The sequence below is a fragment of the Psychroflexus aurantiacus genome (assembly GCF_010820555.1).
GTDB classification, from domain to species: Bacteria; Bacteroidota; Bacteroidia; order Flavobacteriales; family Flavobacteriaceae; genus Psychroflexus; species Psychroflexus aurantiacus.
Genome location: NZ_JAAIKD010000001.1, coordinates 115,344 through 225,700 on the forward strand (window position 1 = coordinate 115,344; position 110,357 = coordinate 225,700).

Annotated in this window: 80 protein-coding genes and 1 tRNA gene (1 of these 81 only partly in view); 30 read left to right on the plus strand and 51 right to left on the minus strand. The window is 41.1% G+C overall.

Going from position 1 to position 110,357, the window contains the following annotated elements:
- Positions 1-423: the 5' portion of an HNH endonuclease gene (locus G3567_RS00570; protein WP_164003230.1), read on the minus strand. The gene continues 126 nt to the left of window position 1, outside the view; the window shows 423 of its 549 coding nt (coding positions 1-423); the start codon lies at positions 421-423; its stop codon lies beyond the left edge, outside the window.
- Between the two features lie 229 nt (positions 424-652).
- Positions 653-1,648, minus strand: coding sequence for a tRNA dihydrouridine synthase DusB (dusB, locus tag G3567_RS00575; protein ID WP_164003231.1), 996 nt, complete (start codon positions 1,646-1,648; stop codon positions 653-655).
- A 148-nt stretch (positions 1,649-1,796) separates the two neighbouring features.
- Here dusB and lepA point away from each other — a divergent pair, with 148 nt between their 5' ends.
- On the plus strand, positions 1,797-3,593 hold the full coding sequence (lepA, locus tag G3567_RS00580; RefSeq protein ID WP_164003232.1) for a translation elongation factor 4: 1,797 nt from the start codon (positions 1,797-1,799) through the stop codon (positions 3,591-3,593).
- A 239-nt stretch (positions 3,594-3,832) separates the two neighbouring features.
- On the opposite strand, the gene G3567_RS00585 is transcribed toward lepA, so the two are convergent.
- The gene (locus tag G3567_RS00585; protein WP_164003233.1) at positions 3,833-4,921 is read right to left on the minus strand and encodes an ABC transporter permease; all 1,089 of its coding nucleotides are present in this window, start codon (positions 4,919-4,921) and stop codon (positions 3,833-3,835) included.
- A 21-nt stretch (positions 4,922-4,942) separates the two neighbouring features.
- Positions 4,943-7,093 carry a carboxy terminal-processing peptidase gene (locus tag G3567_RS00590; protein ID WP_235923443.1) on the minus strand — a complete coding sequence of 717 codons (2,151 nt, stop codon included), beginning with the start codon at positions 7,091-7,093 and terminating at the stop codon, positions 4,943-4,945.
- Positions 7,094-7,250: 157 nt separating this feature from the next.
- Here G3567_RS00590 and surE point away from each other — a divergent pair, with 157 nt between their 5' ends.
- The 8 genes from surE (at position 7,251) to G3567_RS00630 (ending at position 17,861) form a co-directional block, all read left to right on the plus strand.
- Positions 7,251-8,039, plus strand: coding sequence for a 5'/3'-nucleotidase SurE (gene surE, locus G3567_RS00595; RefSeq protein ID WP_164003235.1), 789 nt, complete (start codon positions 7,251-7,253; stop codon positions 8,037-8,039).
- Entirely contained in the window at positions 8,032-8,313 is a 282-nt protein-coding gene (locus G3567_RS00600) for a hypothetical protein (RefSeq protein WP_164003236.1), read from the plus strand. Before surE ends, G3567_RS00600 begins: the two co-directional genes overlap by 8 nt.
- Before the next feature lie 3 nt (positions 8,314-8,316).
- Positions 8,317-8,799 carry an acyl-CoA thioesterase gene (locus G3567_RS00605; RefSeq protein ID WP_164003237.1) on the plus strand — a complete coding sequence of 161 codons (483 nt, stop codon included), beginning with the start codon at positions 8,317-8,319 and terminating at the stop codon, positions 8,797-8,799.
- Between the two features lie 115 nt (positions 8,800-8,914).
- A complete protein-coding gene (locus tag G3567_RS00610) occupies positions 8,915-10,153 on the plus strand; it encodes an APC family permease (protein WP_164003238.1) in 1,239 nt (412 codons plus the stop codon).
- Between the two features lie 186 nt (positions 10,154-10,339).
- Positions 10,340-13,969: a T9SS type A sorting domain-containing protein gene (locus G3567_RS00615; protein WP_164003239.1), complete on the plus strand. Its 3,630-nt coding sequence runs from the start codon at positions 10,340-10,342 to the stop codon at positions 13,967-13,969.
- 24 nt (positions 13,970-13,993) lie between these two features.
- Positions 13,994-14,185 (plus strand): hypothetical protein, encoded by a 192-nt coding sequence (locus tag G3567_RS00620; protein ID WP_164003240.1) that lies wholly within the window; start codon positions 13,994-13,996, stop codon positions 14,183-14,185.
- Positions 14,186-14,346: 161 nt separating this feature from the next.
- Complete coding sequence (locus tag G3567_RS00625; protein ID WP_164003241.1) at positions 14,347-16,854, plus strand: M14 family metallopeptidase; 2,508 nt, start codon at positions 14,347-14,349, stop codon at positions 16,852-16,854.
- 95 nt (positions 16,855-16,949) lie between these two features.
- The gene (locus G3567_RS00630; protein ID WP_164003242.1) at positions 16,950-17,861 is read left to right on the plus strand and encodes a patatin-like phospholipase family protein; all 912 of its coding nucleotides are present in this window, start codon (positions 16,950-16,952) and stop codon (positions 17,859-17,861) included.
- A 102-nt stretch (positions 17,862-17,963) separates the two neighbouring features.
- On the opposite strand, the gene G3567_RS00635 is transcribed toward G3567_RS00630, so the two are convergent.
- The 3 genes from G3567_RS00635 to G3567_RS00645 all read right to left on the minus strand — a co-directional run bounded on the left by G3567_RS00635 (position 17,964) and on the right by G3567_RS00645 (position 23,441).
- Entirely contained in the window at positions 17,964-18,965 is a 1,002-nt protein-coding gene (locus G3567_RS00635) for an NADP-dependent oxidoreductase (protein ID WP_164003243.1), read from the minus strand.
- Between the two features lie 165 nt (positions 18,966-19,130).
- Positions 19,131-20,249: a hypothetical protein gene (locus G3567_RS00640; protein WP_164003244.1), complete on the minus strand. Its 1,119-nt coding sequence runs from the start codon at positions 20,247-20,249 to the stop codon at positions 19,131-19,133.
- A gap of 366 nt (positions 20,250-20,615) precedes the next feature.
- A complete protein-coding gene (locus tag G3567_RS00645; RefSeq protein WP_164003245.1) occupies positions 20,616-23,441 on the minus strand; it encodes a M16 family metallopeptidase in 2,826 nt (941 codons plus the stop codon).
- A gap of 471 nt (positions 23,442-23,912) precedes the next feature.
- On the opposite strand from G3567_RS00645, the gene G3567_RS00650 reads away from it, so the two are divergent.
- Complete coding sequence (locus G3567_RS00650; RefSeq protein WP_164003246.1) at positions 23,913-26,312, plus strand: TonB-dependent receptor; 2,400 nt, start codon at positions 23,913-23,915, stop codon at positions 26,310-26,312.
- 31 nt (positions 26,313-26,343) lie between these two features.
- On the opposite strand, the gene G3567_RS00655 is transcribed toward G3567_RS00650, so the two are convergent.
- Positions 26,344-27,351: a zinc-binding alcohol dehydrogenase family protein gene (locus G3567_RS00655; protein WP_164003247.1), complete on the minus strand. Its 1,008-nt coding sequence runs from the start codon at positions 27,349-27,351 to the stop codon at positions 26,344-26,346.
- A 269-nt stretch (positions 27,352-27,620) separates the two neighbouring features.
- Positions 27,621-27,702 (minus strand) — tRNA-Leu (locus tag G3567_RS00660).
- 132 nt (positions 27,703-27,834) lie between these two features.
- Here G3567_RS00660 and G3567_RS00665 point away from each other — a divergent pair.
- From G3567_RS00665 to G3567_RS00685, 5 genes are all read left to right on the plus strand, one after another.
- Complete coding sequence (locus tag G3567_RS00665; RefSeq protein ID WP_164003248.1) at positions 27,835-28,776, plus strand: ribose-phosphate pyrophosphokinase; 942 nt, start codon at positions 27,835-27,837, stop codon at positions 28,774-28,776.
- A 22-nt stretch (positions 28,777-28,798) separates the two neighbouring features.
- A complete protein-coding gene (locus tag G3567_RS00670) occupies positions 28,799-29,467 on the plus strand; it encodes a 50S ribosomal protein L25/general stress protein Ctc (RefSeq protein ID WP_164003249.1) in 669 nt (222 codons plus the stop codon).
- Between the two features lie 71 nt (positions 29,468-29,538).
- Positions 29,539-30,162: an aminoacyl-tRNA hydrolase gene (pth, locus tag G3567_RS00675; protein ID WP_164003250.1), complete on the plus strand. Its 624-nt coding sequence runs from the start codon at positions 29,539-29,541 to the stop codon at positions 30,160-30,162.
- A gap of 6 nt (positions 30,163-30,168) precedes the next feature.
- Positions 30,169-31,110 carry a bifunctional riboflavin kinase/FAD synthetase gene (locus G3567_RS00680; RefSeq protein WP_164003251.1) on the plus strand — a complete coding sequence of 314 codons (942 nt, stop codon included), beginning with the start codon at positions 30,169-30,171 and terminating at the stop codon, positions 31,108-31,110.
- Positions 31,103-32,419 (plus strand): HTTM domain-containing protein, encoded by a 1,317-nt coding sequence (locus G3567_RS00685; RefSeq protein WP_164003252.1) that lies wholly within the window; start codon positions 31,103-31,105, stop codon positions 32,417-32,419. Before G3567_RS00680 ends, G3567_RS00685 begins: the two co-directional genes overlap by 8 nt.
- 288 nt (positions 32,420-32,707) lie before the next feature.
- Here G3567_RS00685 and G3567_RS00690 read toward each other — a convergent pair whose 3' ends face one another.
- Genes G3567_RS00690 through G3567_RS00700 form a run of 3 tightly spaced genes read right to left on the minus strand, consistent with a single transcriptional unit; the run spans position 32,708 to position 36,188 of the window.
- Entirely contained in the window at positions 32,708-33,517 is an 810-nt protein-coding gene (locus G3567_RS00690; protein WP_164003253.1) for a Rossmann-fold NAD(P)-binding domain-containing protein, read from the minus strand.
- Positions 33,517-35,838: a M20/M25/M40 family metallo-hydrolase gene (locus G3567_RS00695; protein ID WP_164003254.1), complete on the minus strand. Its 2,322-nt coding sequence runs from the start codon at positions 35,836-35,838 to the stop codon at positions 33,517-33,519. Before G3567_RS00695 ends, G3567_RS00690 begins: the two co-directional genes overlap by 1 nt.
- Positions 35,838-36,188, minus strand: coding sequence for a hypothetical protein (locus G3567_RS00700; protein WP_164003255.1), 351 nt, complete (start codon positions 36,186-36,188; stop codon positions 35,838-35,840). Before G3567_RS00700 ends, G3567_RS00695 begins: the two co-directional genes overlap by 1 nt.
- Positions 36,189-36,505: 317 nt before the next feature.
- On the opposite strand from G3567_RS00700, the gene hflX reads away from it, so the two are divergent.
- A complete protein-coding gene (hflX, locus tag G3567_RS00705) occupies positions 36,506-37,738 on the plus strand; it encodes a GTPase HflX (RefSeq protein WP_164003256.1) in 1,233 nt (410 codons plus the stop codon).
- A 4-nt stretch (positions 37,739-37,742) separates the two neighbouring features.
- Here hflX and G3567_RS00710 read toward each other — a convergent pair whose 3' ends face one another.
- The 4 genes from G3567_RS00710 to G3567_RS00725 all read right to left on the minus strand — a co-directional run bounded on the left by G3567_RS00710 (position 37,743) and on the right by G3567_RS00725 (position 42,480).
- Complete coding sequence (locus G3567_RS00710; protein ID WP_164003257.1) at positions 37,743-38,144, minus strand: response regulator; 402 nt, start codon at positions 38,142-38,144, stop codon at positions 37,743-37,745.
- 2 nt (positions 38,145-38,146) lie between these two features.
- Positions 38,147-38,440 (minus strand): hypothetical protein, encoded by a 294-nt coding sequence (locus tag G3567_RS00715; protein WP_164003258.1) that lies wholly within the window; start codon positions 38,438-38,440, stop codon positions 38,147-38,149.
- Between the two features lie 8 nt (positions 38,441-38,448).
- Positions 38,449-39,648 carry a sensor histidine kinase gene (locus tag G3567_RS00720; protein ID WP_164003259.1) on the minus strand — a complete coding sequence of 400 codons (1,200 nt, stop codon included), beginning with the start codon at positions 39,646-39,648 and terminating at the stop codon, positions 38,449-38,451.
- Between the two features lie 84 nt (positions 39,649-39,732).
- The gene (locus G3567_RS00725) at positions 39,733-42,480 is read right to left on the minus strand and encodes a PAS domain S-box protein (RefSeq protein WP_164003260.1); all 2,748 of its coding nucleotides are present in this window, start codon (positions 42,478-42,480) and stop codon (positions 39,733-39,735) included.
- A gap of 82 nt (positions 42,481-42,562) precedes the next feature.
- Here G3567_RS00725 and G3567_RS00730 point away from each other — a divergent pair, with 82 nt between their 5' ends.
- On the plus strand, positions 42,563-43,549 hold the full coding sequence (locus tag G3567_RS00730) for a DUF1028 domain-containing protein (protein WP_164003261.1): 987 nt from the start codon (positions 42,563-42,565) through the stop codon (positions 43,547-43,549).
- Between the two features lie 3 nt (positions 43,550-43,552).
- A complete protein-coding gene (locus tag G3567_RS00735; protein WP_164003262.1) occupies positions 43,553-44,578 on the plus strand; it encodes an isoaspartyl peptidase/L-asparaginase family protein in 1,026 nt (341 codons plus the stop codon).
- Here the strand turns inward: G3567_RS00735 and G3567_RS00740 are convergent.
- A complete protein-coding gene (locus tag G3567_RS00740) occupies positions 44,575-46,659 on the minus strand; it encodes a thioredoxin domain-containing protein (RefSeq protein WP_235923414.1) in 2,085 nt (694 codons plus the stop codon). The genes G3567_RS00735 and G3567_RS00740 overlap by 4 nt on opposite strands.
- Positions 46,660-46,775: 116 nt before the next feature.
- Between G3567_RS00740 and G3567_RS00745 the strand changes: the two genes are divergently transcribed.
- Genes G3567_RS00745 through G3567_RS00755 form a run of 3 tightly spaced genes read left to right on the plus strand, consistent with a single transcriptional unit; the run spans position 46,776 to position 48,428 of the window.
- A complete protein-coding gene (locus G3567_RS00745; RefSeq protein WP_164003263.1) occupies positions 46,776-47,468 on the plus strand; it encodes a CoA transferase subunit A in 693 nt (230 codons plus the stop codon).
- Between the two features lie 30 nt (positions 47,469-47,498).
- The gene (locus G3567_RS00750; protein ID WP_235923415.1) at positions 47,499-47,714 is read left to right on the plus strand and encodes a four helix bundle protein; all 216 of its coding nucleotides are present in this window, start codon (positions 47,499-47,501) and stop codon (positions 47,712-47,714) included.
- Between the two features lie 60 nt (positions 47,715-47,774).
- The gene (locus tag G3567_RS00755; protein ID WP_164003264.1) at positions 47,775-48,428 is read left to right on the plus strand and encodes a 3-oxoacid CoA-transferase subunit B; all 654 of its coding nucleotides are present in this window, start codon (positions 47,775-47,777) and stop codon (positions 48,426-48,428) included.
- A gap of 71 nt (positions 48,429-48,499) precedes the next feature.
- Here G3567_RS00755 and G3567_RS00760 read toward each other — a convergent pair whose 3' ends face one another.
- The 5 genes from G3567_RS00760 to G3567_RS00780 form a co-directional block, all read right to left on the minus strand.
- Positions 48,500-48,775 (minus strand): F0F1 ATP synthase subunit epsilon, encoded by a 276-nt coding sequence (locus G3567_RS00760; protein WP_164003265.1) that lies wholly within the window; start codon positions 48,773-48,775, stop codon positions 48,500-48,502.
- Between the two features lie 11 nt (positions 48,776-48,786).
- Positions 48,787-50,298: a F0F1 ATP synthase subunit beta gene (atpD, locus tag G3567_RS00765; protein WP_093364109.1), complete on the minus strand. Its 1,512-nt coding sequence runs from the start codon at positions 50,296-50,298 to the stop codon at positions 48,787-48,789.
- 124 nt (positions 50,299-50,422) lie between these two features.
- The gene (gene glmS / locus G3567_RS00770) at positions 50,423-52,270 is read right to left on the minus strand and encodes a glutamine--fructose-6-phosphate transaminase (isomerizing) (RefSeq protein WP_164003266.1); all 1,848 of its coding nucleotides are present in this window, start codon (positions 52,268-52,270) and stop codon (positions 50,423-50,425) included.
- A gap of 11 nt (positions 52,271-52,281) precedes the next feature.
- Positions 52,282-53,838 (minus strand): DUF4270 domain-containing protein, encoded by a 1,557-nt coding sequence (locus G3567_RS00775; RefSeq protein ID WP_164003267.1) that lies wholly within the window; start codon positions 53,836-53,838, stop codon positions 52,282-52,284.
- Between the two features lie 4 nt (positions 53,839-53,842).
- A complete protein-coding gene (locus tag G3567_RS00780) occupies positions 53,843-54,664 on the minus strand; it encodes a glycogen/starch synthase (RefSeq protein WP_164003268.1) in 822 nt (273 codons plus the stop codon).
- 109 nt (positions 54,665-54,773) lie between these two features.
- On the opposite strand from G3567_RS00780, the gene panC reads away from it, so the two are divergent.
- From panC to G3567_RS00810, 6 genes are all read left to right on the plus strand, one after another.
- Positions 54,774-55,619 (plus strand): pantoate--beta-alanine ligase, encoded by an 846-nt coding sequence (panC, locus tag G3567_RS00785; protein WP_164003269.1) that lies wholly within the window; start codon positions 54,774-54,776, stop codon positions 55,617-55,619.
- Positions 55,620-55,626: 7 nt separating this feature from the next.
- Positions 55,627-55,974 (plus strand): aspartate 1-decarboxylase, encoded by a 348-nt coding sequence (panD, locus tag G3567_RS00790; RefSeq protein ID WP_164003270.1) that lies wholly within the window; start codon positions 55,627-55,629, stop codon positions 55,972-55,974.
- Between the two features lie 4 nt (positions 55,975-55,978).
- Positions 55,979-56,941 (plus strand): lysylphosphatidylglycerol synthase transmembrane domain-containing protein, encoded by a 963-nt coding sequence (locus tag G3567_RS00795; RefSeq protein WP_164003271.1) that lies wholly within the window; start codon positions 55,979-55,981, stop codon positions 56,939-56,941.
- Between the two features lie 65 nt (positions 56,942-57,006).
- Entirely contained in the window at positions 57,007-58,368 is a 1,362-nt protein-coding gene (gene radA, locus G3567_RS00800; RefSeq protein ID WP_164003272.1) for a DNA repair protein RadA, read from the plus strand.
- A gap of 236 nt (positions 58,369-58,604) precedes the next feature.
- Positions 58,605-62,012: an isoleucine--tRNA ligase gene (ileS, locus tag G3567_RS00805; RefSeq protein WP_164003273.1), complete on the plus strand. Its 3,408-nt coding sequence runs from the start codon at positions 58,605-58,607 to the stop codon at positions 62,010-62,012.
- A gap of 1 nt (position 62,013) precedes the next feature.
- Complete coding sequence (locus G3567_RS00810; protein WP_164003274.1) at positions 62,014-62,403, plus strand: TraR/DksA family transcriptional regulator; 390 nt, start codon at positions 62,014-62,016, stop codon at positions 62,401-62,403.
- 111 nt (positions 62,404-62,514) lie between these two features.
- Here the strand turns inward: G3567_RS00810 and G3567_RS00815 are convergent, their stop codons facing one another.
- The 24 genes from G3567_RS00815 to G3567_RS00930 form a co-directional block, all read right to left on the minus strand.
- Positions 62,515-62,982: a CYTH domain-containing protein gene (locus tag G3567_RS00815; protein ID WP_164003275.1), complete on the minus strand. Its 468-nt coding sequence runs from the start codon at positions 62,980-62,982 to the stop codon at positions 62,515-62,517.
- Positions 62,983-63,378, minus strand: a complete 396-nt coding sequence (locus G3567_RS00820; protein ID WP_164003276.1) for an HIT family protein — start codon at positions 63,376-63,378, stop codon at positions 62,983-62,985.
- A gap of 11 nt (positions 63,379-63,389) precedes the next feature.
- Positions 63,390-65,192 (minus strand): GNAT family N-acyltransferase, encoded by a 1,803-nt coding sequence (locus G3567_RS00825; protein WP_164003277.1) that lies wholly within the window; start codon positions 65,190-65,192, stop codon positions 63,390-63,392.
- A gap of 89 nt (positions 65,193-65,281) precedes the next feature.
- Complete coding sequence (gene mscL, locus G3567_RS00830) at positions 65,282-65,707, minus strand: large-conductance mechanosensitive channel protein MscL (protein ID WP_164003278.1); 426 nt, start codon at positions 65,705-65,707, stop codon at positions 65,282-65,284.
- 122 nt (positions 65,708-65,829) lie between these two features.
- A complete protein-coding gene (locus tag G3567_RS00835; RefSeq protein WP_235923416.1) occupies positions 65,830-66,858 on the minus strand; it encodes a LacI family DNA-binding transcriptional regulator in 1,029 nt (342 codons plus the stop codon).
- A gap of 25 nt (positions 66,859-66,883) precedes the next feature.
- Positions 66,884-68,266 carry a T9SS type A sorting domain-containing protein gene (locus tag G3567_RS00840; RefSeq protein ID WP_164003279.1) on the minus strand — a complete coding sequence of 461 codons (1,383 nt, stop codon included), beginning with the start codon at positions 68,264-68,266 and terminating at the stop codon, positions 66,884-66,886.
- 159 nt (positions 68,267-68,425) lie between these two features.
- Positions 68,426-69,343 carry a glycoside hydrolase family 17 protein gene (locus G3567_RS00845; protein WP_164003280.1) on the minus strand — a complete coding sequence of 306 codons (918 nt, stop codon included), beginning with the start codon at positions 69,341-69,343 and terminating at the stop codon, positions 68,426-68,428.
- 3 nt (positions 69,344-69,346) lie between these two features.
- On the minus strand, positions 69,347-71,914 hold the full coding sequence (locus G3567_RS00850) for an MFS transporter (protein ID WP_164003281.1): 2,568 nt from the start codon (positions 71,912-71,914) through the stop codon (positions 69,347-69,349).
- A gap of 11 nt (positions 71,915-71,925) precedes the next feature.
- Positions 71,926-73,380 (minus strand): glycoside hydrolase family 30 protein, encoded by a 1,455-nt coding sequence (locus G3567_RS00855; RefSeq protein ID WP_235923417.1) that lies wholly within the window; start codon positions 73,378-73,380, stop codon positions 71,926-71,928.
- A gap of 65 nt (positions 73,381-73,445) precedes the next feature.
- Positions 73,446-74,729, minus strand: a complete 1,284-nt coding sequence (locus G3567_RS00860) for a glycosyl hydrolase family 17 protein (RefSeq protein ID WP_164003283.1) — start codon at positions 74,727-74,729, stop codon at positions 73,446-73,448.
- 6 nt (positions 74,730-74,735) lie between these two features.
- The gene (locus G3567_RS00865) at positions 74,736-78,188 is read right to left on the minus strand and encodes a hypothetical protein (RefSeq protein ID WP_164003284.1); all 3,453 of its coding nucleotides are present in this window, start codon (positions 78,186-78,188) and stop codon (positions 74,736-74,738) included.
- A gap of 93 nt (positions 78,189-78,281) precedes the next feature.
- Positions 78,282-79,067, minus strand: a complete 786-nt coding sequence (locus tag G3567_RS00870) for a glycoside hydrolase family 16 protein (protein WP_235923419.1) — start codon at positions 79,065-79,067, stop codon at positions 78,282-78,284.
- Between the two features lie 95 nt (positions 79,068-79,162).
- Complete coding sequence (locus G3567_RS00875) at positions 79,163-80,605, minus strand: Ig-like domain-containing protein (protein WP_164003286.1); 1,443 nt, start codon at positions 80,603-80,605, stop codon at positions 79,163-79,165.
- Positions 80,606-80,613: 8 nt separating this feature from the next.
- The gene (locus tag G3567_RS00880; RefSeq protein WP_164003287.1) at positions 80,614-83,784 is read right to left on the minus strand and encodes a glycoside hydrolase 5 family protein; all 3,171 of its coding nucleotides are present in this window, start codon (positions 83,782-83,784) and stop codon (positions 80,614-80,616) included.
- A gap of 530 nt (positions 83,785-84,314) precedes the next feature.
- Positions 84,315-86,588 carry a beta-glucosidase BglX gene (gene bglX, locus G3567_RS00885; protein ID WP_164003288.1) on the minus strand — a complete coding sequence of 758 codons (2,274 nt, stop codon included), beginning with the start codon at positions 86,586-86,588 and terminating at the stop codon, positions 84,315-84,317.
- 63 nt (positions 86,589-86,651) lie between these two features.
- Positions 86,652-87,563 (minus strand): glucan endo-1,3-beta-D-glucosidase, encoded by a 912-nt coding sequence (locus G3567_RS00890; RefSeq protein WP_164003289.1) that lies wholly within the window; start codon positions 87,561-87,563, stop codon positions 86,652-86,654.
- Between the two features lie 5 nt (positions 87,564-87,568).
- On the minus strand, positions 87,569-89,545 hold the full coding sequence (locus G3567_RS00895; protein WP_164003290.1) for a hypothetical protein: 1,977 nt from the start codon (positions 89,543-89,545) through the stop codon (positions 87,569-87,571).
- Positions 89,546-89,592: 47 nt separating this feature from the next.
- Complete coding sequence (locus tag G3567_RS00900; protein ID WP_164003291.1) at positions 89,593-91,083, minus strand: RagB/SusD family nutrient uptake outer membrane protein; 1,491 nt, start codon at positions 91,081-91,083, stop codon at positions 89,593-89,595.
- A 10-nt stretch (positions 91,084-91,093) separates the two neighbouring features.
- Positions 91,094-94,138 (minus strand): SusC/RagA family TonB-linked outer membrane protein, encoded by a 3,045-nt coding sequence (locus G3567_RS00905; protein WP_164003292.1) that lies wholly within the window; start codon positions 94,136-94,138, stop codon positions 91,094-91,096.
- A gap of 236 nt (positions 94,139-94,374) precedes the next feature.
- Entirely contained in the window at positions 94,375-97,224 is a 2,850-nt protein-coding gene (locus G3567_RS00910; RefSeq protein WP_164003293.1) for a helix-turn-helix and ligand-binding sensor domain-containing protein, read from the minus strand.
- Entirely contained in the window at positions 97,196-98,572 is a 1,377-nt protein-coding gene (locus G3567_RS00915; RefSeq protein ID WP_164003294.1) for a sugar porter family MFS transporter, read from the minus strand. Before G3567_RS00915 ends, G3567_RS00910 begins: the two co-directional genes overlap by 29 nt.
- 185 nt (positions 98,573-98,757) lie before the next feature.
- Complete coding sequence (locus tag G3567_RS00920; protein ID WP_164003295.1) at positions 98,758-99,333, minus strand: YceI family protein; 576 nt, start codon at positions 99,331-99,333, stop codon at positions 98,758-98,760.
- 64 nt (positions 99,334-99,397) lie between these two features.
- On the minus strand, positions 99,398-100,675 hold the full coding sequence (locus tag G3567_RS00925) for a hypothetical protein (RefSeq protein WP_164003296.1): 1,278 nt from the start codon (positions 100,673-100,675) through the stop codon (positions 99,398-99,400).
- 30 nt (positions 100,676-100,705) lie between these two features.
- The gene (locus tag G3567_RS00930; protein WP_164003297.1) at positions 100,706-101,290 is read right to left on the minus strand and encodes a YceI family protein; all 585 of its coding nucleotides are present in this window, start codon (positions 101,288-101,290) and stop codon (positions 100,706-100,708) included.
- A 227-nt stretch (positions 101,291-101,517) separates the two neighbouring features.
- Between G3567_RS00930 and G3567_RS00935 the strand changes: the two genes are divergently transcribed.
- Entirely contained in the window at positions 101,518-102,567 is a 1,050-nt protein-coding gene (locus G3567_RS00935; protein WP_164003298.1) for an NAD(P)-dependent alcohol dehydrogenase, read from the plus strand.
- 171 nt (positions 102,568-102,738) lie between these two features.
- On the opposite strand, the gene G3567_RS00940 is transcribed toward G3567_RS00935, so the two are convergent.
- Together G3567_RS00940 and trpS are read right to left on the minus strand one after the other, a co-directional pair.
- Positions 102,739-103,098 (minus strand): DUF2237 family protein, encoded by a 360-nt coding sequence (locus tag G3567_RS00940; RefSeq protein WP_164003299.1) that lies wholly within the window; start codon positions 103,096-103,098, stop codon positions 102,739-102,741.
- Positions 103,099-103,258: 160 nt separating this feature from the next.
- Positions 103,259-104,227, minus strand: coding sequence for a tryptophan--tRNA ligase (trpS, locus tag G3567_RS00945; protein ID WP_164003300.1), 969 nt, complete (start codon positions 104,225-104,227; stop codon positions 103,259-103,261).
- An 81-nt stretch (positions 104,228-104,308) separates the two neighbouring features.
- On the opposite strand from trpS, the gene G3567_RS00950 reads away from it, so the two are divergent.
- Together G3567_RS00950 and G3567_RS00955 are read left to right on the plus strand one after the other, a co-directional pair.
- On the plus strand, positions 104,309-105,046 hold the full coding sequence (locus tag G3567_RS00950) for a lysophospholipid acyltransferase family protein (protein ID WP_164003301.1): 738 nt from the start codon (positions 104,309-104,311) through the stop codon (positions 105,044-105,046).
- A 65-nt stretch (positions 105,047-105,111) separates the two neighbouring features.
- Positions 105,112-105,870 (plus strand): YebC/PmpR family DNA-binding transcriptional regulator, encoded by a 759-nt coding sequence (locus tag G3567_RS00955; RefSeq protein ID WP_164003302.1) that lies wholly within the window; start codon positions 105,112-105,114, stop codon positions 105,868-105,870.
- A gap of 131 nt (positions 105,871-106,001) precedes the next feature.
- On the opposite strand, the gene G3567_RS00960 is transcribed toward G3567_RS00955, so the two are convergent.
- The 3 genes from G3567_RS00960 to G3567_RS00970 all read right to left on the minus strand — a co-directional run bounded on the left by G3567_RS00960 (position 106,002) and on the right by G3567_RS00970 (position 110,171).
- On the minus strand, positions 106,002-106,481 hold the full coding sequence (locus tag G3567_RS00960; protein WP_164003303.1) for a DUF4199 domain-containing protein: 480 nt from the start codon (positions 106,479-106,481) through the stop codon (positions 106,002-106,004).
- A gap of 15 nt (positions 106,482-106,496) precedes the next feature.
- The gene (gene secA, locus G3567_RS00965; RefSeq protein WP_164003304.1) at positions 106,497-109,856 is read right to left on the minus strand and encodes a preprotein translocase subunit SecA; all 3,360 of its coding nucleotides are present in this window, start codon (positions 109,854-109,856) and stop codon (positions 106,497-106,499) included.
- Positions 109,857-109,949: 93 nt separating this feature from the next.
- Positions 109,950-110,171 carry a DUF2795 domain-containing protein gene (locus G3567_RS00970; protein ID WP_003441576.1) on the minus strand — a complete coding sequence of 74 codons (222 nt, stop codon included), beginning with the start codon at positions 110,169-110,171 and terminating at the stop codon, positions 109,950-109,952.
- Positions 110,172-110,357 lie beyond the last annotated feature (186 nt).

The following is a 110,357-nucleotide window of genomic DNA, read 5'->3' on the forward strand; positions in this document are numbered from 1 at the left end:
CTTGATCAGCCTCACCTGAGACTCCGTTAGTTTGGAATAGGTTCGTTTTTTTGGACGATTTATATAGTCCGGATTGCTAAACTGATGCTTCTCTTTTTCTTTTTTGGTCGCCCATTTAAGATTTTCAACCTTATTATCGAGCTTGTCGTAGTTGAGGTGAATCACATAAATCCCCTCTCCTTTTTCCAGGAAATGCTCAGCAACCAGTTTATGAACGTATCGACTGGTTGATTTTTTGTTCAGTTCTTGTTTTAAAGGAAGGGTCTGGTAGCCATTGATGAAAGATTCTTTGACTAAAACTTCATTTTCACCCTTGCAGTTAAGCATTCTACCATAGTTTGAGATTTTGTACTTCTCGAAGCTGGCAATTTTGTCGTCAAAGACGACGTCTTTCCATTGTTCATTGTAATAATTACGAATCATGAGTTTTTGATTTTGAGACTTGTTCTAGAGGATGAAGCCGTTCCAAATCAAAACAGATGGATAGAAATATGTTGCAATATAAATGATTTATTTATTTCTGGAAATAAATCACACCTCCAATCTTCGCGGAAATAAAGAGGCCTACACTCATAGCTCTTATCGCTATCCCTTCCTTGAGTTGGCTTAGGGAGGGATAACCCCTCCTTGGGAGGGTTAGGGAAGGAAAAAACTACTCCACAAACTGATAATCTGCAAACTTCTCCTCTACTTCATCGAACGCAGCAAACACATCTTCCGCATGGTCTGAGGTTACCATTTTCATGCGGTAGTCTTTAAAGTGAGGAATGCCTTTAAAGTAGTTGGTATAATGCCTGCGGGTTTCAAAAACCCCCAGCTTCTCCCCTTTCCAGTCGATGGACATCTGGAGATGGCGTCTTGCAACATCAACCCGTTCCACCAAAGAAGGCGGCTCGCAGTGGGTTCCCGTTTCAAAATAATGCTTTACTGCCTTGAAAAACCAGGGCGAACCAATACTCGCTCTGCCTATCATGGCACCGTCCAGTCCGTATTCATCGCGCATAAGCACCGCTTTTTCAGGTGTATCTACATCGCCGTTTCCAAATACAGGAATGTGCATACGCGGATTGTTTTTGACCTCTGCGATGGGTTTCCAGTCGGCTACCCCCTTATACATCTGTGCCCTCGTTCGCCCATGAATGGAAATGGCTTTACAGCCCACATCCTGCAGACGCTCGGCAACTTCATATATTTTGATAGAATCGTGATCCCAGCCCAGTCGGGTTTTGACGGTGATAGGCAGATTGGTGTGTTTCACCATGGCTTCGGTAAGCTTGACCATAAGATCAACGTCTTTCAAAATCCCGGCTCCGGCACCTTTGGACACCACTTTCTTCACCGGGCAGCCAAAGTTGATATCGATCACGTCGGGTTTGGTCTTCTCCACAATCTCTACCGACCTCAGCATGGACTCCAGGTTGGCCCCAAAAATCTGAATACCGACAGGACGTTCTTTTTCGTAAATGTCCAGCTTCATCATGCTTTTGGCAGCATCCCTAATCAATCCCTCCGATGAAATAAACTCCGTATACACCATATCTGCCCCATACTCTTTGCACAACGCACGAAAAGGAGGATCACTCACATCTTCCATGGGAGCAAGAAGTAAAGGGAATTCGCCTAAATCTATGTTACCTATCTTAGCCACAACTTTTTATTGCAAAATTAGGGAATTATAAACAATTCACATAAAGCTTTTAAGAGGGCTTCAGATACGGCGGTTAAGCCAAACAATTCCTGTATATTTGCACATCAAATTCTGAAGCTTTTTTGACTTCAGATCAGGAAAACGGACTATGAAGAATATTCGAAATTTTTGCATCATTGCCCATATCGACCACGGAAAAAGCACGTTAGCCGACCGTTTACTAGATTTTACCAAATCTGTAACCGAACGCGAACGAAAGGAACAGCTCCTGGATAATATGGACCTGGAGCGCGAGCGTGGCATTACCATAAAGAGTCACGCCATTCAAATGGTATATACTTATAAAGGGGAGGACTATGTTTTCAACCTTATCGACACGCCCGGACACGTGGATTTTTCTTACGAAGTCTCAAGATCTATCGCTGCCTGTGAAGGAGCTTTACTGATTGTGGATGCTGCTCAAAGCATACAGGCACAAACCATTTCGAATTTATACCTGGCTCTGGAAAATGACCTGGAAATCATTCCGGTGCTCAACAAAGTCGATCTCCAGAGCGCCAATCCGGACGAAGTTACAGATGACATTGTAGATCTTATCGGCTGTAAGCGTGAAGACGTGATCAGAGCCAGCGCCAAGGAAGGCATTGGTATTGAGGAAATTTTGAATGCGATTGTAGAACGGGTTCCGGCTCCAAAAGGGGATCCCGACGCTCCGCTAAGAGCTTTGGTTTTTGATTCTGTGTATAATCCTTTCAGAGGAATTGAAACTTACTTTAGAGTTTTTGATGGCAGTATCAAAAAAGGTCAGAACATAAAATTTGTGGCCACCGATAAAAATTATTCTGCAGATGAAGTAGGAACCCTGAAGCTGGTTCAGTTTCCTAAAAAAGAAATCAAAGCTGGCGATGTAGGTTACCTCATCACCGGTATAAAAAATGCCAAGGATGTAAAAGTGGGCGACACCATTACTGATGCAGAAAATCCTACCAAAAATGCAGTGGCCGGTTTCGAAGATGTAAAGCCGATGGTTTTTGCCGGAATTTATCCGGTGGAAACCGATGAATACGAAGAACTAAGGACAGCGATGGAAAAACTCCAGCTCAACGATGCCTCACTGGTGTTTGTGCCGGAAAGCTCGGCAGCCCTTGGTTTTGGTTTCAGATGTGGGTTTTTAGGAATGCTTCATCTTGAAATCATCCAGGAACGCCTCGAGCGCGAGTTTGATATGACGGTAATCACTACCGTACCCAACGTGTCTTACAATGCATTTACATTGAAAGATAAAGACAAGCCCATCATCGTAAGCAATCCCTCAGATTTACCTGAGCCCACCTACCTGGATCGCGTAGAAGAACCTTTCATCAAGGCAAGTATTATTACAAAATCTGATTTTGTGGGATCTGTGATGTCGCTGTGTATCGAAAAACGCGGACAAATCACCAATCAGACTTACCTCACACAGGATCGTGTCGAACTCAGTTTTGACATGCCTCTTGCTGAAATTGTTTTCGATTTCTATGACAGGTTAAAGACCGTTTCTAAAGGCTATGCCTCATTTGATTACTCGCCAATTGGCATGCGAAAATCTAAACTGGTCAAAGTGGACGTCCTGCTTAACGGCAATACGGTAGATGCCCTTTCAGCTTTGCTCCATGTAGATAATGCTTACGATATCGGTAAAAGAATCTGTGAAAAACTGAAAGAGCTCATTCCGAGACAACAGTTTGACATTCCAATACAGGCGGCTATCGGTGCAAAAATCATTGCGAGAGAAACGGTAAAAGCTTTAAGAAAAGATGTGACTGCAAAATGTTACGGGGGTGATATTTCCAGAAAACGTAAGCTTTTGGAGAAGCAGAAAAAAGGTAAAAAACGGATGCGACAGGTGGGGAATGTAGAGATTCCTCAGGAAGCCTTTATGGCAGTCCTGAAGCTTAACGACTAAATTATAGCCGTTCTACATTACACTGAGCCAGGTGTTTTTTCAGGTTGAAGTTGAGTTCGATAGCTTTTATGCGCAGAGATACATTTCCTGAAACTTCGCGTTAGCTTCAAGTATCCGGACTGGCGCAGAAGCTCAACTGATGGATGATTTATTAGACCTCACAGTTCCGAAGTTTCGGGACTGTGAGGTCTTCTTTTTTAAAAAAGAAGACTCTTTCCGCAGGCTTTACAAAACAGGTTTTAGTTTTTCACATCCAGAGCATCCCGCAGGGCATTCCCAATGAGCATAAACGCCATCACTAAACTCATGATCCCCAGTCCGGGGATGATGGCTAAATAGGCTTTTCCTAAAATGATGTAACTGTAGTGGTCTTTGATCATTGCTCCCCAGCTGGGCGTTGGCGGCTGTGCACCTATTCCCAGAAAGCTAAGTCCACTTTCTATCAATATAGCCGCGGCAAAGTTGGCCGCAGAAATAACGATAACCGGCGCGAGGACATTGGGCAGGATATGCCGTAAAATGATTCTTTGATTTTTAAAGCCTAAAGCCCTGGCCGCGGTGACATACTGAGCATGTTTCACACTCATGATTTGCCCCCTCACTACACGAGCCACTTCTACCCACATCGTAAGTCCAACCGCTATAAATACCTGCCAGAAACCCTTGCCAAGAGCCAGTGTGATGGCTATTACCAAAAGTAAGGTGGGAATGGACCAGGTGACATTGATAAGCCACATCACGGCAGTGTCAATTTTACCGCCATAATATCCGGAGACAGCGCCCAAAAAGATCCCGAGAAGTAAAGAAATAAATACGGCGATAAATCCTACCGAAAAGGATATACGCAAGCCTATGAGCATTCTGCTTAACAGGTCACGACCATATTTATCGGTTCCTAACCAATAGGTCTTTTGGTAAATATGTTCTGAGGTGAAATCAACAGCATAGGACGTTAAATCCAGTTCGTTTTCCAGGGAAGAGTCCTTGATTCCATATTCCAGATAATACAGGGTATTGCCCTGTGTTCTGTAAGATTCGATGGGAATGATTTCGTTGGGATTTTCATTTCCGGAAAACGACCTGGAGAGCCAGGACTGTTCTCCTGAATTGGGATTTGGAAGTTCAATAACCTGAACTGTAAATCCCGGAGGCTTGGAATGAATACTCAGGGCCATCGAATTGGCATTTTCAGAACTATCTGGTGTCAGAACATAGGCAAAAACACCCACAAACAGGCAGAGCAGGATATACCAAAAACTTAAAACGCCCCAAAGGTTTTTTTTGAACTTTTGGAGCGCTAAATCTTGTAAAGAAGCATTTCTTTTCAAACGTCTAGGATTGACATTAATTTAATCTTTTCTGGCTGCAAGTTTAATTGAATTTTTGTCAACATTCAGATCCTGTAGGACATGAATAGCCTCTTCTACATATACATCCTTAGACAGGCTTTCATGCCACCTTTGTCTTTTTTCGGTTAAAGAAGAGTCCTGAGTCATCAAGGCTTCCTCGTAAGGAAGGGACTTAAAAACTAGGCTTGTATTGTATTGACTGATGCCTTCAAATTTCGAAGTCATCTCTTCTACCTGAATCATTTCTTCCTTATATTCTTCATAAGCAAGACTAAACAAATTCTGTTTTCTCTGGGATTCTATCCATTGCGCATTTTCATCTATCATTTGGATTTGAGCACTCTTGGATAAGCGCGCTTTACTGGCAGATATGATTTCTTCCAGGTTGGAATAGCCTCCCCAGACTTTGTAATCTGCAGCATCTATTTTATCCCAGGGCATAGGATTTTCATAATCTCTTTCACCAATATCTATATAAGAAAAACGATCGGGCACAGCCACATCGCTGGCTACACCTTTCAGCTGAGTAGAGCCGCCGTTTATTCTATAAAATTTCTGAGTCGTGATTTTCAGGGCTCCCATATCACCAAAAGAACTGTTACGCATCCAGCGGTTGAGATCCACTACATTTTGAACGGTTCCTTTTCCATAGGTTTGTTTGCTGCCTATCACAACAGCTCTTTCGTAATCCTGCATGGCTGCTGCAAGTATTTCTGAAGCTGATGCCGATAATTCATTGACCAGGATGACCAAAGGCTTATCCCAAATCACATCCGAATCTGTATCTTCCAGAACCTCTGTATTATCCTGAGCATCTCTTACCTGAACTACAGGCCCTTCCTCAATAAAAAATCCGGCGATATCCACAACGGTGGATAACGATCCGCCTCCATTGTTTCTCAGGTCTATAACAAGTCCTTTAGCCCCAATTTCATTAAGTCTTTCAAGTTCTTTTTTAATGTCAGATGCTGCATTTCTTTCGGTGTAGTTCTGCATATCGAAGTAAAACTTCGGGAGGTTGATCAGTCCAAACACATCCCCATCTCTTTCAACGGTCGATGTTTTGGCGTAGGTCTCTTCAATCTCAACCACATCTCTTGTGATCCGAATGAGCTGCGTACTTCCATCTACTTTTTTGACGGTAAGCGTCACCTCGGTTCCTTTAGGCCCCTTGATCAGGTCAACTGCATCATCCAGTCGCATGCCGCGTATATCTACAGGCTCCTTTTCATCTTCCTGTTTGACTTTTTGGATAAGGTCACCAACTTCCAGTTCACCATTGGTCCAGGCGGGACCCCCCGATATGATTTCAACAATTTTTACGTTGTCTCTCTGCTTTTGCAATCTGGCTCCTATACCTTCCAGTTTTCCGGACATAGAAATATCAAACCTGTCTTTATCCTGAGGAGCGAAATAATTGGTATGCGGATCAAACTGACTTACGAATGAATTAATGTACAAGTTGAACCAGTCTCTGCGTTCGAGATCCGACATGGTATCAAAATAATTTTCAGTCGATTCTCTTGTGATTTCCCGAGCTTCTGCTTCCAGTTCCGCATCCGATTTCACCTCCATCTCTTCTCCATCTTCAATTCTTTGAGCCTGCTCTTCCTGCAAGTCGTAATAGGTGGAAAGGGTAGAAAATTTAAATTGCTCTCTCCATCTTTGTTTTAATTCCTTCTTGTCTTTTGCATAATCGATCTGTTCGTAATCTGTGTTTATGGTTTCTGATTTTTGGAAATCGAAAGGTTCTTCCAGCAATTCCGCATAGAATCCTTTAGCCTCTTCCATGCGTTTTTTATAGCGCTCTACGGTAAGATTGAAGAATAGCAGGTTTTTATTTTTGATTTGATCGTCAAGTAAGGTTTCAAAAGCCTGGAATTCTTGAAAATCACTTTCCAAAAAATGCCTTTTGATAGGATCTACCCCCTTGATGTAATCCTTAAAGACAGACTGAGAAAATTCATCATCGACTTCTTTCATATCATAATGACCCTGCTCAATCACATAGGTGATAAGTTCTATAAGCACCTGGTCTTTATCGGAATCATCATCAAAGTCCTTGGTCGTCGTAAAACTGCAAGAGGTAACCGCAAATAATGTTATCAGAAATAAAATAACAAGATTGTTTTTTAAATTGTGTTGTTTCATCATATCAAAATTCATTAAATCAAATCTAAGGTAATATTTTTCAATGTACAGTAAAAACTATACCACATTTTTTAATCCTAGCTAATAATTTGTTAAACGTCTTTCCTGAGCGATTTACTTTCTGAAATGTTTATTTTAGCGACTTTAAAATTGAACCATGCAAGAAGAAAATAACAAACCTTTAATTCTCGTCACCAACGATGATGGCATTACTGCTCCGGGTATAAGGCACCTCATTAAAATCATGAAAACAATTGGAGATGTCATTGTTGTAGCGCCAGACAGTCCGCAAAGCGGAATGGGTCATGCCATTACCATAAGTGATAATCTGTATTGTGATCCTGTCACGATAGACAAATATTCGAAGGTCAAGGAATATTCTTGCTCAGGAACACCGGCAGACTGCGTCAAAATAGCCACTCAGGAAATTCTGAAACGCAAGCCCGATTTATGTGTAAGCGGTATTAACCATGGCTCCAATTCGTCTATCAATGTGATTTATTCCGGAACCATGAGCGCGGCGGTAGAAGCTGGCGTCGAAGGAATTCCAGCCATAGGCTTTTCCTTACTGGACTATTCTATGGAAGCTAACTTCGATCATACGACCAAATACATAAAACGCATCACTAAAAGCGTCATCAAAAATGGCTTGCCTAAGGGTGTGGTTTTAAATGTGAATATCCCTAAAGCCGGTAAAGAAAAAATAAAGGGCATAGAAGTCTGCAGGCAAGCCAATGCTCGCTGGGAGGAGAAGTTTGATAAACGTCAAAATCCGCAGGGACGCGATTATTACTGGCTGTCTGGTGAATTTGTAAACCAGGATGAAGGTAAAAATACAGATGTAGAAGCCCTGGAAGCTGGTTATATTTCTGTCGTTCCCATTAAATTTGATCTTACGGCACATGACTTTATAAGAGAACTTAAATCCTGGAATATCGATGATTAAGAAAGAAGTGGCCATAGGGTTTTTGATAGGTATTGCTGCAAATCTGGCAGGCATGTTTTTGTATATCAGCCTGGTGATGCAGAAAGAATTTGAACTGGTACTGGAAAAAGCTTCAGAAGAAGGTGTACTGGGAAGTATCATCGCTCTGGGTGCTATCCTGAACTTTCTTCCGTTTTTTGTCTTTATCAGAAAAAAACAAGACTATAGAGCCAGAGGCGTGCTTATTGCAACGATCTTAAGTGCTGTAGTTATTTTAATTACAAAATTTTTATAAAATATGTATACCAAATCATTTGAAATACGCTGGAGCGATCTCGATGCCAACAGGCATCTTGCAAATTCTTCTTACCAAAACTTTATGAGCCATACCCGAATGGCTTTTCTGGTTGAAAACGGGTTTTCTCAACAGGAACTTGTAAAACACAATCTTGGGCCTATCGTATTCTACGAGCATATTTATTACTTTAAAGAGCTGAAACCGGAGGATCATGTGAGGGTTAGTCTGGAAGTTAAAGGCCTGAGTAAAGATGGTATGTTTTTTCAGTTTGAACATAACCTGTACAACCCGAGCGGAGAAAACTGTGCAAGATGTGAAATGATGGGATCCTGGCTGGATTTAGACACAAGACAGCTCACTGCTCTGCCGGAACACCTGATAAAACCTTTAGAACACCTGACTAAAACGGAAGACTATAAAATTTTAACCAAAGAAGACACGAGAAAGTTTGGTGCAAGACCCAAGCACTTGAAAAAAGACTAGCCCAGAAATCGGCGAGCTCATGAGTTTATAGCATGACTCCCTGAGCCCGCTGCATATGCATTTCAGAAGTTTAAAGACACCATTCAAGACATCTTTGAAAAAATAGTCTCTAATCATGGGGAAAAGAAAACTTAAAAAAACGCTGGGCTTTTGGGATATCCTGATGTTTGGCGTTGGCGGTATTGTGGGTGCCGGTATCTATGCTATCATTGGAGAAGCAGCAGCCCTGGGGGGCAACATGCTCTGGCTAAGTTTTGTTATCGCAGCCTGTGTAGCCTTGCTTACCGGTTTAAGTTATGCTGAATTTGTGAGCAGATTCCCGGATTCTGGCGGGAGTTTTGAATATATCAAACAAAGCCTGGGTTATAGATGGGCTTTGTTCATGTCGGTATTTATGATGTTCACGGGAGTGGTCGCTGCAGCCGCTATTTCCATCAGTTTTGCAGATTACCTCTCCAGATTATGGGAACTTCCCTCCTGGATTATTGTTATTGGTATCGTGGGCTTAATGGCTCTATTCAACATCATCGGCGCCAAGTATAGTTCGTATTACAATGCTTTTGCTACCATCATCACCATTGCAGGTTTAGCGGTGGTTATAGGCGTGTGTATGCCTGAATTTGGCAGCGCGAATCTTACTCAGCTAAACACCAACGGATGGACTGGCGTTATAGCCGGAAGCGCTTTGATTTTCTTTAGTTATATAGGGTTTGAGGACCTGGTAAAAATGGCTGAGGAAACCAAAAATCCGGAAAAAGTCATGCCCAGAGGTATCCTTCTTAGCAGCTTGATTGTATTGATCATTTATGTCCTTGTAGCCATATCCGCTGTGAGTGTAATGAACTGGCAGGAGCTTGCTCAGGCCGATGGACCCTTGGCGGCAGTCATAAAAACAAAATTAGGTGGTATTGGTGCCATCGGACTTGTTGTCGTCGCTTTGTTTGCTACGAGTAAAACCATTTTAAGCAATATTCTGGGGACCTCTCGCCTCCTGTATGACGTTTCCAGAGATAGCGACATCCAATGGCTGAAAAAATTCACGACGCTTTCCGGAATAGGAAATACGCCAAATTATGCCATTGTAGCCACTGCGCTTATAGCCATTGCTTTTGGTTTACTGGGAAATTTAAAACTCGTAGCGAGTATCAGTAATATTTTTATTTTTATCGTCTTCGGGATGGTGAATTTCTCTTTGATCTGGTTTCGCTATAAACACAGGGGAAATAAGAACAAAGCACCTTTTCATATTCCCCTGAATATTAACAACATACCACTCCCCACCCTTGTAGCCTTTCTGACCATCCTCATCTTGTTTGGTTATAATCTTTACAACCTGTCGCAGGGACACTTGTAAATCCTGAATCACAACTTTATTGTTTATTATTTTAGAGCAATTCCCTAGATTTTATCAGGATTAAAGGCTGGTCTAATAAAGCTAACTCAGTCTTAGGTGTTAATTATTTAATCATAACTTACTGGTTTTTAGTTTTTTATGAATTAATTTATTATTTTTAATCTAGGCATTTTAATACCGTGTGTTATGAAAAAACATTTATTTGAAATTCTGCCTGCTCTGATGATGCTTTTTGTATTCCTTTCAAATGCTCATGCACAGACCACAATTTACACTTTAGATTTTGAAACTCCTGGCGGTTACACCACCAGCATCCCGGAAGCTGTTGATGAAGCCACCGACTATTTTGGCAGAATTGAATATGGGGTTGATACCCCGGGACCTGCGTTCACAAATTTACAAGGTCAGTTTTATTTCGGCGCACAGGATATAGACGGCATTTCTTCAGCGCCTGCTTTGCCTGTTTTTCTGAATATATCTGCTATAGATATAACGGGGTATACCCAGTTAAAATTAAGGCTTTATCTCGCTGAAGATGACGATGGCACAAATCAGGACTGGGATGCCGCGGATTATGTGCATTTCAAAATCGATATCGATCAAACAGGTTCCTATACCAATGTATTAAATATAGAATCTTCAGGGAGTACAAATACCGAACCTGCCATTGATACCAATTATGATGGTACAGGAAACGGAGCTGCAATTACAGAAAACTTCACTCAGTTTAGCGCCAATATAACAGGAAGTGGGTCCACCTTAGATATTCAAATTGAATTTAATCTGAATTCCGGTGATGAAGATATCGCTATAGATCATATAGAGATCATAGGTTTGCCTCTAAATCCCAATGACAACACCACTGAAATGTATGCGCCGGCAACACAGATTTCAGAGTCTACTCAAATCGCTGCCGATGTAACTTCTTCTATTACCAGTTTTGCAGTCTTAAAATTTATAGTAGAAGACCAGGCTTCAGGGGATGCTTTGCCAACCCATATAAGTCGTATGCGTTTTGTACCCGGCCCGGAGAATACCGCCGACTGGTCAGATCATATTCAAGGCCTTACCCTCCATGATGAAAATTCAACGGCATATTCGCCAATGGTTTCCCTTTCAGATACTGAAATTATACTGGAGTTTGCATCGGCTGTAAGCATAGCTGATGGCGCCAGCCTGGAATTTGAAATAGGAGCTTATCTAAATGAAAATAAAATTATCGACCATGGTAGTATACAGTTCCAGATTGATGCTGCCTCCAGTGGGTTTTGGGCTGAAGTTTCCGGTTCTGGCTTTACAGACCCCTTGGCCAACGGAGATATCGTTGGAAATACACATACGATTGACGTCCTCGCCACCCAGCTGTCGTTTATCCAACAGCCTACCAGAGTTATAATTAATGAGGTAATAAGCCCTTTCCCAAGCCTGGGGGCCTATGACGCGCATTCAAATCTCGACCTGGATTTTACAGAGGCCGTAAGCCTTTTACTTCCGACAGGAATTTCTTTTGATGCTTCAGCGACCTCTTCTGTAACTGCTGAAAGTGGTATCGCCACATTTTCAAATCTTAGTTTCAATTCTACTGCAACCGGGGTAAATCTTACAACGTCCAACGGCTCATTAAGCAATACCACAAGTACAAATTTCGACGTTATCCTGAAACCAATCATCATCGCTCAGGAAAATTTCGACGGCCATACGCCTACCTGGCCAAATGATATTGCAGAACAAACCTTTGTAGACCCAACCTCGCCTGATGAAGGTCTGTTTATACAGCCTTCCACATACATAGGCTCTGGAAATACAGCTTTTGGCAGAGATACTGAAGGAGAATCTGGCGAACCTACACTGGGGGATACCTATACCTTCAGGTTTGATGATATCGCTATTTCCAACTTCTCGAATCTCAGACTTACTTTTGATTATTATGTCTTTGCGAATGTGGATTCAGGCTCATATCAACTCGTGATAGATGGAACACCACAGGCTGCAGTGGAGTATTACAATGACCCCGACACCACACCCGTTCAGGGAACTATTTCTGTAGACATAGCTCCTGCATCAACACTTGGCTTGATACTCACAGGATCTTTGAATGGAGGTTCAGATATTTTAGAATTGGATAATTTTATAATTCAGGGGAATTATGACGGAGACCTCACCTATGCTTCCGGCACCTGGTCACCCAGCGCCCCTGGCCCTTCTTCGGGAACAGAAGATGCGCTTATTCAGGACGGAACTTACAACACCGATTCTGATGTCAGCCTTAACTCGATTACAATACTTGGTGATGCGAGTGTTCACATTAGCCCCGGCGATGTACTGAGCATAAATACAGCTATACATAACAACGGCAACTTAACTTTCAGGAGTAGTGCCGCAGGCACAGCCCAGCTGGCAGAGGCTACAGACCTAAGCATTACTGGTGATATCACCGTTGAGCGTTATATTCCTGCCGGACGTGCCTTTAGATTAGTGTCCGCTGCAGTAGGCGGGCATAGCATTGCCAGTACCTGGCAGCAACATACACATATCACGGGGGTTGGCGGGGCTGCTAACGGTTTTGATGCTACGGAATTAAATAATCCCTCCTTATTTAGGTTCGATAATTTGATAACTCCCCAAACCAATGGGGCCGGATGGCAGGCCGTCACATCCACTTCCGAAATCATCTCTGCCGGAACCCCTTACCGCTTATATGTGCGTGGAGACCGAAGTATTGATTTAACCGATAATAACGCATCCTCAGCCACGACCTTAAGGACAAGCGGCACCATGCAGTTGGGAAGTTACTCGCCGGGCCTGGCTACAGTAGCTGCCGGGTTTAGTTTTATAGGCAATCCTTACCAGGCGGTGGTTGATTTTAAAGCGGTCACCACCTCAAACTTAACGGGATATTTATATGTATGGGATGCCAGCATAGCTGGTGCAAATGGCAATGGAGGCTACACGGTTGTAGACGTTTCAGATGGAAGTGAGGCGGCTGAAAGTCCGTATTCTTCAAATGCCAGTCAGTATATTATGCCGGGTCAGGCCTTTTTTGTTCAAAACACCGCCGCAGGCAATGGCTCAGTGACTTTTGAAGAGAGCGATAAAGCTACAGGGAAGGCTCAGGTGGATATATTTAAAACCAGTCCGGATTTTTTCATCAATTCGCGTCTTTACAAAACAGCCGACTTACAAAAAAATGACAGGGAAAGCGATGCCATTGGATTACGCTTTAATGCGCAGTACACCACCATAGCCGATGATGAAGACGCCAGCAAATTGGTAAATCCAAATGAGAACTTCGCGATTGTCAACAATGGATTCAGGTCTATAGATAAACAAGGCCTGCCCTTCTCCGGTCATGAAATCAATTTAGTTGTTGCAAATTATAAAGCAGAGGACTACAGTCTGACCTTTGCCATGGAAAACAAGCCTGAAGATTTAAAGGTCTTTTTGAACGACGACTACCTCAATACGAAAACAGAACTCACTCAAAACACAACCTATGCGTTTACAGTAGATGAAACCAATGCTCAAAGTATAGCCGTAAATCGATTTAACTTAAGCTTTGAAGCAGTGACCTTGGCTAGTGAAAGCTTTACTGCTACAGAGGTAAGAGTATATCCCAATCCGGTTCTGAATCAATTCCATATTGAGCTGCCAGCTTCAGCTGAAGTAGAATCGGTTAAAGTCTTTAGTACCTTAGGACAGGAAGTGAAATCCGTACAATCCAGGTCGATAGATATTTCAGACTTGAGACCTGGAATTTACCTGACTGAAATAGCCACAACCCAGGGCCGGCTTATCAAGAAAATAATCAAGCAGTAAAAAATCGTTTCTAAAGAAATACTGATGAAAAATTCTATAAAACATGCGTTTATCCTCGTTTTAATGCTTGTGGTTATAAGTACTGAGGCTCAAACCTTTGAAGAGATCATCGGCTTTGAAGACAGCGTTAGTGATACCAATGCTGCCCCTATCTATTACTTAATTCCCATAGCGATAGCTATTGGGGTGGTCTTAGGGATTAAAAAACTGAAGTAAACAGCATCTCTTTTATGATTTAACTGAAAGCCGGAGTAATCTCTTGTCGCTTATTCAGCAATTCGACTAATTTTTCAAATTCAGTAATCAGATTCAACTTTCTTTAGTAATTTGTGTCTTAGATGTAAGTTGAACCTACTCTTATCTAAAAACAAAACTCTATGAAGTCAATACTCTTTGTCATCACTTTTTGTGCATGTCTCTTTTCCCAAGCTCAAAACGTGAGTTTAGACTATTATCTGCCAACTGATGTGTCTTACAACCAGGACATCCCTAAACCCAGTGAAGTTTTAGGTTATGTTCCCGGAGAATGGCATGTAAGCCACGACAAGCTGGTTCAATATATGACGGCTCTCGCCGAGTCGTCAGATAGAATTAGTATCGAAAACAGAGGCTTTACCTATGAAAAAAGACCTTTGCTTTTGCTTACGGTAACCTCTCCTGAAAATCACGATAATCTTTTAGAAATCAAAAAGAAACACCTCCAGATCGTTTCAGGAGAAGTTTCCGAATCTGACCTGGCATCCATGCCGATAGTGGTTAATCAGGGATTTTCCATTCATGGCAACGAACCCAGCGGATCGAATGCAGCCTTGGTTCTAGCCTATTATTTAGCTGCTGCTGAAGGCCCTGCAATTGACAATCTCCTGGAAAATGCTGTGATTCTGCTCGATCCGAGTTTCAATCCAGATGGCCTGCAGCGTTTTGCTTACTGGACCAATACCAACAGAAGTACACACCTGAATCCCGACCCACAGGATCGCGAATTTTCTGAAGTCTGGCCTGGGGGAAGAACCAACCACTACTGGTTTGACATGAACAGAGACTGGCTTCCGGTGCAGCTTTTGGAAAGTCAGGCCAGGATTAAAACCTTTTATGACTGGAGACCGAATGTCCTCACCGATCATCACGAAATGGGATCCAATTCCACCTTCTTTTTTCAGCCTGGAGTTGCCTCACGAACTAATCCTCTGACACCTCAGCTCAATCAGGATTTAACCGAACAAATCGGTAATTATCACGCCGCAGCTTTAGACAGCATTGGCTCACTGTATTACTCTCAGGAAAATTTTGATGACTTTTATTACGGAAAAGGCTCTACGTTCCCGGACATCAACGGATCTATCGGAATCCTTTTTGAGCAGGCGAGCTCCAGAGGCTCTAGTCAGCTTACAAACAATGGTCTTTTGACTTTCCCGTTTACGGTGAGAAATCAGTTTACCACAGCTTTATCCACCTTAAAAGCTTCCCTGGAATTGAAAGAGAAGATTTTAACATTACAACATCAGTTTTACAGAAACGCCAAGAAAAATGCTGATAAGGGCGCTTATGTTTTTGGCAGAAAAGGAGATCCTGTTCTGGCTCAAAAATTGGCTGAAGTTCTAAGTCGTCATCAGGTTGAACTCTATAAACTCGAAAGTGATGCCAGTATCGACGGAAAAGACTTCAGCGTCAATTCTTCGTATATCATACCAAAAAATCAATTGCAGCAGAGGCTTGTTGAAGCGATGTTTGAAGAACGTACCACCTTCGAAGACAGTATTTTTTATGACGTCTCAGCCTGGAGTTTCAGACATGCCTTTGATGTAGATTTTACAGAAGTAAAATCTATCGCCATGGGAGAAAAAATAAATACGCCCGAGCTCGAAACCCCTCAGGATCTCTCCAGATCAGAATACGCTTACGCCATGAGATGGAGCGACTTCAATTCGCCTGAGGTTTTATATAAACTTATGGATGCCGATATAAGAACAAAAGTGGCTCAAAAGCCTTTTCGTTCCGAAACTGAAACATTTGATTATGGCACTATTTTAATTCCTGTCCAAAATCAGAAGAAAAATGCTGATGAAATCTATGACTTGCTGAATTCACTTCAGAAAGAAAACCACGTGTATATTTCAGCTTTAAAAACAGGCCTCACTAAAGGCATCAATCTGGGTAGTCCCAATATGGCTGACTTGGAAATGCCTAATATTGCTATGCTTGTTGGCGAAGGCGTAAGATCTTACGACGCGGGAGAAATGTGGCATATGCTGGATTACAGGTTTGAAATTCCTGTGACGAAACTGGACACCAGGGGTTTCAACAGAACCAGCCTGGATAAGTACACGCACCTGATTATCCCAAGTTCCAGCTCAAATGCTTTGAGCAGCTCAGGTAAAACGAAACTGAAAGACTGGGTGAGAGATGGAGGAACTATCATAGCTTATAAAGGGACGGCCAACTGGCTGAAATCAGAACAGATGATAGATTTTAAAACCAAAAAGGATTCTGTAGTTGCAAAAAACATAAGCCATATTGAGCGAAGTAAATTTTATGGAGCAAAACGTATTGGCGGTGCTATTTTCAATACAAAAATAGACAGAAGTCATCCTATAGCTTACGGCTATAACGACGATGAACTGGCGCTTTTCAGAAATTCTAACATGATGCTGGAAGCGGACGAACTGAGTTTCAACAATCCTATTCAATACACCAGTTCGCCATTGCTGAGTGGCTACATCAACAAAGAAAACCTGGAGCTTTTAAAAGGGACTGTTCCGTTTAAGCACAGCAGTTACGGAAGAGGGGATGTTATCATTTTCACAGATAATACCAACTTTAGAGCATTCTGGCTGGGAACCTTCAAATTGTTCCTCAACTCTATTTTCTTTAGTGACCAAATGTAATTTTTTTAAAATTTTGAAAAAAGAGCCTGTTTCATGAGCTGATACAGGCTCTTTTTTATTACATCAATTTATCGTAGTTTAATTCAAAATTAAACATGAGGGCTTTAGTGATTTCAGGAGGAGGAAGCAAAGGAGCGTTTGCAGGAGGCATCGCAGAATACCTCATTGCTGAATGTGAAAATAAGTACGATTTATTCTTAGGAACATCCACGGGCAGCTTACTCGTTCCCTTGTTATCCATCGGTGAAATTTCAAGGCTTAAGGAAGTCTATACCTCTGTTTCCCAAAAGTCCATTTTTAGCCGAAATCCCTTTATCATCAAAAAGAAGAATGACGAATTTGAGATCAAGATGAATCATTTCAATATTCTCCTGGGGTTTCTAAAAGGCTCGAGAACCTTTGGAGAAAGCGAAGCCTTAAGACAATTAATTTTAAACACGCTTACCCCTGAGTTTTTTGAACAAATGAAATGGCAAGCTGAAGACGTGGTGGTAACCGTGTCCAACATAAGCCTGGGGCATGTGGAATACAAGTCCTTAAAAGACTTCGGCAGAGAAGAATTCTGTGACTGGATTTGGGCTTCTGCCAACATAATCCCCTTCATGAGTCTGATGCGGAAAGATGGATTCGATTATGGTGATGGGGGTTTGGGGAATATTGTTCCCATTTCGGAAGCCATCAACCGGGGCGCTTCAGAAGTAGATGTCATCGTTCTCAAAACCGAAAAACAATACCAGAAAAAACCGGTCAGAAATGCCCTGGAACTCACCACCAGAGTCTTCGACTTTCTGCTGGATCAAATCATCAGAAATGATCTTACCCTGGGAAAATTGAGAAGTAAACACGAACACGTAAACCTCAATTTTTACCACCCGCCAGAAATGCTTACCAAAAACTCATTGATTTTCAATGCTGAACAAATGAAAAACTGGTGGAACATGGGCTATGCGTATGCGCATAAAACCAATCCCTATTGCAAACGCATTGAAACGAGGTTGTATCAGTAAATCTTATTTTGTCAGGTCGAGTGAATCGAGATCTAGACTTACAAGTGGTATTAGGCTTAGATTTCACTCAAAGACTCAAAGACTCACAAACTCATCAGCTACTTAAACCTTAACCAGCATTTTTCCTTTGTTTTTCCCTTCAAACAGGTCTAAAAAAGCCTGCGGGATGTTATCGAATCCTTCCTGTATGGTTTCTTCATAGTGAAGTTTCCCGTTTTGAAGCCAGTCTGCTAACTGCCGGATTCCTTCCGGATGTCTGTCTTTGTAATCGAAGATGACGAAGCCCTGCATGGACGAACTTTTTTTGATCAGGAAGGGCTGTACGCTAGTGCTTTTAGGTAACTCGATTTTGTTATAAACCGAAATGGCACCGCAAACGACCGTTCTGGAGAATTTATTGATATTGTAAAGCACTGCTTCTGAAATTTCTCCACCGACGTTATCGTAGTAGACATCCACACCATCCGGACAGGCTTTGGCGATGGCCTGCTTCATGTTTTCGGTGGTTTTGTAATTGATGCCTTCATCATAACCAAAATCAGAGGTGATCATCTCTATTTTTTCATCACTGCCCGCAATACCGACTACCCGCATTCCAAGAATCTTACCGATTTGCCCAACCACAGTTCCTACGGCGCCCGCTGCCCCTGAAACGAGAAGCGTTTCGCCTGCTTCGGGCTTTCCGATATCGGTGAGCCCAAAATATGCGGTGAGTCCGGTCATGCCAAGAATCCCAAGATAGGCAGAAAGTGGCGCCTGATCCGGATTTACTTTTTTCAGGTTGTCTGCATTGGCAACCTGCTGTTCTTTCCACTGCAGCATCCCCGTGACGAAATCTCCGGAACTTAAATCAGAAGCTTTGGACTCCAGAACTTCAGCCACACAACCGGAAACAATAGGTTTGTTAAGTTCAAAAGGTTCGATATAAGACTCAGCATCCATCATCCTGCCTCTTAAATAGGGATCTACGGAAACGTAAGTTAGTTGAAGTAAGACTTCGCCGTCCTTGAGTTCTGAGACTTCTGAAGTCGTAAAATTAAAGTCGGAGAGTCCGGGTTTACCTTTTGGTCTGTTTTTTAAGTTGATGGTTTTTGCAGTTGACATAATTTTTTAATTTTAATTCGAAAGAATTTTAAGTAATCCAATCAAACTTAAAGGTTTATATTCAGTTTAAATATTACAGAAAGACTAAAGTTATTTTAGAAAGTTAATGTTTGCTTTAGATACTAATTTAATATTCCCTTTTTATTTAAAACTAGCATCGAAAACTTACTGATGAATCTCCTCTATATTTTTAACTCTATAGGGATAACTACTTAAAATAAAGCTTGGCTTTTTTTCTGGATGAAGTTTTTTGTATTGGCTTATAAAACCTTCAAAATATGATCTATTATTGATGTAAGGGACGTTCAATTCCTCTCTGGACCACTCTAAAATATTTATATAAATCTCAGAATTGTAGGTTACAGTTATGAAAGGTGATTTAGAATCTGGATTATCATCTTCTGAAATTGAAACGTATAAATAACTTGTAAGTCCCCCATAAAGATTAAACGAAAATTGAGATAATGACTTTTGGAATATACCTAAAACAGGTAAGCCAATCAAAATAACAAAAATTAACCCCAGTTGAAATTTTGACTGACGTATCCAACTCCAGGAATTTTGAAAATAGTTTACATAAAGAATTGCAAAAATGATCATTTGAATGTTCCAGGGCCACACAACAGAATTCCAATTTGCGCCTAAGGGGCTCAGAATTAATAACAGGATAACGTGCATCAAAATCAAAAAATAGAAGGCAAATTTTCTCCATTTTGAAAGTAAAAGCACACCAGCCATCAGTTCTAAAATCGGTAAAACTAGTCCAAATCCTTTTGTAATTGGATGGTTGGATATATCACTAGAAACACCTAAAGTATCGTGTAAAATGAATTTACCCCAGACAAAGTTGGCATACCCCAGATTTAATTTGTGTAGTCCGCTTAATATATAAATCGCAGAAAGCAAAAGAAGAAAATAGTATTTGAAATATTTTGGGTGGAGCAAGAAAAAAGAAAACGTTAATACATATTGATATATCGCAGGCTGAAGCCTTAATTGGTCTGCCAGAATTAATACCAACTCCGTAATCAAAACACCAAGGATCCACAAGACTTTAGGCTTTAAAATAATAAATAACAGAAAAATTAAGTTCAGCCCTAAAATCCAGTCAAAAACTATAGGATCCAATGCATCGATTTGGTTGATAAAGGGAACAAGGGGGAACGTTCTTGTTTCACTAGACCAGAGCGGAAAAGATAAAGCCTTAAAAAAAATCCAAAAAAAAGCGGTGATTCTAAGAATCCAAAAGTTAAAATCTTCTTTAAAGGTTTTGGTTAAATTCACTTAGCTTTTTTTAAAATAAAAAAATTTAAACTCTTAAATAATAGAATTCACATAAGATGGCTTTATTTGTAAGGCTATTTATTCAAAAGGATTTTCATATCCACTCTGATAAAAATTCTGACACAAGAAAAGTATAGATCTTGACCCTTTATATTTATGTTCGTTTGCAAATAAACAATAAAGCAATACCTCATCGCCAGTGTCTAGTTCATTTTGCAAATATTCAATGAGCTAATGTTGAACAGGCATCCAAATTTTAGAGTTTCAATATCAAATTCAAATTTACGGGAGACCAAATCATTTAACATTTCGGAGCTTCCCATTTTGAGCTTAAACACATTTCTCATGATTTACACCACTTTCAAATTACTCATTGAGTAATACAGGCTTGCCAAAGCCAAGCTGCTCTAATTTATTTAACTGAGTGGAAGCGTCTCCCACGATGAGATAAATCATTGCATCTGGGGTTATATATTGTTCTGCCAATGCCTTCATATCGTCTACAGTCATTGCCCTGACCACAGCTTCACGCTGCCTGGCATAATCTACTGCATACCCGTAATTACTGATATCTGTAAGCATATTCAGCTTGTTGCGTATGGTTTCAAATGCCCTTGCGTTGCTTTTTATCATATAGCTTTTGGTAATCTCTAGATCCTTTTCATTGTAGTCATTTCCGTAATTTTCTAAAATTTCCTTGATCAGGCTTGTGGATTCATAGGTGACATTTGAACGCACACCACTTGAAATCTGGAAAGGACCTGTGAGGTTTGTCCCCGAAAATCCGGAGCGAATACCATAGGTATAGCCTTTCCCTTCACGTAATTGCTGAGTGAGCTGAGAGGCAAAACCGCCGCCACCTAAGCGATAATTAAGCAGTGTAGCTGGATAAAAATCAGCATCTGTAGCTGCAAGCGCAGGGTAGCCAAAACGCAGTACAGATTGTTTGGCGCCAGGAATATCGTAAAAATAAACCTTTGAAGCAGCAGGAGCTTCTGGCTCCGGAAGGTCGGGAAATTCAACCGCTCTGGAGGTCCAGTTTGTATTCAAATCCAACAATGACTCGGTGACCTCATCCTGAGTGATAGATCCAACGACATGGAATTTGGTAATATTAGGTGAAAAATTATCGGTATAGTAAGCCTTTAAATCCTCTAAATCAATTGCATTTACACTGGCCTGGGTTCCTAAATTATCATTGGACAACAAATGGTCTTCACCATAGATCAGTTTGTTAAACTCAAGTTCAGCAATGCTGTTGGGTTGTGATTTCTGGCGCTCGATCTGAGCCAGGGTACTCTGTTTTAGAAGATTGAATTCTTTCTCGTCCCAGCGCGGCTGCAGTAAAATTTCCTGAACCAGTGCAATCGTTTCTTCATAGTTCCTGGCTAAGCTGGTTCCATAGATATTTATGGACTCCCTGGAAGCACGCACATTTATGGAAGCCCCGAGCATCTCTATGGCATTTTCAAGTTCTTCAGGGGTTTTACCGGCTGTTCCTTTGGTCAGTAACTCGGCTAAGAGATTGGAAACGCCAGTTTTTTCGGGATTTTCTAAAAGCATTCCGCCTTTCAGCTGCATTTCGAATTGCACCAGGGGCACTTCATGATGTTCTATACCAAACACCTTAAGGCCAGACGAAAGTTCTTCTTCCCACACCACCGGAACTTTTACCTCAGGGCTCTCCCCGTAGGGGGGTTCTATACTCCTGTCAAAACTGGAAGGTGTTTTTTCATAGTCTGTGGTTAAGCTGGCATCGAATGTTTCTTCTGCGCCATCAACTATGGGTTCTTCAACAACTTCCGCCAGGCGTGAATCTTCAAGCGCCAGTTCTTTTTGATCTTTGGGAACAAAACTGGTGGCGACAAAATTTTTGTCTTTTATATAATGCTCATACACCCGCATGACATCTTCCGGAGTAACCGCCAGTATATTTTTGACATCCTGGTTCACAAAACCCGGATCTCCGGCAAAGATTTCATACTGGGCCAGTTGAAAGCCCTTGCCCAAAACACTGGACAAACTGTTATAAAAATCGGTTTCCTGTCCCGCTTTAATTCGCTTTAACTCTGCTTCTGAAATACCTTCCTCTTCAAATTTCGCAAATCCTTCTTCAATACCACTGAGTACCTTTTGCAGATCCGTATCTGAATAGGCCGTGACCTGTAACATAAACTGACCCGCAATTTCTGAGTTATACTGATAAGCGCTTACGCGATCTGAAAGCTTCTGATCCTCCACCACTGCTTTGTATAAGGGCGCCTGTTTGCCCTGCGCTAAGTAGGTCGCCAATACATCCAGAGCATAGGCATCGGGATGGTAATTATGAACACCTGGCCACGTCAGCGTTAACCGGGGAACATTAGCAAAATTATCTTCATAATATATTTTTTTGGTTTGAGATAAAGTCACCGGCTGTTTTTCCATTTTCGGAATGTCCTCACCTCTCTTGATTTCACTAAAGTACTTTTCAACCCACAATTTAGCCTGTGCGGTATCAAAATCGCCTGCAATAGTCAGGGTTACATTATTGGGCACATACCAGCGATTGTAAAAGTCCTTGACATCCTGAAGCGTCGCGCTTTGCAAATCTTCCAGGGAACCGATTACCTGCCAGTTGTAGGGATGTCCTTCCGGATATAAATTTTTGTCTATCACATAGGAATTATGGCCAAAAGGACGGTTATCTACGCCCTGACGTTTTTCATTTTTTACCACCTGCTTTTCCTTGGCTAAAACCTGATCCGTAACGGTATTGATAAAGAAACCCAGTTTATCCGCTTCTGCCCAGATCATTTTTTCCAGGGCATCTTTTGGAACGGTTTGAAAGTAATTGGTTCTGTCTCTGCTTGTGGAACCATTGGCTCCAGAGCCCCCAATGCGGGCACTCATTTTATCGAGTCCGCCTTTGCCTAAGTTTTCAGATTCTAAAAAAAGCAAATGCTCAAATAAATGCGCAAACCCTGTGCGGCCTTCAATTTCTCTGGCCGAACCCACATGGGTTGTCAAAGCCACAGCAACTACCGGGTCTGAACGATCGACATGAAAAATAACCTGCAAGCCATTATCCAGAGTGAATTTTTCAAAATCTACTTTAAAGGTCTGGGATTCGATCGTGTTTTCCTCTTTTGCACAGGACAGCACGAAAGTGATGATGCATACATGAAGCAGTAAGTGTTTGATGAGTTTCATTTGGAAGTCTGTTTTGGGTTAGTCAAGGTGTGTGGCTATGATTTTAGAGCTAAATAAACTAGAGTTTTTTAAATTTACTGGGCTCGAAAATACGATAATTCTCTATTCAGCTGGATTTTAAAGATAAATAATTTGTAACAGGACTACAGGCTGTCTGTTTAAGGAGATTTAAAATTCAGCTTTCTCCTTTTTCCCTTTAAAATCTATGGTTCACGTTATTCTCTTAATTAATTATCCAAAACACAAAGGAAAGAGGATTAGCATTTTCTATAAATTTAAAATTAAATACTTTGAGAAGTCAAGATGATAAAGAACGTCTAATCATTAGGCGTTTAATAACCTAGATTTAGAGGATTGCTTTGTGGATATGATTCTGAACTGATAGGTCATTAAGGGGAAAGTTAGTGTTCAAGATACAAATGTTTAATAATCAATATTTTAAGTATCTTTAATACGCTAAAATAAACCATCATGAAAAACACTTTATTCTTCATCCTGTCGGCACTCCTGTGTATGCATGTTAGCGCACAACAAAAACAAGACAATCTTCAAGAAAAATTAAGCAATCACCTGGAAATTCCCCGTGAGGTTGCTTATCTGCATTTGAACAAATCGACTTATTTAAAAGGAGAACAAATAGCATTTACTGCCTATGTCCTAAATAAGCAAAATCTTAAAGCTTCAGATGCAACCAATTTGTATATCCAGATCAAGGATGCTAAAAATAAGGTGGTCAAAGAACAGCTTTTTCTAGTAGAAGAAGGCGTTTCTTCAAATACAATCAAAATAGATTCATTATTTACCGCGGGTAATTATACCCTAAATGCATTCACAAACTGGATGCGAAATTTTAAAGAACAAAATTATTTTACGGAGGCCATAAAGCTTATTGAGATTGAAGATACTCAAGAGTCTTATTCAGTTGAAGCCTCAGAGGATATAGATGTACAGTTTTTACCCGAAAGCGGACATTTATTGACCGGGGTATTAAATACTGTTGGAGTTATCGCCAAAAAGGAGAATGGACTTGGCCTAGCAAATGCAGATCTTCGAATCACCAATGATCAAGATAAAGTATTAGCACGATTCAGGCTAAATCAGTTCGGTATTGGAAAGTTCACATTTATCCCTATAAAAGGCAGCAGGTATATGGCAGAGATTTCCTACTCCGGAGACCAGACAAGAGCTTTTAATATAGAGGTGCCCATTGAAAAGAATGGTGTTATCCTTTCGGCAATAACAACTCAGGATGAACTAAGACTTCTGGTAAAAACCAACCGCGAAAGCTCTAAAGCCATTAAAAATAAAAAGTTTTCACTGATTCTTCATAACTTAAAGGCTAGCAGGGTTTATGATTTCACTTTTAAAAATGGCAATACCCTTCCATTTCTTTTCAATCTAAAAGAATTTGCCCCAGGGATGAACATCATTACTTTGATAGATTCTGACAAAAAAGTAATCGCAGAGCGTTTGTTTTTTAACCACAACAACCTTCCGAAAACGACATTTAGCAGTCCTGAAATTACAGCTTCATCAGATTCGCTGGACATAAAACTGAAGCCCATCCAGGCCCTGGATAGTGTAAATGTGAGTGTTTCGGTCTTACCGAAATATTCAATTGCCGATCAGCACCACCACTCCATTACCTCTTATCTCCTGTTACAGCCTTATATCAAGGGAAGCGTTCAGCGAGCAGACTGGTACTTTAATTCAATAGATAAAAAGAAGGTTCAGGAACTAGACAAACTTTTGATCACTCAGGGCTGGAGTTCCTATGACTGGGATTACATTTTTAATGAGGATTTTCAAATTGAGCATTTACCGGAAAATTTACTGGAGTTTGAGGCATCCCTTGATAGACCCAGAAGAAGAAATCAGGGATTTATAATTCATGCAACCGGAAACAGACTCCCTCAGGCTGTCGAATTGCCCGCCAATAAAGAATCCTTTATCATTAATAATTTTTTTCATTTTGAAGATGAGGAGCTTGCCATTTCTAAAATAAGAGGAAACAAATTAATACCAGCTGGTTTACGTATTCAATTTTTGCGAAATACTTACCCGGAGTTAAAAACAAATCCTCCTTTTGTTCAGCCAGAAACAAAACGGGAGGTTTCAGATGACTATCAAGAACAGCCTCAAATCATTTTCGGCAAAGACAGAGAAATCCTGGATGAAGTTGTAATAGAAGAGAAAATTAATAAAGTAAAGGAACGCGAGCGAGAGTTGGATAGCAAACATCCGTGGAGCCGTGTGAGTGTAATCAGACCTGAAGACTTTAATCTTTATAATACGCTGGGGAATTACCTTAGGTCCAAACCAGGAATAAACGTGAATGAATTTCAAGGACAAATGGTAGTGACTTCATCATATAATACTTCTGCTGGGGCTCCTAGTGGTGGCGGATTTAATGCCCCTAGAAGGGCTAGTGCCATGCAGCTTTACTTAGACGGCATGCCTCTCGATAATTCATTTTTTTATGGTTTCCCCTTGGTGAACGTAGATTATATTGAAATAAATCAAACGGGAATGGGAGGTGGCTTTATGGAAGCTGGCGGAAGTATAAAAATACATTCTAATTTCACTTCCGCTTTTGAATCTAATCGCTATATAAATCCCCAAAAATTTGAGTATCCTGTAGCCTTTAGTCAGCAGAGAGCCTATTACATCCCTAAGTTTGATAGTTATACCAGTGATTTCTACCAAAATTATGGCGTAATTGACTGGAAGCCAATTCTAAAGCTAAACGAAGATGGATACATCTCGTTTAAGATCAAAAAACCCCGGGTAGATTATCAGCTTATTGTGCAAGGTATCTCTTCAGAAGGTGTTTTGATACAGGATGTTCAGCAGATAACAGCAGAGAAGTAGTCATTTATTCGACAGGGCTGAAATTTGAATTTTAAAAGCCTTCCAGAACTATTTTGCCTTTGGCTTTGCCCGACTCCAGCAGCTGGTGTGCTTTTCTCAGGTTTTCAGCGTTTATAGTTCCAAAGTGTTCTCCTTTTGTGGTTTTAAGAGTTTCATCATCTATAAGTTCTGAGACTTTATTGAGGCTATGATGCTGTTCGATCATATCCGGTGTTTTAAACAAGGATCTGGTAAACATGAGTTCGTAATGAATGGAAACCGACTTCGGCTTAAACGAGGTGGCATTGATGACTTTGGGATCGTCGATAAATCCAAATTTTCCCTGAGGATTGATAACCTTCACGATCTCCTCAAAATGTTCTCCGGTAGCATTGATGCCGATGACATAATCGGCTTCAGGAAGGTTTTCTTTTTCGAACTCCTCACTTAAATTATTGCTGTGGTCGATCACAACATCAGCTCCCAGGTCTTTGAGCCAGTTTTTCGTGACGTCTCTAGAAGCTGTTCCGATGACTTTCAACCGGGTAAGCTTTTTCGCCAGTTGCACCATAATGGAACCTACTCCACCTCCGGCACCGACAATCAATATACTTTTATTCGAATCTTCCTTGCTCACCTGCACTCTGTCAAAAAGCATTTCCCAGGCGGTTAGCGATGTTAAAGGCAGTGCGGCCGCATCGGCGAAGGACAGGCTGGACGGTTTATTCCCCACGATTCTTTCATCGACCAATTGAAACTCAGCATTGCTTCCTTGTCTCTTTAGCTCTCCGGCATACCAGACCTCATCTCCCACCTTAAAAAGAGACACGTCTTCGCCTACTTCCTTGACGATTCCTGAGGCATCCCAGCCGATGATTTCCCAGTTACCATCTTCAGGCGTTCTGTTTTTTCTGATTTTATAGTCGACAGGATTCACGGAGATCGCCTTGACTTCTACCAAAAGATCTCTGCCTTTGGCTTTGGGTTTTGGCATCTCAATATCCTGAAGTGCATTTTCGTTTGTTATGTCTAAGTTTTCTTTGAATCCTATAGCTTTCATATCCTCTAGTTTTTAAGAACTAAAGTAGGTTTATAAAGTCAGAAAGCCTGTTAGAGGATGTATAAAAGTTGGTGGTTTGAGAGTGATTTAAGAAAAAGAGGTATTAGTCTTTAAACTTTTCTTTTCAGCTTCAGTTAATCCTCCTCGCCAGGCTGGGTGTTGAGGTCAACTAAATGCATTAAGAAATGTATTGCTGAGGTTAAAAGTTAACCTTAGCAAAATCAAAAAAAATCTTGAAAATAAAAAAGCCTCCCGAAAGGAAGGCTTTGTACCTAGGGCGGGAATCGAACCCGCACATCGTAAGATACTGGGTTTTGAATCCAGCGCGTCTACCAATTCCGCCACCTAGGCATTTTGGAAGTGCAAAAATATAAATTTTTTTGTTTCCTTGCAGAAAATATCGGTCTTATTTACACCCAGCTTCAATTATTTATCTAAATTTGCAATCCATAAAACGAATATCCCTCAAAAGGTCAATTAGTTATGGCAGACATAGAAAAAGTCGCAAAAATTTTTGCTTGTTCTCAAAGCACTTCATTAGCTCAATCTATTGCAGATTCCTATGGTATTCCCCTAGGCAATGTCAATACGATGCATTTTAGCGATGGAGAGTTTCAACCTTCTTTCGAGGAGAGTGTTCGTGGTTCGCGGGTTTTTATCATTGGCTCTACGTTTCCGAACTCCGACAACTTGATGGAAATGCTGCTGATGCTGGATGCCGCCAAGCGGTCTTCGGCCAGACACATTACAGCGGTTTTGCCTTATTTTGGCTGGGCAAGACAGGATAGAAAAGACAAGCCAAGAGTTCCTATTGCGGCCAAACTGGTAGCTAAAATGCTGGAAACGGCAGGAGCAACCAGAATTATCACTATGGATCTGCATGCAGATCAAATCCAGGGCTTTTTCGAAAAACCTGTGGATCACCTGTACGCCTCCACTGTGTTTTTACCGTATTTAAGAAGTCTGAAGCTGGATGATCTGACGATTGCTTCACCGGATATGGGTGGTTCTAAACGTGCTTATGCCTATTCCAAATTTCTGGAAAGCGATGTGGTGATTTGCTACAAACAGAGAGCCAAAGCCAATAAGATTTCCCATATGGAATTGATTGGGGATGTGACCGGAAAGAATGTAATCCTGGCTGATGATATGGTAGATACGGCAGGAACTTTAACCCATGCGGCCAACCTGATGATGGAAAGAGGCGCGAAAAGCGTAAGAGCGATTTGTTCGCATCCGGTTTTATCCGGTGGGGCCTATGAGAAAATTCAGGAGTCCAAACTAGAAGAATTGATTGTCACGGATAGTATCCCATTGAAAAAAGACAGTCCCAAAATAAAAGTACTTAGCTGTGCCGATTTGTTTGCCGATGTGATGAAAGCCGTCCATTACAACAAGTCCATCAGCGGAAAGTTTTTAATGTAGTTTAATTTAATTTAATTTTTTTATGAAATCGATTACGATCAAAGGATCTAAAAGAGAAAGCGTAGGCAAGAAAGCTACGAAAGCCTTACGTAATGCTGGAGAGGTCCCTTGCGTTATTTACGGGGGGGATAATATCGTGCATTTTGCTGCGCCAGTAGTGTCTTTCAACAAGTTGATTTACACTCCCGATGTACACACTGTGATTGTTGACCTTGAGGGCAACAAGACCAATGCTGTACTTCAAGACATTCAGTTCCACCCTGTGACAGATGAAATTCTGCACATTGATTTCTATGAATTCCACGAAGGACAAGAGATTACTATGGAAATCCCAGTTCACTCTGAAGGCATTCCTAAAGGTGTGAAAAATGGTGGTGTTTTGAGATTTAACTTAAGACGTATGACTGTAAAAGGTCTTGCTAAAAATCTTCCAGATTATATCGTTGCAGACGTAACTCCACTTAAAATTGGACAGAAATTATACGTTACAGCGGTTGCCAGTGAAGATTACAGAATCATGCACCCGGACAATACCGTGATTTGTCAGGTGAGAACTTCAAGAAACGTTTCACTCATCGGTGTCGATGAAGACGAAGAAGAAGATGAAACTGTAGAAGGAGAAGAAGGTGCTGAAGGCGAAGCAAGCTCTGCTGAAGGTAGTGAGGACTCTTCTGATGAAAGCAAAGAATAAATCCAAGATTTATAATTTACTTAAAGCATCCTGTTTTTCAGGATGCTTTTTTATTTTTACAAAAAATGTGAATGCGAGCTTTTTTTGCCAGACTTTTATCCAGAGACAAAACAGAAGAAAAAAACCCCATGAAGAAATTGCTGATTGTGGGACTTGGTAACCCGGGCCCAAAATATGAAAATACAAGACACAATATTGGATTTAAAATTTTGGATGAGCTGGCAGAACAAAGAGAGCTTACTTTCACAGCAGAACGCTATGCGGATAAAGCCGACTTTAACTTCAAAGGCCGAAAGTTTATCCTCATAAAACCCACAACCTTCATGAACCTAAGCGGCAAAGCCGTACGCTACTGGATGGATAAGGAAAATATAGCTGTTCAGAATCTACTGGTTATCACAGACGATCTCAATTTAACCTTTGGAACCCTGAGGCTTAAAGCTAAAGGAAGCGATGGCGGGCATAACGGTTTGAAAAATATTCAGGAGTTACTTCAAACCACGACCTACCCGAGATTCAGGTTTGGCATAAGTGACGCCTTTTCAAAAGGCAGTCAAATAGACTACGTCCTGAGCGAATGGAGCCAGGAAGAACAGAAAATACTTAAAGAACGCCTGGAGACCTCAGCCGAATTGATTCTTTCATTCGGAACGGCCGGCATTCAAAATACGATGAACAACTTTAACGGAAAATAGACGCAGGTGAAGATTTATAACAGTGTTTCAGAATTCGATTCTACAATCCCCACAGTGGTGACTATCGGTACTTTTGATGGTGTCCACCTTGGCCATAGAAAAATTATTCAGCGTCTTGTAGATACCGCAGACCAGGAACTTCTCCAAACGGCTCTTCTTACCTTCTATCCTCACCCGAGAATGGTATTGCAACAAAGTTCAGATTTGAAATTGATCAATACCATCGAGGAGCGAAAACTGATTCTGGAAGAAACAGGCCTCGAACACCTCATCGTCCATCCATTCACCCTGGAATTCTCCAGGCTTACCGCTAGAGAGTACGTGGAAGAGATTCTGGTAAAAGGATTGAATGCCAAAAAAATAGTCATTGGTTACGACCATCATTTTGGAAGAAACAGAACGGCAGATATCGAGGACCTGAAAGCCTTCGGAAAAGAATTCAACTTTGAAGTGGATGAAATTTCAAAACAGGATATCGAGGATGTCGCGGTGAGTTCCACCAAAATAAGGAGGTCTCTTGAAGAAGGTGATCTTGAAAAAGCAAATGAATACCTCTCCCGCCCTTTTTTCCTCTCTGGCGACATCATCAAAGGAAAAGGACTAGGGAAAAATATGGGCTATCCTACAGCCAATCTCAAGATTGAAGAATCTTATAAACTCATTCCAAAAGAAGGCGTTTACGTGGTGGCCTCAGTGATTGATAGTGATAAATATTTCGGCATGATGAACATCGGAACCAATCCAACGGTAGGCGGACAGGAGCGCAGCATAGAAACGTTTTTCTTTGATCTGGACATGAATTTATACGGCAAACACCTTCACATACAACTGCTGAAACGCATACGCAGTGAAGTGAAATTTGATGGTTTAGAAGCTTTGATTCAAGCAATGCAGGCCGACGAAGTCTTTGCCAAAAATTACATAAAGCTGTCTACCCCCGATGAATAAGCTTCTCTTTAAGCAGGTTGATAATTCTCCTCTCATTGTGTTTAGGATTTTTTTCGGTTTGCTTATTGCCCTGGAAGCCTGGGGAGCTATTGCCACAGGATGGGTAAAAAGAACCCTTATAGATCCCCAGTTTACCTTTAATTTTATTGGTCTCGATTTTCTGCAACCCTTACCCGGAGCTGGCATGTATTTCTATTTCGGACTTATGGGTTTGTTCGGGGTATTTGTGATGCTGGGTTTTAAATACAGATTCAGCCTTATTGCTTACACCCTGCTCTGGACCTGTGCGTATTTGATGCAGAAGAGCTCCTACAACAATCATTATTACCTGCTCATCCTGCTTCTGATCTTCATGTGCATGGTTCCCGCACATCGGTATTTCTCCCTGGATACCAAAAATAAGCCTGAACTGAAATCCAGCAGCATGCCCAACTGGGTTGTGCTTTTTATCATAGGCCAAATGTGGATTGTATATACCTACGCCAGTTTAGCAAAGCTCTACCCAGACTGGCTGGATGGTACGTTCGCTGAACTTTTAATGAGAGGAAAGGCACACTACTGGCTCATTGGAGACCTGCTCCAGGAAAACTGGATTCATATGAGTATTACCTACTTTGGCATTTTATTCGATTTGCTTGTCGTGCCCTTGCTTTTATGGAAGCCTACACGAAAAGTTATGTTTTGGATAAGCGTTTTCTTTCATTTGTTCAACAGCATTGTATTTCAAATTGGGATTTTCCCTTATATGTCCTTAGCACTCACGGTCTTCTTTTTCCCCAAAGCATATATTCACAGAAAATTTCTAAAATTCAAACCGTTCTACAGCGATACAGAAGTTGAAGTTCCCAGACTAGCCCCCTATTTTAAAGGCTTTTTACTGGTCTGGTTTACCGTACAGCTAGTGTTACCCATTAGACACCACTTTATAAAAGGAGATGTCTTCTGGACCGAAGAAGGCCATAGAATGAGCTGGAGGATGATGCTAAGGTCTAAAAGCGGCTCCGTAAGTTTTAGAGTGAAAAATCTGAATACAGGCAAAAGCGAGTATGTGAAACTTCAGGACTATTTAACTGAAAAACAGCAGCAGACGCTCTTAAAACCGGACGGTATCTGGCAGTTTACACAGAAGCTGAAAAAAGAATACGCTGCAAAAGCTATTCCGGCAGAGATTTATGCGCGGGTAAAAGTGAGTCTGAACGGAAGACCACCTGAATACCTTGTGGATCCGGAGCTAGACCTGACGGGTATTGAATGGGATTACTTTAAACACAATGAATGGATTCTTTCACAAGCGGAGAGTATTGAATAAGAGTGGTGAGTGGTGAGTCGTGGGTGGTAAGTCTCGGGTGTGACAACAAGACGAAAACGAGGTCGTAGGTTATTGGATTTAGGTTCTAAATTTGAAATCCGGTAATCATTAGTTCTTGAGTTTAGTGAGTTAATGAGTGAAAACTAATTCAAAATTTTACACTCTTGACCATTTACTTTGTACTTCGTATATCTTACTTCGTACTTAGTTTGGTGAGACGTGAGCCAGCCTGCATTCCTTGGCAAAGGCAGGCGTGAGTAGAAAATTAAAAAAACCGATCAATCAAAGTCACACCTTTACAGAAATATTGACCTGTAGCGCTCTAGCGGTCCAGGCCATGCTGATGTCTTTTCCTACTGACTTTTTTTCATGATTGAATTCTGGTTTGAGCAGACCAAACTCTTTAGCTTTTCGGGTATAATAGTCCTCTTTTGACCCATGAATAGCTTCAACACCATGAAAAACCATTCCGTATTTTTCCTGCTGAATGATCTCTGAAATCAGTAAAATACAGTTATCCAAATGAATTAAATTGACCGGTGAATGGGGATTTTTCACATCGGTTTTTCCTGAAAGGTACTTAACGGGATGTCTCTCCTTTCCTACCAAACCACCAAATCTTATCACACTGGTTGTAACCTCAGGCAAATTCAGAAGTAACTGTTCAGCCTGAACCAGCTGACTGTTTTTAATTTCTTTTGGTGTAAACTGATAATGCTCGGTAAAAGACGGTAAAGTTTCATGATCCTGAAACACTCCCGTCGAACTCACATAAATTAGTCTTTCAATAGCGGATGCTGAAACTGCCTTAGTAAGCTGTTCTAACTTGGATACAAAACTCGAATTGGGATGCCGTTTTAAGCCCGGAGGAATGTCGATGATCAATACTTCAGAATCTTCTAAAAAGGCTTGCACACCCCCTGTAATCCGGTCTTCCTGAAGTTCTATGTTATAAGGTAAAATACCCTCTTCTTCCAGCTTCTGCATTTTTTCGGAAGAGGTTGTCGAGCCTTTTACCTGCCAGCCCAATTGTATTAATTCTTTTGCCAGCGGTAAACCCAGCCAGCCGCAGCCCAATATGGAGATCTGTTTTTGCATTAAAACATCAATTTTTGTTTAGTGATCATGGCGTCGTTCACCACAAAAGGCTTGGGAATTTTGGTATCCGGTCTGCTTTTAACAGGCAGGTCTGGATGCGATAGTAAATCAAAGCTAATTTCATTTATAACAAAGTCTAAAGCTTTGTCTTCACTGACTTCGAATTCAAAATACAAAGGCTCTTGATTAACTACATAATAATCGATCAGGTTGGGGTGAAACCGATTTTGATGAACATGATAAGCATCGGCTTCATCGGTATAAAAATCAGCTACTTCTCCATTGACTTCAAAGGACTTGAAATTCGTCAGAGTAGTTTCAGAAATCACAATTCTGTTCACCTCTCTTCTATAATTCAATGTCACTCTGAATTTTTTAAAGTCAGACTGAGTCGCTTCTAAGGTATCGATTTGAATGTCTGAACCTAAAACGTCTATTAATGGCGCAGAAGAAGACTTGGTGTAGGCTGTGTTATATTTACTTTGATATTCGGCAGATGAAGTCAAGTCTACATAGGTTTCAAAATAAGGCGAGGTCCAGGAGTCCAGAAGCTCATCATAGGTATTCCAGGTTGCCAGATTCATTTCTGTATCCTGTGTATAAACCAAACTATTGGGTTCTGGTCTTTCCTCTGTAAATTCTGCATCCAGATGTGCTTTGATAAAAAACCCGATGGCAACCAGTAAAGCCATGGTAGCAACCCCTTTTTTAATGGAAAAATAACCAAATACGGGAATCAGACTTCCAAAAAGCAGAACTGTAAACACAGCGCTTATGACACTCATTTTAAGGCCAAGTCCTACGGGGAAGAATTGGATAAAGGGTGCAATAATACTTAGGGAGGGCAAGATCAGGATGAGAAGAAAAAGATAGGAAGGGATTTGAAAACGTATCATCAGGAAAAAAGCAAAGACTATAAAAACCAGAGGGATGATAAAAAAAGCAGCTCCTTTTAAGAAGATATTGAGTATAAGAATGAGGAAAAACCAGGTCAGTAGGGGAGCTACCATAGCATTCTTGGGATTAAGTCTTTCATCGTAAAACTGATAGGTCGTAAAGGTGATGAATAAGGCCAGGGCCACAAAAAAGACGATATAATCGTGTCCGTTATATGGAAACCCCTGCAGTATGGAGTCATAATCCGGATATAAAATAAGAATCCCCTGCCATCCAAAATAAGTAACCAGCCCCACAATGATTAGACTTAAAAACCAGGGCACAAATCCAAGGAAAACCTCTTTTCTGTTTAAGGACTTAATTTTAAATCCGAAAAATAAAAGCGCCAGGAAGAGTATAAAAACAACCGCATAAATGACCCACACCCAGGAAAAGGGATAATGAATGAGACCTAATTCCGTGACTGTAAAATAGACCTCATCCTGCTCTGAGGTTAAATCGGATAAATCTGCACTTGAAAATTGCTTGAGAGCAGCCGTCAGATAATCACCCTGATGCGCCAGGGATCTTTTATCCAGACGCTCCGGAACATCTAAAGCAGCATGGTAATCGTAGTGATCGTCTATAAACGCAAAGAAAAAACCAGGAACATCCGCTATTTTTTTAAACACGGTGGAATCTGTATCATTGGGTAATAATTTGTAAACGCTGTACATCAGGGAATTGGCCAGGGGATGCTCTCCCTGAGCTTTGTCAAAAAGAGCGATCAAATCGGAATTTCCATAATTGGTTTCCACGACCATATTACTGGGTCCTCCGCTACCCCGGGATTCAAAATTGAGTGCCAGCCCTACCTCATCTATCCAGGGATGCTCTTTTGCAAAGAGCTCTGCCCCGGCGAGTCCCACCTCTTCACCATCGGTAAACACAATAATGATATCATTCTGAAATGAAGGATTAGAGGCTTTAAAAGCTCTTACAGCTTCTAAAATTGTGGCTACCCCGGAAGCGGCATCGGCTGCACCAGGAGATGAATGCACGGCCGAGTCGTAATGACTCAACAGCAGAAGTGCCTTGGAGTTGGCTTGTGGGTTAGTGGCAGGTAACCTCGTAATGATATTTTCCGGAATCGTAAGAACCCCCTCTCTGGACAAAACAAACCCCTGCTGGGTTTGCACTTCAAGATCCATGTCTTCAAGCGCATTAACGATATAATTTCGTTTGATGTTATGGGCTTCAGAGCCAATGTAATGCGGCTTATCTCCTATTTCTTTGATATGCTCAAAAGCGCGCAAGGTAGAAAATTCGGTCGCCTGGGTCGATAAATCGGTAATTTCGGAGGGGTACAAATCGTAAAAAACATACCACACTGAAGCTGCGATGACCAGCAGGCATATTATATCTTTATAAGCTCTTTTCCTCATCAATCGCGTTTTACCAAAGCATAATAATCATCTTCTAAAGGCAGGTAACCCTGGTCGTAAACGAAGTAATACACACGACCTGATTTTGTGGTATAAAGACTTGTAAAATAAGTAAAATTAAATCCTTTAGCTAACAGCTTATCTCTGCTGGTCCTTGTTTTTTGATCGGTATTAATGCTTTTCAATATCCTGTAATTCTTTTTTAGTCTGTTATTGATATTCCTCACGATTTTTGTAGAATCGCTGTTAAGCCGATTGTTGTAGGTACTTCTGCAATAATCGGAACAGTATTTTTTATCTATTCTTCCCGTAATCGGCTCTCCACAAGAAAGACATTTATTTTTTTCCATAACAGATGAATTACACACTAGTAAATATAAAAAAATCATTCCACTAAAAGAGGAAAAGCTATGCTGAACTATAAATTAGTCCCAAGGCTTAAACTCAGGCCCTCAAATCTCTAACAGTTCCGCGTGAGAAGTTTCTGAATTGTGATTCCTAACCCACTTATAAATAGCTAAGCAAGAACATTTCTAAAGGCTTGGCTAGACTCATTCATGAAAATTGAAAACATAATAAAGTCAGAAGGCGAAGCATAAGTTTTGGAAATCTTAAAGTCAGAATAGAACTGAAGTATTTTTCATAATTTTGTAGACTAATTTTACATATGATAGACGCTCAAAATACAACTTACGAAACTACCGTACTTATAGGAATTATAAATCAGTTTCAGGATGAAGAAAAATCCAAGGAATATCTCGACGAACTTGAATTCCTGACCTACACCGCCGGCGGTGAAGTCATGAAGCGCTTTCAGCAAAAACTGGATGTGCCTCATCCCAAAACCTTTATCGGCAAAGGAAAACTGGAACAGGTAAGAGATTATGTAGAAGAACATGAAATAGGAACAGCTATTTTTGATGATGAATTGTCTCCGGCCCAGCAAAAGAATATCGAAAAAATATTGAAATGCAAAGTTGTAGACAGAACTTACCTTATCCTGGACATTTTCGCTCAACGGGCCAAAACCAGTTATGCGAGCACCCAGGTTGAACTCGCTCAATACGAATATCTGTTGCCAAGACTTGCAGGACTCTGGACTCACCTGGAACGTCAGCGTGGTGGTATTGGAATGCGTGGTCCCGGTGAAACTGAAATTGAAACCGATAGACGAATCGTAAGAGATAAAATCACGTTACTGAAAAAGAAGCTGAAAACCATCGACAGACAGATGGCTGTGCAGAGGGGGAACAGAGGAAGTCTTGTTAGAGTTGCTTTGGTGGGCTACACCAATGTGGGTAAGTCAACACTGATGAACGTAATCAGTAAAAGTGAAGTTTTTGCGGAGAATAAATTATTTGCCACTTTAGATACTACCGTGAGAAAAGTAGTCATCAGAAATCTTCCTTTTCTGCTCACAGATACCGTAGGTTTTATCAGAAAGCTACCGACTCAGCTGGTCGAGTCTTTCAAATCCACTTTGGATGAGGTGAGGGAAGCCGACCTGCTTTTGCATGTGGTTGATATTTCTCACGAAAATTTTGAAGATCATATTGAATCGGTCAACAGCATTTTGGATGATATCGAAGCCAGAGATAAACCCATCATAATGGTGTTTAATAAAATCGATAACTATGAGCCGGAACCCATAGAAGAGGATGACCTGATGGTGGAGCGTTCGTATCAACACTACACACTGGAGGAATGGAAGAAAACCTGGATGCAGAGGCAGGGCGATAAGGTGTTGTTCATTTCAGCAACAGAAAAAGAGAACATTGAAGAATTTAGAAAAAAAGTCTACGACACGGTTAGAGATATTCACATCACGCGTTTCCCGTATAATAATTTTCTCTATCCGGAATACGACGCCTATACCGGGGATGAAGAACAGGAAGACTAGAGTCTTAACCGAAAAAAGGCTGTAGTTCTTTTTTCTGTTTTAAATCGTTCAGCTTATCAATACTAATTGGTTTTTCCACAAAACCTATAGCAGCGGCAAAAGTCGCTGCTTTTTCTTTGTCTGAAGGGTCTATGGATGACGTCATAACCAAAATGTAACAATATTTATCAAGTCTTTGTTTTTCCAATTCGACCATAAACTCCCAGCCATCAAGATTTGGCATATTGATGTCTAAAAAAACGATGAACTTTTTATCTTCAGCCTTATGCTTATTGATGTACGCCAGCGTTTGATAAGCGTCTTCAAAAGATTTTGGGGAACTGCTAAACCCTGAATGCGTCATCATTTTTTCATGAATGAAAAGCACCATTTTATCATCGTCTACATTTAAAACTTCAAAATCCATTGTCACTTTATTTTTGGGGATGTATTTATTTGTTTTGCTTTTTTGATGAGATATCTTTTCACCTTCTCCTCGCCCTGAGAGCATGTGTCTGTATTTAAAGTTTCAATAATACCTAAAACTTTTGAAGTTGCCGAACACATTTCATACGAGTGTTGCCGGGCCATGTCCTTAAACCTCTCTACATTGGTAACCTGGTTTTTCTGAAAAGAGAACACAGCCTCTTTAAAGGCTCCTGTCATCGCCGGAACATCCTTTATGTTATCTTCGGGCATCAAAACTTTATAAGGCTGCGGCATGGTATCGTTTAATTAGGAATAGTGAAACTGAACACACTGCCCTCTCCAGGTTCAGATTCTACTGAAATGTTACCCCCTAAGTTTAAAATGATTTTTTTACAGGCAGCCAGTCCCATCCCTACTCCCGAAGTACTGTTTTTATCTTCCTTATAAAAGGGTTTAAAGATTTTCTCAAGGTTGCGTTTTTTAATTCCGGAACCGTTATCGGCTATACTCACTTTCCATTCATCAATTTTATTTTGGATATCGATTTTAATTTTAAGAGGTCTTTCGGGTGATCTATATTTAATAGCATTACTTATCAGGTTTCTTAACACAATGGAAAATAAGGTCTTCGAGGTCTTTATGACAGGCAGGTTCTTATATTCAATCTCAATATGCTCCGCTTTCATGGTAGGGAGATTTAAATCTATGATATTTTGAATAATAGGCTCAACTTCTATTTCAACTTTATTTTCCTCTAAAGAAGTCAGTTTTGCAAAAGCTAGTATTTCATAAATAAGACCCGTCATTTTTTGAGTGCTTTGTTTTGCATAGTCTATGTACTGCTGTGCTTCTTCGCCCAGAGAAGTACCGGCTTCCTGTTGCAAAAGCTCCAAAAATCCCTGTATACTATCCAGTGGATTTTTTAAATCGTGCGCAATGGAAAGTGCGATTTCTTCAGACTGGTTTTTATGCAATTGCATTTGGTTGTAAACCTTTTCAAGCTCGAGCGCTTTTCGCCTGGATTCAAAAGAGCGCTCAACCAGCTTAGCAAGTGACTTGAGAGCCTCAATTTGAGAAACAGTGAGAACCTTGGGTTTAGAATCCAGTACACATAACGTGCCTAAGGCAAAGCCTTCTTTTGTAGATAGGGGCATACCCGCGTAAAAAGCAATTTTAGGATCTTTGGTCACAAATGGGATGTCTTTAAATCTCTTATCTTCTGAGGCATCATTTACGATAAGCATCTTGTCTGGTGTGTTTATGGCGTGCGCACAAAACGCATAATCCCTGGGAGTGTTTTCAATTTCTAAGCCCTGTTTTGATTTAAAATACTGAGTTTTAGAATCTATGAGTGTGATCAAGGAGATTTTAGTTTCACAAATATCAGATGCCAGTTTAGTAATTAAATCTAACTCCTCTTCCGGTAAACTTTCTACCAATCTTAAACTATGTAATTCTTTGAGCCTCCCGGCTTCGTTAACCGGTATTGGTGGTTTTATCATTTTTTAGTTAGTTTTTTAGGAAGCCGTATCAAGAATCTTGTTTCTTCATCCAGACTAGACTCCAAACTGATCTCGCCTCCTAAGTTATGAATTGTTTTTTTGACAATGTTTATATTCTGAAATATCTTGAATACTTCCAACCATTCTTATGGCCTTGCCTTCGCCATCCCTTACAATTGTCCCTCTATCTAAAACATAGGCATAAGACCCGTTTTCTTTTTTAAACCTGTATTCTTCTCGCCATTCATTTTCTTCCGCTTTATCCAAAGCAGAATCAAAAGATGCTTTCACCCGTTTTCTATCTTCCGGGTGAAGTTTTTCCAGCCAAACTTCCTCTGCGACTGCAAATTTTCCTGGGTCGTATCCAAAAAGAGTTTTGAGTCCTTTTCCCCAGATGATGCGTTCTTCTATTAAATCAAAATCCCACACCGCTTCTTTAACGGTTTCAGAAAGGATTTTGAATTTCTCATTTTGAGTTTTAAGCGAACTTAGATTATCCTTGTAAGCCGTAATATCTCTGCCAACACAGAAAACATCCTTATCACCCTCATCAAGACTAAAGACCGTCCAGTCTACATGTAAAATTTTCCGATTCTTAGTAATTGCTCTGATCTCATCGGAATAATAGCCAGTGTATTCTCTTGCTTTTCTGACTAATGCTAACGTCTTCTCATGATCTTCTTCTTTAATATAGTTTAAAAAAGGAGTAGACAAAATAGTCTTTTCATCATAGCCTAAAGTCTCACAAGCCCTTTTGTTTATCTTTTTCAGATACCCGTTCTTCCCGAAAATGCATAAAAAGTCAGGTGTGTATTCGAAAAAGATGCCCATTTCTTTCTCTGTTCGTTTTCTTGAGATCGCATTGCCAAGTTGAAGAGAAAACTCACCAAAAATAGAGGTCAGGGTTTTTTCCCTTGCATAGGCATCATCGAACCCGAGTATAACGACGCCTAAGCATTCTTCATGAGAGCGAATCTGAAACCCATAACGCAGTTTTATATTATTTTTTTCTTCTGAATTTGATCCGTTTTTATGGATTAAGAGTTTGGATTTAGCCGTTTTAAAAATCTCATTGGCAAAATCTTCAGACCTGTAATTTAAAAGTCCGGAATCACGATCTACAGGTTCTCCTTTTTTAAATCTTAACGCCTTTGATAAGGCGTCTGAATAATAATCCTTTAGCCAGAATTCACAGAATTCACTTTTTAGCAGATCTTCTATCTTTAGAGATATTTTACAAAGCAGGCTTTCCATGGAGTCGTCCCCCTGAAAAGCACTATGCGTAAAGGTTAAAAGTTCCTTTTTATGTCTATTTGTTACAAGATCGCTTACATTTCTATTGACTACCATCCAATGTGTGAACCATCCCTCATCATTCACTATCGGCGTAATAGAAAGATTATTCCAAAATTCAAGATCCGTTTTGGTATAACTTAAAATATCAGCATCTACCGAATTCCATTGACTCAGTTCTGTTTCCAATTCCAGAAACATATCCGCACTTTTAGGGGTGACATAGAATTCCTGAGGGGTTTTCCCTATAATCTCAGAACTATCACATTCAAATAAGCGCTGAAAGCTAGAATTGACGTAAACAATTTCAGAGTTCAAAAAACTGTTGCTCTTAACATCTGTCACCAAAATAGCATCTTTTGTCCCGTCCACTAACTTTTCCAGTAGATTGAGATGGTTTTCACGTTTTAGAGGCTTTGTAATATCCTGTAAGGCTCCAATAAGCCTGATGGGTTTTCCACTCAGATCCCTGAGTATGACAACGTTTTCTCGAACATTGGCATAATTTTTATCGTTATCCAGGAACCTGTAATCAAAAGTCCACTTGTAAAGATCTTCATCGTTCAGCGCTTCTTTTAAACTGTCAGAAAAAGAAGTCAGGTCATCGGGATGTATCTTCGATTCCCAAAATGATTTAGAAACTCTATTACCCTTAATTTTATAACCAAAAAGGCGTTCATAACCATCACTCCAATACAATTCTTCATCGCTTAAGTCCCAGTCCCAAACGGCATCGGAGGTCGCTTGGGCTGCAAGACCAAATCTGGTTTTCGCGTTTTCTAACTCCCTTTGTGTTCTAGTACTTTCAGTAACGTCGGTCACTGTAGAAATGATAAGGTTTTGATCGTATAAGGGAATGTTTTTAGCATTTACTATTTTTCGTTTCCCATTTTTGGTGGTGATACTTACATTCTTCCAGTGCATTCGCTTTGGATCCCCGGATTCAATATCCCTTAAAATAATATTTTTCATTTCCTCCCTTTCCTGCTCATCGGGATACACGTTTTGAAAAAAGGCTTCTACATCTGTCAAGTCTTCAAATTCCCAGCCGTAAATTTTTGAGAATTCACTATTAACATATAAAGTTTTGGAATCGTCTATTCTGTTTACAGAAATACCAATAGGCAGGGAGTCAAATATTCTTTTATAAAACTGAACCTCAGAATCTTGCCTATTCATAGAGGTGTTTTTATTAGATTCCACAGTGACAAAAATGAAGGTTCTGTCCTCAAAATCAAGAGGTTTATATTCGAATTTATAAGATCGGTCTTCAAAATCGATTTCAAAAAAAGGAGTGGAATCCGATAATTTTAATTGCTTCCTAAATTTTGAAGCGGAGGCATCATCAAACTTAAAACTGATTTTTAAAAAGTAATCTAAGTCTTCATCGGCTTTAAAATTTTTTTCCCGCAATGAGTCCGCGGTCAATTTATCATTTATATCGACCACCGTAAGCTTGTCATCAATCGCAGAAATAAGAAATGCAGGAGATTCGAAAAAATCCAATACCTGTTTTAATTGTGAAAATGCCCGTGACATGTATCGATTTATATTTGATTTTCCATAAGGTAAAAAACTTTTTTCAAATTCGGTATTAATACATAAATTTAAAAAAAAATCTATGCTTTATAAATTCATCTTATTTTGCTTTTTGCTATTCCCTCTGATAACGTCTGCCCAAAAGCCTGCGAATTCAGATAAATTCGCACACACCTTTTCCATTGTGGCTCAGGATCCAGCAACCGGAGATATGGCTGTGGGAGTTCAAAGTCATTGGTTTTCTGTAGGAACGTCTGTCTCCTGGGGTAAATCTGGGGTTGGTGTTGTGGCTACACAGTCTTTTGTTAACGAGCGCTATGGATATGAGGGTTTACGATTGATGGAACAAGGCCTTTCTGCTGAACGAGCTTTGGAGAAACTTAAAAAAGAAGATGAGGGAGTGGCCTTTAGGCAGGTAGCCATGCTTTCCAAAGACGGAAGTATCGCTGCTTTTACCGGTGAAAAATGCGTAGAAGCAGCTTTGCATATTGTAGAAGACACGTATAGCATACAGGCGAATATGATGGAAGATGAAAACGTGGTTTATGCAATGCGGGATGCATTCGAAGAAAACAGCAATCTTCCGCTGGCTGAACGCGTTGTAGCTGCCATGCAGGCAGCTCAGGCAAGCGGCGGCGACATAAGAGGAAAACAGTCGGCAGCTCTTATTGTAGTAGGTAAAGACACTCCGAAACACCCCTGGATGGATAAAAAAATAGACCTGAGGGTGGAAGATCACCGTACACCTGTAGAAGAGCTTTCCAGGTTATTGAATGTTCACAGGGCATACGCGTACATGAGCGAGGGGGATGTAGCCATGGAAAATGATAATCCAGATGCAGCTTTGGCAGCCTATGCGAAAGCTGAAACATTACAACCTTCGAATCAGGAGATTAAATTTTGGAAAGCTGTAGCTTTGGTGAATTCTGATCAGGTTAACAAATCTGTTCCTATATTTGAGCGTTTGTTCATGAACGACAAACGCTGGCAAAGACTCCTGAAACGTCTGCCAGCCTCCAGTTTAATCACCATTGATAAATCAGCCTTAGAATACTTATTAAACCTATAACCTATGAAAAAGTCAATTTTATTACTCATTAGCCTCTTATTTATTGCCTGTCACGACTCCCCTAAACTTAGCAAAGAGAAGGATGTTGTAAAAACCCCAAAATTCGGAATTGTCATTCATGGAGGAGCTGGCGTGATTAAAAAAGAATACATGACCGATTCTTTACAAAAGGCCTACGAAGCAAAACTTGAAGAAGCGATCAGTGTAGGACATAAGATTCTGGCTGAAGGCGGAACCGCTGTAGAAGCTGTAACAGAAACCATCAATGTGATGGAAAATTCTCCACTGTTTAATTCTGGTAAAGGCGCTGTGTTGAATGCTGACGGCATTGCAGAATTGGATGCTTCTATTATGGAAGGAAAGACTAGAAATGCGGGAGCCATTTCGGGGGTTCAGCATATCAAGAATCCCATTAATCTGGCTTTAAAAGTGATGAACAAATCTGACCATGTCATGCTCAGCGCCTCCGGTGCAGAGGAGTTTGCAAAATTACATGACCTCGAATTTGTAGAAAATTCTTACTTCATTACTGAAGGAAGAAAAAAAGCCCTGGAAGCTTCCAAAGCTAAAGAGCAGGGACTTTCTTCAAACGAATTTTACCTCAGTAATGAGAAATTTGGCACCGTAGGCTGCGCCGCCTTGGATAAAGAGGGTAACCTGGCCGCTGGAACTTCAACTGGCGGAATGACCAACAAAAAATACGGCAGAATTGGAGATTCTCCCATCATAGGAGCAGGTACGTATGCCAATAATAAAACCTGCGCGATTTCGGCTACAGGTCATGGAGAATACTTTATAAGAGGCGTCGTGGCTCATGATATTTCTGCGATGATGGAATATCAAGGTATCAGTTTAGAAAAAGCAGCGCAGCGGGTGATTCAAAAGAAACTGACAGAACTCGGCGGAACCGGCGGGATTGTGGGTATCGATAATAAAGGCAATGTCGTTATGGAATTCAATACTCCCGGCATGTTTAGAGCCACCAAAAACATGAAAGGAGAAACTGAAATCAAAATGTATAAGGACTAACTGGGTTTAAACCCCAGTTGTTTTTTAGCTACTTCAACATCGGTTGTGGGCTGCTGGCAGGTTTTATTTTCACAAATGTAAATCATGGTTTTTGAAGAATCCTTAGGCAGCTTATGGGTTAAAAGTTTCAGGTCTTCGGCTTGCCCTCCAAGAAAAACGCAGTTGCTCTGGTAATCAGATTGCAGGGTTAAGGCCATTTCCTTAGCGTTTTTACCCAGGATAGCCACTTCATAAAACGGGAAGGTCATCCAGCCATATAGAATTTGCCAGTTGGCAGCATAAGGACCGGATTTATAAAGTTTGGCTTCGACCTGTTGTAGCATTTTCTTAGCAGTTTGCAGATAGGCTTCATCATCGAATAGTTTGCCCAGTAGGAAAAGTGACTTCGCCAGTGACGAATTGGAGGCAGGAATAACATTGTCATTGATTTCATAGGTCCGGGAAATGAGCTTTTCTCCCGATTTGGAGGTGTATTGAAACATGGAAGACGATCTCTCTTTAAAGTCTCTGAAGCAAATTTCAGTCAGTTGTCTTGCCTTGTTCAAATACTCCATTTTGAAAGTCACCTGATATAAATTGATAAGCGCTTCAATCATAAACGCATAATCTTCAAGAAATCCAACAATGGATTTTTCTTCGTTACGCGTCCTTAGAAGTTTTTCATTTTCAACCCATCTGGTTTTCAATAAAAATTCAATAGCAGATTCAGCTAATTCTAAATAGTCCTCTTTCCGCAAGGCTTTGTAGGCTTCTACCAAACCCGAAATCATCAAAGCATTCCAGGACGTGAGTATTTTGTCATCCAGAGCAGGACGAATTCTCTTTTGTCGGTACCGATGTAATTTGTTTTTTAAATCTTCAAGCTCCTTTCTAAGAATTTTGAGATCCAGACCTTGATCCTTTGCATAATCCTGTGGAAACTGGCGGGCATATAAAATGTTTTTAGAGGATTCCCAATTTCCGCGTCTGGAAATGTTGTAGTAATCCTGAACCAGGTCCAGCTCGGTTTCAGAAAGGACTTCCGCTAATTCCCTGTAGGTCCACACATAATATTTACCTTCCTCTCCTTCACTATCGGCATCCAAAGCAGAATAAAAGCCGGCTTCAGGGTGCTTCAGTTCCCGCTTTACAAAATCTATGGTTTCAGAAATCACCTGTTTATACTCTGGTTTGGGAAATAAGCTATAGGCATTGGCATAGACATTCACAAGCAGGGCATTGTCGTAGAGCATCTTTTCAAAATGAGGCGCAAACCATTTATCGTCCACAGCATATCTGGAAAAACCTCCTCCCACTTGATCGTAAATCCCCCCGAGAGCCATTCCATCCAGGGTTTTGAGAAAGGCTTCAGCACCAAAATTATCCTGAGTCCTCTTATAATACTGAAGTAAAAATTGCCAGGAATTAGACATGGGAAACTTCGGTGCTCCTTTAAATCCTCCGTTTTCCAAATCAACAATGTTCTGCCAGCTCATTATAAAATCGGTATAACTGGAAGAACTAAATTCATTTTCACCGTCTACAGGAGAAAGCTCCTGTGACATCTGAATCCCATCAGTAACCTTTTCGGCTGTTTCCAGCAACTGATCGTAACTGGAGGCATAGGCCTTGGCCACGTTAGACAGGACTTTTTTCCAGTTTTCTTTAGGAAAGTAAGTCGCTGCATAAAAGGGTCTCCCGTCTGGAAGGGCAAAAGCATTGAGTGGCCACCCCCCTCTGCCGGTTAGCATTTGCGCTGCTTCCATATAAATATGATCGATGTCCGGTCGCTCTTCTCTGTCGATTTTAATACACACAAAATGCGCATTCATCAGTTCCGCTACCTCTTCATCCTCAAAGGATTCGTGAGCCATCACGTGGCACCAGTGGCAGGCCGCGTAGCCTACACTTATGATCAAAGGCTTGTTTTCTTTCTGAGCACGCCGAAGGACTTCCGGACTCCATTCTTCCCAGTTTACGGGATTTTCAGCATGCTGAAGGAGATACGGACTTGTGGCGTGTTTTAAGTTATTGGCTTGGGCTGACATGAATTCTTTTTCTTGAAAATTACATATTTTTCCTGCTTCCGAATATAAAGTCATCTTAAAACTGAAGTTTTACATAAACCTAAATCTTATCCTGAACTCAATCCTGCGCTTTGTAAAAAAATTGGAAAGCGATTTAAAATTCTGTATTTTCAACCTAAATAAAAAAATCAATGATCAATAAAACTGTAAATAACGTAACCGAAGCACTGGAAGGGGTTCAGGATGGCATGACTTTCATGCTTGGAGGTTTTGGGCTCAGCGGTATACCCGAGAATTCTATAAAAGAGCTCGTTAAAAGAAATGTTCAGGACGTCACCTGCATTTCAAACAATGCGGGGGTAGACGACTTTGGCTTAGGCCTGCTCTTAAAGAAGAAGCAGATCAAAAAAATGATTTCATCTTATGTTGGCGAAAACGCAGAATTTGAACGCCAAATGCTCAGCGGAGAACTGGATGTAGAGCTCATTCCCCAGGGAACTCTGGCAGAACGCTGCAGAGCTGCTCAAAATGGCATTCCGGCGTTCTACACCCCTGCTGGCTACGGCACAGAAGTCGCAGAGGGGAAAGAGGTTAGAGATTTTGATGGAAAACCGCATATTATGGAGAAAGCCTTTGTAGCCGACTTCGCCTTCGTCAAAGCCTGGAAGGGGGATGAAGCAGGAAATTTAATTTTCAAGGGGACAGCCAGAAACTTTAATCCGCTGATGTGCGGAGCAGCAAAAGTCACCGTTGTGGAAGTTGAAGAACTGGTAAAACCAGGCGAATTGGATCCTAATTTTATTCATATCCCGGGCATCTTCGTGCAGCGTATTTTCCAGGGAGAGGCTTATGAAAAACGCATAGAACAACGAACCACTCAATAAATAAGAATGAAGTCAATTTGAAAATGAGAAATGGCAACTCAACTATTTAAAAGTAACACCTCAAGAGGTGCAAATATAAGAGAGGCTCAAAATGCAGAAACTAAAGCTGGCTTTATTCACAAATTTAAAATAGCTGCAAATGAAGCAAACGAAACTAAATATTGGCTTGAGCTCTGCAAAACCTCAAATTATTATCTAGCTCCAAAAGAGATTCTATTGATGACCTTAAGGCAATCATTAAAGTAACCAGCAAGATCAGATCTTCTTCAAAGAAACCATAAATTTCAAATTATTAAATTAAATAATATGTTAGATAAAACCGGAATTGCAAAACGAATTGCTCAGGAAGTACAGGATGGATATTACGTCAATCTTGGTATTGGCATCCCGACCCTGGTAGCCAATTACGTTCGCAATGATATCGAATTGGAATTCCAAAGTGAAAATGGAATTTTGGGCATGGGCCCTTTTCCCAAGGAAGAAGAGGTCGATGCAGATCTCATCAATGCAGGAAAACAAACCATAACCGCTCTTCCCGGAGCCAGCTTTTTTGACTCGTCTATGAGCTTTGGCATGATACGGGGACAGCACGTGGACCTTACCATTTTAGGCGCTATGGAAGTTGCTCAGAATGGAAATATCGCCAACTGGAAGATCCCAGGCAAGATGGTGAAAGGCATGGGCGGCGCCATGGATCTGGTAGGATCTGCCAAAAATATAATTGTCGCTATGATGCATACCAATAAAGCCGGGGATTCTAAATTACTCAAAGCCTGTTCACTTCCGCTAACGGGGGTAGAATGTGTGACTAAAATCGTTACCAACATGGCTGTTTTAGATATCGTGGATAAAAAATTCAGACTTCTGGAACGCGCTCCGGGCGTCAGTGTAGAAGAAATTCAAAAAGCCACTGAAGGCGATTTGATCATAGAAGGCGATATTCCGGAAATGGCGATCTAAGCGATGTATTAAAACCAAAAAAGGGCCAATCTTTTGGATTGGCCTTTTTTTTTTATTGATTTGATGTCATATTAATCGATTAAGATGACCACCTTATTGTCTTTAAGTTCAATGACACCCCCGGAAATATCAAAATACAATTTTGAATCTTCTTTGTAAAATTGGTCTTTAGAGCCTTTAGGCAAAGTGACGGAGGAGTCGAGTTTTATCGATCCTTTTTTCAAAACTGAAACGACAGGAGCGTGGTTATCCAAAATTTGAAATTCCCCGCTGATTCCTGGAACACTCACAGATTTGACTTCATCACTGAGTATAATTTGTTCTGGACTAACTATTTCTAGGTGCATTTAATGTATTTTTAAGCTTCCTCTTTTAGCATTTTTTCTCCAGCTTCAATAGCCTCTTCGATAGACCCTTTCAAGTTGAAAGCTGATTCCGGAATGTGATCGAGTTCGCCATCCATAATCATATTGAATCCTTTTATCGTTTCTTTAATGTCAACAAGTACTCCTTTTAAACCTGTAAATTGTTCTGCAACATGGAAAGGCTGAGAAAGGAATCGTTGTACACGTCTTGCTCTGGATACCGAAAGCTTATCTTCTTCAGACAATTCCTCCATACCCAAAATGGCAATAATATCTTGTAGTTCTTTATATTTCTGAAGGAGTTCTTTTACACGCTGAGCACAATCGTAGTGATCATCGCCTAGAATATCTCTAGTCAGAATTCGAGAGGTTGAATCCAAAGGATCTACCGCCGGGTAAATACCAAGTTCTGCAATTTTTCTCGAAAGTACTGTGGTAGCATCCAAGTGAGAGAATGTGGTTGCCGGAGCCGGATCCGTCAAGTCATCTGCAGGAACATAAACCGCCTGTACCGATGTAATAGAACCCTTTTTGGTAGAGGTAATACGCTCCTGCATGGCTCCCATTTCGGTTGCCAACGTTGGCTGGTATCCAACAGCAGAAGGCATACGACCAAGAAGTGCTGACACCTCCGATCCTGCCTGGGTAAATCTAAAAATGTTATCGACGAAGAAAAGAACGTCTTTTCCCTGCGCTTCACCTGCTCCATCACGGAAATATTCAGCAATGGTAAGACCAGATAAAGCGACTCGAGCACGGGCTCCAGGGGGTTCGTTCATTTGTCCAAAAACGAAAGTCGCTTTAGACTCTTTCATACCGGCTTTATCAACTTTTTTCAAGTCCCATCCGCCTTCTTCCATGGAATGCATAAAGTCGTCTCCGTATTTGATAATACCGGATTCGAGCATCTCACGAAGCAGGTCATTTCCTTCTCGGGTTCGTTCTCCAACGCCCGCAAATACAGAAAGACCACCGTGACCTTTTGCGATATTGTTGATCAATTCCTGGATAAGTACGGTTTTACCAACACCTGCACCACCGAATAAACCAATTTTTCCACCTTTTGAATAAGGCTCGATAAGGTCAATAACTTTAATCCCTGTAAAAAGAACCTCTGTAGTTACCGCTAAATCCTCAAATTTTGGAGCATCTCTGTGTATAGACATCCCATCTTTTCCTGTTTTAGGAAGATCTCCAAGACCGTCGATAGCATCTCCGGTTACGTTAAACAAACGCCCGTAGATATCCTTACCAATTGGCATTTGAATGGGATTTCCTGTGCTAAGCACTTCGGTTCCACGGCTCAAGCCATCTGCAGAATCCATCGCAATGGTTCTTACAGTGTTTTCACCAATGTGAGATTGTACTTCAAGGATGAGATCTGATTTGTTTTCACGTTTAACTTCCAAAGAATCGTAGATTCTTGGTAAGTCTTTGGTGTTTTCGAATTCTACATCGATAACAGGGCCAATAATTTGAGTGATTTTACCTTTAACTTTAGACATTATCTAAGGATTTTATTTAGTGGATTTTCTGAGAAAATCCGTATTTAAAATTTTTTTGCAAATATATAGTATTTAAATAAATCTTTTATTGCAATATGCTATTTAATCAAAAATTGATTTTTATCTATTCTACCGTTACCGATTTTGCAAGATTTCTGGGCTGATCCACATTTTTGCCCAGCATTACCGCAATGTGATAGGAGAATAATTGAAGCGGTATGGTCGTGAGCAAGGGCGTAAGGGCTTCAAAAGTCTCCGGCACCTCTATAATATGGTCTGCCATACTTTTAACCGAGGTATCCCCTTCAGTCACAATGGCTATGATTTTTCCTTTTCTGGACTTTATTTCCTGAATATTACTGACCACTTTTTCATAATGTCCGGTTTTGGTAGCGATAACTACCACAGGCATTTGTTCATCGATAAGCGCAATAGGTCCATGCTTCATTTCTGCTGCCGGATATCCTTCAGCGTGAATATAGGAAATCTCCTTAAGCTTTAAGGCTCCTTCCAGGGCAACCGGGAAATTATAGCCTCTGCCTAAGTAAAGGCAGTTCTTTGCATTTTTATATACCTCTGCCACTTTGACGATGTGCTTATTCGATTCTAAGGCTTTTTCAATTTTGGCAGGAATCTGTTCCATCTCATTCAGGTACATGTGGTAATCTGAGTTAGAAATAGAGCCTTTGGCTTTGCCTAATTTCAAGGCTATTAAACTCAATACTGTAATCTGGGTGGTGAAGGCTTTGGTAGAAGCTACTCCTATCTCCGGACCTGCATGCGTGTAAGCTCCGGCATGGGTTTCTCTGGAAATAGAGGAGCCTACAACATTACACACTCCAAAAACAAAAGCACCATTTTCTTTAGCCAGTTTGATAGCCGCCATGGTATCTGCTGTTTCTCCACTTTGAGAAATAGCAATAACCACATCATCTTTATTGATAACAGGATTTCTGTACCTGAACTCTGATGCATATTCCACTTCCACAGGAATTCTGGCCAGATCTTCAAAAATATATTCTGAAACTAATCCTGCATGCCATGAAGTTCCACAAGCCACCACTACAATTCGCTTGGCATTAAGAAATTTCTCAAGATTATCATCTATGCCCGCCATTCTGATAATGCCTTGGTCAGCCAGCATTCTTCCCCTGTACGTGTCTTTAATGGCACTGGGCTGCTCATAAATTTCTTTCAGCATAAAATGATCGTAACCCGCTTTTTCGATTTGATCAAGATTCATCTGAAGCTTCTGTATATAAGGATCTACCAAAGAGTCATCCTGTATTTTTCTTACTTTCACGTGCTTACCCAATCTCACAACCGCCATTTCACCATCCTCAAGATAAATGGCTTTTTTGGTATATTCTATAAAAGGAGAGGCATCTGAAGCTATGTAATATTCATTATCCCCAACTCCAATAGCCAGCGGACTTCCCAATCTGGCCACGACGATTTCGTTGGTTTTTGCTTTATCGAATACGGCAATCGCATAGGCGCCAACCGTTTGATTCAGGGCGATTTGAACCGCCTTACCTAATTTTACTTCCTCATTCACCATGATATCCTCGATCAAATTCACGAGGACTTCGGTGTCTGTATCTGATGAGAAGGTGTAGCCCCTGTTTTGAAGTTCTTTTTTTAAGGATTCATAATTTTCTATGATTCCATTATGTATGATGGCCAGTTTCCCGGAATTTGAAAAATGAGGATGAGAGTTGACATCATTGGGCTCGCCATGCGTGGCCCAACGCGTATGTCCAATTCCAACAGTTCCTTTGAGCGGTATTTCAGCCTCGCATTTCTCCTGTAAATCTGCAACTTTACCCTTGGTTTTACAAAAATTGAGGTCTTTCCCATCGTAAATGGCAATACCCGCACTGTCGTATCCTCTGTATTCCAGGCGTTTTAAGCCTTTAAGTATAATAGGGTAAGCTTGCTGCTCTCCTATATATCCTACAATTCCACACATATAAATAGATATTAGTTAGTTTTGGTATAAATTATTCTGAGCTTAAGTTTTTTCGCTTCATTAGGAGATTGATTCCCATGAAGAACAATACCACGAGGAGTTTCCAACATCGCTCTGGGAACGTTTTCAGAAAAACCCGATTGTGTATTTCTGGTTCTAACCAAATTAGGATTATTAACATTTGGCGTGACATACAGGCCTAAACGCACACTTGTAGAATCATTGTTAATGACATTGTTGATGTAAGACGTTAATCTTATTTTATAGAAAAGATCTCCGTTATCATCTTCTGTTAAGGGACCTAAATGCACCTGTCTCGACAAATTTGGATTATCGGATGCTGTCGGATCTCTCGCGAAATCTTCCAAAACAACATTATCGTCCAGGTTAAACAAAAAAATTCTGTTTATTCTGTTCCTCGGAGATTCTGCAATATCCTCGTTGATGTAAAAATCTAAACTAGCTTCATTAATCAGCCAGTTTTTCGCTCTCAATTCCTCCAGTTCGTCAGAAACACCATCGCCATCCTGATCCGGGCCCGTAAAAAGTTCTATGATTCCTGAAGAGCCTTCACCGCCTTTTAAGTATATGTTTTCTTCCCCTTCTTCAAGGTTCTGATTAGACAGGTCTATAGCGAAATTATCATCATAAAGATTGAGTTTTATCCCGTTGAAATTCAAAACATATTGACCATAGTTAATTACTGGATCGGTTTGATTTTCTCCGGCTTCGACTTCATTTCTGAAGTAAATCGTAATATTAGCATCCGGATTATCGAGATTAAACAAAGCCATGCTCGAAGCTGTTTCCTGCTGTTCGGCTTCAATCAAAAAGCCTCTCAGGTAATTCTTGAAAGCATTGTTACTCACCAAAGCTTCAGGCGTAGAGGGCGTGATGATTTTATCCTGAAAATACTGATTAGGCATTTTAATTCGAATTCTTGGAGACAGGCTCAAGGTATCTTTTGTTCCATCAGAGAATAATTGGAATACCTCAACGGGCTCTGTAAATTCTGAAGGATCTATCACTTGAGAAGTCACTATAGGAGTAGATTCAATATTGGACCTAAATTCATCCAGCTGATTGGTGAAATAGAGCTGCTGTTCTCTAAAATCACTTTCCGAACCCGGATCCAGATCTCTTAAATAATGATTGGATTGAAAAACGTTTATTTTAAAACTCCCGTCACCAAAAACAGAATCTAATTCATACACTTCATTTTCTACTTGTCTGCTGTAAAAAGGAAGGGTCATCACCACAGAATCTATGACTGTATTGTCTGCAAATTCCGGGCTGGTTCCTGTCAAACTAAGCTGGGTGAGTATTTTGGTTTCGGAGACTCCAAACTCAGGATCATCGTACTTTCCCAGGAGATAATTACTGGAACCATTGGTTTGAATGGAATTGTGTTTTACGCTGTAAGCTGTAATATTTTCAATCTCGTAAGCAGGCTGAATCGCTATACTGTTTATGAAGTCTGTTCCAACTTCTGAATACTCATTCTCACAAGACCATAGAAAGGTTAAAACAAAAACTGAAGCCAGGCTTCTTAATGCAAATTTTGACATATAATTAATCTTCTTCTTCGTTTAAAATATCTCTTAAATAATAAGTTTGGTAAGCATTCGCCATTTCTTCTCGCTTTACATAGGCAAGAATAGGAAGTTCTGACTTCTCGATATAAGTTTTTAAGTCTTCAGAAATCTCTTCGCTTCCAATGACGAGACCGTCAGAATTATCGATGGCGACTTTCAGAATATTATCGTGGGTAGGATTATCCAGGTGCGCTACGGCATCATCTTCAATGCCATCAAACAAAACTTTCTTCTTCATCTCTTCATCTAACGTCCCTTCAAAGCTTTGATTGTATAATGAGGTTACAATTTTAGCATCGGAGAACAAAGGTTCATTACCATAATAATGCCTTAAGTACATGGGGAGCAAGGACGACATCCAACCGTGTACGTGGATGATGTCTGGGGCCCAGTTCAATTTCTTTACCGTTTCGATAACTCCTTTTGCAAAAAATATGGCACGCTCATCGTTATCTTCAAACAACTCACCATCTTCATCAGAAAAAGTGGCTTTTCTTTTAAAATAATCTTCGTTATCTATAAAATAAACCTGCATTCTTTCTTTCGGGATAGAGGCCACCTTAATAATAAGCGGCATATCTAAATCATTGATGACCAAATTCATTCCGGAAAGCCTTATTACCTCATGGAGCTGATGTCTCCGTTCATTTATATTTCCAAATCTAGGCATGAAAATACGAGTTTGTCCACCCGCTGCATTGATTAATTTCGGAGCTTCAAAGGCTGCTGAAGAAATGTCATTTTCTGGCAAATAAGGAACGACCTCAGATGAAACGTAAAGTATGCGTTTATCTTTCATAAAATTCTTACATTAAAGATTAATGGCAAAAAGTTGGCAAATTTACAAAAATTTATGCGGATTCCCGCGAAAATATTAATATTGCAAATCCAAATCAGATACTTAACCTGTGGTTATAAATTCAAAAATGTCTCTCCAAGAAACTTTAGAGATCGCTAAAAAAGAGGGAAATACAATAGGACTTGTACCTACCATGGGAGCCCTGCATGAAGGGCACCTCTCTTTGATCAACTTTGCTTATTCTCAATGCGACAAAGTTGTCGTAAGTATTTTTGTGAATCCCACACAGTTCAACAATGCTTCAGATTTGGAAAAATATCCGCGCAATGTATCTAAAGACGCCGAATTCCTAAAGACTCACAATCCCGAAACTATCGTATTCACTCCCGAAGTGAATGAGATTTATAGCGACAAGGTGGAATCCGAAGCTTTTGAATTTGGTGACTTTATCAACTTTATGGAAGGAGAATTCAGAACGGGTCATTTTGATGGGGTAGGCAGTGTCTTAAAGCGACTTTTCGATATTGTAAAACCAGACAAAGCCTTTTTTGGAGAAAAAGATTATCAGCAGTTAAGGGTGGTTAAAAAACTGGTCGAAATTACTGGTCAAAACGTGGAGATTATAGGCTGTCCTACAAGCAGGAATGAATTTGGGCTTGCTCAAAGTTCAAGGAATTATCGCCTGAATGACGCTCAGCTCAAAGAAGCAGAATTGATTTATAAGGCTTTGACCAAGGCCAAAAGCATGTTCTCTTCCAATTCCGTAGAAAGCATCGAAAAAGAGATAAAACACATGTTCGAGGCTCAGCCTTCTTTTGAACTCGAATACTTTTCAATCGTAAAAGAAAAGGATCTTATTCCAACAAAAACCAAAGACCCCAAAGAACATTACAGAGCATTTATCGCTGCCTTTCTCGGTGAAGTGCGACTTATAGACAACATGGCTCTTTATTAAAAACAACATGCAGATACATCTTATAAAATCAAAAATCCACCGCGTAAAAGTTACCGGTGCAGACCTCAACTACATAGGCAGTATCACCATAGATGAAGATCTTATGGATGCGGCTAATATCGTAGAAGGCGAAAAGATACAAGTGGTCAACAATTCCAACGGAGAACGCCTGGAGACCTATGCCATTCCCGGTGAAAGAGGAAGCGGGGAAATCACTTTAAACGGTGCAGCGGCAAGAAAAGTTTCTCCTGGAGACATTTTGATCCTGATGGCCTATGCCATCATGACCCCGGAAGAAGCCAAAACCTTTAAACCCAAACTTGTCTTTCCCAACGAAAGCAATCTATTGAAGTAAGCCTATGAAAAAAGCCATCAATAAAGGGATAAAGACTTTTGCTCCAATGGCTTTAGGCGTATTCTTTATTTGGTATTCTTTATCGAAATTTTCTTCGGAAGAACTGAATCAGCTTTGGCTCAATATCAAAAATGTAGACCTTATCTGGGTGGTTATCTCCCTGTTGATGGGGGTTTTATCCCACCTGTCCAGAGCTTATCGCTGGAAATTCTTACTGGAGCCTGTTCAGATTCTCCCAAAATTTTACAATTCTTTTCTCGCCCTGATGCTTGGCTACCTCGCCAATCTCGGCATACCCAGGTCCGGAGAAGTTTTGAGAGGAGCAACCCTGGCTTCCTACGAAAACGAGAAATTTGAAAAAACCTTTGGCACCATCATCACTGAACGTCTAGTGGATATGCTTATGCTTTTGGCCATCGTTGGCTTAACCTCCATTTCGCAAAGCGCTAAGATTTTCGCCTTTTTCAGCAGTCAGAATATCAATCCTTTTTTTGGAGGGCTGGTCATCATCACTTTAATTCTATTACTCATCGTCGGTTTCAGAATTATCAAAAACAGCAGGCTCCCGTTTTTTCAAAAACTAAAAAACTTTATAGAAGAGCTTTTTAACGGCATGAAAAGCGTATTCTCCATGAAGAAGAAAGCGTACTTCCTTATCCACACGTTTATCATCTGGGGGCTTTACGTTGGCATGTTTTACGTCCTGAAATTCGCTTTCCCAGAAACGCAGCAGCTTGGCCTGGAAGCTATCTTTGTCGCTTTTATTTTTGGGGCATTTGCCATGACGGTAACCAATGGCGGCATTGGACTTTATCCCATAGCCATAGGAATTGCCTTCAACACCTTCGGCGTTTCTTCTGCGACAGGTGAAGCCTTCGGCTGGGTAATGTGGGGGACTCAAACAGGACTGGTTATCGTTTTAGGAGGCTTGTCCTTTCTCGTTTTACCCTTGCTCAACAGAAGATAATTTCCTTACATTAGCGTTCGAAAGTAAGGTCAAAGAAAATCATTCAGACACAAAAATCTCCTCGCATGGCCAAAACCAAAACAACTTTTTTCTGCCAGAACTGTGGTGCGCAGCACGCCAAATGGCAAGGCCAGTGCAATGCCTGCAAGGAATGGAATACCCTGGTGGAAGAGGTTATTGATACCAAACCCGAAAAGACCTGGAAGCCTGCCAGTTCTGCTGCTCCAAAACGCATCTCCAAACCTCAGCGCATCAATGACATCAAGATTGGAAAAGAGATCAGAATCCCTACTTCCAATCAGGAATTCAACCGTGTTCTGGGAGGCGGCATCGTCCCTGGCAGCATCACTTTGCTTGGCGGAGAACCCGGTGTCGGGAAGAGTACGTTGCTGCTTCAGTTGTCCCTGAGTTTTAGCCAAAAAGTGCTTTACGTTTCAGGTGAGGAAAGTCAGCAGCAAATCAAAATGCGGGCAGAACGCATTCAGAATGAAGAATCCAATTGCTACATTCTTTCGGAAACCAAGACCCAGCTCATCTTTACGCAAATCGAGGCTCTGGAACCCGAAATCTTAATCATAGATTCCATACAAACCCTGCACACCGACTACGTCGAAAGTTCTCCGGGAAGTGTTTCGCAGATTCGGGAATGTACCGCGGAGCTTATCAAATACGCCAAAGAAACCAACGTGCCGATCATACTTATCGGGCACATCAATAAGGAAGGCAGCATTGCCGGGCCCAAGGTGCTGGAGCATATGGTGGACACCGTTCTTCAGTTTGAAGGCGACAAGAATTACGCCTACAGAATCCTGAGAGCCCACAAAAACAGATTTGGTTCCACACACGAGCTTGGAATTTACGAGATGCAGGCAGGCGGTTTGGTGGAGGTTTCCAACCCGTCGGATTTGCTTATTTCCAAAACCGACACCCACTTAAGCGGTACGGCTATCGCAGCCACTTTGGAAGGCATGCGCCCGATGATGATCGAGATCCAGGCTTTGGTGAGTTCTGCCGTTTACGGAACTCCTCAGCGTTCGGCCACAGGCTATAACCTCAAACGACTCAATATGGTTCTGGCTGTTTTAGAAAAAAGAGCCGGCTTCCGCCTGGGCGCCAAAGACGTTTTTCTCAACATCACAGGGGGCATCAGCATAGACGATCCTGCCATAGATTTGGCGGTGGTGGCGGCGATTCTATCGTCCAGCGAAGACGTCTCCATTTCCAAAGACATTTGCTTTGCTGCAGAAGTTGGGCTGGCGGGCGAAATTCGTCCGGTAACCCGGGTAGAGCAGCGTGTGATGGAAGCCGAAAAACTGGGCTTTGCCTCAATCCTCATCTCCAAGCAAAGCAAATTACCACGCAGTGATTATAAAATCAATGTGATTCGCGTCGCCAAAATTGAAGATGTGGTGGACACGCTTTTTTAGGGTTTAAACTGAATTTGCCTGTGTTGACTTTGAGGTTTAACGATACATTGCTTTAGGTTATGAGTTCGCTTAATGCGCAGGGGCTGGCTACATGATAAAAACTGAAGGTGTATCGAAACCCCTTGCTTAGCGAACATACTAAAGTTTAACGCTAACTTCATTTCAGATTTTCCCAAGACTTGGGGTCAATTTGGATAAAATCCCTATTTTTGCAAAACATTTGAAAAAAAGCAAAAATGAGCAAGAAATTTCCTGAGTATAAAGGACTTGACCTCCCGAAAGTCGCAGAAGACATTACGAGTTTTTGGGATGAAAATGCCATTTTCGATAAAAGCATGGACGAGCGCGAAGGCGCAGAGCCTTTCATTTTCTTCGAAGGTCCTCCATCTGCCAATGGCATGCCTGGTATTCACCATGTCATGGCCAGAAGCATCAAGGATATTTTTTGCCGCTACAAAACTCAAAAGGGATTTCAGGTTAAGCGAAAAGCGGGCTGGGACACTCACGGCCTTCCCGTGGAGCTCAAAGTGGAGAAAGAGCTTGGAATTTCCAAAGAAGACATCGGTACCAAAATTTCAATTGAAGACTACAACAACGCCTGCAAAGAAGCCGTCATGCGGTACACCGATGTATGGAACGACCTGACCAAAAAAATTGGCTACTGGGTGGATATGGAAGATCCCTACATCACCTACAAATCCAAATATATGGAAACCGTCTGGTGGCTGCTTTCCGAAATTTATAAAAAAGGCCTGATCTATAAAGGCTATACCATTCAGCCTTATTCACCAAAAGCAGGAACAGGTCTGAGTTCACACGAGCTCAACCAGCCCGGGACCTATCAGGATGTCTCAGACACGACAGTGACCGCTCAGTTTAAAGCCATCAAAGAGACCTTACCAGAATCCCTTCAGAAGGTGGAGGGTGATATTTTTTTCCTGGCCTGGACCACCACGCCCTGGACCCTGCCGAGTAATACAGCCCTTACCATTGGTAAGAAAATTGACTACGTACTGGTAAAAACTTATAACCAGTACACCTTTGAACCCGGTAATATCATTGCTGCTAAAGCATTAATTCCTTCACTTTTCAAAAAGAAATTTGTAAAGGTGGAGTCGGAAGAAGAACTAAAAAACTACACAGAAGGAGACAAGAAAATACCTTACTACATCGATCAGTCTTTCAAAGGAGAAAGCCTCATCGAAGCTCGATACGAACAACTGATGAAGTTTGCTCTCCCCTACCATTCTCCGAAAAATGCCTTTAGAGTGATTGCCGGAGATTTTGTCACGACAGAGGACGGTACAGGGATCGTGCATACCGCGCCAACCTTTGGTGCAGATGATGCCATGGTTTGTAAGCAGGCCCAGCCCGAAGTTCCCGGGCTTCTGGTCAAAGATGACAATGACAACCTGGTGCCTTTGGTCGATCTTAAAGGAAGATTCCGTAAAGAAGCTGGTCACCTGGCTGGCAAGTATGTCAAAAATGAATACTACGAAGATGGCGAAGCCCCTGAGAAATCTGTCGATGTGGAAATCGCTATTCAGCTCAAAGAAGAAAACAGAGCCTTTTTGGTTGAAAAATACGTCCACTCCTATCCCAATTGCTGGAGAACCGATAAGCCTATTTTATATTATCCCCTGGATTCCTGGTTTATAAAAGTGACCGAGTTCAAGGATAGAATGCACGAACTCAACAAGTCCATCAACTGGAAACCAGCAGCAACAGGAGAGGGCCGTTTTGGAAACTGGCTTGCCAATGCCAACGACTGGAATTTATCCAGATCGCGCTACTGGGGAATCCCTCTGCCTATCTGGAGAACCGAAGATGGCAAAGAAGAAATCATTATAGGGTCTGTCAAAGAGCTAAAAGCAGAAATCCAAAAAGCCCTAAACGCCGGGGTTATGGATGAAGATCCCTTTGCCGGTTTCGAAGTAGATAACCTCAGCGAAGAAAACTATGAGAAAGTAGACTTACATAAAAACACAGTCGATCAAATCACCCTGGTATCGTCTTCAGGACAACCTATGAAACGTGAAGCCGATTTGATAGATGTATGGTTTGATTCCGGATCCATGCCTTATGCGCAGTGGCACTATCCTTTCGAAAACAAAGAAAAAGTGGAAGATACCTGGAGGTCTGCAGACTTTATCGCAGAAGGTGTCGACCAGACCAGAGGCTGGTTCTACACTTTGCATGCCATTGCCACCATGATATTTGATGATGTGGCTTATAAAAATGTGGTTTCCAACGGCCTGGTTTTAGATAAAAACGGACAGAAAATGTCCAAACGTTTGGGCAATGCCGCAGACCCGTTTATCACCCTGGACACTTACGGCCCGGATGCCACCCGCTGGTACATGATATCCAATGCCAACCCCTGGGACAACCTGAAATTTGATCTGGAAGGCATTGGCGAAGTACAGCGAAAGTTCTTCGGCACGCTTTATAATACCTATTCCTTCTTTTCGATGTATGCCAACCTGGATCAGTTTCAGTACAAAGAACAGGACATCGATAGCCAAGAACGACCTGAAATTGACCGCTGGATTCTTTCAGAACTGAATACCCTGATCCAAACCGTAGATGAATTTTACGCCAACTACGAACCGACCAAGGCGACGCGGGCTATTTCAGAATTTGTCCAGGAAAACATGAGTAACTGGTATGTGCGTTTAAGCCGAAGACGCTTCTGGAAAGGGGATTACAAAACCGATAAAATATCAGCTTATCAGACCCTGTTTACCTGTTTAAAAACCATTGCGCAGCTTTCTGCACCTGTAGCACCCTTCTTCTCAGACCGACTCTACAAAGATTTAACATCGACTAGTGTGGGGAATCATAAAGAGAGTGTTCATTTGGCCGATTTTCCTAAGCAAACTCCTGAGTTGATCGACAAAGATCTGGAACATAAAATGCAGATGGCACAAAATATATCCTCTTTGGCTTTATCCTTGAGAAAAAAGGAAATGATTAAAGTGAGACAGCCTTTGGAACGTATTATGATCCCGGTTTTGGACCCGGCAGTTAAAGAAAAAATAGCTGAAGTTTCAGACCTGATCAAGTCAGAAATCAATGTCAAGACGATTGAATTCATCGATGATACGTCTGGTATTTTGGTGAAGGATATCAAGCCTAATTTCAAAGTCTTAGGGCCGCGTTTCGGAAAAGACATGAAGCATGTCGCTCAGGCAATTCAGCATATGGACGCCAAAGACATTGCTGAATTGGAAAAAAATAAGCATATTGAGCTAAAGGTGAACGATGAACCCACGCAAATCAATCTTGAAGACGTCGAGATTCTTTCTCAGGATATTGAAGGCTGGCTGGTAGCCAGTGGAAATGGACTCACGGTAGCTTTAGATGTTACGCTCAACGAAGATTTAGTGAACGAAGGCATAGCCAGAGAACTGGTCAACAGAATTCAGAATCTGAGAAAAGACTCCGGTCTTGAAGTCACAGACCGCATCGATATTCAGCTTCAGGAAAACGGAAAACTTTCCGAGGCTGTGCATCAAAACTTAGAGTATATAAAAACAGAAACACTAACGAATACTATAAATTTAACCCCAAACGTAAAAGACGGTTTACAGATAGAATTTGATGATATCCAGACCGTTTTAGCAATTGAAAAACTAACTTAAAATGGCAGAACAAACTACAAATAAAGAGCGCTATTCTGATCAAGATCTTGCAGAATTCAAAAAGTTGATTCTGGAGAAAATCGAGAAAGCGAAGAAGCAGCTCCAAACTTACGAAGACGCTTACAAAAATGGCAGTAGCAACGATACAGAAGACACCGCGCCTACGTTTAAATCTTTTGATGATGGCAGCAATACCTTGAGTAAAGAAGCCAATTCACAACTGGCGATTAGGCAAGGTAAATTTATCCGTGACCTTCAAAATGCTTTGATTCGCATCGAAAATAAGACCTACGGTATTTGCCGTGAAACCGGAAAATTGATTCGTAAGGAACGATTGGTTCTGGTACCGCATGCTACCTTAAGTATTGAAGCGAAAAACAACCAAAAGTAAAATTAGAAGCCTGTTTCAAAACCAGTCTTCTTGTCATTCTGAACCTGCCTGACTTTATTTTTCAGGCAGGTTTAAGGTGACAATTTATAAGATTTGAAACAGTTCTTTTATTTACCACTCTGAGTAAGGATGCTTAGAAAGCATGGAATTGTAATACTTAGCATCACCTGTCACCTCTTCTCCCAGCCACTCCGGTTTTTGGAAAGTTTCGTCTTCAGAGGACAATTCAACCTCAGCGACGATGAGGCCTTCGTTTTTACCGTAAAACTCGTCGACTTCAAATACGTGAGGATCTGCATTCAGATAGTAACGTGTTTTTTCTATGTGCCCGGGTTCACAAAGCTCAAGTAAGGCTTTGGCTTCTCCCTTAGGGATTTCCCGTTCCCATTCAAATCTCGAAAGTCCGGAATCTGAACTCTGACCTTTTATCGTAAGAAATCCTTTGTCATCGGTGATGCGAATCCTAACCGTTCGGGATTTATTCGAGTTTAGAAATCCCTGAGCAATAAAGCTGGTTTTGAAGGCTTCTTTTTTAAAAGCGTCAGAACTGACTAAAAATTTACGTTCGATTTCCAGCATTTATAACCTTACATTTTCGCTTATCGATTTGGCAATAGACTTCAACTCGTCTTCAGAAAAAGAATCTTTCTTCTCAAAACGCATATCGTCCATGGTATTTATAGGAATCAGGTGAACATGCACATGCGGCACTTCCAGACCAACAACAGACATGCCTACGCGCTTACAGTCGATAGCAGACTCCAGTGCATGAGCTACTTTTTTTGAAAATGCCATCAAATCCAAATAGGTTTGATCATCCAGGTCGAATATCTTATTGACTTCCTTCTTCGGAATGCATAGCGTGTGGCCTTTGGCATTGGGGTTGATATCCAAAAACGCCAAAAATTCATCGGTTTCCGCTACTTTATGCGCAGGGACTTCTCCTGAAATAATTTTTGAAAAAATAGTTGACATAAGGAATGGGTTTAATTTTTAATCTGTTTCTCTAATTCTGCCTGAAATTCTTCCATCACAGGTTTTACGGTGCTTTCCGGAATGTCTTCTATGCGAATGTACATCAACCCATCTACCGAGTTGTTGAAAAGCGGATCCACGTTGAAAGCGACCACTTTCGCATTTTGTTTGATGTATTTTTTAATCAGCACAGGAAGCCTCAGGTTTCCAGGCTCTATTTCATCAATGATTTTATCGAATTTAGACAAGTCAGCTTTAGCAGAATCGAAGATAAAATCCTTATCAACATCCTTAAGTTTGACTTTAAATTCTTTTTTAGGCCTGACGTACTGAGCCATATACGGGTCGTAATAATTCGATTTCATAAATTCAATCATCATCGATTTAGAAAATTTCGAAAACTTGTTACTGATGCTGACACCCCCAATCAGGTATTTATGCTCCGGATACCTCAGGGTACAATGTACAATCCCTTTCCAGAGTAAAAACAAGGGCATGGGTTTTTGCTGATACTCGGCGATGATAAAAGCTCTGCCCATTTCTATGGATTCGCTCATGATTTTATAAAGCTCCGGTTCGAAGCGGAACAACTCGTTGAGGTAAAATCCATCAATGCCATACTTCTCATAAATCTGACTACCCAGACCCATCCTATAAGCTCCGACCAGTTTTTTGGCCTGGTGATCCCATAAAAACATGTGCTGATAATAGTCATCATATTTATCTAAATCTAAAGACTTATTGGTGCCTTCGCCCACCGTTCTGAAGGTGATTTCCCGAAGCCTTCCAATTTCCAAAACTATGTTGGGGATATCTTTACGCTCCGCAATAAAGACTTCGTAGTTATTACTCACGAGAAGCCTTCGGGATTGATCCCTGCAGTTTTGTACCTCTCTTGCCAGAGCTTCACAATCGATTTCATCGGCGATGGACTTAGGAGGCCGCTTCAGAGGAAATTTAATTTGCTTGGGTATATTTTCAAGCAGATTCCTTTTTTCGTAGGAGTTCGCCAGAAAATAGGTTTTCTGTCTCAGGAAATTAGAATAGGCTGTGAGGTCTTCAAAAGCATTTTGATCCTGAACTGAAATCGAATTTCCAATTCTTACGCGAATAGGTCTGTGGCTTTGTTTGAGCATTTCACCGGGAAGCTTAGCGGTTCTTAAATTATCATTCAACTTGGCTAAACGGTAAAAAGAAGCTGAATTTTTAGCATGAAAGTAAACAGGAATGACAGGAACCTGTACCTTTTTAATCAATCGCATCGCTTCGCCGGACCATGGCTTATCCACCACCTTACGCTCCTCCAGATGCGTGGATACTTCACCCGCAGGAAAAACGCCAAAAGGACTCCCTGACTGGATATGGGACAAGGCCTGTTTAATCCCTGACACACTGGATTTGGCATCTTTTCTGGTTTCAAAAGGATTGACCGGCATCACATAAGGCTGCAGCGGCACTAAGCGATGCAGCAAAAAATTGGCCACCACTTTATAATCCGGTCGCTGTTCCAGCAGTAATTTGAGTAAAATAAGACCATCTACAGCACCCAGCGGATGGTTGGAAATGGTGACAAAAGGACCTGTTTTCGGAACGCGTTTCAGGTCTTTTTCGGGAATTTCAAACTGAATATCGAGATGAAGCAAGACTGCGTCTATAAATTCAACACCCTCCAGATGCGCATACTGATCATAAATATCATTCAACTCCGAAATGCGTGTGGCCTGCATGATGAAACTACTCATCACATTACCCAAAATTCCAAACTTGGAAAAGTTGAGTCCCCTGGCAATTTCAGCAGCAGTAACAAATCCCATATCAATTTTATTTAGACAGTAAATATACTAAAGTTTGGGATTTTGTTTAGGATTGTGTGATCCGGAAACGCTTTAAATAAGGCTGTAATTTAAGTCCTCTTCTGCTCTTTGAGCAAATCCCGAATCTCAGCTAATAACTCAATATCTTTTGGCGTAGCCACTTTGGGATTTTTTTCATCTTCTGATTTGGTTCTTAGACGATTTAAGCCTTTAATCACCAGAAAAATACAGACTGCGATAATTAGAAAATCTATACCCGTTTGAATAAAATTACCGTAAGTCAATTCTATGGCTGGCTGGATAATTACTCCCTCTTGTTCAACTTCATTTTTAAGAACGATTTTCAGGGCTTTGAAATTGACATTACCCAAAATGGACCCCAGTAAGGGCATAAACAGGTCATTGACTAAAGAAGTGACAATTTTGCTAAAAGCTGTACCAATAACGATACCTATAGCCATATCGAACATATTGCCCTTAATGGCAAATTCTTTAAATTCTTTGATGATTTTCATTCTAACTTAAATTTGGGCTTAAAACGAGTATGGTTTAAGAGGCTTAAAGCTAATTTTGCCAATTTTCACTAAGTGACGCTAAGGCTGATAACTAAACTATGCAAAAATTCAATACTTGCAGATTAAGCAATATGAATTTCAAACGGCATATCGAATGTTTTTGGTTTTCCTTTGGAGTCTTTGGATTCTAAGCGGCTAATCAGCATTTCGGCGGCTTTTTCACCGATTTTCATCGCTTTTTGATCGATATAATTGAGCTTGGGATAACTTAATAAGGCATTTTTTTCGTCTGAAAATCCTATAAGCATGATGTCATCTGTCAGTTCCGGCTTTTCGGATTTCACGATGCTCTGAAACATCAACGAGGAAGTATTGTCTGCAGAAATAACCGCATCAAATTCATTTAAGGCTAAAAAGCCATTGATTAAACTATGCGGCTGAGAGGATCCCGTAAGATCCAGTTCCAGATTCGTATCCGGCTCTATGCCATGATCTATCAGTGCTTGCTGATACCCCCCCTTTCTGAGCAAACCAATTGGCAGGTCTTCAATTGAACTCACAAAAGCGATTTTGGTTTTTTTCTTGGAAATCAGAATTCGTGTCGCATCGTACATCGCCTTTTGATCGTTGATCACTACTTTATCACATTCAATTTCAGAAGTGGTCCTGTCGAACAGCACAAGGCCTTTTTTATTGAGACTGATCTGATCTAAATGCACGAAATCTTCCCTGGAAAGGGTTTCTGTGGAAAGTGAAATAATAAACCCATCCACACGACCCTGCAGCATGAGTTCAACGCTTTTCGCTTCTTTTTTAAGCTGCTCGTGGCTCACACATATAATGGTGTCATAACCCTTTGTCGTTGCAAACTCTTCAATACCATGAAGGACTTTCGCGAAGAAAGGATTTAAAATGTCGGGAACAACTACACCAATGGTATTGGTTTTATTGACCTTAAGAGCCAGAGCGGTCTTATTGGGTCTGTAGTTGTACAGTTCTGCTGCTTCTTTTATTCTCTTCTTAGTATCTTCACCTATATCTTTAGCATCATGAAGTGCTTTGGAAACCGTAGAGACAGAAACATTGAGTTGTTTGGCAAGTTCTTTTAAAGTGACCATAAGAAAAAGCGTATGCTTGATTTTACCAAACATACGCTATTTTAATAAGTTAATAAATTTATTCCTTTATTAATTTAATCGTTTTGGTTTGATCAAATTCATTTGAAATTTTAGCTAAGTAAATTCCATTTGCTAAATCATTCGCATTGATCATAACTTCAGAAGCGTTCACTTCCATGTCTTTTACCAAACGTCCAGTGACATTGAAAATCTGGACTGTTTTGATGTTCTCTGTGGTCTTAATGGTCCAAACATCCTGAGTAGGGTTTGGATAAGACTTAAATTCAGCTTTGCTAAAGGAATCGTTGCTTAAAGATACATTGCTGTACAGATAAATATTGTCAACATAGGCTGAACCACCAATATTTGAGGTAATCAAAAATTGGGCAAATGCGCTTCTGTCAGCTCCATTAACAGGAGTAAAATCTGAAAGTGGAATATCTAAACTTAACCACTGACCTGGAGTTTGCTGATCAATTTCATTATTGTAATCGTAAGCATTAGTTTCTCCATTACCATTTTGGTGATTCGACCATTTTGGATTAAAAACCTTGTTTGTAAAATCCGCATCAATCCAATAGTCCATATGAAAATGAGTCATTTGAGAAGCATCAAACGCATTCGCGGAAAAATCAACTCCTAAAAATCCTCCAAACGTAATTTTCTTTGTAGCATTTCCTTCTACTAAAACATCTTCAATATCTGCAGAATCCCAATCTGCAGACCATGTTGTTACAGTAACATCTGCATATGCATCACTAAACAAAGATATAACATCGCTTGCAGGTACTGTTGGGGTTGGAGCTGCGCTAACAGGAGGATTAGCACATGGTGCACATGAACCTCCGCAGTCAACATCAGTCTCATCACCATCCTGTACCCCGTTGCTACACGTATCTACCACTGCATTTCCAGTAATGTTATCAACGTAAAACACACGACTGTCCTGTGTTCCAAAATTATTAGAGCTCGTATCCCAGTTGTAATAAATTACAAAAGCGCCATAAACTCCGTTAGCAGTAGTCGTGTTATCAAGTCCCTGATCAAAGGTAAATGTCAGGGTTTCCCAACCAGACCCGGTATGTGAAACTGAGGTCGTAGAATCCGGAGCACCATCTCCATTAATAACTTTTGGAGCTATCGTAATAGGAGTAGTTGAATAAACATCCATAGACATAGTCTTATCACTTGTTAATTCAACTTTATTCGCTGTAAAAAAAGAAATATTGACACCTTGCCAAACATTTCCTGCAGGATTTGAAGTAAGTACCGCAACATCCCCTCTTGTGCCTCCTGTTTCCGGGTCAGCTACAATTGAAGCAGAAGCGCTTCCAAAAGGTTCTCCTAATCCACCGTCTTCAAAATCCTGAATAACAGTTTGCTGAGAAAACCCAAATGTCGATATTAACAACATCATAAATAAAAATGTAATTTTTTTCATAGTTTTTATTTTTCGTTAATAATAAATTAGTAATTCATAAATATAACTTTAAAAATACAAAAACCTAACAATAATACCACTACAAAATTCATACAACATTATATTTTGATCAATCTGATAATGTATTGGTACTGTATGGGTTATAAGCTCAACCCCTTATCAGTACTTCAGTTTTTCCAGTTTGTCCCATATTCCCCAGTAAGCGCCAACTACGCCCTCAGCGCCAACTTTCCAGGATTCATCAAAGGATGAAAAATAAAAGCTTTCAATACCTGCCTTTTTACACCATAACTGGGTATTTATGAAGTACTTTAAGGCGTTTTCAGTAGAGGGTTCCGCTGCCCCTAAACTTTCTCCGGCGCTTGGCCAACCTGTTTCGGTAATAATTACTTTTTTACCTCTAGCCGCCTGTAAAGCCTGGCCATACATTTGCTGCATATGGGTCAATGCATAATCGTGATGACATTTCTCCCAGAACGGATAACAGTTAGATAGTATAACATCACACAAATCTGTAAGGTCCGGATGCACTGCAAATTCATAATAAGCATCCACATAACCTACCGGAATATGGGAAGGTATGGAACGCTTCACCTCTTCAATATGTTCTTTTAATTCTTCAAGGGGTATATCATTTCGATATAAAACTTCATTGCCAACAGCAGCAATATCCACCATACCCTCATTTGCCATTTTTATTAGTGCATCCAGTTCTTCTCTGTTCTTTTCTTTGTCGTCGCTAATCCATGCTCCTACCAATGTTTTAAGGCCGAGTTCTTTGGCTATTTTTGGAACAAATTCATTGCCTTCAATACAGGAAAACGAACGCACCCAGCTGACGTGTGGTTTTAAAATGTTCATACGTCGTCGAACCTGTATCTGGCTAATATGGTCCCCTGGTTTTTGCCCGTCTTCATACATGCTAAAGCAAATACCGTGAAATCCATCTTTCATAATGGATTTGAATAGCTCATTGAATTCCTTTTTCGACATCTCAGGAGCTATACCTGAGTGCTGTAGTGAAGCTAAAAATTGCTCCTGTTGCTCTGTTACCTGTTGTTCTTCTCTGTACGACATGATTTACTTGTATTTAAGTGTTTCGTTTTTATCCCATATTCCCCATCGCTGGCCAACATCCCCTTCATGACGTGTTTTCCAGGATTCATCAAAAGATGAGAAATAAAATAAGTCTATATGTTCCTGATTCGCCCAGTTATTGACATTGATGAAGTATTTCATCGCATTGAGCCGGGTAGGAATGGCTTTCCCGGTATTTTCTCCCTGGCCCGGCCAGCCTGTTTCAGCAATCATAACCGGTTTGCCTTTTGCTTTCGCTTTAACGAGTGAGTACATTTCCCGTAAATAAGAAGTTGCTAATTCGATTTCTGCACCTTCCCAGAACGGATAACAGTTGATTAAAATCACATCACAGGCCTCTATAAGCGACGAGCTTTCAGTAAATAGGGAATACGCATCGACATAACCCACCGGGATACCTGGAAGTGCTTTTTTGACGATTTCGATATAAGCTAAAAGTTCTTCTTCTGTAAGTTCTTCACGAAGAAGCACTTCGTTACCGACTACAGCAATATCTACATGCCCCGCCTTGCCAAGTTTAATCAATTCTTCAATTTCGGTTTGGTTCTGCTTTTTATCATCGCTAATCCAGGCACCAGCCATGGTTTTTAGACCAGCTCTTTTGGCGACCTGAGGGATATATTCGTTTCCTCCGGTACATGAAAAAGATCTTAACCAGTTGGTGTAAGGTTTAACGATATCAACCCGTCTTATGATTTGTTCTTCAGAGAGCACATCCTCTATATCCTGACCTTCTTCGTATGGACTAAAGCACAGACCATGCATGCCTTTATGGAGCGTATTCGAAAAAAGGCTGGTCATGTCATCCATGGATTTTGATGAGAAATCGATATCGTATTTAAAATCCGGAGCCATTTGTAAGGAAGTCAGTGAAAGCAGGTTCTGAGCATGATAAGAGGAGCTCGTTCGTTTTGGCAGTGCCTTTCTTTTCTTGAGTTCGGCCCCAATTTCTCTCACGCGTTTTTCATCTAAATCATAACGCCACATGACGATAAAAGCTACAGCTGCTGTTGAGACTGGCACAATGATATCTGCAATTCTTAGTCTGTTCATGGTTTCTAATGTCTGAGAAACCGCGCCTTCATCAAAACCTACTAAAGTCAATATCGCTCCACTCAATACCAAAGCTAGAGCCTGGCCAACTTTCACCATCCACCAGTAAATCGCCCCAAAGGTACCTTCTTTCCGAGGTAAACCATTCTCCAGTTCATCCAGATCACAGACATCTGCAGTCATACTCATCATTAAGGTAAATAATCCTCCTAAGCCAAAAGCCATAAAAGGAATAGGCAGAAACATTAACCAAGGAGCACCTTGACTCATATCCAGACTGAACCATGACATATTTATACTTTCTAAAAAAGGATTAAGGGTTTCGAAGACTGAAGCCACAAAGCTGTTTAAGCTCTGACCTATATTGGATTGATTGAACCTTGCATTTAAAGAATTGTCAAATCCCCACCATTTTAAAATATAGCCTAAAATTGAAATGACTGTGGAAATAAGAAAAGCATTTCGCTTTCCATACCTATTCGCAATTTTAGAAATAATAGGAATCACCAAAAAAGCAGTAAGTAAAGCTGTAATGGATGCAAACCAGGCAGGCCAGGTTTGAGCTTGTCCATAATCTCCATTATAAATATAAAATACAATGATGAAAAAGCTAAATGAGGCCACAATCTGAAATCCATTAAATACCAGGAATGTAGCACCACATAATTTCATGAAAGGCTTGCTTTGTGAGACTTCCTTAATTCCTTTAAATAAGTCTTTGAACGTGGATGACAAGGTTCTTAAGCTTATTTTCTTCCTATCTTTCATGTCACCTGCATCCATACCTTTACAGAAAAAAGCAGGTAAGATTCCTATAGCTGCACATGTTAATCCTACAAGTAAAGATAATTTACGAACACCTGTTGCCTGTAACTTTTCATCTGTCAACTTTTGTAACTCCTCTCCGGATAGTCCTAATTCTCCAATCATTCTTAACGTCTCCTCGCTTAATGGAAATACAGTAGGATCTGCAATAACGACCCAAAACCAGGGTACAAGCATCCAGGCAATTTGGCCAACAGTATTTGCAAATGCCATTAAACGGGTTCGTTCATTATAGTCTGGTGTCATTTCATACCCTAAGCCCACCAAAGGTGTAGCAAACATGGTGTTTCCTACTAAAAAGAATAAAGACATCATTAGGAAGTACCAAAAGTTGAACAATACAGAATTATCCTCACTTAACTGAAATAAAAGCGCAAACAATATTCCGCTTAAAATAGCACCAAAAAATATATAAGGTCTTCTTCTTCCCCATTTAGACTTTGTATTATCAGAAATAAAACCCATGATGGGATCTGTAAGAGCATCAAATATTCTTGGTATGCCACCTAACAAACCTGCTAAAAATGGATCCATTCCAAATGCTGTAACTAAAAAAAACATGAAAACAGCTAAAGCCCCTGGTAGTAAATTGAGAACAAAATGACCTGCTCCAAAAGCAGCTTTCTGGCCTATGGGTACTTTGTCTTGTGCTGGTGTTTTTATTTCAGACATGGAAAATAGATTTAATTTTTGAGTGTGATGGTTTGGATAGCCTGCGGACTAATGGATAGCCTTTTAACAGCTTCATCCAATTGAAGGTCAAATACTTTTTCCGCTTTAGACGGGTTGAATACAATGACTACATGACTTCCATCCGGATTGGTCGCAGCACTAACCTGTAAGTCCTTATCTGTAGATTCAAAAGCGATGCGTTTTGCCCCGGGTCTTATGTATTTACTGAAGTGCGCCATGGTATAATACAAAGGCGTAAAGTAAACTTCATCCTGATCGGGATCTACGATAACCGGTGCCACACACCAGTTTTCAAACCAGTTGGGACCGCCCTGACGGTTGAGTACCATATTCCAGTCTACCCAGCCATCTACCCAGTTGTTCATACAACCTATGATATCTCTGGCATAGCGATACACCGGGCGGTATTTGGGGTGCAGATGCTTCTGGTCTTCCGGCGCCCAGTCCCAGCCCCAGTCAGTAGCTTCTTTTTGCCAGTACCAGTCGTCATCCTGCCATTTAGGTACTTCCGCATCGACGCAAGCCTCGGTCTGGATCAGGTATTTATCAGGAGCTTTTTCATGTGCATACTGCAAGGCTTCAGGGAAAACTTTAAAGGTACTTTCATACCAGTGTATGGCTGTGCCATCGTAGTATTTAGCATTGGCCTCATTTTTATACATCACATCTACCCATTCCCTGATGCCCTCTCTGTTTTGATCGTAACCCAGGATTTTCAAGTCTCCTTTACCGTCTTTTTCAAGTTGAGGACCGAGGTAGTCTCTTACAAATTCGGTCATTTCTTCAGGTGTATAATGCATACTCTCCCAATTATTCCCGTTTCCGTGCGGTTCATTTTCAACCGTGAAGCCCCAGATATCGATGCCTTCAGCTTTGTAAGCATCGGCATATTTTGAAAAGAATAAGGCCCAGGTATCGTAATGTTCTCGTTTTAATTCTCCCCCTACCCAGGCGTTGTTGGTTTTCATCCAGGGCGGAGCCGTCCAGGGAGATGAAATGATATTAAACCCTTCTGTGGATGCTGCCATAGCGTCTTTGATCATCGGAATAATATCGCCTCTGTCTTCTTCAATACTGAAGTGCTTCAACAAGGTATCACCCTCCACTGGGGCATACGAATACTGATCAAGTGAAAAGTCACTTGAATTCATATGAGTCCGGGTTAAAGAATAGCGCGCACCACTATCTGCAAAATAAGCATCAATGATTTTTTGACGATTTTCTTTCCCTAACTGATTCAAAAGATAAGCGGAAGACTCCGTAAATGACCCCCCAAAGCCCGTAAAGGTTTGAAAAGTTTTTTTAGGGTTTAAACTGACTTTAGAGATAGTATCAGCAGCTGAGCTGAATGAATCGATTTGAGTGAGTTTATTTCCGCTCCTGGAGGTTTCAACCACTTCAACTTTTAAAGATTCTGCTTTCTGCACACAAGAACTAGCTAACATAAGTGATATTAAAGTGAGAGGTAGTAGTTTTAAACGTTTCATAACCAGTGATTTTCATGATTGATTTAATGGTTGACCGTAATTTCATTTTTTACCTGAGGCATTTGCACATCCAAAAGAAGATTGGTCAGTTTTCCGCCATACGTCTTGGTAATTTCATTTTTACCGCGTTTTAACCCTTCAAACCTGCCGTTATCTACCGCCTCCCATAGTGCATATTTAGCCTTCCCATCCACGCTAAATAAGCCGAAGAAATTTTCAGACCCTTTGGGGTTGTGCGCGTCTTTCCAGGGCTCATCAAAGGCTTCAAAATAGAAGCACTTGATTTTATGTTCTGTAGACCATTCGCGCATTTTGTGGTAGTACAAGGCTTGCTTGTATTCATCGGTGGCTCTGGAACCCGTTATCCCATAAAATCCGTCAGACGCACTTGCCCAGCCGGTTTCGCCAATGTGAATCGGCTTTTTAAGCCCTAGACTGTTCACATAACTGGCTACACTGTCGTACTGTGATACCGCATAACTCAAAGCGCGATTCATGACTTTATCGAGCTTTTCGATGTTGGTTAATTTGGTTTCTTTGGGCAGAATGCCCCAGAACACAGGATTATAATGGGTGTCATGCATCGGGTAAGTATGCACCGAAAGATAATCTACACTTTTGATAAGCTCCTCAAGTTCTGGCGTATGGTACTCGCTTTCTCCACCTCCCCAGGACGCAAAATTATCTGAGCTGGTGATCCATACATTTTTATCTAATCCTCCTTCTTTTTTGATGTTCTGCAGATGCTTAACCCATTTTAAAATAATATGGGGCTGAACAAAATAAGCCGAAGCCCATTTCACCATAGCCTCGTTACCTACAGCGATGATCTTGACAATGTCTGGATACCTATTGGCCAGCTCCACAGCCCGGTCAATTTCGGCAGCATTATGCACGCTCCCCTCGTTGTGGTTGAGCGGTAATTCTGTCCAGGCATTTTTACAATCTATCCAGGCCCCAAGCATAACGTACATTTCAAAATGGGCATCTTCTGCTTTCAACTCCTGTATTGCTTTTAAAATATTAGCCGCATGTGGCAAACGTACATTGTAGGTGCGTAAAACGCGGATATCCATAGCATGAAGGATTTTTAAATCCTCCTTGAGTTCCTTCAGCGCTGGTTGAGAATCGCGGGTTTTTTTACGGTAGCCACCGTACGAAATCGCAAGATAGTCTGGCTTATTTAATATTTCTTTAGCGGTCAAATTCCGTTTATTTTGCATTGATTTTTGCTCTTTTTTAGTTTGATTGCACGAAGCCAGAAAAATCAGGCATGCTATTAAAATGACTTGTATTAGTGGCTTCATGACCGTTTATTTTAAAATTGAATCGTCAAGCTGAACGTGGATCATTTTAATTTTTCCAGACCGGTCAAATACTTCCTGACTGATTTCTTTTGGTAACTGAAGCCCGTCGATTAGCTCTGAGCTGCCTTTGCTAGATTCAACCTCAATTTTATTATGCGTTGATTTTGTATAAATCACAGGCACCTGACAGAATGTGAATCCTAACGAATTCTTTTCCAGTTGAAGCTGATGTTTTACATTGGCCACATCGACGTATCTGAAGATATGCTTCTCATCCAGAAACTCTGTTTTTCTGAGTAAATGCGGCTTAAACTGAAGCCTTCCTTTTTTGATGCTCACTCCCAATTCACCAAATCGGCTTAAAATATCTTCTTTCACTTGTCCGGTCATCCCAGGCTGCTGTGCTCCTTTTCCCTGCGGCGTATGCGAATAGGGGTCGGTTGGGAATGCCCCGTAAAGCTTGGGAGACTTATGCACCCCAATCCCTTCGTTAATTTCGTAGTAATGTTCCAGCAGACGACCGGTAACTTCAGCTGAAGCCTGGGTGTTTATGGCTCGAATGCAGGTTTCTAAAACCGATAATTGCAGCTTTGATACCATATGCCAGTAAATAGAACCCAGACCTTCATAGCCGTAAAAGGTTCCTGAACGGCCGGTAAAGGATTTATGGTTAAAAACCTCTTCGTAGATCTTAAGAATCTTATCCAGCTCGTCTTTAGCTAAAGCTGCATAGTCTTCCTTCTCAAGATTTAGTAAAGCCTGCTTTAATTTCTTTCCGTTATTGAAATTGGCATTGAAATGATAATGTCCTTTAGCGTCTTTTTCAATGATTTTTCTGTTTCCGTCTTCAATCATGTTCTGAAGCAACACAGAGGAGTGTACCGAGGATTCGGGAATCGTATTTCGCTCCAAAAAGCCTTTCAGTTCTTTGTTCGGATACAATAGATAACTGTACTGGTCTGTTCGGAATAAGGCGCTTTGTTTTAAGGCATCCAGCAGACTCAAAGCCTGGTCAGAATTCAAATAGCCAGAACTTAACACGGCCACCTGGCCTTCCAGCATTTCCGAAAGATAATCGATGGAAACCCCTTCTGCCTCTACGGTCATTAAATTGTACGCGTGGTACAGGTTGTCGGTTCGCTTGTTAGCCTCAATCGCATGTTCCAGATATACCAGACTTGAACTTATAAAATCGCTAAGCTGGCCGGCTGAAACTTCGGTTTTGGTTCCTGAAAATCCAGAGGTGTAAATCTCTGCTCTGAACACACTCGCCGCCTCTCCCAGCTCATCCAGGATGTCTTTACGCTGGCGATCAGTAAATTTTCCCTGTGTTAAATCCTGGTAGGTCTTAAACGTAACCTGAATTTTGGTAAACATGGATACCAGTTCTTCTGAAATCTCGTAGCGTTCTGAAGCCTCAACCTCTTTAAGTACGGATTCAAAGAAAGCCAGAAAACGTCTGAGGTAAGATAAGGTTACCATGGAAACCCCGTTACCCACCAAAGCATTGTTGGCATCGTTCCATTCGGGACGCTGCGTATTCATCCAGATCCCGGCTTCCGGGATAAAATTGGAGAGCTTTGCCAAAGCAGTAGCCAGTATTTTTTCAATGAAACTGACATGAATAATGTTACCGTTTCCATCTCGTCGCAATGCGCCGTCTGCACCGATTTCATTTCGTTTCTTACGTATTTTACTATCGGCTTTATGATCGAATTCTATCGTGTCCTTAGGATCGTTTAAGATGTCCTGATGGGACTTGATTTTGTAAGGAACATTGGCGTATACAAATTCAGCTTTATTGAACAGTCCAGCTAAATTATTGGGCTTGTAATCTTCGTAAAATTCTAAAAACTTGAGCAGGTAGATAATCTGATGGTCTCCCCAATACCCGATATACGACCAGGGATCGTCCGGCTCTATGGTTTCCCAGTCAAAACCGTCTTTGGTAACGCGGTAAGGATTATACCCGTCAAACGTACTGGCGTTTAAAAATTTATAGATCATGCTTTCTATAAACTCAGGATAGGAGTGCGCAAGACTTTCCCAGTTCTGGAAAATATCCCGCCAGTTTCCTTCGTAATCCAGAATTTTATGACCCTCATCGTCCTTTGTATTGATCGAAAATTGATTCCAGGGTCTGCTCGGGTCACCGTGTCTCCGGCTAAATTTCAAGGGTAAATATTCCAGGGCTAAACGTTTAAAATCTTTATCCGCTTTCGCTTTGGCCAAAGCTTTCAGGTCGCTCAAAGAAAAAAGCTCTGGTAAAGACCTGATATCGGCTGCAAATTTTTCGGCCAAAGGCTTATTGGCTTTCTGCAGGTATGCTTTAAAATCCCAGCGCTCAATCTGGTAATTATTATCAAATATCCCACCACGCATGATGTTGAACATGGTATTGGAATAGTGTCGTATATCTCTTAGGTTGTCATTCGAACGTTGTAAACCATCTGCTGCACCATTCAGTTGAATTAATTTTTCAGTACCCATTTGGATATCTTTTTCAATGAGAGGCAAGAGGTTGTCTTTTTGTAAGTCTTGCTGAAGTTTAACCACCGACGCATGATTGTAATTCACATCGGCAATGATGTGCCAGGACTTGTCAGCTTCCGCCTCCAGCTGAAGGGTGTCGTGAATAAAATAAGCTCCTTTTTCAGCTTTGACATCGGTTTCTTCAGTGAGGGCTTTTCCCGATCTAAAGTTTTCGAGCTGTAAGGAAGAAAGTAAACGGGTGGGGTTTTCAACACCCAGAGCCCAAACCACATTGGCTTTCAAAGCTTCGCTAGGTTCAGCTTTATCGACAGGAACAGCGCTAAGGGCGAAAATGCCCAGACCTGTTTCTTTATCGAGTTCACTGCGTTTGTAGGCATCTACTAAGTTACTGCTTTGGTTTTGCAGATCGCTCACTACCCCGGCAGGCAACACATTTTGAAGTCCGTCTAAAACTTCAACCTTTACCGGATTAGCATCCAGGTTAGACAACTGAGCTTCTTTTACAAACCCAAAGCGATCACTTGTGGACCAGCGGTAGGTGAATTTGAGTTTTAAGCTATGATTGATTTCTTCAAAGATCAATTTATCGCCATAAATATTCTTATAGATGTTCCTGGTGATTTCATACTGCTCAACAAAGCGATTTGAAAAAGGCTCCCAGTAGTTGATCTGATCTACAGAATGGATTTTAACTATGGTTTTACTGCCGGTATAGTGAGCAGATTCGGTAATTTTATCGTCTGTGTAATAAGGAAAAAGGGCATATTCAGCATTGCGTCGACCCGCGGTTAAACCTCCGTTACTAGAAATAAACATCCAGTGATTAGAATCACTCACAATACTCATGAAAAACGGCCTCAAAGCGTCATTATTGGTGATTTTCAGGAATTTTTCACCCTTTAACCTTACCTGTTCTAAGTCACTCGTTTTTAACGTCTGATTGTCAATAATCTGGTTTTTGTTCATCAATTTAAAATTTGTTTTTCGTTCAGTTTTATATCTACAAAAGCGGTAAGGTTTTAGCATACCGCTTTCGCAATCTTTATGTTGAGTTAAGGACTACTCGTAAACCTTTACATAATCCACTTCCAAGGTTTGTGGAAAGACCGTATCAGCATTTGGAGGCCCCACAAAAGAGCCGCCCACGGCCATATTGATTATAATATAGAAAGGCTTATTGAATACCCATTCACCACTTAAGCCTTCGCTATCTGGTGTGATTTGATTGTAAAGCACATCATCCACGTAGTAATTGATGTAATTTTCCCCCCACTCAATACCATAGGTATGAAAACCTGTATCCAGTCTTTCATCCCTGAATTCATAACTTTTGGTCACGGCATTCCCTCCGGAATAGCCAGGTCCATGAACACTCCCGTGAACGACGGTGGGTTCGCTACCATCATATTCCATAATGTCGATCTCGCCGGCCTGAGGCCAGCCTGCCTCATCTATATTTTCGCCCAGCATCCAGAAAGCCGGCCACAGCCCTGCCCCCCATGGCATCTTCATACGCGCTTCTATCCGGCCATACTGCTTTTCAAATTTGGCTTTGGTGACTATGCGTGCTGAAGTATATCCAGAACCTTCAAAAGACTCTCGACGAGCAGTTATAGTCAACACCCCATTTTTTACGTTTAGATTTTCTTCTCGATCTGTGTAGTTTTGAAGTTCGTTATTCCCCCATCCTGGAAGCCCCTCTTCAGAACCATCTCCAAGTTCGAAAGACCACAGGGAGGAATCTAATGTGGACCCCTCAAATTCCTCTACCATGACCAGGTCATTGAGCGTAGTAACGGTTTGTGTTTCGTCCGGGTCACAGCTTTGAAAACTGATTGTAAGCATACTAATAATTAGTATTGAACCTAGTATTCCTTTATTCTTCATCTTTTCTTTTTTTATCATTAACCTCGATTAAAATCAACATCAAATGTCCTTATTTACTCAGGATTGATGTTTCCACCATCTTCTCTATAGAAATAAATGTTATCAACATAAAATTCTGAAGGAGGTGTCCTGCCCGCAAAATCAGCTAAAATAATTTGACCCAAATTGGTCCTCGGGTTTAAGCCTGTAATATTGAAATCGATTGAAATCCATTCTCCTGAAACAAACCCAGAGGTAAAGCCCTGAGAAAGGGTTGTATCGTCACCGCCGGCAAAGGCATCGTCAGGACCAAAATCGACCAGGTCGATTCTAAGTCCTGTATTTGACGGTGGATTTACCGGAATAAAAATGTCAAAATGCAGGTGTGTCGCTAAACTGCCATTGATAGTAGGCACGCCCTGATTGAATTCTATACCCACGAAGTTAAAATTCAGATAATAAAGCACATCATCCCCCTGGATTGTAAAATCGGATGACGTCGTGGTTTGAAAAGGTGCGTAGAATCCATTGAAGAAATCCACGGGTCTGTTCTCGTATGCATCACTGAATAATGAAATAACGCTTTGCGGATCCCGTGTAGGTACAGGAGCTGAAATAAAGTTTCCTAAAGACTCCACTACTAAAGAACCAGCAGCTTCTTCACCTCCTAAACTTGCTGTAATTTCGGCAGTCCCGGAACCGACCACACTAACCTGGCCAAGCTCGCTGACGGTGGCCACACTTGCATCTGATGAGGAGAATTCAAAATAATTTGGAGTAATATTCGTCGTTACGTCTCCCTGTGTTGTGCTGAAGGTTTGTGTTAAACCTTCCACCTGTAGATTTCCCCCAATAAAAGTCTGAGCGAGGTTTTCCTCACCGTTTTCGATTCTTGGTCTGGGCTGAGCAACAGTTCCCAGGTTTTCAAATTTAATCTCATCTATCCAAATCGCATAGCCTAAGCCATTGGTGCTTTGTGTTCCTGCAGCAAACGTAAACATGCCCCTTTCCTGAACTAATTTGGAAGGGTCTGGTATAGGAATGATGTATTTTTTCCAGCCTGTTGACAGTTGTACATTGGTAGCCGTTCTGTATGTATCGTCTATAAAATCACTCCCGAAACCAGCTTCAATAACGGCAGTTGTCGACCCTTTGGCCCAGAAGGTTAAGGCATCGTAACCGGTTAAATTTCTTCCTTCACCTCTGTCTCTGAATATACCTCCTATAAAACCCCCGTCCGGATCGTTTGGAGCGGGAACATCAATTTTTATAGAGGTGGTTCCCTCATAGGCTTCTGTGTCATCGGTGCCGAAGCCGTTTACGTTTGCTCCAGCAGCTGGATCAAAGGATATGAAGAATTCATCTGTAAGGCCTATAGGGGCATCATTAAAGACTAGTCCGTTGGTAGGATACGTAGCCAAGACAGCGTCATCAGACACTTCTCTTTCGCAACTTGTCATGACTACCAGAGATAGCAGAGCAAGGCTTAATACTTGAAAATAGGTATGTTGTTTCATTTTGAATATTATTTGCCTATGTTAAATCTTATGTATGTCATGATCTCCCACTCCGAACCGTTGGGAAATCCAACCGCGCTTAGGATAGGTTCTGAGTTAAAAGAACCAATAGGGGTTGCATTGGGAGAGTATCGAGGTGAAAATTCATTTAAGGAGCGCCAAATTCCGCGTATGCCAATTTGGGTAGTAGGTAAAATGAACCACTCCGGTTTGGCCAGCGTCGTGGACATGTCCAGCATGGTTTGCAGGGGAAAGGTCAAGTTAAAATCCCTGTGGTAGTCATAAGGCCCCCAATCGTCGACTTTAACATCCGCTATGATCCAGTATTTTTTATACCGCACATCTAAATTCGCTCCAAATCTCCCGGTAACCAGTCTTTCAGAATCTCCCTGAGCCTGACCGTTACCATAATAAAAGGTCCCTACAAAACCGAGATCCGGACTTAATCTGGAAACTACTTTAGCATGCGCTTCCCAGAGATCTTCTGCTGGAACAGAATTGGAAAACGCAAAAAATTCACGTGTATCCAGAAACCCAATATGAGCATCCATGGTAGTCGGTAAGTGTCTGTAAACAAAACCTGCACTCAAAGCAAATTCTGCATCTTCGGCCCTATTGTTATCCCAGTTGTACATATAGGTACCAGGAGTCGGATCGAAAGTAAACAGAATCTCCCCTGCTGTAGTTTCTCTATTCCATCTTACGGCAAAGGGATCATCGATCACATTTCTTAAACGGCCTGGCGCATCTCCATTATTTGGCATAGGGTCTACTAAAGGCTGTTGCCATAAAAAGTTAGGTGCAATTTGCCATTTTCCAATATTATAGGTGAAGCCAGACAGGAAATTAGACTGGTTACCGCTTCCGTTATCTTTCAGTTTCCAGCCTGTAAAGGTCAGGGTTGGGTCTGCGCCTCCATTGGCTACAAGTCCCATAACAGACCCCTGAGCATACCAGTTAAATTTTCCGCCAGTATAGGTGATTTTTGCTTTACCACCCCAGTTGTCATCTGCATTTACTCGATCTACAACCACATTACCGGCATCATCTATATCCTGGTAGGTACTTCCGTTGAGAGGGCTGCCTGCCCAAATGCCACCCAGGGTTAACCCAAATTTACCGAAATCTCTTTCCAGAGCCAGTGTAGCTCGTTCCTGAGGCCACGGAGGAATCACACCACTACGCACCTGATTTTGATCTAAGATACGGCGCCCATTTTCGTCAAATTCAAGTTCCGTTTCTAAATCTCTATGATAAATCCCTGTAACATCCCATTTCTTTATTGTTTTGCTGTATTTATAAAGCATGGTTGGATTAGCACCCCACCATAGCTGAGGACCAATAGCTGCTTTTAGCCCTTCCAGGCTTCCTTTCGCATCAATCTCTATACCTGAAATAACACCTCCATAAATATCTAAATTGGGTCCGTAATTGGCTTCCGGATATAATCCAAAGACATCACCTTCGTAACCCCAGTGGTAGTGACCCGTCCTGTAGAATCCCCTTAAGTCGAATAAATCATGATTCCATTCAAATTCTGCCTGGTAAACCTGTAAATTGTTATTGTCCTGAATAATCACTTCACCATCGGGCGTGGTCACTCTTACAGGTCTGGCTCTGTTCTCATAAAAGATTTCATTGATAGGATTTTCAGCGACATCGCCTACAATGTTGAAGTCCACATTGAAACTTACATTGGCAGCAGGTTTACCACCAACTCCTATAAAATAAGACTGCATTTGATCAAATCCAAGCTGGTTTGGATAAGAGTTACTGTTTGGATCCGGGTTATCCGGTGTCGTAATTAAACTTCCTCCCGTGTAAAAGGTAGATAAATGTGCTGCTATTCGGCTAATTCCAACTTTTTCAGAATCTCCGCCACCTAAGGCCGCTTTATCTCCTCTTGCCCGCAAAACGGCGTCCATTAAATTGATAGCATTAAAGTGCATTTCTACTGAAGAAAGATCATTGTCCTCGTTATATGGATTGAGTTGATGCGCTTCTTTTAAAGCATAATAAGCTGCTCTTGGATATAAGTCGTATAAACCCCTGGCGTTTGTAGGTCCTTTGGCACAGATCCCAAACCACTCTTCATTCATGTTGTTTTTACCTTCTTCAAAATCATGATTATATCCACCATTAGCCCAAGAGGCATTACTGTCGTGCACTTCAAGGTTTTCTGTCTGTCCGTATTTCCACCACCCATCGCTAAACTGAAAGGTAAATCCACCTATTGAATTTTCGGCAAGACCAAGACCGGCAGCATTCTGATAAATTTCCCTCCAGTTCTCTACCATATAATAAGCCTGAGCCTTTTGGTCTTCCTGCATTTCTAAAGCATTGAAGGCATCGGCGCCAAACTCAGTAAATAATACAGGTTTACCATAGACTTCTTTTACTTTCTGAAACGCATCTCCAAACGATTCCCCTCTGTACATGTTGGTTCCATAGATATCTACGTCTGGACATTCTTCAGCAATAATCTCCAGAAACAGTAAGTCTCCGTTACAAATGGCAACTGGCAGTGAGTCGTCAATCTCTTTCATCGCTACCGCAGCCTGATTCATCAAATTATACATTGGCCTTCCCCGATTTTCTCCTATGGCCTGAATTTGATCTTCTTCGTCCGGAAAATCTTCAGTTTCTGCTCCGGCCCAAAACAATCCGTAGTTGTTTTCATTGCCTAAAAGGAAAAGCAAAAGTCCTGGAGTGCCTTTATATTCCTCTGCCAACTGGGTAACTTCCGAGAGGAGCAGATCTTGGGTAGCCGCGTCATCGTATTTGGTGACAGGGGTCCAGACCCCGTCAAGGGTTAAACCATAGCGGCCAAAGGAATGGTTGAGCATGGTATAAATACCATAGTTTTCATAAATATAGGTGATCCACTTAGGCTGAATACCCGTATAGACTCTAATGGCATTTACCCCCATATTCTGGAGTAAACCCATTTCAGCATCCAGCGCAGCTTTGATAATCTCGTCAGACTGATTCCATAAACTATAATTGAAGTTTTTCCCGATAGGGACGTAACTCCAGTTCATTCCATTTATGATTAAGTTTTTACCATCAACTTCCAACTTCATACCTTCTTCATTAGATATGATTTCTACTTCGTATCCCTGAGAAAAACCAAAAGAACAAACGAAAAAGAAAGTAAGGGCGAATAAAATATTTTTCATGTTAAAGAATTTATGAAACTCGTGTTCTCAAACTTAAAGGATTGAGTTGGTATTTTCGTATAAAATTACACTACAAAAAATATACAATGTAATAAACTGTTGTTTTTTTTAAGAAATGCATAATATTTGAGTAAAAACACTGAGTTTACTGAATGACAGTGTTTTAAATAATAGCCTTAATCGAAGTAAATTTCCTGCCTGTATAGTTAATGTTTGGTTTTAAAAGGCTCATGTTAAGGTAACAGACACCAGAATCCATTTTTAACCAAAGGATTTACACCAAAATCATACTCCATCGCAATCGATATAGGTTCATATTAATTTTGGAAGCCTTGATGCGTGAAGCGAATTTCCAATCGCCGAAACATGTTGAAACCTCTCTAAACTGACGGTTTTAATTTGAAAAAATATAGACACCGCTTAATTTCTGGAATAGCGGTGTTTATAGTGATTGATTCCTTAAATATTAACCTCCCTGGATCATGAAAAGTAAGCCCATACGGATTACTCGTATCTGTCTTTATGTTCAGCTAAAGTTCAAAAGTTTCTGTAAGCTCAGCCTGGGAGTCCTCCCCTACAAACACTCGAAAAATTCCTTCTTCAACTACAAATTCCCCTGTATTGGTGTAAAAGCCTAGGTCTTCATCTGTCAGTTGAAATGTGATTTCCCGGCTTTCTCCGGCTTGCAGTTCAACCTGCTCGAAACTTTTGAGTTCCTTTACCGGTCGCGTTACGCTGGCATATTCATCATGAATGTAGAGCTGCGCCGTAGCTTTACCACTTCGTTTACCTGTATTACGCACGGTAACCGAAACGGAAACAGTATTGTTATCAGCATAGGTGTTTTCAATTTGCAAATCTTTAAAACTGAAACTGGTATAGCTCAAACCATAACCAAACGGATACAATGGAGAGTTATTCTCATCGGAATAATGTGACCAGAACACCTCTCCAGGTGAGGGCAGGTAGGGCCTCCCGGTAGATTTATGATTGTAATAGATAGGAACCTGACCCACATGCCTTGGAAACGTCATCGGTAATTTAGCGCTCGGGTTATATAGTCCATAAAGAACCTCTGCTATAGCGTTTCCGCTTTCGGTACCAAGCTGCCAGGCTTCCACAATCGCCGGAATATGTTCATCTGCCCAGGTGATCGCAAGAGGTCTTCCGTTTTGCAATACCAAAACAATATTCGGATTGACCTTATACACCTCTTCTAAGAGTTGCTGTTGAACACCTGGTAAATCCAGTCTAGTTCTGCTTCTTGCCTCCCCGCTTTGCAATCCATGCTCCCCAAGGACCATGACCACCACATCTGCAGATTTTGCTACTGAAATGGCTTCTGCAAAATCACTTGTATCACTGGTATTGATTTGAAGTTCTTTGGTAAAGGAGGCCTTGCCTAAAATAACATCTGCTCCTTTGGCATAGGTGTAGGTATTTTGATCAAATTTCGCTAAGCCTTCCAAAACAGAGACGGCTGTTCCAGGCTCTGCAGCAAGCCTCCAGCTTCCTAAAGGAGAGGTTTTATCATTGGCAAGCGCACCGATGACCGCAATTTTTTGCCCTGATGAATTTAAGGGCAATACATCCTTTTCATTTTTGAGCAGGACAATAGACTTTTTCGCCATGTCCCTAAGTTCTGCTTTGAATTTTGGTTGATTTACAGTCTCCTGTTCACGCGTTTCTGAGCAATATTTATAAGGGTCTTCAAAAAGCCCAAGTTCATACTTGACCTTGAGAATTCGACGTACCGAATCATCGATCAATTTCATGTCTACCTCACCGGCTTCTACCAGGGTTTTGAGTTCTTCGATGTAATGGTAAGATTCCATATCCATATCAGAACCCGCAATTACGGCTTGTTTAGCAGCTGCACGGCCATCCTTTACAAAGCCGTGAGCTACCATTTCTCCGGCAGAATCCCAGTCGGTGACAACAAAGCCCCCAAAATCCCACTTCTCTTTGAGTATGTCTCTAAGGAGAAATTCATCGCCAGTAGCAGGAATACCATTAAGGACATTGAACGCAGTCATAAAGGATTTAACATCAGCATCAACTGCAGCTCTGAAGGGAGGAAAAACAACGTTATAAAGGGTTGACGTGCCAATATCTACGGTATTGTAATCTCTGCCTGCTTCAGCAAATCCATAGGCTGCAAAATGTTTGGCAGTAGCAGCAACCGTATTGGTTGCAGATAAATCATCACCCTGAAAACCCTTTATCCTTGCTTTGGCAATTTCACTGCCAAGAAACGGATCTTCGCCGGCACCCTCCATGACACGCCCCCATCTGGCATCCCTAGAAATATCTACCATGGGTGCAAAGGTCCAGTTGATTCCTGAAGCTGAAGCTTCTTCAGCAGCGATTTCAGCAGAGCGTTTTATCGCTTTTAGGTCCCAGCTCGCCGCTTCAGCCAAAGGTATAGGACTAACCGATTTATAGCCATGAATAACATCAAAACCAAATATCAGCGGAATACCTAGTCGGGATTCTTCAACCGCTAGCTTTTGAACAGCCCTCACATTTTCAACCCCATGCACATTCAGCATAGAACCCACCAAACCCTGTTTGATATGTTCCAATTTTTTGGCTGCTCTACCCTGATTGGGTTGCGGTCCTGTAAAATCCATAAATCCACTGTACTGATTCATTTGGCCAATTTTTTCTTCCAGTGTCATTTTAGCCAAAAGTTCATCCACGTTCTGGTCGATTTTTGATTCGTCAACATTTTTATTTAAAGAAGGGTCTTGCTGGCACCCTATTAAAAGGAGGCCAACAAAACCCAATACAATCCACTTCATATATTTAATTATGTAATTCTATACTGTTTGGTATTTGTTAAGGATAAACAATACGCTTTAGGCTTATTCTGAAGTAATTACAAACCACCACTCAAATTGACCATTCCCGTCTGTGGTACTCAGTACGATATCATTAGGACTGGAGGTCCAGTCAAATATCCTGTAATTGTGAGAACCCCCCGTATAATAGCCAATGAATCCAAGTCCGGTCAGACTGATCGTTTCTACACCCCCTGGTCCAATGATAACCCAGCTTTCCTGGAAGTCATCATAAGGCAAGTTTTCAATATCGGCGCCATTTGTTACACCACCTGAGACACCTAACTGATCAATCAAACCAGCACGGCCAAACACCGTACCCGATGGATCTGTTCCACCAGCATCGTTAGTAGCATCCGTTATAAAAGTAAAGGTTCCATCTTCACTAAAAATGTATCTGTCATCATACATACCTACACCCGTTTTTTCGTTGGGTCCGGCACTGTACCATTCTGTTGGTACAGATCCTTCAGGAGGACCTAAGCCGAAATGCCCTGCTTGTGAAGATTTGATTCTCCAGGTCTTGGTTCCATCACCAATAAGTTTTTGTAACAATTCTGGCGGAGGAGCATAGGTAGCAAGAACATCAACATCAATTGTTGTAGACGTTTTTACACCTCCGGTACCATAAGCAATAGCGGTGATGGTGTAGGTGTTTACTCCTAAATCTGAAAAGATAAAGGAAGCACTTCCCGATGGTTCAGTTTTTTGATTGCCATTGTGGATAAAACTGAACGAAATGGCATTGTTTGCGCTTGCATTAAAAGTAACCACACCAGAGCCGTCCCCGTTTGGGTTATCGGCATCTGCACCAGCCAGTTCCGCAGTAACCGTCAAATTTGAAGGAGCAACAATGTCTCCAAACTGATGATCATCGTCTTGGCAAGCAAATAGCATGAGGCCAAGTAAACCGATTATATAATTTTTTAGTTTCATAGGTATTAATTTACAAGTTTTATTTCATCATAGTAATATTCACTTCCATCTCCAGCAGTTCCAAAATCAAAGAATATGACGATTCTCACATAGTCTCCATCAGGTGCACCACTAAAGTCATAGACCAATTCTTCCCAGTCGTTTGCCACAGTATTTGTGATATCCACTTCATGTGTTACACTAGCGTCCTGATTTTCCAGCTTGAGTTTAATGGTTATCCCGGACTTTGGAGAATGCGTTAACACTCTTATTTTAGGGAATGTCGCTAAATCTAAAGGGGTATTAGGTTCGAAAAATGAACCAGCCCATACTTCAGATCCGGTATTCTTGGTCAGGTTTGCAACCTGGCTGGTCGTATTGATTCCAGTTGGGTTTGGATTTGAAACCACTTCAACTGGATCTATGTTTCCAAATACGGTAAAAGTAGGAGCTGTACCCTCAAAATCTTCAATGTCCAGACCGCTGTAATTTAAATCATCAAAATAATAATCGGCACCGGTTCCCGCAGTTCCAAAATCAAAGAAAACTGCCATTTTTCCAAAATTTAGGTCAGGATTTGCACCTGCAAAATCAAACTCGACTTCGACCCATTTATTGGCTTCTGGCACAATAGACGTAGTTTCAACAAACGTATTTGGATCGTTAGGGTCTTCAAATTTAAGGAGAATTGGAATATTGGCGGTTGGAGACCAGACTTTCATAGTGAGTGTAGTCGATACATTAAAATCTACTTTTTCAGTTAAATCGGTGACTACACCAGCCCACGGTTGAGAACCACTTGCTTTATTTTGTCTTACAACCTGAGAACTTGTGTTTAAACCACCTGCATCAGGGTTAGCAATAACTTCAGCAGAGCCGCCTCCAAAACCAATGAAGTTATAAATCGCAGCCTCCTGTTCAAACCTTAAAGGAAGTGAGATATTCACAGCACTGGCGGTTCGGATGTTATCAAAATAATAGGTCTCACCGGTTCCGGCTGTATTGAAGTTAAAAAATATAGCGAGAATTTCATAAGTTGTTGACAAATCCAATGCAGACATATCAAACGTGAGGGTTTCCCACTCGTTTGCAACTGTGGTTGGCTGCTGGGATTCCACAAAAATAGAGTTGTCTGAACCGTTTTCAATTTTGAAAAGCACAGGAACACCGGCTTGTGGAGAATAAACGTCCATTTTAATAAGCGTACCGTTGGTAAAATCTATCGGTGCACTAAGGGTGGTTGAGGTTCCAGCCCAGGTTTCAGAACCTGCCACTTTGGTATAACTTGCCACCGTTTCAGAATCATTAACAGCATTAGGAGCGGGATTTGAAATAATCGGCACACCCGCAGATTCGCCACCACCAAAATTATAAAAGGTATAATCTACTGTAGCAGATTCGAAATCCACAGGAAATACCAAAGGATCCGTTATCGTAATGGTTTCCGAATAAGAGGTTGTAGCCTCTCCTCCACTCAAAGCGGTAACGGTAATTTCAAAATCTCCAACACTGCCGTAAGTGTAGGATACCGTTTCATCTAAGTTGAAGCTTAGAGGAGTTTCATCCGCCATTTCACCAAAGGTCACTTCAAAGCCTGCCGCATTATCTGCAGATGCAGATACACTGACCGATAAGGGGTCGGCTGGAAACCTGGTGATAGTCACCTCTAAATTTTCAGGAGGCAGAAAAGAAACAACCAAAGGCTTGGTAGCCTGAGCCATGTCATTAGCAATATTTAAAGCAAAAAGCTCTACATCATAATTGCCCTCAGCATAGGTATGCTTAAAAGATTCTCCTGCAGCAATCGTATCTGAAAGTTCACTCCCATCGCCAAAATTCATAAAAAATTCATTGGCATTTTGGCCTGTAGGGGTAAACGTAACTTCGCCAGAGTTGTCCTGCTCGATGCTGATTGTCGCATCGATATTGCTGGGTGCTTCAAGGTCTATTTTTGTTAAACCTTCATCTTCAGTACAGCTGATCATACCTAATAATAGGAGCATTACTATACTGAGTCTTATGTTCTGTTTTAAATTCATAATTTTCATAATTAATAGCCTGTGTTTTGTGACCAATTGCCTTGAGAAAACTGAATTTCCTCTATTGGAATTGGGAATACATTATTTTTGGGAGCTGTAAATCCTTGGATAGCCTCTGCCGCACGACCTGTTCTAACCAGATCGAAAAAACGGTGGCCTTCACCAACAAGTTCTAAACGTCTTTGTTCAAATATTTCCTCGGTTAGCTGACTGCCAGAAACATCGATTTCTGACAAACCAGCTCTTACTCTTACCTGGTTTACGTAGTCCAAAGCAAGCGCGTCATCAATATTTCCTCTATTTAAAGCTTCTGCTGCCATCAGTAATACATCGGCATAGCGAATAGCTCTGTAGTTATTGGGCTGAGTTAAATTGGCATCACCCAAATTATCATTTTTCCTAGGTAAATATTTTTTGTTGTAGTAACCGGTATGACCAGTTCTAGGGTCCTGATTTCCTATGGTATAAGAGGCCCCGGTTTCATCTGCCCACGCTTCTATATCCAGGATGCTTAATTCTCTTCTGAGATCATTAGCTTCAAACGCATCGAAAGTTTCCTGTGTTGGCAAATTGAAGCCAAAACCAGATTCGTACACAGGTCCACTGTAACCTCTAACGCCGCTAAAGCCAACCATCACATTACCTTCACTACACTGCAGGCACCCAAAGCCTGCACCTTCTGCGCCTGTATATTGTACTTCAAAAACAGACTCAGCGCTATTCTCAGCATTATACTCGAAAAGATTCAAAAATTCTTCATCGCCCTGTGTGCCATAAAGGCGAAATTGACCAGAATTGATCACTGCATTTAAGACTGGAGCTGCGAGAATAAATTCATCCTGATACAGGTGAACTTTACCAAGCAAGGCTTGAGCAGATGCTTTTGAAGCCCTCCCCACTTGAGGTGACTCCAAAGACATGTCTGCTATGGCTAAATTCAAATCATTCTCAATATAGGTGTATACATCCTCTACTGAAGATCTTGGGATAGACGTTTCTTCACCTAGTTCAAACCTTCCTTCAGGTTTGATAGGGATAGCTCCAAACCATTTGACCAGTTCAAAGTTAAAATAAGCTCTCAAAAACCTGGCTTCTGCAATGATCTGGCTTTTGCCTTCGAAGTCAATTTTATCTTTGTTTTCAATGATATAGGAAGCTCTGTAAACTCCTGCAAAATTAAAATCCCACACATCATCGATGTTATCATTTACAGGAGTATGCTCCATCTTGTCTACCTGCTGCCAGCCTACCACATCTGTAGCACTTTCTCCTCCGGCATGTGTATTATCGGAAGCAATCTCGCCTAAGATAACATTGACATAGGTGGCCTGCAGGGGATCATAAGCACCGATTAAAGCAGCTTCAAAATCTTCTGCGGTCTCAAAAAAGGTGTCAGAAGTCAGTTGATATGGTGGTTTTTCTTCCACAAAATCATCAGCACAGGAAAGCAAACTAAATGCTACACAGGCCATAAATAAATTTCTATATAACGTACTCATCATAATATTTATATTAAAGTTTTACATTTAAACCAAGTGAGAATGTTCTAGGCAAAGGATAAAACCCTAAATCTATCCCTCCGCCAATTGGAGCTCCGGTTGAAGCTGTTGGGTCATAGCCTGAATATTCAGTGAACGTGAACGCATTGTCAACTTTCGCATAAAGTTTTAATGAGCTGATACCTACAGATTGAAGTGCCTTTTCGGGTACAAAGTAACCTAACGAAATGGTCTGTATCCTTAAGAAAGAGCCATCCTCAACAAAATAATCTGAGAATAATTTATTGGCAGTAGCCGCAGTCGTTACTCTTGGTTCAATAGTTGAAGTGCCGGGTCCTGTCCAGCGATCTAAACGGCGACTCAACATATTTACATTAGGCTGATCCCGCTCAAAATTTCTCACAATATCACTTCCCAGATTTGCAAATGAGTAAGCACTAAACTCAAAGTTTTTATAAGTGAAAGATAAATTCAATCCCATGGTGACATCTGGAATTGGGTCTCCGATGTTGGTTCTATCATCCTGGTTAACGATACCATCTCCGTTGACGTCTACAAATCGAATATCTCCCGGACTCGCATCCACACCAGCAAGCTCTCTTTGTGATGGGTGAGCCTCTACTTCAGTTTGGTTTTGGAATATACCATCGGTTTTAAGTCCGTAGAAGTAACCAATAGGCTGTCCTACTTCCATTCTTGCCGGAGGTAATTGTCCAACACTAAACTGTCCGCCTTCCAAAAATGGAGCTCCGTTAATTTTGGTGACTTCATTGTTGATCGTACTCACGTTGTAATTTATGTTGAAAGAAAAGTTGTCACTAACTTCCTTGCTATAACCGATAGCCGCTTCAAATCCGTAATTCTTAACTGTTCCTGCATTTCTTGTAGGTGCAGAACTTCCTGGAGCAGCGGTACCAAAAATACCAGACGTCGGAATAAAAGGAATAAGAAGGTCTTCTCTGGTGTTATCGTAATAATCTAAAGTGACGTCTAGACTATTATCAAATAATTTTAAATCTAAACCTATATCCAGCTTCTTCGCGGTTTCCCATTTAACATTAGGATTGGCAACCGGTCCAAGAGCCTGACCGTTGGTCAAGTTTTGTTCATCTCCAAGCACATAAGTGGCTTCTCCACTTAGCACGGACAAGAATAGAAAATTAGGTATTCTGTCGTTCCCAAGTTCACCGTAACTTGCTCTTAATTTAGCAAAATTCAATACATCGTTTGTTCCGATAAAATCTTCTTCAGTGATTATCCAGCCTCCTGTTACAGAAGGGAACCAGGCTGTAGAGTTGTTGGGACCAAAGTTTGATGAGGTATCTCTTCTAAGAATACCCGTTAACAAATAACGGTCCTTAAATGAAAACTGTACCCTGCTAAAATAAGACAGTCTTCGAAATTCACTTACAAAAGAGCCGTTGGTCTGGTTATCTCCCACTCCAGTAGCAGTTCCTATATCGGCAAATTCATAGCTGTTTCTAGGCACTCCGGTTCTGGCTCCAAAAAGGCCTTCACCATGTGTTCTAAAAGCAGTCATACCTAGTGTAAAGGTTACATCTAACTCCTTATCAAAAAATGACTTTTCAATGGTATTGAATAAATCGAAGGTATAATCGTAAAATTCTTGCTGGTTTTGATTGACCTGATTGAAAGGTCTGTTAAAGACTTTACTTGTACCAAAATCAAATTCCGGGAAGAATTCTCTGTTATTTAAATTGGAGGAGTTAAACCCATAGCGGGCTGTAAGTTTGAAATCCTTGATGTATTCCAATTCAGCCTGAAAAGATCCACTCAGCCTGTTGCTTTCGAAATCGTTAAAGGTATTGGCGATTTGAGCCAGTGGGTTAGCAACTTCATTGCCCAGATCGATAGTTCCATCCAGGTTGAAGCGATCAGGTCTTATGGTAGGTGCAATATTGATAGCATTGAACAATACGGAACCAAGCCCGAAAGAATTGATGCCCTGAGAACGGTTGTTGGTATAAATCACATTTGCACTCAGGTTTAGAAAGTCACGAACATCAGTATTGATAGACAACTTCGCCGTTGTTCGCTTAAAGTTTGATTTCTCCGGTGCAACTATACCTTTTTGATCCAGATGCGAAGCACTAAACGAATAATCCGTATTCTCAGAACCACCTCGAACAGAGACATTATTACTAACGATCGCTGCGGTATCAAAAACCTCATCCTGCCAGTCTGTATTGGTTCTTAGTTGACTTACGTCAGGAAAAGGCAAGTTTTGCCCGGCATTGGCATATTTTTCATTGGTAAGCAAAGCGTACTCTAAGTTGTTGAGAAGCGGCAACTCTCTGGTGGTTTGCTGTAAACCGAAATAGGTATTATAGGTCACTTCTGCGGCCTGATTCCGTTTACCGGTTTTGGTTTCGATTAAAACCACACCGTTAGCACCGACTGATCCATAAATAGCAGCCTGTGCATCTTTAAGAACAGTGATGGACTCAATGTCCTGCGGGTTAATCGAATTAAGACCTCCATCGTATTGAAATCCATCCAATATAATAAGCGGAGAACTGTCCCCATTAGTAGAGATCCCACGTATACGAATATTCGATTCAGCACCCGGAGATCCAGATTGAGGGGTTACGCTCACCCCGGCAGTTGTACCCTGCAGCGCATTGGCCGCATTGAGGGGCTCCAAATCCTGAATCGACTCGGCATCTACGGTAGATACGGACCCTGTTAATTTTCTCCTGCTACTTGCACCATAACCAATGACTACGACGTCATCTAAGGCCTGAGTATCCGACTGCAGCTGGATTGTGAAGTCTGTAGTTTCTGCTACATTTACTTTCTTGGTTTCATATCCTAAATACGAAAAAACCAAAGTGGCATCTGTGGGAACTGACCTGAGAATAAATTCCCCGTCAAAGTTAGTAGTTGTTCCTTTAGTAGTACCTTCTATTATCACATTCACACCAAGTAAGGGCATACCAGAATCTATATCTGATACACTTCCCTCGATGTTGATTTCTTGTGAATATGTCCACGTGGATAATAGACATAACGTCGCTATTAAAAAGTTTTTAACCATATCTATAAATTGTTTAATGTAAATCTAATGTTAAAGTTGTTTTTTTATGCTTTTTTTGGCTTACAAAAAAACTACACGTCTTGAAAAGTTTAAGTTTTGTTAAATAAATTATCGTTAAGTCTTATTTTTAGAGGGTTAAGCTAATTGTTAAAACATCCAACTACATCGATGTAGAAAGTCGAAAAAAGTGATTTTGTATAGCTAATGTATAGTTATAAATGTCAATTGTATTGGTTTTATATTCCTAAAATATAATCTGTCAAGCCAATTTCTCTGGGTAAGTCCATTTTTTTACGCAAACGATATCGTTTCACTTCTACGCTCTTGGTGGATATATTGAAAAGAGGCGCAATCTCTTTGGAGGATAAATTGAGACGCAGGTAAGCACAAAGCCTGAGATCATTTGGCGTCAAGGAGGGATGCTTGGATTTCATTGATTTCAAGAAATCTTTATCCGAATTGTTGAAGGCTTCTTCAAACATTTTCCAGTCATCAGTGTTATTGATATTCTTATCGATAATCTTAATAACTTTTTTGGCATTTAACGGAATGGGTTTTGCTTTTTGAAGCTCATCTTTGATAGATCCCAGAAATTCGTTTTTCTTGATTAAACTCATGGTAGATGCAGCTAATTCACGGCTTTTATTATCGATATCCTGCTTGAGCTGTTCATTTTTAACCTGCATGATTTCCTGCTGGCTTTCCAGTTGCTTTAATTCCAGTTCTCTGTTGGCCTGATGCTGTAACTCTAGCTTTTGTCTTTTATAATACCGCTTATACACATTATGTATAAGAGAAAATAAAACAATGAGGAGAATCAAGTACAGAACTAACATCGTATTCGATATTGCAAAGGGACGATTGATTTTAAAAATAAAGACTTTAGGTTCTGAAAAATAGCGATCACCCACACGAGCTCGAACCTGAAACTCATAATCTCCAAAAGGAAGGTTATTGAAAGCTATTTCATGCCGTTCATCCCAGGAAGACCATTCGTCTATAAAGCCTATAAGCCGGTATTGGTACTCGGAAGTAAAATACTTTTCAAAATAGGGCACACTGAAGTTGAAATGAAGGTTATTCATTTGGTTTTTAAGTTCAGCAGCTTTACCAGGCTCAAGAAATGAGGCTTTTTGACCAGTCTGCCAGTATTTGACCGAGGTGATGTTTAAGGATTCGTTAATGGTCGTATCCAGAAACTTTTTATAATCGATTATGATATAGCCCTGGGTCAGTCCTAAAAGATAGCGTTCATCACCAAGATGATATACATTTTCGTATCCTACCATGGCCCCTCGGGTATCGGAAGAGATAGGGATAGAGCCTAAACTGAAGGTAGTGTTTATCTTACCCTGAACTGTAAAGTTTATTCTGTTTTTATTAAAACTCCAAAGCCCAATCTCACCAGAAGTGGTTGCTAATTTTCCTGAAGAATACATATTTTCTGTATACAATCGGCTTAATAAACTGTCTTTTAAAAACTCATCAGCAACAGTATCAAACCTCCAGACTCCCTTTTGCTGAGCATAGTAAATCTCGTCTTTATATTTAACCAGACTGGAATATAAGCCATTGCTTATGCCTTCAAACTGAGAAACCTTATCAACTGAGGTATAGCTGTCATTTATGCTGAGCTTATATACCCCCTTGTATTCGTGGTCGATTAGAATTTCAGTTGGAGAGGTAAATTCAACAAATTTTGAGGACACATAAAAATTATCTAGTCGGTTTCGAAAAGTCCAGCCGTCCTGAGTTTTTTCCAGAACACTTAGGCCATTATAATTCCCTTGTAAGAGGAGGTTAGGATGATCTGGAACAGGCTTGAAACACCAGGTCCCGAGCAGATCTGAAATCTGTCCAAACTCTCCTTCAGAAAATATAAAGGTCCCGTTGTTATGTCCGCATAGCAAATACCCATCAACTTCCCGAAGCGTCCAGACCTGGCCTTTCGAACCTTTCACAAATTTAAAATCTGACGTTGTATCATTCACAGGCTTGTAAAAAAGTCCCTGATTGGTTCCTATAAAAAGATTTTCGTTAAAGACCAATGCCGTATAGATCGTTCCAAGAACTCCATTATCATCGTTAAACACAGAAATGGGAGAATTGACGTTCACACAGTTAATTCCATTATCGAGGCCTAACCAAATATTGGCATCCTTATCTTCGTAAACAGAGAGGACCGTATTATTGTACAAGGTCTCCTGTTCGGTGATTTGATTCTGGATAATGCCTTCAGAATTCAGAAAAACAACGCCTTCTGAAATCGTTCCGAGAACAATGCCTTCATTTTTGGTCTGTAGACTGGTATAAACGGTAAAATCATCAATAGCATTAGATGAAGAAGGCCATTGCTGAGGCTCTGCTTCCAGGGTGTAAATCCCCTCTGTATCGGTTTGAACTAAAACCTGAGAGGGGTAAGCATAAAGATTTATAATCGCGTGCTCTTTAAACAGAACGTGATCTGAAACCAAAACCGGTTCACCATCTTCAATTTTGAAAAGACCTTTATTCACAATCTGAAAGAAAAGATCACCGTCTAACTTATATATTTTTGTAATGGCACCCTCTATAGAAATTTTCTTAAGTGACTTGTCCTCAATATGATAGGTGTATAGGTTATCTAAAGATTGGAAAATAATCCAGTTTTCGAGACGTTCTATCGTCCAGAATTGCTCATCTGTCCCGATAGAATCAATTATGGCTTTGGAAAGCGACTGGTAGACTAAGTTTCCAGTAGGCTGTTTTTCCCAAAATCCAAATTCACGGTAACTCCCCGTATAAATCTTATGGTCATGATAAAAGACCGAGCGAAGGATGCTTTGATTAGGGGAAGGATACAGCCTCCAGTCTTCACCGTCATATTCAAGCAAACCAATGTTATTGGCCATATACATATAATCGTTGAAGCCCTGGGTAATAGACCAGTTTTGATTATCGGCCTGATAATCTTTTGGAGAAAACGTAAGAACAGGAGGAAGTTCCTGAGCATTAAACCCCAGGGAGAAGGAAAATGCAAATAAAGCTATAAGGTTCCGATAAATCTTCACGTTAATTTTAATCCCATATATCTTCAAGTTCTTCAAGAGATTTATTTTTGGTTTCAGGAATATACCTATACGTAAAAATAATAATAATAATGATGAAAATGATGAAAATTAAATAAGGGAGTGAGCCGTTCCAAAAATCATTCATGTTGGTTTCACTTTCAGAAATCACAGGAAAAAACTGAGAGACGAGATAATTGGAAGCCCACTGAGCAGCCACGGCAATGGACATGGCTGCGCTACGGATTCGATTAGGGAACATTTCCGACAATAAGACCCAAACGACAGGTCCCATAGACATAGCAAAGGAAGCGATAAAAAGCAAAACCCCTATCAATGAAATCATTCCAACATTCTGCTGCTGAAGGGATATGCCCAGCAGGGCAAAACCGAGAATCATACCGACACTTCCAATGTAGATAAGCGGCTTTCTTCCAAATTTATCCACGGTAAACATGGCTATAAAGGTGAATATAAGATTGATGAAAGCAAGCAGAATCTGCTGTAACAACACGTCGTCTTTACTAAATCCAAGGGCTTTTTCAAAAATATCCGCACCGTAATAAAGTACGGCATTTATACCTGTAAACTGCTGTAGCATTGAAAACACAGTTCCAATCAAGATGATCCCTAAAATCGATTTTGAGAAAAAATTAATCTTGGGCTTTTCGATATTTTGATTGATGGAATCCTGGATTTGAGCAGCTTCCTTTTTGGCCAAGTCGGCACCGTGAATCTTGACCAGAGTGCCATAGCCTTCTTCGGGTCTTCTCATCAGATAAAGCCACCGTGGACTTTTAGGCACAAAAAACAACAAGACCAGAAATAGTCCGCTGGGAATGAGTTCAGACCAAAACATTCTTCTCCAGCCAAAATCGATATTCTCTGCGATAGTGAGGTTATTTCCAATGAAATAAGTCACTAAAAACACTACAAAAAAACCAATGACTATAGCAAGCTGGTAAAAGGTCACTAAACTACCTCGCTTATTGGAAGGGGCAATTTCTGCAATATACATGGGAGCACTCATGGAAGCAATACCAATACCAAGACCTCCAAGAATTCTAAAAAACACAAGAAGGGTTACAGACTCGGGAAGAAATGCAGGCAATCCAGACCCCCAGGCAGAAATCGTAAACAGTAGGGCTGAAATGATTAAAGAATATTTTCGACCGATTTTCATGCTCAAATAGCCGGCACTTAGCGCCCCAACAAGGCAGCCTATCAGTGCAGAGCCTACCACCCAGCCTTTCATGGCAGGATCCAGATTAAAGTACTGACTTAGAAAATATTGCGCTCCGTTGATAACTCCTGTATCATAACCAAACAAAAATCCGCCAAGCGCAGATATTGAGGTAATTAAAAGCAAAAAAGATCTAGACTTCATGAATCAAGTTTTGTCTAGCAAAGTAGAAAACATTTTTCAGATATACAGCACTATATCGATAGATATATTTTAGGTTTGGGTTTTGTATAGTTAAGAATACGCTATACTACTTGTAAGGGTAAACCCCTCCTTAGGTTGAATTGTGTGCTTATGAAGAATTAATAGTCTGAAAAAGCGTATCAAATTTATACAGATAATCCAAGACGAAGGTGAACATGGATTGAAATTTCTTCGTGAACTTTGATCAATCCCATCATTTTTGTAGGGGTTTCCAGGTTAAAATCATTGATGTTCAGCTGTAAAACGCTTGTATAGATTTTCTCGTCGTGATCACCCAGGGCAACCTGAACAGGAAGATGTTTGGTTTTCCCCGCAATGGTTATCTGGATTATCGCCTGCAGACAGGATTCCAAAGCTTTGATTTCCTTAACTTCTATATGAATAGTAGGAAACTCACTGGTTTGTATAAGCTCTTCAAAATCTTTATTTATTCTTCTGCCTCCACAGTCAAATGAGGCTGACTCTAAGAACAGATCGGCATCGTTGAGCAACCAGCCGTTTTTGTAATCTTCATAAAAAAGCGTAAAGCGTTGTGGCTTAATAGGCTTTATATAATTACAGGTGAACGTATTCACATTTGAAGTTCCCTTAATGTAAAGATGACTCCCTTCCTTGATCCTGACCTCGATTTTGTCGTTTACATCGTCATGATTAGGAAATGCCGAGAGTAAGCTAACAAGTAAAACATAAACTATTCTCATCTTCTTTAATTTAAAAAAAACCTTGCCCTTTAAGAAAAGAGCAAGGTTAACAAATTTGGCTAATCTAGAAACTAATGACCGCTTCAAGCATAAGTCCATCAAACTGTCCGCCGGCAAAAATATCTCCCACAGGGTAATCAGAATAAGACTGATTTACATACTCTAACTTGGCCAGAACATTCTTGGTCATAAACCAGCCTGCACCAAGCTGTAACCTGTCAACACTGATGTCTTGTCCAGAAGAATGTTCCCCGTCAACATAGCTATATCTACCTCCAATATAAACATCTTCATTAGCTCCAAATCTGTAAATCAAGTCTGCCGCATAGTGGTTATACGTTCTGCTTGGAGGATTAGGACCAAATCCTTTTCCTGTAGAATTTTCATAGACACCAAAGAACTCCAGGCCTTTGTGTTTAATGAAAGGGTTAATCATGATAGAGGTAACTTCAGTTCCAAATCCGGGATTTACGCGTCCAGATCTAAAGTCTCCTGAAGCAGAAGCTCCTTCTTCCTCCAACACGAAATAGTATCTTGAACCTGCTCTGTCTCCATCGTAAAGGAAATTTTTTGAAGATTCACTCGTGGTGTATAAAGATCCCATCAGTCTGAAGCGTGTATCCTGGGTTAGTTGTTTGTCGTAACCAAGTTTTGCTAAAAAGACAGGCTTAGTCTCTAAATTTGAATTTGGATTTAAAGAAACCGATTGATTTAGTTTCCCATTGGTCACCCCAAGCATAGCTAACCAGCCGTTTTTTCTAAAATAACCTTCAAAACCAACTTCAGTGGTAAACGAATCCATAAGGTAGTTACCTATAAAAGGATTGTACATGGCCATGGCATTATCTGTCCTTCTAAAGTGTGCGTCACCATAGTTGATTTCCATGTGTCCAAACTTGAAGGTTAGATACTGCATTGCATCAGCCATAAAGCCTTCTCCAACGAATTCAAGCTTATCGATCAGCAAATACCCCCCTTTAACCCAGGCTTCAGGGTGGTGACGTGCAGACAAGTAGGTTCTTAAATGCATACGCACACCATCATAAAGTGCAACATCTAAATCGAGGTTGGCTGTTGCCAGGTTGAAATTATCTCCCAGCGTTGCCAAAGGCACAGCTCCACTGTTCTCATGGTCTAAAGCCTGGAACTGGATAGTGGAAGCACCACCTACTCTCACTTTTAAGCCGTCAAACGTAGTTACTGTATCTTTTGGGGCTTCAAATACGTTGATACCTCGCTGATCTCTTGGCCTAAAGTTATCCAGGTCTCTTTTCTGAGCAAAAGAGTTGAAAGAAAATGCCAGTGTCAGGCACATCATTAAAGTTAATTTTAGAGTTTTCATAGTTAATAGTGTTTAGGTAATTAATTGTTTTTAAGATTTATAGTGGGTCAGGTCAAAATTTACATGTACAGTCTCCCCTGTGGTAATGGTTCCAAACAGGGCTGTAGGAGGTTCAATCTTATAATCTGTCATATTGAGTTCCTGCTCTGCTTTTAGGGTATAACCGGTTTTGGTTTTATGGAGTTCTACCGGGATACTCACCATCTTGGCAGTTCCGGACATACTCAGTTTTCCTTTTACCTCGGCCTGATAAACGCCGGGAGATTTTTCTATGAGTGTAGCCGGTGCCGAAGAGGTAAAGACAACCAGCTTATAAGTATCGGCCTGCATAGCTTCATAGGTGTTTTTATCCATTTTGCCCTTTCCACTATCAAAGCTCTTAACCGGAATCGATAATTGGATCGCATTTATGGCTTTTAAGTCATCCTCCTCGATAACTAACTCCATTTCACTGGCAAAATCTTTGGCTAGGATTTCCCAGTCGTGAATATTGGAGGTCCCTTCTATTAGAATGGAATTTTCGTCGGCCGGAACCGCTTTAAACTGAGTTTGTGATTGTCCTACAGAAAAAATAAGGAGTAACGCGAAAGCTGAAATTAAGGTTGTGAGTTTCATAGGTCAAACTATTTTAAAGGATTTGTCGATTATTAATTATTTGTTAATGCAAATTTAAAAGAGAAGCTTTCCTTAGAAAATGAGCAATGTCATATATTGGAGGTTTTACAGAATAAACCTAACTCAAAGGGACTTTAGAGCAGGTTTCAGCTCAAGCTTAAGGTTAAAAGGAAGTCAAATTAGCCTTGAGCCGCAAATCAAATCTTATTTTTATAAAAAATAAACTTATGAGTGAAGTAAAAGCCTACGGTGCCAAAGCAAGTGACGCCGATTTAGAACAACTAAACATCAAAAGAAGAACTCCCTTAGCTACGGATGTTCATATAGAAATAGATTACTGCGGCGTGTGTCACAGCGATATCCACCAGGTGAGAAACGACTGGAAAAATTCCAAGTATCCCGTCATCCCAGGTCACGAAATCATTGGACATGTTGTTGCTGTGGGAAGTGAGGTTACCAAATTCAAAACAGGACAACAGGTTGGCGTAGGCTGCATGGTAGATTCCTGTCAGAATTGTGAAGCCTGCGATGAAGGCCTTGAACAGTTTTGTGAAAATGGAATGACCGCTACCTATAATGGTAAAGACAAACATCTTGGCGGGCATACCTTTGGCGGGTATTCTGAAGAGATTGTCGTTGATGAAAAGTTTGTATTGAATGTACCCGACAATCTGGATATAAAAGCCGTACCACCATTGCTTTGCGCAGGCATCACCACCTGGTCACCTCTAAGGCAGTGGAATGTCCAAAAAGGAGATAAAGTTGGCGTGGTAGGTCTTGGTGGACTGGGACATATGGGAATCAAATTTGCACGTGCCCTGGGAGCACAGGTGGTTATGATCACCACTTCTCCTGAAAAAAGCGAGGATGCTGAAAAACTGGGAGCAGATGAAGTTCTGATTTCCAAGGATGATAAACAGATGAAAGAGCACGCGAACTCCTTTGATTTTATATTGAATACCGTTCCTGTAGGTCACGATGTCAATCCATACCTGAATTTACTCAAACGCGATAAAACCATGGTCCTTGTTGGTGCCATAGAGCCGCTAAAAGGCGTGAATGGAGGCGCACTGATTGTCAAAAGAAAACGACTGGCAGGCTCACTTATCGGAGGGATTGAAGAAACCCAGGAAATGCTGGACTTCTGTGGAGAGCATAACATCGTTTCAGATGTTGAAATGATCGATATACAAACTATCAATACGGCTTACGAAAGAGTGGTGAACTCCGATGTCAAGTACAGATTTGTCATCGATATGCAGTCGCTCAAGAAATAAATAAGTCTGATTCTGCTTATACAGCATGCCTTAGGTCCTATCCATAACCTTCGAGGTCATCACCCTCGGGCTGTCTAAGAAGCAGTTCGATTGATCTGATAAAAATAAAAACGCCCTTCTAAATATGATGTCAGAAGGGCGCTTTTTATAGCGTATTTAAAATGCTCAGCTTTACTCATGGTATTCCCATTCTTTCAGGGTTTCCATAGACACATAGTCCAACATTTTCTCGTGGCAGGACTCTAGCTTCAGGTACAAAGGATGCCCGGCTTCCTTGCTTTTGAGCCAGACGCCCATGCACACGCACCACCAGTCACCGGGTTTTAAGCCGGGAAAACTCCACTGGGGTTTTGGGGTCACCAGGTCATTCCCCCTGGCTTTATTCCATTCCAAAAAACCTTCAGTGACCTTTGCTGCAACGATATGTAAGCCATTATCCTGTTCAGCATACTTGCAAAACCCATCTCTAAACACGCCCGTCATAGGATCGTAAGAACAGGCTTTTAGCTCTGTACCCAGTACATTTTTCATGGTATTTTTTTCTTTTGAATTTGCTGTAAGTTAAGCAATAATGGATAAAGTTAGTTAGCGTTCTCGAGCGATTGCATCGCGAGAGAATTACTAAAAACTTATGTTGTCTGGATTCTAACCGTTCCAAAATTTTAGAGCTGTTGGGCACTTGCCCTAGGTCCTAGTAGCCCAATTTCACTCTCACTCTATTCAAAACCTCATCGGCAACCCCTTTGGCTTTATCAGCGCCTATGCCCAGCAACCTGTCAATTTCAGGCTTATTGTTCATGAAATAGTCAAACTGCTCCCGCTCTTTTTGGTAAGTCGCTTTTATCAATTCAAACAAAGCCTGCTTGGCATGGCCATATCCAAATCCCCCGGCGAGGTATTTGGATTTCAGATCGGCGACCTCGCTTTCAGAACCTATCAGTTTATAGATCTGAAACACATTACAGGTTTCCGGATCTTTAGGTGCTTCTAGCGGCGTGCTATCCGTTTCAATCTGCATGATCTGCTTGCGAAGTTTTTTGTCAGTCTGGAATAAATTGATGGTGTTGCCTTTGGACTTACTCATCTTTTCTCCGTCGGTTCCCGGGACATATTTGGAAGATTCCGAAAGTTTGGCTTCGGGCAATACAAAGGTTTCACCATACTGGGCATGAAAACGCTCAGCCACATCCCTGGTCATTTCAATGTGCTGTAGCTGGTCTTTTCCAACCGGAATAAATTCAGCATCATACAACAGAATGTCCGCGGCCATCAGCATGGGATAGGTAAACAATCCAGCGTTCACATCGCTCAAGCGGTCCGCTTTATCTTTAAAAGAATGTGCCAGAGTAAGACGCTGATACGGAAACATACAGTTAAGGTACCAGGTCAGTTCCGTAACCTGCGGCACATCGCTTTGCCTGTAAAAGGTAGTTTTCTCTACGTCCAGACCAAAAGCCAACCAAGTGGCCGCAGTGGCATAGGTGTTTTCTTTCAAAACAGACGCCTCCTTTATTTGGGTCAGCGAATGCAGATTGGCAATGAAGAGAAAGGATTCATTTTCAGGAGAGTTTGCCAGTTCGATAGCAGGAATGATGGCTCCTAATAAATTTCCTAAATGCGGAACTCCTGTGCTTTGTACACCGGTTAAAATTCTAGACATAGAATGAGATAAATTACAAATAGCGTCAAAGATAAATGTTTTGTTTATCTCAACCCATTCTATTTATTAAATTTGCCGCTTATGAGATGGATTAAGAAGGTTTTTATAGTTGTTTGGCGAATCTGGTTTTACATTCTCGTCATCACGCCCCTTATTGTGTTACTTCCTTTTTTACTGATTACCACCTCCAAAGAAAAGTGGTATCCGGGCACATTTTTCCTGGGCAAAATCTGGGCTTACCTGGTTTTATACGGCATGGGGTTTATTCCCAAAGTCACTTACAAAACCCGTCTCGAGTGGAGTAAAAGCTATATGCTCACCGCCAATCATACCAGCATGATCGACATCATGATGATGATTTACGTCTCCAAAACCCCTTTTGTATTTATCGGAAAACGTGAACTGGCGAAGCTGCCTGTCTTTGGTTTGATTTATAAACGCTCCTGTATTCTGGTAGACCGGGGGAATGCCAGAAGCAGAAAAGAAGCTTTTGAACAAGCCCAGCGCCGACTTAAAAGCGGGGTGAGTATTTGTATTTTTCCTGAAGGCGGCGTACCCGATGACATTCATAAAATACTGGACCAGTTTAAAGAAGGCGCCTTTAGATTATCCATAGAACACCAGATTCCCATTGTTCCCATTTCCTTCCCGGACAGTAAAAAACGCTTCAGATACGGCTTCGATTCCGGAAGTCCGGGTGTGCTAAGAGCAGTCGTTCATCCTTTGATTCAGACCCAAGGCATGGAATTAAACCTTCAGAACAGACGCCTGCTTAAACAAAAAACGGCCGAAGCCATCCGCTCTGAACTTTACTGGTAGCTTAACCTTGACTTTCTGAATTCTAATGGTTATCTTGGATTTCATTCAGAAAAATACAATAATACATGGCCGGACATAGCAAATGGGCTAATATAAAACACAGAAAAGGAGCCCAGGACAAAAAGCGAGCAAAGGAGTTTACAAGAGCAATCAAAGAGATTACAGTAGCTGTAAAAGAAGGGAACAGTGCAGACCCGGAAACCAATCCGAGCTTAAGAAATGCCATTTCCAATGCCAAGGGCGTAAATATGCCTAAGGACACCATAGAACGCGCCATCAAAAAAGCTTCTGGTGCCGATGCCGACGCTTATGAACTCGTCACCTTTGAAGGCTACGGGCCCCATGGAATCGCTATTTTTGTAGAATGCACCACCGATAACACCAACCGAACGGTTGCTTCTGTCCGGTCTATCTTCAGTAAAAACGCAGGCAGTCTCGGAACCAACGGATCCCTGGAATTCCTTTTTGATCGAAAAGGGGTGTTTGTGATCGATACGGCCGGGATAGAACAAAGCCTGGAAGAGCTGGAACTCGAACTCATCGATGGCGGTGCCCTGGACTTCGAAAAAGATGAAGACCTGCTGCGGGTTTACACCGACTTTACCGACTTTGGGAAAATGTCGGCCAAACTGGAAGCGCTGAAGATTGAACCCAAAAATGCGGAACTGCAGAGAATCCCTTTGAATACGATAGAGCTTCCTGTAGAACAGGGCCAGCAAATCCTAAAGCTCATAGACAAGTTCGAAGAGGATGACGACGTTCAGAACGTTTATCATACCCTAGAAATTACCGATGAACTTATTGAATCTTTGGAAGAAGAGTAGGTTTTAGGGGTTGAAATTTAAGATAAGACCTGTTAGGTTTTTAAAAACCTAACAGGTCTGTATAGATTAACTTCGAATATCTCAAAGTGAATTCATTTTACCCTCTTAAATATGACGTTGAAGATAGGCGACTAAACCTTTTTATTTCTGAAAATCAACGCAATTACCGCCGAAAAGAACACGCCACTGGCCAGGTTATTGAATATCGCCTGGATGACCATCGCATTTAGATTATAGATCTGCTCAGCACCTTCTCTGGGCATACCCTGAGCTGCTTTGGCTTCCACCACGTTTGATAAATATTCCGGTGAAACAAATTCTACCATAATATACACCGCTGCCGGAGACAAACCTCCAATAATGGCCGACAGGATCACGCCAGAAATAAAAGCCTTCTGCCAGGTGATTTGACCATCGTAATATTTTTCCCGCTTTTCACGAATAGCAAGGACATAAGTCAAAGCCTGAGGAATCAGTAACCAAAAGGAAAAAATAGCCTGAGTATTCACAAATTCATCATGGTAACCCAGATATTTTTCAAAATAAACCCAGGCGATACTCAAGGCCGTAAATACTGAAGCCCATTTTAATTCAATGTCAAATTTTTTCATGTGGCTGGTTTCAATTTATTGGTTCAACAAGACCCACTCCCCTTTATCTATCATAGGAATCGCCTGTTTGTATTTTAGCGTTTTTTCTTCGCCGGAACCCACGTGCTTGATCGTTACCTTTTCGTTCCTGCCAATTTTTGGCTGCTCCCGCACTACCGTTTCAACCGGTTGCTGCGACTGACTTGCCTGTGCTCCTGCTCGACGGGATTCTGCTGCGCGCTCATCCAGGTTTTGAATTTCGTCTTTCTGCGTCTGAAGCTGCTCTTTGGGTCTGCGCTGTCTGGCTTCGGTAATCTGCTCTGAATCCCGCTTAGGCAATTCACCTTTGAAAAGGAAGGAGATCACTTCTTTGTTGACTTCTTCAATCATGACCTTAAACAATTCGAAAGCCTCAAATTTGTAAATCAATAAAGGATCTTTTTGTTCGTGAACCGCCAACTGAACGCTTTGTTTCAACTCATCCATCTTACGCAGGTGGTTCTTCCAGGCTTCATCAATGATGGCTAAAGAAATGTTCTTTTCAAAATCGGTCATCAGCTCTTTACCCTCAGTCTCGTAAGCTTTCTTCAGGTTGGTAACCACCTGCAGAGTCTTTTGTCCATCTGTAAAGGGAACCGCTATGCGCTCAAACTTCTCGCCCTGCTTTTCATAAACCTGCTTGATGACCGGGAATGCTTCTTCAGCATTGCTGATCATCTTGTTTTTATAGTTTTCGTAAGCTTCTTTATAAACTTTCCCGGCTGTTTTCTGAACGGGCTGTTTTTCAAATTCAGCTTTAGTCACAGGAGAATTCATCGAGAAAAATCGAATCAGTTCAAATTCAAAATTCTCAAAATCATTGGCGGCCGCGTTGGAAGCAGTAATGACTTCAGCCGTATCGAAAATCATGTTGGCAATATCGATTCTCAATCGCTCACCGAAGAGGGCATTGTAACGTCGCTTGTAAATCACTTCACGCTGAGCATTCATCACATCGTCATATTCAAGCAAACGCTTTCTGATTCCGAAGTTATTTTCCTCAACCTTCTTCTGTGCGCGCTCTATGGATTTGGAAATCATGGAATGCTGAATCACTTCACCTTCTTCCAGACCCATCCTGTCCATGAGTTTCGCTATTTTTTCACTTCCAAACAAACGCATCAGGTTGTCTTCCAGAGACACGTAAAACTGAGAACTTCCAGGGTCTCCCTGACGACCGGCACGACCTCTCAACTGTCTGTCGACACGTCTGGAATCGTGACGCTCTGTTCCTATAATGGCGAGACCTCCAGCCTCTTTCACCTCTTTGGAAAGCTTAATATCCGTTCCCCGACCCGCCATGTTGGTCGCAATGGTCACGATGCCGGCCTTACCCGCTTCAGCCACAATATCGGCTTCGCGTTTGTGTAATTTGGCGTTCAGCACGTTGTGAGGAACGCTGCGTAATTTCAACATTCTGCTCAGCAATTCTGAAATTTCAACAGAAGTGGTACCGATCAAGATCGGTCTGCCCTGAGCAGAAAGCTGTGCCACCTCCTCGATGATGGCGTTGTATTTTTCGCGTTTGGTTTTGTAAACCTTGTCCTGTTTATCGTCCCTGGCAATAGGTTTATTGGTCGGGATTTCCATCACGTCCAACTTGTAGATTTCCCAGAATTCTCCGGCTTCGGTCAAAGCCGTACCCGTCATACCCGCCAGCTTGTTGTACATTCTGAAGTAATTCTGAAGGGTAACCGTTGCAAAAGTCTGTGTGGCGTCTTCTATCTTAACATTCTCCTTGGCTTCAATCGCCTGGTGAAGTCCGTCGGAATACCGGCGTCCATCCATGATACGCCCCGTTTGCTCATCCACAATTTTTACTTTATTGTCCATGACCACGTATTCGGTGTCTTTTTCAAATAAAGTATAGGCTTTGAGAAGCTGTCTCAGGGTATGAATACGCTCACTTTTGACGCTAAAGTCTCTGTATAATTCTTCTTTTTTCTCTGCTTCTTCTTCCTTGGGCAGGTTTTGCTTTTCAATTTGAGCAATCTCCATCCCGATTTCAGGCATCACAAAGAAATCTTTATTGTCCTCTCCGGAAAGGAATTCAATGCCCTTATCGGTAAGATCGATCTGATTGCTTTTTTCTTCAATAGTGAAATACAATTCGGCATCCACCTTGTGCATTTCCCTGTTGTTATCCTGCATGTAGTGATTCTCTGTTTTTTGCAGAAGCTGCTTCACGCCTTCTTCACTCAAAAATTTAATCAGCGCTTTATTCTTAGGCAAACCTCTGTAAACCCTCAGCAACTGAAATCCGCCCTCCTTGGTGTCTCCGGCTTTGATCAGTTTTTTAGCTTCAGCCAAAACGCCTGTCAGATGCTTACGCTGAACCTCAACGATTTGGGCGATCTGTGGCTTCAGATTTTCAAATTCATGAACGTCTCCTTTGGGCACAGGACCCGAAATGATAAGCGGAGTTCTCGCATCATCAATCAACACCGAATCCACCTCATCCACAATTGCAAAATGGTGCGGCCGCTGAACCAGGTCCTCCGGAGAATGACTCATGTTGTCACGCAGGTAATCAAATCCAAATTCATTATTGGTACCGTATGTAATATCCGCATTATAGGCTTTTCGTCTCGCTGCAGAATTGGGCTTGTAGTAATCGACACAATCCACACTAAGGCCGTGGAACTGGAAAATGGGAGCCATCCAGGCGCTATCCCGTTTGGCCAGGTAGTCGTTTACCGTCACCAAATGCACGCCTTTTCCGCTTAAGGCGTTCAGGTACATCGGCAAAGTAGCCACAAGGGTTTTACCCTCACCCGTCTGCATCTCAGCAATTTTACCCTGGTGCATGGCAATACCACCAATCAGCTGGACATCGTAGTGAATCATGTCCCAGGTCACCGGTTTTCCGGCAGCATCCCAGGAGTTACTCCAGATGGCTTTATCGCCCTCCAGAGTCACATAGTCTTTATCGGCTGAAAGGCTTCTGTCAAATTCGTTGGCAGTAACTTCCAGGGTCGTATTATGGAAAAAGCGTTTGGCGGTTTCTTTTACGGTAGCAAAGGCTTCCGGAAGGATCTCGTTGAGAACTTCTTCTGTGGTCTGGTAGACTTTTTCGTTGAGCTCGTCAATTTCGGTATAGAAATTCTCCTTCACGTCTATATCCTGTTCAGCTTCAGCCTTAGCTTTCAAGTCATTGATCTGAGCCTGAAGATCGGCGGTAGCCGCTTTGATTTTAGATTTAAAACGAGAGGTATTTTCACGAAGTTCATCTATGCTTTGAGCCTCAAACTGACTTTCGAAGCTTTTGATCTGGTCGACTATTGGAGTGATGGCTTTAAGATCTTTCTTGGTCTTATCGCCTACAAATACTTTTAATACGGAATCTAAAACACCCATAAATGGTTTTATTAATTTTGTAATTCAAAGGTAACGAAAAAAAAAAGTCCCTTTACGAGACTTTAAGTGTGATTTAAGGAAGAAAGAAAGACGCTAATATTCGTCTTCATTCCATAAGTAATCGTCATCTGTGGGATAATCCGGCCAGATTTCTTCTATCGAGTCGTAAGTATCGCCTTCATCTTCTATCGATTGCAGGTTTTCTACAACCTCCAGTGGAGCACCGGTTCGTATCGCGTAATCTATCAATTCGTCTTTGGTTGCTGGCCAAGGCGCATCACTTAGGTAAGAGGCAAGTTCTAATGTCCAATACATTGCAAGGATATTTTAATTTTTGCAAATGTAATTTTTTTAGCATAACAGTCAACATTTTTGAGGATTATTTGCGCTTAAATTTTTGCTAATACTCTGATTTCAAAATATTTCAAGCTTTTTTAATTTTTAATTTAAATACAAGTGAACTGGTGAACTGGTGAACTGGTGAACTGGTGAACTGGTGAA

Excerpts from the sequence above, each read along its gene's own strand:
- G3567_RS00690 (WP_164003253.1), bottom strand. The coding sequence starts at position 33,517 with ATGCAAAAACAGATCTCCATATTGGGCTGCGGCTGGCTGGGTTTACCG.
- G3567_RS00850 (WP_164003281.1), bottom strand. The coding sequence starts at position 71,914 with ATGTCTGAAATAAAAACACCAGCACAAGACAAAGTACCCATAGGCCAG.
- G3567_RS00960 (WP_164003303.1), bottom strand. The coding sequence starts at position 106,481 with ATGAAAAAATTTGACATTGAATTAAAATGGGCTTCAGTATTTACGGCC.
- ileS (WP_164003273.1), top strand. The coding sequence starts at position 58,605 with ATGAGCAAGAAATTTCCTGAGTATAAAGGACTTGACCTCCCGAAAGTC.
- G3567_RS00775 (WP_164003267.1), bottom strand. The coding sequence starts at position 53,838 with ATGTCAAAATTTGCATTAAGAAGCCTGGCTTCAGTTTTTGTTTTAACC.
- G3567_RS00600 (WP_164003236.1), top strand. The coding sequence starts at position 8,032 with ATGATTAAGAAAGAAGTGGCCATAGGGTTTTTGATAGGTATTGCTGCA.
- G3567_RS00880 (WP_164003287.1), bottom strand. The coding sequence starts at position 83,784 with ATGAAAAATATTTTATTCGCCCTTACTTTCTTTTTCGTTTGTTCTTTT.
- G3567_RS00870 (WP_235923419.1), bottom strand. The coding sequence starts at position 79,067 with ATGCTTACAATCAGTTTTCAAAGCTGTGACCCGGACGAAACACAAACC.
- pth (WP_164003250.1), top strand. The coding sequence starts at position 29,539 with ATGCGAGCTTTTTTTGCCAGACTTTTATCCAGAGACAAAACAGAAGAA.
- G3567_RS00610 (WP_164003238.1), top strand. The coding sequence starts at position 8,915 with ATGGGGAAAAGAAAACTTAAAAAAACGCTGGGCTTTTGGGATATCCTG.
- G3567_RS00875 (WP_164003286.1), bottom strand. The coding sequence starts at position 80,605 with ATGAAACAACATACCTATTTTCAAGTATTAAGCCTTGCTCTGCTATCT.
- mscL (WP_164003278.1), bottom strand. The coding sequence starts at position 65,707 with ATGAAAATCATCAAAGAATTTAAAGAATTTGCCATTAAGGGCAATATG.
- G3567_RS00745 (WP_164003263.1), top strand. The coding sequence starts at position 46,776 with ATGATCAATAAAACTGTAAATAACGTAACCGAAGCACTGGAAGGGGTT.
- G3567_RS00855 (WP_235923417.1), bottom strand. The coding sequence starts at position 73,380 with ATGTTAGCTAGTTCTTGTGTGCAGAAAGCAGAATCTTTAAAAGTTGAA.
- G3567_RS00845 (WP_164003280.1), bottom strand. The coding sequence starts at position 69,343 with ATGTCGTACAGAGAAGAACAACAGGTAACAGAGCAACAGGAGCAATTT.
- G3567_RS00900 (WP_164003291.1), bottom strand. The coding sequence starts at position 91,083 with ATGATGAGTACGTTATATAGAAATTTATTTATGGCCTGTGTAGCATTT.
- G3567_RS00810 (WP_164003274.1), top strand. The coding sequence starts at position 62,014 with ATGGCAGAACAAACTACAAATAAAGAGCGCTATTCTGATCAAGATCTT.
- G3567_RS00755 (WP_164003264.1), top strand. The coding sequence starts at position 47,775 with ATGTTAGATAAAACCGGAATTGCAAAACGAATTGCTCAGGAAGTACAG.
- G3567_RS00865 (WP_164003284.1), bottom strand. The coding sequence starts at position 78,188 with ATGAACAAAAACCAGATTATTGACAATCAGACGTTAAAAACGAGTGAC.
- G3567_RS00890 (WP_164003289.1), bottom strand. The coding sequence starts at position 87,563 with ATGAAACTAAAAAATTATATAATCGGTTTACTTGGCCTCATGCTATTT.
- G3567_RS00815 (WP_164003275.1), bottom strand. The coding sequence starts at position 62,982 with ATGCTGGAAATCGAACGTAAATTTTTAGTCAGTTCTGACGCTTTTAAA.
- G3567_RS00630 (WP_164003242.1), top strand. The coding sequence starts at position 16,950 with ATGAGGGCTTTAGTGATTTCAGGAGGAGGAAGCAAAGGAGCGTTTGCA.
- trpS (WP_164003300.1), bottom strand. The coding sequence starts at position 104,227 with ATGTCTAGAATTTTAACCGGTGTACAAAGCACAGGAGTTCCGCATTTA.
- G3567_RS00635 (WP_164003243.1), bottom strand. The coding sequence starts at position 18,965 with ATGTCAACTGCAAAAACCATCAACTTAAAAAACAGACCAAAAGGTAAA.
- G3567_RS00620 (WP_164003240.1), top strand. The coding sequence starts at position 13,994 with ATGAAAAATTCTATAAAACATGCGTTTATCCTCGTTTTAATGCTTGTG.
- G3567_RS00895 (WP_164003290.1), bottom strand. The coding sequence starts at position 89,545 with ATGCTCCTATTATTAGGTATGATCAGCTGTACTGAAGATGAAGGTTTA.
- G3567_RS00685 (WP_164003252.1), top strand. The coding sequence starts at position 31,103 with ATGAATAAGCTTCTCTTTAAGCAGGTTGATAATTCTCCTCTCATTGTG.
- G3567_RS00780 (WP_164003268.1), bottom strand. The coding sequence starts at position 54,664 with ATGAAAGATAAACGCATACTTTACGTTTCATCTGAGGTCGTTCCTTAT.
- panD (WP_164003270.1), top strand. The coding sequence starts at position 55,627 with ATGCAGATACATCTTATAAAATCAAAAATCCACCGCGTAAAAGTTACC.
- G3567_RS00940 (WP_164003299.1), bottom strand. The coding sequence starts at position 103,098 with ATGAAAAATGTACTGGGTACAGAGCTAAAAGCCTGTTCTTACGATCCT.
- G3567_RS00930 (WP_164003297.1), bottom strand. The coding sequence starts at position 101,290 with ATGAAACTCACAACCTTAATTTCAGCTTTCGCGTTACTCCTTATTTTT.
- G3567_RS00740 (WP_235923414.1), bottom strand. The coding sequence starts at position 46,659 with ATGACTTTATATTCGGAAGCAGGAAAAATATGTAATTTTCAAGAAAAA.
- G3567_RS00710 (WP_164003257.1), bottom strand. The coding sequence starts at position 38,144 with ATGGATTTTGAAGTTTTAAATGTAGACGATGATAAAATGGTGCTTTTC.
- G3567_RS00655 (WP_164003247.1), bottom strand. The coding sequence starts at position 27,351 with ATGAAAGCTATAGGATTCAAAGAAAACTTAGACATAACAAACGAAAAT.
- G3567_RS00590 (WP_235923443.1), bottom strand. The coding sequence starts at position 7,093 with ATGAAACAACACAATTTAAAAAACAATCTTGTTATTTTATTTCTGATA.
- G3567_RS00860 (WP_164003283.1), bottom strand. The coding sequence starts at position 74,729 with ATGAAGCCACTAATACAAGTCATTTTAATAGCATGCCTGATTTTTCTG.
- radA (WP_164003272.1), top strand. The coding sequence starts at position 57,007 with ATGGCCAAAACCAAAACAACTTTTTTCTGCCAGAACTGTGGTGCGCAG.
- G3567_RS00970 (WP_003441576.1), bottom strand. The coding sequence starts at position 110,171 with ATGTATTGGACATTAGAACTTGCCTCTTACCTAAGTGATGCGCCTTGG.
- G3567_RS00650 (WP_164003246.1), top strand. The coding sequence starts at position 23,913 with ATGAAAAACACTTTATTCTTCATCCTGTCGGCACTCCTGTGTATGCAT.
- G3567_RS00665 (WP_164003248.1), top strand. The coding sequence starts at position 27,835 with ATGGCAGACATAGAAAAAGTCGCAAAAATTTTTGCTTGTTCTCAAAGC.
- G3567_RS00905 (WP_164003292.1), bottom strand. The coding sequence starts at position 94,138 with ATGGTTAAAAACTTTTTAATAGCGACGTTATGTCTATTATCCACGTGG.
- G3567_RS00750 (WP_235923415.1), top strand. The coding sequence starts at position 47,499 with ATGGCAACTCAACTATTTAAAAGTAACACCTCAAGAGGTGCAAATATA.
- G3567_RS00840 (WP_164003279.1), bottom strand. The coding sequence starts at position 68,266 with ATGAAAAAAATTACATTTTTATTTATGATGTTGTTAATATCGACATTT.
- G3567_RS00670 (WP_164003249.1), top strand. The coding sequence starts at position 28,799 with ATGAAATCGATTACGATCAAAGGATCTAAAAGAGAAAGCGTAGGCAAG.
- G3567_RS00725 (WP_164003260.1), bottom strand. The coding sequence starts at position 42,480 with ATGTCACGGGCATTTTCACAATTAAAACAGGTATTGGATTTTTTCGAA.
- G3567_RS00915 (WP_164003294.1), bottom strand. The coding sequence starts at position 98,572 with ATGAAGTCTAGATCTTTTTTGCTTTTAATTACCTCAATATCTGCGCTT.
- G3567_RS00700 (WP_164003255.1), bottom strand. The coding sequence starts at position 36,188 with ATGGAAAAAAATAAATGTCTTTCTTGTGGAGAGCCGATTACGGGAAGA.
- G3567_RS00760 (WP_164003265.1), bottom strand. The coding sequence starts at position 48,775 with ATGCACCTAGAAATAGTTAGTCCAGAACAAATTATACTCAGTGATGAA.
- G3567_RS00955 (WP_164003302.1), top strand. The coding sequence starts at position 105,112 with ATGGCCGGACATAGCAAATGGGCTAATATAAAACACAGAAAAGGAGCC.
- G3567_RS00795 (WP_164003271.1), top strand. The coding sequence starts at position 55,979 with ATGAAAAAAGCCATCAATAAAGGGATAAAGACTTTTGCTCCAATGGCT.
- G3567_RS00950 (WP_164003301.1), top strand. The coding sequence starts at position 104,309 with ATGAGATGGATTAAGAAGGTTTTTATAGTTGTTTGGCGAATCTGGTTT.
- G3567_RS00625 (WP_164003241.1), top strand. The coding sequence starts at position 14,347 with ATGAAGTCAATACTCTTTGTCATCACTTTTTGTGCATGTCTCTTTTCC.
- G3567_RS00645 (WP_164003245.1), bottom strand. The coding sequence starts at position 23,441 with ATGAAACTCATCAAACACTTACTGCTTCATGTATGCATCATCACTTTC.
- lepA (WP_164003232.1), top strand. The coding sequence starts at position 1,797 with ATGAAGAATATTCGAAATTTTTGCATCATTGCCCATATCGACCACGGA.
- G3567_RS00605 (WP_164003237.1), top strand. The coding sequence starts at position 8,317 with ATGTATACCAAATCATTTGAAATACGCTGGAGCGATCTCGATGCCAAC.
- G3567_RS00835 (WP_235923416.1), bottom strand. The coding sequence starts at position 66,858 with ATGTTTGGTAAAATCAAGCATACGCTTTTTCTTATGGTCACTTTAAAA.
- atpD (WP_093364109.1), bottom strand. The coding sequence starts at position 50,298 with ATGTCTAAAGTTAAAGGTAAAATCACTCAAATTATTGGCCCTGTTATC.
- G3567_RS00730 (WP_164003261.1), top strand. The coding sequence starts at position 42,563 with ATGCTTTATAAATTCATCTTATTTTGCTTTTTGCTATTCCCTCTGATA.
- G3567_RS00935 (WP_164003298.1), top strand. The coding sequence starts at position 101,518 with ATGAGTGAAGTAAAAGCCTACGGTGCCAAAGCAAGTGACGCCGATTTA.
- glmS (WP_164003266.1), bottom strand. The coding sequence starts at position 52,270 with ATGTGTGGAATTGTAGGATATATAGGAGAGCAGCAAGCTTACCCTATT.
- G3567_RS00925 (WP_164003296.1), bottom strand. The coding sequence starts at position 100,675 with ATGAAAACTCTAAAATTAACTTTAATGATGTGCCTGACACTGGCATTT.
- G3567_RS00720 (WP_164003259.1), bottom strand. The coding sequence starts at position 39,648 with ATGATAAAACCACCAATACCGGTTAACGAAGCCGGGAGGCTCAAAGAA.
- hflX (WP_164003256.1), top strand. The coding sequence starts at position 36,506 with ATGATAGACGCTCAAAATACAACTTACGAAACTACCGTACTTATAGGA.
- bglX (WP_164003288.1), bottom strand. The coding sequence starts at position 86,588 with ATGAAGTGGATTGTATTGGGTTTTGTTGGCCTCCTTTTAATAGGGTGC.
- G3567_RS00820 (WP_164003276.1), bottom strand. The coding sequence starts at position 63,378 with ATGTCAACTATTTTTTCAAAAATTATTTCAGGAGAAGTCCCTGCGCAT.
- G3567_RS00920 (WP_164003295.1), bottom strand. The coding sequence starts at position 99,333 with ATGAGAATAGTTTATGTTTTACTTGTTAGCTTACTCTCGGCATTTCCT.
- G3567_RS00695 (WP_164003254.1), bottom strand. The coding sequence starts at position 35,838 with ATGAGGAAAAGAGCTTATAAAGATATAATATGCCTGCTGGTCATCGCA.
- G3567_RS00715 (WP_164003258.1), bottom strand. The coding sequence starts at position 38,440 with ATGCCGCAGCCTTATAAAGTTTTGATGCCCGAAGATAACATAAAGGAT.
- G3567_RS00615 (WP_164003239.1), top strand. The coding sequence starts at position 10,340 with ATGAAAAAACATTTATTTGAAATTCTGCCTGCTCTGATGATGCTTTTT.
- G3567_RS00825 (WP_164003277.1), bottom strand. The coding sequence starts at position 65,192 with ATGGGATTTGTTACTGCTGCTGAAATTGCCAGGGGACTCAACTTTTCC.
- G3567_RS00735 (WP_164003262.1), top strand. The coding sequence starts at position 43,553 with ATGAAAAAGTCAATTTTATTACTCATTAGCCTCTTATTTATTGCCTGT.
- secA (WP_164003304.1), bottom strand. The coding sequence starts at position 109,856 with ATGGGTGTTTTAGATTCCGTATTAAAAGTATTTGTAGGCGATAAGACC.
- surE (WP_164003235.1), top strand. The coding sequence starts at position 7,251 with ATGCAAGAAGAAAATAACAAACCTTTAATTCTCGTCACCAACGATGAT.